A 114,322-nucleotide genomic window follows, 5' to 3' on the forward strand; every position below is an offset into this window, starting at 1 on the left:
CTCCACGTTGGCCGAGCCGCCGAAGCCGGTATCGGCATCGGCCACCACCGGCAAGCCGCTGGCGTCCACGATCTTTTCCACGCGGTCCATGACCTCGGTAAAGCTGAGCAGGCCGATGTCCGGATAGCCTGCCGCGCGGGCGATGGCGCCGCCGCTGGCGTAGACAGCGGAAAAACCCGCGGCGGCCACCAGACGCGCGGACATGCCGTCATAAGCGCCGGGCGCCACGACGATGTCGCGGGCCAGGTGCTGGCGCAACAGGGTGCTGGGTTTGATGGGGGCATGCATGCGGATTCCTTTGCGGGTGTCGTCGATGTATGCATGATCGGCGCGTCGCAATAGAATGTCCAATATATGGAAAATTTATAATCAATACTTTAAAAGTACAGATATGGAACTGCGCCATCTGCGTTACTTCGTCGCCACCGCCGAAGCCCAGCACTTCACCCGCGCCGCGGAACAGCTGGGCATGGCGCAGCCGCCGCTGTCGCAGCAGATCCGCCAGCTGGAGCAGGAAGTCGGCACGCCGCTGTTCGATCGCACCGGCCGCGGCGTCGCGCTGAACGATGCCGGACGCGCCTTCCTGGTCTGCGCGCAGGATATCCTGCAACGCGCCGAGGCCGCCGTGCGTACGGCGCAGCGGGCCGCGCGCGGCGAAGTCGGCGAACTGACATTGGGATTCACGGAGTCCGCGTCCTTCAGCGGCGTGGTGACGGAACTGATACGGCAGTACCGGCAGCGCTATCCGGACGTGGAAATGACGCTGTCGCAGGGCGATAGCGAAACGCTGGTGGCGCAGCTGCGCAGCGGCGCGATCGACGCGGCCTTCGTGCGGCCGCCCTTCGCGCTCGACGGCGGCCTGGCGTTCACGCAACTGGCGCAGGAACCGCTGGTGGTGGCGCTGCCGCTGGGCCATGCATTGGCGCGGCGCAAGCGGCTGGCGCCCGCCGATCTGGAGCAGGAACGCTTCATCCTGTATTCGCGCAAATCCGGCTATGGACTTAGCGCCGACATCATGGCGGCCTGCCGCCAGCATGGACTGAATCCGCAGATCGGCCAGCGCGCGCCGCAACTGTCGTCAGCGGTGAACCTGGTGGCGGCGGGCATGGGCGTGGCCATCGTGCCGGAATCGCTGCGCCATCTGCGTCCCGACGGCGTGGTGTATCGCCCCTTCGCGCTGGACTGGCCGCGCGCGGTGCTGGGCCTGGCGGTGCGCGAGCAAGGCGCGGGCGGGCGCGTGCGCAACCTGCTGGCGTTGGCTGGCGGCTGAAGGTCTTTATCCCCTTGCCAGCCTACGCATCGATTCAGCCTTCGTGCGATTCGTGCACGGCCACGGCGCCGCGTTTCCAGTAGCTGGCGGCGCGGATGCGGCTCTTGTCGACGCCGTGCTGCGCCACCATGATTTCCCGCACCGCCTTGGCCGCGGCTGATTCCGCGGCCACCCAGGCATAGCCCTCACCCGGCGGCAGCGTCAGCTCGCGCGCGGCTTCCAGCAACAGGGTGCTGTAGCCCGGCGCGGTGCCGTTGCGATGCAGCCAGCGCACCGAAGCCTGCGCCGCGGTGGCCAGCGGGATTTCATTGGAGGCATCCGGCACTTCGATCAGCACCAGCGCCTGCGCGCTGGCCGGCAACTCTTCCAGGCGGCGGGCGATGGCGGGCAAGGCGGTTTCATCGCCGATCAGCACATGCCAGTCGAAGCCCGTCGGCACGACGAAGGAGCCGCGCGGCCCGCCTATGCCCAGTTGCTGGCCGGGTTCGGCCTGTTCAGCCCAGGTGGACGCGGGGCCATCGCCGTGCAGCACGAAATCGATGACGAGTTCCTTGCGCGCCGCGTCGAAAAAGCGCGGCGTGTAGTCGCGGGCGGCGGGCTTGGGCGCGCCTTCGGGGAACTTGATGCCGTCCGGAGTCACGACCGGCAGCGCCGGCGGCAAGGACGGATCGGCGGGAAAGAACAGCTTCACGTGGTCGTCGAACGAGGCGGACACGAAGTCCTGCAGCTCGTCGCCGGTGAAGGTGACGCGGGCCATCAGGCCGGCCACGCGTTCGACGCTGGCCACGGTCAGCGTGCGCATCTTCAGGTTGTGGCGGACGCGTTCGACATTCAGGTCGTTGCGGGTCATGGATACTCCAGGAATAAGGTCTTCAGGAACAGGCCTGGCCATTGATGTCCTCAGTGGCGCGGGCCAGGATGGCCGCGATGCGCCGCTGCTCCGCCGGCGAGGCGTCGGTGCGGTCCAGCAGCGCGCGCTTGAGCGCCTGGCGCGCGGCCACGAATTCGGGCAGCCAGCCGGTGGCGGTGTCTTCGCCTTCGGGGCCCACGTTGCGCGGCTGGCCGCTCCAGGCCTGGCGCATCCAGTCCATCTTGCGCGCCACGTGCTTGAGCTTGTTGAACATCAGCGCCAGGCGTTCGCGGTTGCCGTCCAGATGCGCGCGGCCCGGCTCCGCCAGGTGATAGCGCTTCTTCGTGCCCTCTTGCTCGACGGTGGCGTAGCCCAGCTCTTCCAGATAGGTCAGCGCGGGATACACCATGCCGGGGCTGGGCGTGTAGAAGCCGTTGCTGAGCGCGCCCAGCGCCTTGATCAGCTCGTAGCCGTGGCTGGGGTTCTTTTCCAGCAGGCCCAGCAGCATCAGCTGCAGGTCGTCGGCGCTGACTTTGCGGCTGCGGGTCCAGCCGCGGCCGTCATCGCCGAAACCGCCGCCGAAGCCGCCGCCTTCGCCGCGCTCGTCGGCCGGACCGGAGAACCAGTCGCCGCCCGCGCCGGCATGGCGTTGATGGTGGCCATGGCCCTCGCCGTGATGGCGGTGGTGCGCATGGGGATGATGGGAATGGGAATGACCGTGGCGGCCCTGCGGCTTCTGGCGGGCTCGGCGCACGAATGCGGTAAGGAATTGGGCATCACGCATGGTTTACCTCCGGTGTCTATCGCACGAGTTATATCTTACGACATATATCTTACGATATACCTGCGATAGTCCAGCCGTCAAGCGCGACGTTCGATCACCCCAGCCGCGATCCCTCCCACAATGAGCGCCATGCCCGCCAGCAGCGAGGCGCTGACCGGCTCATCCAGGAACACGGCCGCGCATAGCAGACCGAATACGGGCACGCCCAACAGTCCGATTGCAGTCACGCCCGCGGGCAATGCTCGATTTACATTTACGGCAGCCCAATGCGCCACCGCGATGCCGAACACGCCGGCATACCCCAGCAACCACGCCAGGTCCGCGCTCCACACCACTCGCGGCGGGCCTTCGGCGGCATAGGCCACGGCCGACAGCACAACCGAAGCCAACAGGGCTTGCCATAGCGCGAGTTCGAACGGCGGCGTGACCCAGCGGTGCGCGCGCACGTAGACGATGTTGGCCGCCCAGCACAGCGCCGCCAGCAGGATCAGGCCATTGCCCAGCAAGGCATCGCGATTGGTCCAGTCGAAGGTCAGCGGATTGAAGATGACGGCCAGACCCAAGAGGCCCAGCGCCAATCCGGCTTGCCGCGCGCGGCCCACGGATTCACCCAGAAAGAGCCAGGCTCCAGGGATCACCCACAGCGGCGTGGTGTAGGCCAGCACGGCCGAGCGGCCCGCCGGCACGTACAGCATGCCCAGGCTGACCAGCGCGGCGAAGGCGCCCATATGCAGCAGCCCCACGCTGAAGATCACGGGAAGGTCGGCCTTGACCGGCCGCGCCACGCGGCGCAGCGCGAGTCCCAGCGCCAGCAATGCGGCCGTGCCAGCGATGCTGCGCACGGCCGCCGCCCAGATAGGCGTCATGTGCTGCAACAGCAGTTTGTTGACGATCCAGGTAAAGCCCCAGGCCAGCACCACCACGCCCAACAGCAGCAAGGCGTGACGGCGGGAAAGCGTGGCGGTGGACATGGGCGGGGGATGCGTCCGCCAGGACGCAGGAATGCGGCGAAGACCCGACTATAGGAGCCGCGCGCGGCCGCGCCGTAGACCCACGGCGCGCCTATTCGCTGGTGCCACGCGCGGCCTTGGCACGCCGCGTCGCCGCGGCTCGCAGCCAGCGTTCGAAATCCGCCGCCTTCGGTTCATCCGGCGCGGGCGCGTACACCACCAGCCGCAAGTGCCGGCTTTCGTCCACCGACAAGGTGGAATGCTCGAACGCCAGCGCGCCCAGGGCCGGCAGGCTCAGGCTGCGCAGCCCCATGCAGGAGCCGTGCACATCGTGTTCGCGCCACCAGGTCTTGAAGTCGGGCGACACGCGCTCCAGTTCGTCCACCAGCTCCCCGACGTCCGGCGCCTGGCCGGCGCTGGCGAAATCCCGCCGGAACGTGGACAGCATGGCGGGCGCTTGCGCCGGCCAGTCCACGAACAGTTCGCGCATCGCCGGACCCGCGAACAACATCCACAGCAGATTCCTGCGCCCCGGCGCCTGCGCGGAAAAATTGAACACGCGGTCCGCGGCCGCGTTCCACACCACCACATCCCAACGCAGATTGAGCACGTAGGCGGGGCGCGCGGGCAGGTCGTCCATCAGGCGGCGTACCTGCGCGGGCACCGTGCACCAGGTGCGGCCCGGTTCCGACGGCGGGCGCTGATGCGCCAGCAGGTAGAGGTGGCGGCGTTCGGCCGCGTCCAGCTTCAGCACGCGCGCCAGGTTTTCCAGGAAGCCCGCCGACACGCTGATGTTGCGGCCCTGTTCGAACCAGGTGTACCAGGCCAGGCCCACGCCGGCCAGCGCGGCGACTTCCTCGCGGCGCAAGCCCGGCGTGCGCCGGCGGCCGCCGGCGGGCAGCCCCAGTTCGGCGGGACTGAGCCGTTCGCGGCGCAGCCGCAGGAACTCGGACAGATCGGCGCGGGTGCGCTCCAGGCGCTTCGGGGCTACGGTTGCGGTCATGAGTCTATTGCACCCAGTAATAGCATAAGCAGCTAAATTGTATAAGGCTAAAAGCCTCTCCAGAATAGCGCCCATTCAGATTCCGATGGCGCTTTCCATGTCTTCCTCCACACTCCCCTGCCCTGGTTTGCACGCCGCGCGGCAGCAGCCCGTCCTGGGCCGCCTGGGCCTGGCCGTGCTGCTGTCGGGCGGCTTCATCACGATCTTCGACCTGTTCGTGGTCAACGTCGCCATCCCCAGCATGCAGTCCACCCTGTCCGCCAGCTTCGCGCAGATCAGCTTCATCATCGCCGCCTACGAACTGGCCTATGGCGTGCTGCTGATCGCCGGCAGCCGGCTGGGCGACCGCCACGGCCGGCGGCGCCTGTTCATGCTGGGCATGGCGGCATTCGCGCTGGCCTCGGCGCTATGCGGCGTCGCACCCACCGCGGACACATTGATCGCCGCGCGCGTGCTGCAAGGCGCCGCGGCGGCCATGCTGTTTCCGCAGGTCTATGCGCTGATCCGCGTCAGCTACCAGGGCCGCGAACGGCAGCGGGCGTTTGGCCTGCTTGGCATGACGTTGGGGCTGGCGGCCATCGCGGGGCAAGTGCTGGGCGGCGGGATCGTGCACGCCGACCTGTTCGGCCTGGCATGGCGCGGCATCTTCCTGCTAAACGTGCCCTTGGGCCTGCTGGCGTGGCGCCTGGCCCGCCATATCCCGGAATCGCGCGAGCCTTCGGGCGCGCGCATGGACTGGCCCGGCGCGGCGCTGGCGGGAACCGGGCTGACCTTGCTGTTGCTGGCGCTGATCGAAGGCCCCTCGCGGCACTGGCCTGCGTGGACCGTGGCTTGCGGCACGGCTGCGGTCGTCGCGCTGGCATTGTTCGCGCGCATGCAGCGCCGCATCGCGGCCCGTGGCGGCGCGCCCCTGGTCGACATGGCCTTGCTGGCGCAACCGCGCTTCGCGGCGGGCTGCCTGCTGGTGCTGCTGGTGTTCTCCACCGCCAGCGCCATGTTCCTTTGCTACGCGCTGCTGATGCAGACGGGCTTCGGGCTGGACGCGCTGACGGCCGGCCTGATCTTCGCGCCAGCCAGCGTGGGTTTCATCGCCGGGTCGATAGCCGCGCCGCGGCTGGTGGCGCGCCTCGGCACGCGCGCCATCGCGCTGGCTGCGCTGCTGTACGGCGGCGCCACCGCGGCCTTGATGCTGCAAGTGGGCGCGGCCGGCGCCAGCCTCGCGCCGTGGTCGTTGCTACCCGCGCTGGTATGGCTGGGCGCGGCCCAGGGCGCGGTCAATACGCCGCTGGTGAACCTGGCGCTGGGCTTCGTCGAGGACCGGCAGGCCGGCATGGCGGCGGGCGTGGTGTCGACCTTGCAGCAGGTGGGCGCGGCGCTGGGCGTGTCGGCGGCGGGCATGCTGTTCAGCGCAACGTTGGAAGCCTACGCCGGCGCAAGCGCCGCCGAACGCCATGCGCAAGCGTTCGCCAGCGCAATGCAATTCAATGTCGCGGCGATTCTGGCCGCGGCGGCGCTGCTGTGGCGGCTGGGCCGCCGCGCGCAAGCGCCAGGCCGCTACTGATAGCTCATCGTGAAGGTGGCGCGGGCGTTGGCGGATCCTGGCGTCACGACCGATTCCGTCTGCACGTAGCGTGCCGTCAAAGGTATGGAAAAGACGCTGGTCCCGGGAGACACGGTGCCTGCCTTCCACTGACCCGGGTTGCCAAGCTCATTCGAATCCGCGCCATATCCCAGCACCGTGGTCCCGCTCAAGACTTCGACCCCGACGCCTTTGGCCCCAGATTCCGGCGACAGCGTCAATACAGTGGAACGGTTGCCGGGATCGGAGGCGTCCGTCAGCGTGACGTACGCATCCATCGGTGTTACGCCATCTCCGCCCTTGCAGCTCAGATCAATCTTGAAGGGCCGTTCAGGCGACGTGGAACCGACACCCCTGAAACTGCCCGCGGAGACAGTGGCCAATGAAGCCTGAATACTGCTGTTCGATGGAAATGAGCAAGTCGGCTGCCTCTTCATTACTACGGAGACTCCCGCTGCAAATGAGAAATATATGTACGGAGCTTCGGGGAACGGGAGGTCAAAGAGACCTACCCCCCCCCCGCAGCACGGAACTACCGCTGGGCGAAACGGCCCGATCTTGATCAGTTCGATGTAGAGTTCGATCGGCCCTGGGTCATCCTTAAGGGTCAATTTGCAAACTACCGGCCAGTAACCCTGAGGGCAATTCCTAAATTTCGCTTTGAAGCGTGCGCCTACTCCCGGGATTCCAGAAGAGTAGACACCCACCGGCTGACCCGACTCCTGACCGCCGCGGAAAGTCAGGGTGCTTTCGCCGCTCGAGGAGCACTCGCCTACTCTAAGTACCGGAGGGACAAATGTGCTTGACCACAGCACCTCACCGTTAGCCGCGTTGGGGTCGAGCTCAAGTTCGGCGGGAAGGACCACCCCCATTTGCCAGTTCCTGAAACAACTGGTACCAGCGGCGGCGTTGGAGGAAAAGACCAACGCCAGTAGCGCGGCGCCAAGTAAAAGCAGCTTTCGAAACGTGTTCATTTTGCGATTCCGATCGACGATAGATATAGAGAGGAACTGCTAATTGCAGCGGGTTTCGACCTGCCAATAGCCGTCGGAACGCGTGTCTTTTTCCATGACTGGCAGCTCATAGTTCATGCGGCAACTGTCGTCAGGCTGCTCGCCCCATTTGACAGTCAATTGGCCCATGTCCTGCAGACCGCGGGCCAGGATACGGCTGGCCTGCCCGACCAGCCCGACCTCGACGCCGTGCTCGTCCTGCACGCTGGCACCGAAGGGCAGCGGCTTGCCGTCGGCCCGCAGGACCTGCAACATCGCCGACCGGCCCGATACCGTGGCGTACCGCAGCATCGCGACCGCGCCTGCGCGCGGTGCCACCTGTTGGCTGGTGACCTGCAACTCGACGTCGGTGGACAGACCCTTGGGATCGATATCCACCGCGTTCATGCGATACGGCGTCAGATGCGGCACGACGGCATAGCCGCGGCTGTTGACGCGCACGCCGGAGGCGTTGAGCAGGCGCGCGCCTTCCGCATCAGGCGCTTCGACGATGCCGAAGGTTTCCGACAGCGGCTGGGACAGCGTGAGGCCGCCCGGATGCGCGACGACCGCGCCGCGCATGCCGACCGAGCTTTGCGAATAACCCGTCCCCACACCCGCGCTGCCCATGAAATCGGCGACAGGCGCGCGGTAAAGCATGCTGGCGCTGCCGCCGTTCATGCTGCCGCCCGAGCCGCCGGAAGCGTGGTCGGCGCTGAAACTGTATGACAGCTGATGATCCTCGCCCGTGGAGCCGGACAGCGTGCTTTGCAGCTGCATGCGCCCGTTGGAATCGCGTCCAGCATTGGTCGACAGACTGAGCGGGCTGCTCTTGCCCAACGGAATGCTGAAGGTCGCGTACACCGCGGTGCCCATCTGCTGGCGGCTGTCGCGCTGACGCTGGACGGTCAGGTTGTAGCCCATGCTCTTGTAGGTGTTGGCGTAGGCAATGCTGTAGTTCACGTCGCGGCGGTCGCGGTTCCAATGGTCCACGGCCGAGCCGGTAAGGTTGATGCTGCCGCGCTCTCCGCCCAGTTGCTGGCTAATGACAAGCGAGGCGCGGTTGCGCTCGCGCACCATGCTGCCGGAATAACGGTACTGGCCGTAGCCGTATAGCGAATTCATGGCTTCGTTCAGGCCGTAGAAGCCGCCGGTGGAATAGCGGTACGCCGCGATGGAGACGTTGGTGCCCGTGGCGGGCAGGCTCTTGGCATAGCTGGCCCGCATGCTGGTGCCGGTATGCGTGGCGCCATTCATCGACAGGCGCGACTGGGTCGCGTCCAGGCCCACGGCGCCGAAGGACGTATTGAGGGTGCCGCCCAGCAGTGCCGAGGTGTAGTTCTGCGCCACCGTGGCGCCGGCATAGCCCGTCACCAGGTTGGACAGGCCGCGCTGGTAGGTGGCCTGCACGAAATGCGGGCTTTTGGACAGCTGCTTGTTGCGCACGGCGCCGCCCGCCACGCTGTAGCGGCTCACGCCGGGACGCAGCGACATTGGCACGGCCGCGTAGGGCACGGAGAACGTGCGCACGCTGCCATCGGCTTCCTGGACCGACACGTCCAGGTCGCCGCCGTAGCCGGTGGCGTACAGGTCGGTGATTTCGAAGGCGCCAGGCGCCACCGTGGTTTCGTAGATGATGGCCGAGTTCTGGCGGATGGTGACGCGCGCGTTGCTGTTGGCCACGCCGCGCACCACCGGCGCGTAGCCGCGCAGCGAATCGGGCAGCATGCGGTCGTCGCTGGCCAGGCGCACGCCCTTGAAGGGCGTGGAGTCGAACAGTTCGCCGCTGGTGTAGGCTTCGCCCAGGGTCAGCTGGGACGACAGCGCCACGATCTCGCGCTGCGCGTAGGTCGAGACGTTCTGATATTGGCGGCGGCCCTGGGAATCGAAAGAGTAGGAGCCATTGTGGCGCAGGCGCCAGTCGCCCAGGTTGGCGCCCGCGCGCAGGCCCAGATAGCCCTGCCGCTGCGTGCCGCCAAAGGCGTTGTTGCGGTAGTTGTACAGATTGAAGTCGTAATTCAGCATGGCCGCATTCACGCCCGAGTCCCACAGTTCCGGACTGACATAGCCGCGGGCGTGACGGCTCATGGAGGCCTGGGGAATGCTCAGGTCCAGGCGTTGGTCGCCGAAGTCGAAATCACTGCCTGCGCCGGCGGCGATGTCGTTCAGACGCAGGCTGTCGCCTTGCGCCAGCTTGTCGGTCGCCTCGGCGGACAGCTTGCCCAGGTCGACGCCGATGCGTTGCAGCAGCTGGCGGTCGAACACGGGCTGCGCCGCCGCCTCGCCGGCGACCGGCGCAAACGGCATTTCCACGCGGCCGACATAGCCCTGGTTGATGAACAGGTCCACCGAATAGTTGCCGGGCGCCGCCGCATTTCCCTTGGCAAAACGCGACAGGTCGGTACGCTGGCCCGCCCCCCCCATCAGAAAGGCGTCCTCGAACTCCACCGAGGCCACCATGTTCCCGGATGCGGCGGTGTCGGCGGCGCGCGCCTCCTGGTCATGCGCGGCCAAGGCCACCAGCAGTGCCGCGCACAGGGGCGTCAAGCGCAGGCTGGCGCAATCTCGCGTATACAGGAGCTTTGAAAGGATTTGCTTCATGATGGCGGCGTTGAAAGAGTGGAGTCGGTGAAAACGCTGGGCAAAACCCTCCCCGGGATGCCGTTGCCGGCATCCGTCGCAAAGAGGTTTTCTGGAAGGTGGCGCCGCGCGCTTGCGCGGCGGGTCGGCTTAGCGCGCGGCGGACGCGGGCCCCGACGTCAAAGGCAGCGAACCTTCGACATTGGCGCCCCAGTCATTGATGCTGTTGAACTTGACCTGCGCGCCGGCGGCGGGCGCGGACGTCATCCCCGCGATGGGGAAGAGCGCGGACTCGCCCGGCTTGACGTAGCCGGCGCCGGCGTCGAAGGACTGGCCGCCCGACTGCAGGCTCACCTTGCCCAGATTCACGACGTAGGGCGTGGGATTGCTGGCCTTCAGCGCGTAGCCCTTGCCCGCCGCGGCGGGAGCGACCTCCCAACGCAACTGCGCCGGCGCCTCTTCCGCCAGGCCCGGCAGGCCTTGCGGGCGGTACATCACCTTGATGCGCGTGCGGAACGCGATCTGCAGGCGGTTGGCGTCCTCGCCGGCCTGGGCCTTGGGCGGGACTTCCAGCACATTGAGCCAGTACAGGCTTTCCTTGTCCTGCGCCATCGCTTCCTTGGTATGGATCAGGCGCAGCGTCTGTCCCTTGCCCGGGTCCACGCGAAAAATGGCGGGCGTCAGCATGAAGGGAACCTTCAGCTTTTCCGGAGCATCCGTGATGTTGCCGTCATCCAGCCAGGACTGGATCAGCGCGGGCGTGCGACCGTCGTTGCTCAGCTTGATGGTGACCTCGCGCTCTTGCGCCGGATAGATCACGCGCGTGCTGGCGATCACGACGCTGGCTTGCGCCTGGAGTGCGAAACAGCCCGCTGCGAGCGCTGCGGTGGCCATCAGGGTGCGGCGTAGATTTTTCATGATGTAGCCCTTGGTGGTGGATGCTGCGTGTATGGTCGGTTTCCTTCCAAGCCGTCTCGGGGAGCGGGGTGAGACGGCTTGCAGGGAAACACCTGTCTCGGCGGCCCCGGGAAGCGGCCGCCGAGCCGGCGCATTACTGGTAGGAGATCGAGTACTGCACGCGCGAGTTGGCTGCACCAGCGGTGGCGTTGCCCAGCGAGTGGTATTCGACGAAGTAGTCCAGGTCAGCCTTGCCGCTGGCCAGGTTCACAATCTGCGAGTTCTGCTGGCCGATGGCCGCGCCGGCCTTGATTTCGCCGAACGAGTTGTTCAGCAGGCCCAGTTCAACTTTTTCTGCGCCGCCGGCGTCAACCATGAGGCGACCCGTTTCCTGCGAAACGGTGGGGCCGCCTTCGAAGTGCACCGAAACCGGCTGATCCGAGGTGCAACCGCTCAGCGCGATCTTGAACGGCGTGCGGCCGGCGGTGGCGCCCGCGACTTCCAGCGTCTTGGACGACACCGTGGGCAGCGCCACGGTGAAGTTTTCGCCGCCGTTGCCGCCGTTGATGGAGCAGGTATTGGCGGTGATGTTGCCGGTGAATTCGATGGTGCCGTCAGCGGCGTGGGCGCTGGCGAAGGTGGCGAAGCCGGCGATGGCCAGGGCGGCGGTCAGGAGGGTCTTTTTCATGATGAGTCTTTTGAGTTGGGGTTTTGAGGTGAGGAGAAATCGCCGTTTCGGGCAGTTCCTTGCTGCGTACACTCCGGATGCCGGGCCGTTGGGGACTGGCCTTTTTCAGTTCGCGTACTCAACAACTGCATCGTAGATTTCGCCGCTTTGGCCGCCCATCGGGCTAGTCCGCTCCTATCCGCGCAAGGCATAGGACTAGGCCCATTCTGTAAATGCGGCCCTGCCAGCCCCGTGGAAAGGCGTCCGCGATCAGTCCCGCCTGAAGCAAGACGCGGAAGAAAAAGAGGGTCACTGACCGTCCAGGCGCGAGTCCGGACCTAGGTAAGGATCAATTCATGAGTGGCCGCACCCGGCGCAACGGCGGGTGGGAAGATGGCGCCGCGGCTGCGGCCCAGGATAGGCAGGGCAGCGCCGCTGAACGCGGCGCTGCCCAATTACGTCAGGCTGCCTTGGTAAGCAGCGGCACGCCAGGCTGGCTGGCCGAGCGCGTGCCCGGCAGCGGGTGACAGGACTGCGGATGGTAGGTGTGCACCAGCGACAGCTTCACGCGATCGCTGGCGTTGCCTTGGGCCGCGTGCAGGGTGCGGCAATGGAAGAACACCACGTCGCCCGCCTGCAGTTCCGGACACACCGCGCGGGCGATCCATTCGGCATTCTGGGGCGCGTCGTCGCGGAAGAACTTCTGCTGGTCGAACTGTTCCGGCGTGAAGGCGGCGGCGTGCGAACCCGGGATGAAGGACAGGCCGCCGTTGGCGCGGGTTTCCGGGCCCAGCGCCAGCCAGGTGGACACCAGGTCCGTGTCGGAAAACGACCAGTAGCGGATGTCCTGGTGCCAGCCGGTCAGGCTGCCATAGGCGGGATGCTTGGTCATCACGCAGTTGTGGTGCACGGTGGACAACACCGGCGTTTCGCCGAAGTAGCGCCCCAGCCACTGGCCGATGCGCGCATCGGTGGCCCATTGCGCGAACAAGGGATCGCGGCCGTAGGCGCCGAGCAGGCGGCGCACGGTCAGCCCGCCCTCGGCGGCGCGCGACTCGGGCGCGCCGGGATAGCGCAGGTCGGCTTCGTATTCGATGGGCGCGGCGTGGTCGCGCAAATGGCGTTCGGCGAGGGCGCGCAGCGCCGCTACCTGTTCCGGGCTGGCGAACTGGCGCGCCACCACGAAGCCCTGCTCGCGCAGGACGGCTATCTGATCATCAGGCAACAACATGGCATTCAAGCAGCAGGGGGTTGAGCGGGAGGATTGATGCGGGCGGCATCGCGTTCCTGCACCTCATGGTGCACCCATTCGCGCCACACGGCCACCAGCAGGGCCATCAGCACGGGACCGACGAACAGCCCGACGATGCCCATCGTCTTTACGCCCCCCACCAGCCCGAAGAAGGTCGGCAGGAAAGGCAGCTTGACCGGTCCGCCCACCAGGCGCGGGCGCAGGGTCTTGTCGACGATGAAGAGTTCCACGCTGCCCCAGACCATCAGGGCGATGCCCGCCACCAGATGGCCCGAGCCCACCAGGTACAGCGACACCAGGGTGAACGACAGCGGCGCGCCGCCCGGTATCAGCGCCATGAAGCCGGTGACCACGCCCAGCAGCACGGGCGACGGCACACCCGCGACCCAATAGGCGATGCCCAGCACCACGCCTTCGCCCAGGGCGATCAGGCCCATGCCGGTGACGGTGGAATTGATGGTGGCCGGCACCACGCGCGAAAAGCGCTGCCAGCGCGCCGGCAGGATGCGTTCACCCAGCACATCCAGCTGGGCCACCATGCGGATGCCGTCCTTGTAGACGAAGAACAGCGTGATCAGCATGAACAGCACGGTCAGCAGCAGCTGGAACACGTTGCCCGTGGCCGCCAGGACCATGCGGTAGATATTGCCCAGATGCTCGCCGCTGACGGCCTCGACCAGGGCGCCCAACGCATGCGGCTGGCCGATATAGGATTCCCAGTACTGGCCCAGGCGCTCGCCCACCACGGGCATGGAGGTGATCCAGTTGGGCACGGCCACGCCATGGCGGTTGGCGGCGATGGCCCAGGCGAAGAAAGTGCTGGCTTCCTTGATGGCGTAGGACAGCGCGAACGACATCGGCACGATCAGCACGACGATCACCACCAGCAGCGCCAGCGAGGCGGCCAGCGCGCTGCGGCCGCCGCAACGGGTGAGCAGGCGCTGGTACAAGGGCCAACTGGCCAGGCCGATGATGAGTGCGGCAAGCGCGGGGACCAGGAAACCGCTGAGGAAGTACACCCCCGCCAACAGCACGAGCAACAAAAGCCAACGGGCGATCAGATAAGCGGGTAGTACAGGCTGCATGGAGCGGATCGACAGTAAGGACGTTGTAGGCTTTGACTGTCGGACTATACAGACGTTTCGTGGAATTCGAGGGACGCAAGGTCTGTATTTACTACGGGGTTTCCCGTGATTCTCCAGGCGGAGGGCGGATCCGCCCCCCACCCCATACGCTTACAAAGCGTATTCCGCGGCCTCTTCGCGCGCAGTACGGCGGCGCGGCGGCAGGTACTCCTCGAGCGCCGGCCTGGGGGCTGCGGACGTCTGGATGGTCGCCTGGCCGGTCTGGCGCGCGTACACGCCGCAGCTGGCGGCGGCGGGGTCGGTCTCGTCGCGGCCGCTCAGCAGCGGGCAGCTGGCGAACAATTCGGCGGCCCAGTCGGTAAAGGCGCGCACCTTGGGCGACAGCTGGCGGCTTTGCGGATACAGCACCGAAATCGCGGTGGCGCTGGGCTTCCATTGCGGCAGCACTTCGATGAGCTCGCCCGATTGCAGATGCGGCAGCGCCATGTAACGCGGGGTCTGGATCAGGCCGAAGCCCTTCAGTCCGCAATCCAGGTAGGCGCCGGACTCGTTCACCGACACCACGCCCTTCATTTCGACTTCCTGGTGCTTGCCGTCGACGCGGAAGTCCCAGGCGCAATTGCGTCCGGTGCGGCTGGAGAAATAGTGCACGGCGTGGTGGTCGCGCAGTTCGTCGATGCTCTGCGGCAGGCCATGGCGCGCCACATAGGTGGGCGAGGCGCAGGTCACGCTCTGCAGGGTGCCGATGCGGCGCGCGACCAGGCTGGAATCCTCGAGGTCGCCAGCGCGGATCACGCAATCCACGGCCTCCTGCACCATGTCGACCGGGCGGTCGCCCAAGCCCAGCACCAGCTCCACGTCGGGGTATTTGTCGTGGAAATCACACAATGAAGGGATCAGGATCAGCCGCCCGATGCAGGTGGGCGCATCGATGCGCAGCCTGCCCTTCAGGCGCAGGGCCGCTTCCTGGAAGCAGGCCTCGGTTTCCTCGACGTCGGCCAGGATGCGCACGCAGTGCTGGTAATAGCCGGCGCCGTCAGGCGTGAGGCCGATACGGCGCGTGGTGCGGTTGAGCAGGCGCACGCCCAACAGGCGTTCGAGGTTCTGGATGATGGTGGTGACGGTGGTGCGCGGAAGCGAGAGGCTGTCGGCCGCCCGGGTGAAGCTATTGGCGTCCACGACGCGCACAAACACCTGCATAGCCTGAAAACGGTCCATGGCGACGGTGTCCTTTGGGGAAATAGTCGGTGTGGACGGAGCATAACCCGATTTCGATGCTGATTAGTCGATCCTTACGACTAGTGTTGCCGAAACATCAGGGTTTATCCGACCCCCTAAACCGCTCAGAATGCAAACCATCTTGAAGTGCCCTTGCCGCCAGGCGCCATCAAAGGGCATGCCTATCCTCAGATTCCGGCAAAGCAAAGACCCGCCCCGATCAGGCGCCTTTGCCTGGGATGCGCAGCAGCATTTCATGCTGCACCGCAGCATTTCCGCCAGATCCTGAAGACAGGCCTGCCCCAGGCCGCCGCAGCCGCCTCCCGCCCCCAGGCTCATCCAGGCAAGCGCGCTTTCGCCCCATCATCTCTCAAGGAAACACCATGGTTTCGCGCAATCGTATTGCTGTGCTCGCCGTCTTTGCCGCCATCATCGCCGCCGGCGGCGGCTATGCCCTGTTCCGCGCTCCCGCTGGCGCCAATGCCGCACAGGCGCAGACCGCCCCCTCGGCGCCCCCGGTCGAAGTGGCCGAGGTGCTGAACAAGACCATCGTGGACTGGCAGCGCTACTCCGGCCGCCTGGAAGCCATCGACCGCGTCGACATCCGCCCCCTGGTGTCGGGCACCCTGACCGCCGTGCACTTCCAGGACGGCAGCATCGTCAAGAAGGGCGACGTGCTCTTCACCATCGACCCGCGCCCCTACGCGGCCGAGGTGGACCGCGCCGCCGCCGCCCTGACCGCCGCGAAGGCCCGCGCCTCGTACACCGCCAGCGAACTGGCCCGCGGCCAGCGCCTGCTGACGGACAACGCCATCGCCCGCCGCGATTTCGAGGAAAAGCAGAACGCCGCCCGCGAAGCCGCCGCCAACCTGCAAGGCGCCCAGGCCGCGCTGGACTATGCCAAGCTGAACCTCGGCTACACCCGCATCGAAGCCCCCGTGGACGGCCGCGTGTCGCGCGCCGAGGTCACGGTAGGCAACGTGGTGGCGGCCGGCGCCGCGTCGGTGCCGCTGACCCGGCTGGTGTCGGTCTCCAAGATGTACGCATCGTTCGACGTGGACGAACAAACCTTCCTGCGCTATGTGAACCCCGCGCGCAGCGGCCGCGCCGGCGCCGTGCCGGTGGAGCTGGGCCTGGCCAACGAGGAAGGCTATTCGCGCACCGGCGTCGTGCAGTCCGTGGACAACCGCCTGGACACCACCTCCGGCACGATCCGCGTGCGCGCCGAGTTCGACAACGCCGACGGCCAGCTGCTGCCCGGCCTGTACGCCCGTGTCCGCCTGGGCGGCAGCGAACCGCGCCAGGCCGTGCTGATCGACGAAAAGGCCATCGGCACCGACCAGGACAAGCGCTACGTGCTGGTGCTGGACGACAAGAACCATGCCGTCTATCGCCAGGTCAAGCTGGGCGCCAACCAGGAAGGCCTGCGCGTGGTCGATTCGGGCCTGGCCGCCGGCGAACGCATCGTCGTCAACGGCCTGCAGCGCATCCGTCCCGGCGATGCCGTGACCCCCACCGTCGTCCCCATGGTTGCGGCCCAACGCAACCCGGTCAAGACCGCCTCGGCCAAGCTGAACTGAGCCGGCGCGTCTAACGAGAACGTCCATGAATATCTCGAAATTCTTCATCGACCGGCCGATCTTCGCCGGCGTGCTATCGGTCCTGGTGCTGCTGGCGGGCCTGCTGGCCATGTTCCAGCTGCCCATCTCCGAGTATCCGGAAGTGGTGCCGCCGTCCGTGGTCGTGCGTGCGCAGTATCCGGGCGCCAACCCCAAGGTCATCGCCGAAACCGTGGCTTCGCCGCTGGAGGAATCCATCAACGGCGTCGAGGACATGCTGTACATGCAGTCGCAGGCCAACAGCGACGGCAACCTGACCCTGACGGTCAACTTCAAGCTCGGCGTGGACCCGGACAAGGCTCAGCAACTGGTGCAGAACCGGGTGTCGCAAGCGCTGCCGCGCCTGCCGCCGGACGTGCAGCGCCTGGGCGTGACCACGGCCAAGAGCTCGCCCACGCTGACGCTGGTGGTGCACCTGATTTCGCCCAATGACCGCTACGACATCACCTACCTGCGCAACTACGCGATCCTGAACGTCAAGGACCGCCTCGCCCGCATCACCGGCGTGGGCGAAGTGACGGTGTGGGGCTCGGGCAACTATTCCATGCGCGTCTGGCTGGACCCGCAGAAAGTCGCCCAGCGCGGCTTGACCGCCAGCGAAGTGGTCGCTGCCATCCGCGAACAGAACGTGCAGGTCGCCGCCGGCGTCATCGGCGCCTCCCCCACGCTGGGCGACGTGCCGCTGCAGCTGAACGTGAATGCCCGCGGCCGCCTGCAGACCGAAGAGGAATTCCGCGACATCATCCTGAAGACCTCGCCCGACGGCGCCGTGACGCACCTGTCGGACGTGGCCCGCGTGGAACTGGACGCGCAGGAATACGGCTTGCGTTCGCTGCTGGACAACAAGCAGGCGGTGGGCATGGGCATCATGCAGTCGCCGGGCGCCAACGCGCTGGACGTGTCCAGCCAGGTGCGCGCCGCCATGGCCGAGCTGTCGCAGGACTTCCCGCCGGGCGTGGAATACCGCATCGAATACGACCCCACTCAATTCGTGCGCGCCAGCATCAAGGCCGTGGTGACCACGCTGCTGGAAGCGATCGCCCTGGTGGTGCTGGTGGTGATCCTGTTCCTGCAGACCTGGCGCGCCTCCATCATCCCGCTGCTGGCAGTGCCCGTTTCCATCGTGGGTACCTTCGCCCTGCTGCTGATGTTCGGCTACTCCATCAACGCGCTGTCGCTGTTCGGCATGGTTCTGGCCATCGGCATCGTGGTGGACGACGCCATCGTGGTGGTGGAAAACGTGGAGCGCAACATCGCGGCGGGCCTGAGTCCGCGCGATGCGACCTATCGCGCCATGCGTGAAGTCAGCGGCCCCATCATCGCCATTGCGCTGACGCTGTGCGCGGTGTTCGTGCCGCTGGCCTTCATGACGGGCCTGACCGGCCAGTTCTACAAGCAGTTCGCCATGACCATCGCCATCTCGACGGTGATCTCGGCCTTCAACTCGCTGACCCTGTCGCCCGCGCTGTCGGCCATCCTGCTCAAGAGCCACCACGACAAGCCCGACTGGCTGACCCGTGGCATGAACCGCGTCTTCGGCCGCTTCTTCAACTGGTTCAACAACATGTTCGGCCGCGCGTCCGAGTCCTATGGCACGGGCGTGACCCGCGTGATCCGCCGCAAGGCCAGCGCCATGGGCGTGTACGCCGTGCTGGTGGCCGCCACCGTCGGCGTCTCCTACCTGGTGCCCGGCGGCTTCGTGCCCGCGCAGGACAAGCAGTACCTGATCGCCTTCACGCAGCTGCCCAACGGCGCCTCGCTGGACCGCACCGACTCGGTGATCCGCCGCATGAGCGACATCGCCCTGAAGGAACCCGGCGTGCAGAGCACCATCGCGTTCCCCGGCCTGTCCATCAACGGCTTCACCAACAGCTCCAGCGCCGGCATCGTGTTCGTCATGCTCAAGCCCTTCGAAGAGCGCAAGAACGCCGCGCTGTCGGGCGACGCCATCGCGGGCTCGCTCAACCAGAAGTTTGCGGCCATCCAGGACTCGTTTATCGCCGTGTTCCCGCCCCCGCCCGTGATGGGCCTGGGCACGCTGGGCGGTTTCAAGTTCCAGATCGAAGACCGCAGCGCGGCAGGCTACGCCGAGCTGGACAAGGCCAAGCAAGCGTTCCTGGAAAAGGCCCGCCAGACGCCTGAACTGGGCCCCGCCTTCTCCAGCTACGAGATCAACGTGCCGCAGCTGGACGTGGACCTGGACCGCGTCAAGGCCAAGCAGCTGGGCGTGCCGGTGACGGAAGTCTTCGACACCATGCAGATCTACCTGGGCTCGATGTACGTCAACGACTTCAACCGTTTCGGCCGCGTCTTCCAGGTGCGGGCGCAAGCCGACGCGCAATTCCGCGCGCACGCCGACGACATCCTGCAACTGAAGACCCGCAACGTTGCCGGTGAAATGGTGCCGCTGTCCTCGCTCGTCACCGTCAACCAGACCTTCGGCCCGGAAATGGTGGTGCGCTACAACGGCTACACCGCCGCCGACATCAACGGCGGTCCGGCGCCCGGCTACTCGTCCGACCAGGCCCAGGCCGCGGCCGAACGCGTCGCAGCCGAAACCCTGCCGCGCGGCATGAAGATGGAATGGACCGACCTGACCTACCAGCAGATCCTGGCGGGCAACGCCGGCCTGTGGGTGTTCCCGATCAGCGTGCTGCTGGTGTTCCTGGTGCTGGCGGCGCTGTACGAAAGCCTGACCCTGCCGCTGGCCGTGATCCTGATCGTGCCGATGAGCATCCTGGCCGCGCTGACGGGCGTCTACCTGACCGGCAACGACAACAACATCTTCACGCAGATCGGCCTGATGGTGCTGGTGGGCCTGTCGGCGAAGAACGCGATCCTGATCGTGGAATTCGCCCGCGAGCTGGAAATGAACGGCCGCAGTCCCCTGGACGCCGCCATCGAGGCCAGCCGCCTGCGTCTGCGCCCCATCCTGATGACGTCCATCGCGTTCATCATGGGCGTGGTGCCGCTGGTGCTGTCCTCGGGCGCGGGTTCTGAAATGCGCCAGGCCATGGGCATCGCCGTGTTCTTCGGCATGCTGGGCGTGACCCTGTTCGGCCTGTTCCTGACCCCCGTGTTCTACGTGCTGCTGCGCACGCTGGGCGGCAAGACCCTGCACTCCGCCGCACCGCACGAGGCTCCCGTGTGCGTACCGCACCTGGACCCGAACGCGCCGCCGGCCCCGCAACATCACGCCTGAGCCGGACCACCAGAGTAGCTAGACAGCGCCTTCCGCCCCGCAGGCGGGAGGCGCCCACAAGAGAATAGTCATCATGATCAAAAGACTGACCCGCGGTTCCGCCCTGCTTGCCGTCCTGCTCGTGCTGGCCGGCTGCGCGGTGGGCCCCACCTACGAACGCCCCTCGGCCGCGGTGCCCGCGGCCTTCAAGGAAGCCGCCCTGCCCGCTTCCGAGGCCGGCACCTGGAAAACCGCCGAGCCGTCCGAAGACGCGTTGCGCGGCGCCTGGTGGAAGGTATTCGGCGACGAAGGCCTGAACCAGCTGCAGGAAGAAGCCCAGAAGGCCAACCAGAACCTGCAGGCCGCCGCCGCCCGCCTGACCCAGTCGCGCGCGCTGCAACGCGAAGCCCGCGCCGGCTTCTTCCCCAACCTGGACGCCGCCTTCGGCCCCAACCGCCAGCGCCCCTCGGCCGTGTCGCAGGGCTTGCCCGACGGCACCCCGACCAGCCCCGTGACCACCTGGCGCGCCCAAGGCGCCGTGTCCTACGAAGCGGACCTGTTCGGCCGCGTCGCCTCCACCTACGACGCCGCCAGCGCCGATGCCCAGCAAAGCGAAGCCCTATACCGTTCCGTGCTGCTGGCCCTGCAGGCCGACGTCGCCACCACCTACTTCCTGGTGCGCGAACAGGACGCCGAATCGCAGCTCTACCGCCAGACGGTCAAGCTGCGCACCGACACCCTGCAACTGATCCAGCGCCGCTACGACGCCGGCGACATCAGCGAACTCGACCTGGCCCGCGCCAAGGCCGAACTGGCCAGCGCGCAATCCGAAGCCCTGGGCATCGACCGCCGCCGCGCCGCCTCCGAACACGCCCTGGCCGTACTGCTGGGCCGCGCCCCGTCGGACTTCGCCATGCCCGAGCAGCCCATCCAGAAGGTCGCGCTGTCGATCCCCGCCGGCCTGCCCTCGAGCCTGCTGGAACGCCGCCCCGACATCGCCGCCGCCGAACGCGCCATGGCCGCCGCCAACGCCCGCGTCGGCGCGGCCAAGTCCGCCTTCTTCCCGCGCCTGGACATCACCGGCGCCTTCGGCTACGAATCCTCGGACCTGGGCAACCTGTTCCAGTGGTCCAGCCGCACCTTCCTGCTGGGCCCCCTGGTCGGCGCCGCGCTGTCCATGCCGATCTTCGACGGCGGCCGCCGCCAGGCCGGCCTGGACCGCGCCCGCGCCGTCTACGAGGAAGACGTGGCCGTCTACCGCCAGACCATCCTGAACGCGTTCCGCGAAGTGGAAGACAACCTGGCCAACCTGCGCATCCTGGCCGACCAGACCAAGGCGCAAGACGCCGCCGTCGACGCCGCCGCCCGCGCCGCCAAGCTCTCGCACACGCAGTACCGCGAAGGCTCCATCAGCTACCTGGACGTCATCGAAGCCGACCGCAGCGTCCTGCTGCAGCGACGCGTCGCGGTGCAGTTGAGCGGTGAACAAGCGCGCTCGGCCGTAGGCCTGATCCGCGCAATTGGCGGCGGCTGGGAGAACCCGGTACCGCCGGAAACGGTAGCGTCGAAGTAAGAAGCGGGCGCACCGCCGGCAAGACATGGCGCCCCGTGACACCAGCTTGCAGCGCCGGCGACAGCAACCGCAGCCGCCGGCGCAGCCGCGGGCGCTGGCGCGGGCGCAGTAGCAGCCGCAAGACCAAGCGTATGCGCCAGATCGGCCGCCCGCGCGGCCGATCTGGGGCGGGCCCCGCAAGACCTTCCGCCAACCGCCACCGGCGCCAAGAACGCCAAGCAAACCACCCGCCCCAGCGCCCGTAAAGTTTCAACCGACCGAGCCAGTCGCGTCGGGGGCCGGCGGGGCGCGGGGCGTCGATAAGCCCGACGGAATCCGAAGGAACCGCCGCAGGCGGTGACGAGGATGAGGATGGGGTAGTCCGGAGCGAACGCTCCGGACCGCAATCGTTGCCCCGCGCCCCGCCGGCCCCCGACGCGGCTGGCGTCTTAAGAACCAACGGAAGCCACAGAAGCAGCAGCAGCAGCAGCCAAAAAACCTACGGCCGCCCCCGCAACCACTCCTCAAGATCAGCAGCCGGCAACGGCGGCGAAAACAAAAACCCCTGCCCCGCCGCACACCCCTGCTCGATCAAGAACCGCCGCTGCTCTTCATTTTCAACGCCTTCAGCCACCACAGGCAGGCTCAGGCTCTCGCCGATACGAATCACCGCGCTGGTCAACGCCCTAGCCGCGTCATCGCTCTCCAGCCCCTGCACGAAACTGCGATCCAGCTTCAGTTCATCCACGATCAGTCGCCGCAAATGCCCCAGGCTGGAATAGCCAGTCCCGAAATCGTCCATCGACAGCCGCACCCCCAAGCGATGCAGCTCGGCGATCGTCCGCAACGTACCCGCCGTCGCGTCCAGCACCACGCCTTCCGTGATCTCCAGCATCAGATCCGCCGCCGCCAGCCCAAACTCGGCCAGCGTCGCCTCGATCAACCGCGGCAGATTCAGATTGTGGAAATTCGTCGCCGACAGGTTCACCGACACCGACGGCACCCGCAGGCCCTTCGCCCGCCAGACCGCCAGCTGCGAACAAGCCTCGTGCACCGCCCAGTCGCCCAGGTCGCCGATCAACCCGCATTCCTCGGCCAGCGGCACAAAGCGCGCCGGCGAGATATCGCCCAGCGTCGGATGACGCCAGCGCGCCAGCGCCTCGACGCCGTATAGCTGGCCGTTCTTCAGCCCCACCTGCGGCTGATAGTGCAACCGCAAGGCCTTCGCCTCCAGCGCGTCGCGCAAGGCCGCCTCCAGCGCCAGGCGCTCCTGCGCCTGCCGGTTCATCTCGGCGCTGAAGAAAGAGATGCGGTTGCGCCCCGCCGTCTTGGCCTGGTACATCGCCATGTCGGCATGGCGCAGCAGCGTATCCATGTCGCGCCCGTTCTCCGGGAACACGCTGATGCCGATGCTGACCGAAGGATTCAGCGTGATGCCGCCCACCGAGAATGGCTGAGCCAGGGCGACCAGCACATGCTCCGCCGCGGTCGTCAGGCGACCGTGTTCGAAGTCCGGCATCAGCATCACGAACTCATCGCCTGACAGGCGGCCCACGATGTCGGTCGCGCGCGCCAGGCGGCGCAAGCGTTGCGCCACGTCGCGCAGCAACGCGTCGCCTATGGGATGGCCCAGCGTGTCGTTGACCTGCTTGAAGCGATCCAGGTCCAGGAACAGGACGGCAACACGCTTGCGCTCGGGTTCGGCGCGCGCGATGGCCTGCTCGGCCTGCGCCAGCAGCAGGTTGCGATTCGGCAGACCGGTCAGTTCGTCGTAGAACGCCAACTGGCGGATCCGGGCGCGAGCCTCCTCGCGCTCCAGCGCCAGCGCGCACAGGTACACGCACACGTCCACCAGCCGGTGGTGGAAATCATCGGGCAGACGCCGCTCGCGGAAATAAAAACCGAAGGTGCCTATGACCCGGCCGTCGCTGGACTTGATCGGCGACGACCAGCAGGCCTTCACGTCGTCCGGCAGCGGCAGGTGGCGATAATCGTCCCACAGCGGATCGGTGGAGATGTCCGGCACGATCACCGGCCGGCCCAGGAAGGCGGAGGTGCCGCAAGCGCCCGCCTGCGGCCCGATGGCCACGCCGTCCAAGGCGTCGGTATAGGCTTGCGGCAGGCTGGGCGCGGCCAGCGGCCGCAGCAGCCCGGCGTCATCCACCCGCAGGACGCTGGCCGCGACTTCGGGCGCCAGGCGTTCGACCTCGCGGCACACCATGTTCATGACCTCGACCACCGAGGCCTCGTTGACCATGGCTTGCAGCACGCGGCGCTGCAGGACTTCGTGCACCTTGGTGGGCGTGATATCCGTCAGCACGTCCACGATATTGACCAGCGCGCCGCGTTCGTCGAACACGGAGTTGGCCATCACCGACACCCACAGCGGGCGGCCGGCGCGGTCGTAGACCAGCACGTCCTTGTGGTAGCCCTCGCGGCAGGCGATGCGGCGGCCCAGCTCTTCGCGCGTGCCGCCGTCCGGCCGGCCGCCGGCCAGCAGTTCGCCCAGCTCCTGGTTCACGGCGTCGCCGCGGGCAAAGCCCAGCATGCGCTGGAAGCCGTCGTTCACGTAGAGGATGCGGCCGTCTTTGCCCGACACCGCAACGGCGTTGCCGGTTTCGTTGATCCCCAGCAACAGGAGGCGGATCTCTTCCTGGCGATCGGCGTCCGCGATGGACTTGCGGGAGATGACGGATATGCGGACGACCTCGCCGGCTTCACCGGCGATGGGCATGTCGGTGGCTTCGATCCAGACAAAGCCGCCATCCTTCTTGCGGTAGCGGCAGGTGCCGGTGAAGTGCTTGCCGCCCAGCAGCCTGGCCCAGACCTGCTCGCCGCCGACGATGCCCTTGCCTTCGTCCATGCTGTCGCACAGCATGTCATGGCGCAGCGCCAGGGCCTCTTCGCGGGCGTAGCCCACCAAGGCGAGAAAATTCGCGTTGGCGTTCAACAAGGAGCCGGCCGGGTTGAAATCGAACAGCAACAGCGCCCTATCCATGGACGCCAGGTATGTGCCCGGATGCCATGCGGCGCCTTGCGGGCGCTCGTCGGTAACGCCTGGATAAGAATCAAGCATATGGGGCTCCATGCCGGATAACAGCTGATCCGGTTTCATCTGCGCTTCGGAAACCCGAGTTCGACGCGGTCGCGTCCGTCCTGCTTGGCCAGGTACAGGGCCTGGTCCGCGCGGCTAAGCGTTTCAGAGAAGGTTTCTCCCAACTGGTGGTATGCCATGCCTATGCTGACCGTCAATCTCAACACGCCATCCCCCACCGTGATCGCCAGGGCGCGCACCGCGCCTACCAGCCGGTCCATGACGCGCTGGGCGTCCTCGGGCTGGGTGCTGGGCAGCAGCACCAGGAATTCCTCGCCGCCCCAGCGGCCGCACAGATCGTATTCACGCAAGTTGTTGCCCAGCGCACCGGCCAGTTCCACCAGCGCGCGGTCGCCTGTTTCATGGCCATAGCGGTCGTTGACCGACTTGAAGTGATCCACGTCCAACATCGCCACGACGAAAGTCGAACCGCCACGAGACACGCGCAGGACCTCCTGCTTGATCATTTCCATCAAGGCGCGCCGATTCAAAAGGCCGGTCAGGGGATCGCGATTGGAGGTTTCCTGCAATGCGGAGTTCAGGTCCCGCATCATGTTCTGGTAATGGTCCGAGATGCGCGCGATGCGGGTCAGGCGGCGCAATTGCCGGTCGAAACGGTCGCACAGGCCCAGCTCGCGCTCGTGCGCCATGCTCTGGTAGGCGTCCGACAGTTGGGTCACGCGCTCGATGCGCGCCATCTGCTCGGCCGTATGCCGCCAGAGCGCGTCCAGCGCTTCATGCAACGGATGGCCCTGATAGGCCGGGTCCGCCAGCAATTCGGCGATGCGCTTGTCCAGCTGGGCGGCGTCGGATTTCATTGGCGGCCGACAACCGAAAAGGGAAACGTGCAGTCTTCCTTGAATTCCTCGGCCAGTTCGCCGACGCGCTCATTGCGCATGTCGTAGAACCAGGTGACGCTGACCTCGCGGCCCTTGTTGTGGGCAGCCTCCAGCAGATCGAAGATGTCCATGACGGACTTGATGCTGCTGGTGTTCAGGTAAAGCAGTTCCAGTTCCAGCTTCAGGGGTACGGCGCTGCTCAGCAGATAGGCTTCGACCCATTCGATGACGGGGCCGAACAGCTCGAAGGAATTCTCGGGATAGGAGTCGCCGCGCATCGCCAGCACGCCCGCTGCGGTGTCGGCGGTGATGGCGGGCGTGGACTGGGTCCCGGGAATGTTCAAATCGTTCATTAGTTGCTCCAAATATATTCTTGGCCGGGCACGCCTTCAGATCACGACGCTCAGGCTGAAGAAAGCCTGTCCGGGCGCCGTGGCGGGCGTCAGGCTGGCCTCCAGCGGCGCACCGGCGCGGCGGGCGATATCGATCAACCCCAGACCGGCGCCCGAGGCGACGCCCTGGGCGCGCGGCTTGTGCAGCTGCGCCTTGTACTCGGCCTTCAGCGCCGCCTTGTCCAGCGCGGCCAATTCCTGGATACGGGCGACCAGCGCCTCGCCGTCCTCCGCCTTGACCAGATTGCCTGCGGACACCACGTAGCGGCTTTCATCGCGGCGACCGATCACCACGGTGGCCGAGGCGTCCAGGTCGTCATGCAGCGCGGCGTACTGGCGGATGTTCTGGATCATCTCGATGTAGACGGAGAAAACGTCCATGGCCTCGGCCGGCCGCGCGTGCTCCGCGTTCAGATAGTTCTTGAGCGCATTGCCGATTTCCTCGATCAGGCTGCGGGAAGTCGGTCCGTTGAAGCACAACAGAGTGCGATTCTGGTTGAACCGTTCGCCCAATGCGTAAAGATCGGAGGCATTCATGGGGGTAACCGCCCTGATAACGTTTATTCGAAACGGAACGACAGCAAGGTGATGTCATCACGCTGCGGCCGACCGCCTTGGTACTCTGCCAGCGCCTGGGTAAAGGCGGCCGCCTGTTCGGTTAACGGCCGGCGCGCGTGCGTCTTGAGCATTTCCGCAAACCGCGTATTGCCAAAGCCAAAGCCGTGCTCGCCTCCCGCCTGGTCCAGGAACCCGTCCGTGACCAGGTAGTAGGTCCAGCCGGGTTCCATCCGCAGTTCGATGTTTTCGTAGATCTCGGTGCGCTTGTCTCCCAGCGCCCGCTTGCCGCCGGGCACCTCGCGCAGTTCCTCGCCGTTGCTCGTGTACAGGCTGATCTTGGCGCCCGCATAGCGCAGCCGACCGGCCTGGCGGTCAATATAAACCAGGGCCGCATCGGTATTCGTGGCCAGCGCACGGGGCAATTGCGCGTCCGCAAGCATGGCGCGGATGGCGCTGTCGGTGCGGGTCAGGATGGCCGCCGGGTCGGCCGGGCCGGCCTCGGCGATTGCCAAGTCGATGGCCGCGCGGGCCAGCATGGTCATCAGCGCGCCGGGCACGCCGTGGCCGGCGCAATCCATGATGCCCAGCAGGCAGTTGGCGCCGTCGGAGCGGAATACGTAGAAGTCGCCGCCCACCACGTCGCGCGGTTTCCACAGCACGAAATGGTGCGCGCCCAGGGACTGGGTCAGCTGGCGGTCCGGCAGGATGGCGCGCTGGATCAGGCTGGCGTAATCGATGGAATCGTCGATCTTCTTGTGCGCGGCGGCCATGGCGCGATTGGCGTCCTCGAGTTCGGAGGTGCGCTCGCGCACCTTGGTTTCGAGTTCGGCGGTGTGCTGGCGCACCTTGTCCGCCATCACGCCGAAGGCGCGGCTGAGATCGCCGATTTCGTCCTGGCCGCCCGGAGGCAGGCGCACGTCGTAGCTGCCGTCGGCGATGGCCCGCGCCGACTGCTGCAGGCGGCGCAAGGGGCGCAGCATCAGGCGTTCGATGGCGTAGCCGAAGCACAGCAGCATGGCCGCGAACAGCACCACCAGACCGATCGCCGCGGGCCAGAGCCAATCCGTGTCCAGCACCCGGGCCGCGCCCAGGTCCACCACCGTCAGCACGTGCCAGTGCAGTTCCGGCATGTAGGCCACCGAAACCAGCTGGCGGATGCCGTCCATCTTGACCCAGGCGGACTGCACCGACTGCGGGTCGGTCCGCGCCGCCTTCATGGCCGCGGCCAGCTCGGCGCGGCCTTCGCCGCCGTCCAGCAGGTTGAATACCGTGCCGCGGGCAACACCGCCCGCGCCAGAGTTGTAGGCGATGAGCGAGGCGTCCATGTGCGCCTGGATCGCGCCTTCCTCGTCGACGATGATGGGCGTGACCCCGGGCTGGCCGCTGTTGACGAAATCACGCAGGAACCCGCCTACGTCCAGACCGGAACCAGTCAAGCCGATGACCCGGTCGCCGTCGCGCACCTGGACGTTGATCCAGACCTTGGTGGTCTTGAGCTTCAGGTCCGGGTTGACGTTGATGTTGTATTTGGCGGGCGACGCCAGCGTCAGGTAGAACCAGGCGTCGTCGGCAGCGCCTTTGCTCAGCGTGTAGCGTGGTGTCTCGGACAGGGGCTGGTCGTCGTTGAAGTAATAATTGCCCGAGGCGGCGCTGGCGATGAAGTAGGCGCGTCCCAGCAGATCGCGGCGGTAGCCGTCGGCTTCGCGGAAGAACAGCTCGCGCGCGGCCGGATCGCTTTCGTGCCGCAGCCAGCGGCGCGTGACCTCGCTATCCGCCAGCCGCAGCGACAGGGCCAGTTCGCGGGACACCGGCGCCAGGATGCGCTGGCGGTTCAATTGCGTGAAGTTGTCGGAGAAAGCCCGTCCGAAGTGCTCCCTGACCCCGTCCAGCACCTGCCAGCCGATCAGGGCCGCCGGCGCCAGGGCGACCAGGCACGCCAGCAACAGCGCCATCAACGATTTTCTGCGCAAACCCCATTTCGCCATGCAAAGTCTTCCTTACTGCCTGATAAGACGTAACGTGCGTGAAGGGGACGCATGGGTAGGCTTTCGTTGTGTAACGATGTTTCGCCGCGCGCTTGCCCCGCTAGTCCAGCCATGAGCCTGTTGCTGGCGTACCCGCGAGGCACGTCCGGCGCGACAAGTGTAGAGAACAGTGGTTCCAATTGAAACAGGAGCAAACGCTTGTAAGACGCCTGGGCGTCCTAAGTTGCACTGTTGCAATGTAAATGTCGATTTATTGCTTTTTATGTCACGACTGCCGGCATTTGCCTGTTTACATTGCAGCTTTCTTGCTACACGCCCAGATAGCGTTCCCAAAGGCCGCGATCGGCGTCCAGCGCCTGCGAGTCTCCGGTCCACACCACCTTGCCGCGCTCCAGGATCACATGGCGGTCGGCCAGGCTCAGCAGCCGTTCGACGTATTTGTCGATGACCAGGATGGTCTGGCCGGCTTGGCGCAGGCGCGCCAGGCAATTCCAGATTTCCTCGCGGATCTTGGGCGCCAGGCCTTCGGTGGCCTCATCCAGGATCAGCAGCCGCGGATTGGTGACCAGCGCCCGGCCAATGGCCAGCATCTGCTGTTCGCCGCCCGAAAGCTGGTTGCCCATGTTGCGGGCGCGTTCGTGCAGACGGGGGAAGAGTTCGAAGACGCGCTCCGGCGTCCAGGGTTCGCCGATGTCCGGATTGCGCGCAGCGGCGAAGGCCGTCAGGTGCTCGCGCACCGTCAGGTTCGGGAAGCACTGCCGCCCTTCCGGCACGATGGCCATGCCGACCCGCGCGATGCGGTCCGGACTCCAGCCGCTGATGTCCTGGCCCGCGAACTGGATCTTGCCGCCGCGCAGGGGCAACTGGCCGAACAAGGTGCGCAGCAGCGTGGTCTTGCCCATGCCATTGCGACCCAGCAAGGTCACGACCTGGCCCGCGCCGATCTGCAGGTCCACGCCAAACAGCACCTGGCTGGCGCCATAGCCGCTCTTGGCGGATTCGATGGTCAGCATCACGCGGTCTCCTCGTCGCCCAGGTAGGCTTGCCGCACTTCCGGGTTGGCGCGGATTTCGCCAGGGGTGCCGGTCGCGATGACGCGGCCGTAGACCAGCACCGACAAGCGGTCGGCCAGGCGGAACACCGCCTGCATGTCGTGTTCGACCAGCAGCATGGCGGCGCGGCCGCGCATGGATTCGATCAGTTCGGTCAGGCGCACGGTTTCATCCGGCCCCATGCCCGCCATGGGTTCGTCCAGCAGCAGCACGGCCGGCCGTGCGGCCAGGGCCAACGCGAATTCGACCTTGCGCTGTTCGCCGTGCGGCAAGGTGCCGGCCGGGCGTTCCAGCAGGCTGGCGTCGATGGCGCATTCCCGCGCCAGCTCGCGCGCCTGCTCGTACAGGGCCGATTCGGCGGCGCGCGGCTTCCAGAAGCGGAAGCTGCTGCCGGCGTGCGCCTGCACCGCCAGCACCAGGTTGTCGAGCACCGAGGATTGTTTGAAGATGTTGGTGATCTGGTACGACCGCGATAGCCCGGCCGCGACGCGCTGGTGGGCGTTCATGCTGGTGACGTCGCGTCCGCCCACCGTCAGCTTGCCCGAGTCCGCCGTCAACGTGCCGGACAGCAGATGGATCAGCGTGGACTTGCCCGCGCCATTGGGGCCGATCAAGGCGTGGATCTCGCCCGGGTTCAGGGACAGCGACACATTGTCGGTGGCGACCAGCGCGCCAAAGCGGCGCACCAGTCCCGTGGCCTGCAGGGCTGGCGTTACAGCTGCGTTCATGATCCCGCCTTGCCGGATTGGGTGGCAGCGGCGCGGCCGCTGAACAGGGGGCCGAACAGCCCGACCAGGCCGCGCGGCGCGCCGAACACCACGCACAACAGCAGCACGCCCAGGGGCAGATGCCAATATTCGGTCCACAGGCGCAGCACTTCCTCCAGGGTCAGCATGACCACGGCGCCGGCCACGCCGCCATAGCGCAAGCCGATGCCGCCCACCAGCACCATGATCAGCAGGTTGGCCGACTGGGTCCAGTGCATCAGGCTGGGCGAGATGAAGAGGTTGTGGTTGGCCAGCAGCGCGCCGGCCAGGCCGGCCACCGCGCCGCTCAGCGTGAAGGCCATCAGCTTGATGCGATAGACCGGATAGCCCATGGATTCCATGCGCGATTCGTTCTCGCGTATGCCTTGCAGGGCGGTGCCGAAGCGCGAGGTCACCACGCGGCCGAACACCCACATGATCAGCGCGAACAGCGCCAGCACCAGGTAATAGAAACTGACGTCATTGGCCAGGTCCAGGCCCGGCAGGCTGGAATAGCCCGGCAGGTTCAGCCCGTCCTCGCCGCCGTACTGGCGCAACGAGATGAAGATGTAGAACAGCATCTGCGCGAAGGCCAGCGTGATCATGATGAAATACACGCCGCGGGTGCGCAGCGAAATCGCCCCCGTGATGCAGGCCAGCACCGCCGCCAACAGCATGGCCACCGGCCAGACGATCAAGGCGGACGTCACGCCCGACATGGCCAGGATGCCGACCGCGTAGGCGCCCGCGCCGAAGAAGGCGGCATGCCCCAGCGCCACCATGCCGCCGTAACCCAGGATCAGATTCAGGCTGGTCGCGGCCAGCGCATAGATCAGCACGCGCCGTACGAAGGAAATATAGAAGTCCAGGCCCAGCGCCGGCGCGACCAGCGGGAACACCGCCAGCGCGGCCAGCAGGACCACGGTCCAGATCATGGATTTCATGCTCAACCCCGCGCCGGAAACAAGCCGGAGGGCCGGAACACCAGCACTGCCGCCATCAATACGTAAATGGCGATGGCGGCCAGCGTCGGCCCGACGCTGGAAGCCACGGCCGGAGAAAAGACCTGGCGCAGCAGCATGGGCAGGAAGGCCCGCCCCGCCGTGTCCACCATGCCCACCAGCAGCGCGCCGACAAAGGCGCCGCGAATCGATCCGATGCCGCCGATCACGATGCACACCAGCACCAGGATCAGGATTTCCTCGCCCATGCCCACCTGCACCGAAGTGATGGGGCCGAGCAAGGCGCCGGCCACGGCGGCCAGCATCGCGCCCAGCACGAACACGCCCAGGAACAGCAGCGGCACGCGCACGCCCATCAGGGTGGCCATCTGGCGGTTGGACGCCCCCGCCCGCACCAGCACGCCCGCGCGGGTGCGCGTCACGAACCAGTACAGGCCCGCGGCGGCGGCCACGCCGAACACGATGATCATCAGGCGGTAGGCGGGATAGAGCAGGTCGGGCAGCAGCCGGACCGGGCCGGACAGCGCGGCCGGCATGTTCAGCATGACCGGGGCAGGCCCCCAGATCATCTTGACCAGGTCATTGGCGATGAGGATGACGGCGTAGGTGCCCAACACCTGGGCCAGGTGGTCGCGCAGCGCCAGGCGGCGGATCAGCGTAAGTTCCAGCACCACGCCGACGATGCCGGTGGCGACGGCCGCCACCAGGACGGCGGCGGTGAATGAACCTGTGCGCTGCATGGTTTCGGCGGCGACATAGGCGCCGGCCATGTAGAGCGAGCCGTGAGCCAGATTCATGATGTCCATGATGCCGAACACCAGGGTCAGCCCGGCCGCGATCAGAAACAACATCAACCCAAACTGCAGACCGTTCAGCAATTGCTCGACGATCAGCGTAAACGTCATGAACACTTCCCCCTGCCGCGAATTGCCAATGGCCTGGTTCGCGGCCTAATCATTAAAGCCATCTGATTGCGCATCGCGTCCGCGCACCAAGCACGACGCATGCTGCGGTGCCACCCGATCCAGATGCCGCGGATCCGGCTCCGCCGGTCCGCAGGCATGCCCCCTTGAGGGGGAAGCGCGCAGCGCTTCGGGGGTGGGTCTTTCCCTCTACAACTTGCACTCGCCGACGTAGACGTCCTGGTACTTGTCGAACACCTTGCCCACCAGCTTGTTGGTGATGCGGCCGCTGCCGTCCTTGTCGACGACGCGCAGATAGTAGGACTGGATGGGATAGTGGTTCTTGCCGTAGGTGAAGCTGCCGCGCACCGAGGGGTAGTCGGCCTTTTCCAGCGCGCGCACGATGGCTTCGCGGTCGGAGGCCTTGCCGCCGGCCTGCTTGACGGCGGCGTCCATGGCCATGATCACGTCGTAGGCCTGGGCGGCGTACACCGAGGGGTAGCGGCCGTTGTATTCCTTGCGGAAGGCGTCGACGAAGGCCTTGTTCTGCGGCACGTCCAGGTCATGCGCCCATTGTGCCGTGTTGTACATGCCCAGCATGGGTTCGCCCACGGCCTGGATCACGTCCTCGTCGGCCGAGAAGCCCGGGCCGATCAGCTTGACGCTTTGCGACAGGCCGGTCGAGACAAACTGCTTGACGAAGTTGATGCCCATGCCGCCCGGCAGGAAGATATAGACGGCGTCCGGCTTGGCGGCGCGGATCTGCGCCAATTCGGCGGCGTAGTCGATCTGGCCGAGCTTGGTGTAGACCTCGTCGCCCGGGGCGGTCTTGTAGCCGCGCTTGAAGCCGTTGAGCGCATCCTTGCCGGCCGGATAGTCCGGGGCCATGATGAACATCTTCTTGAAGCCGCGATCCGCCGCGACCTTGCCGGCCGCTTCGTGGAAGGCGTCGTTCTGGTAGGACGTGCCGAACCAGTACGCATTGCATTGCGCGCCGGCGAACTGGCTGGGGCCGGGGTTGTTCGACAGGTACGGCACCTTGGCCGCGAACAGCGCGGGGCCCACGGCCAGCGCCACGTTCGAGCCGATGGGGCCGGTGAAGAAATCGACCTTGTCGCGCTGGATGTAGCGCGTCACCAGTTGGCGGGCCTGGTCGGGGTTGCCGCCCATGTCGGTCTGCACGAATTCGGCGGGCTGTCCGCCCAGCTTGCTACCCAGTTGCTTGATGGCCAGGTTGAAACCGTCGCGGGCTTCGGCGCCCAAGGCGGAGAACGGGCCGGAGATGTCGTTGGCGATGCCGACCTTGATGGTGTCGGCGCCGGCCAGTGCCGGCACCAGGGCGGCGGCGGCCAGAAGGGAAGTGATCAAACGCATGGTGGTGTGCTCCGTGCGCGAGCCCGCGCAGAGGGTGTTCTTTTTTGAAATCGCGATTCGAAAAACTTCGTGCAGCACAGCCAAGGCTGGCGTGCTTCATAGTTTAGGTTTAAAGTATTCGGCAAAACAAGTCTAGGGTTTTTACCAAAGGGTTTTTACTAATAAGCTACCGCCATGGTTACCCTCCACCCAAACTATGAACACGCCGTGCCGGCTACCCGGCGCGACGTTCGCGCGACAGTACCCGACATCCCGCCGATACTCAAGAAGCGCGCCGCCGGCCACGCCGCGGCCCGCCTGCCGATCCTCGATCGACAGCATCTGGCGCCCGCCCCTCATTCCCGGTAATTTCCATAGCCATGACCGATACCCCCGACCTGGAATCCCGCGCCGCGCCCGACGATCACCATGCGCTGCGCCTGTGGCTGCGCATGCTGACCTGCGCCAATCTCGTCGAGAGCGAGATCCGCAGCCGCCTGCGCAATGAATTCGACACGACCTTGCCGCGCTTTGACCTGATGGCGCAATTGCAGCGCGCGCCCAAGGGCATGAAGATGGGCGAACTGTCGCGCCACATGATGGTCACCAACGGCAATATCACCGGCATCACCGACCAGCTCGAAAAAGAAGGTCTGGTGGTGCGCACCAAGGTCGAATCCGATCGCCGCAGCTCGCTCATCAAACTTACGCCGCTGGGCAAGAAGAGCTTCGCCCGCATGGCCCGCGCCCATGAATCCTGGGTCAAGTCCATGTTCGGCGACCTGCCCGAAAGCACCCGCAACGCGCTGTTCCAGGCCCTGGGCGAACTCAAGCTGCAAGTGGTGGCAACCCGCTCCGAATCCGCCAAGAACTGAACGCCCGCAGGCGCCCATGTCCGCCTGCGGATTGGCGCATAATTGCCGCCATGATTCCGGTTTCTCTCCCTGGCGGTAATTTCTACGTGCTGATGGCAGCTTCGCTGGCCTGCCTGGCTACGCTGTTGACCTGGCTGGCCGTGCTGGCCACCACCCCCAGCGCCCGGGAATGGCTTGGCGGCCACCGGCGCGGCGGCGCCATCCTGATGGCCTTGCTTGCCATCGTCGGCACCATCTTTCCCTATCAGCAGTTCAGCCTGTGGTTCTCGGCCCGGCAAAGCGCCCAGGCCGACGCCGACCGCAAGACCGTGCTGGCCCAGTCCACCCAGCTGGCGGGCGTGGAGATGCCGGCCGGAACCGTGCTCAGCCTGGCCAAGCCGGGCGATCTGGCATCGTTCGATCTCGCCGTCTTCCCCGAAACCCACCCCGCCTCCATCCAGGGGGTCGCGGCCACGCGCATGTTCCGCTACCCGGCCAGCAGCAAGCAGGCCGAGACCCTGTCGGTGGAGATCGCCCGCGACCAGGCGCAGGACGGCTGGCTGTGCGCGCATGGGCACCGCCTTGAATTCGTGCTGCACGACGGCCGTCCTCGCTTTGCCAGCTGCCATCTGGCCATCGGCAATACCCTGAACCAGCAACCCGTGCCGCCCGGCGCCTGGCTCAAGGTCGTCAATGGCGGCAGCGCCGCCGGTGCGCCGCGCTGGCTGCTGCGCACCGAAGGCAGCGAGGCGCTGGAGGTGGCCCGCATGCCCATGCTCAAGGTGGACATGCAGCTGGACAGCCAGCGCCGCATGCTGGATTTCGAAGGCCTGCTGGCCCGCGAAACCGTACTGGGCGACATGACCTACCAGCCCGGCACCCGGGTGCTGGCCGCCAACGCCCGCCTGCCGGGCGCCCAGCCCGGCGATATGCTGTTCTCGCCCTCGCGCGGGCGTTCGGCGCGCCGCGCGGGCGGCGAGGACGTGCCAGCGGGCAAGTCGGTGCTGCAGGCCCCGGACGGCGCCGTGCGCAGCGTGCTGGGCAACCGCGAGGCCGGCGTGCTGGACGTCGCGGCCATGCGGATCGGCCCCTGACCGGACGCTGTCCCAATCCGGTGGGATAATACGAAGCTTTCCCCCGCGCGCCGCCTCGCCTGGCGGCGATTCCGTCCTGCTCATACATGAGACGAAGTCATGGCCGTTAATCTGCAGATCCCCTCCGAGTCCGAAATTTTTCCTGTTGCCGGCGTTGAAATCGGCGTTACCGAGGCCGGCATCCGCAAAGCCAACCGACGCGACCTGACCGTGTTCCGTTTCGCACAGGGCACCAGCGTGGCCGGCGTGTTCACGCGCAACCGCTTCTGCGCCGCGCCGGTGCAGGTCTGCCAGGCCCACCTGGCCGCCGGCGGCCCGATCAGCGCGCTGGTCATCAACACGGGTAACGCCAATGCCGGCACCGGCGAAGAAGGCCTGCAGAAGGCCAAGGACACCTGCGCCGCGCTGGGCAAGCTGCTGGGCGTGCCCGCGGCCGAAGTCCTGCCCTTCTCCACCGGCGTCATCCTGGAGCCGCTGCCGCTGGACCGCCTGGTGGCCGGCCTGCCCGCCGCCATCGCCGACCTGGGCGCCGACCACTGGTTCAGCGCCGCCCACGGCATCATGACGACCGACACCCTGCCGAAGATTTCTTCGGCCAAGGTGCAGATCGACGGCAAGACCGTCACCTTCACCGGCATCAGCAAGGGCGCCGGCATGATCCGGCCCAACATGGCCACCATGCTGAGCTTCCTGGCCACTGACGCCGGCATCGCCCAGCCGCTGCTGTCCAAGCTGGCCGGCGAAATCGCCGACGCCTCGTTCAACCGCATCACGGTCGACGGCGACACCTCCACCAACGACTCCTTCATCATCGCCGCCACCGGCAAGTCGGGCGTCGAAGTGAATGCCGAATCCGATCCGGCCTACGCCGCCGTGCGCGCAGCCCTGACGGCCGCCGCGCTGGAACTGGCCACCAAGATCGTGCGCGACGCCGAAGGCGCCACCAAGTTCATGACCATCCGCGTCGAAGAGGCCGGCACCACCGAGGAAGCGCTGAAGGTGGCGTACGCCGTGGCCCACTCGCCGCTGGTCAAGACCGCTTTCTTCGCGTCGGACCCCAACCTGGGCCGCATCCTGGCCGCGGTGGGCTACGCCGGCATCGACGACCTGGACGTGTCCAACATCCGCCTGTGGCTGGACGACGTGCTGGTGGCCAAGGACGGCGGCCGCAACCCCGCCTACCAGGAAGCCGACGGCCAGCGCGTGATGAAGCAGGCCGAGATCCAGGTGCGCATCGCCCTGGGCCGCGGCCAGGTCAGCGACACCGTCTACACCTGCGACTTCTCGCACGAATACGTGTCGATCAACGCCGACTACCGCTCCTGATCCGAAACTTCCGGGACTTCAGACGTGACCGCAACCGAGTTCTCCACCCTTATCCAGCGCGCCGAGCGCGTGCTGGCGCAGCTGGAAGCCTGGCTTCCGCCCGCAACGCCCGAAATCGACTGGACCGCCCATGCCTACCGCTGGCGCAAGCGCGGCGCGCGCGGCTGGCTGGACGCCGTGCGCCACGTGGCGCGCATCGACATGGCGGACCTGCAGCACATCGAGCGCCAGAAGGGCATCATCGACCGCAACACGCTGCAGTTCCTGGAAAAGAAACCGGCCAACAACGTGCTCATGACCGGCGCCCGCGGCACCGGCAAGAGCTCGCTGGTCAAGGCCATGCTGGCCGCCTATGGCGAGCGCGGACTGCGCCTGATCGAAGTCGACAAGTCCGACCTCGGCGACCTGGCCGACATCGTCGAACTGGTCGCCTCCCGTCCCGAACGCTTTATTGTGTTCTGCGACGACCTGTCGTTCGAGGAAGGCGAGGCCGGCTACAAGGCGCTGAAGTCGGTGCTGGACGGCTCGGTCTCGGCCTCGGGCGACAACGTGCTGATCTATGCAACGTCCAACCGGCGCCACCTGATGCCGGAATACATGAGCGAGAACCTGGCGGCCAAGCATCAGCCCGACGGCGAGATCCACCCGGGCGAAACCGTCGAGGAAAAGATCTCGCTGTCCGAGCGCTTCGGCCTGTGGCTGTCGTTCTATCCCTTCAAGCAGGACGACTACCTGGACATCGTCTATCACTGGCTGCGCGAACTGGGTTGCCCGGAAGCGCAGATCGAACCCTCGCGCACCGAGGCGCTGCAATGGACCATCGAGCGCGGCTCGCGTTCGGGCCGCGTGGCGTACCAGTTCGCGCGCGACTGGGCGGCCCGTCATGTCTGAAAAGATCGTCGACGTCGCCGCCGGCCTGATCCTGCGTCCGGACGGCATGCTGCTGCTGGGACAGCGCCCTGAAGGCAAACCCTGGGCGGGCTGGTGGGAGCTGCCCGGCGGCAAGCTCGAACCCGGCGAAACCGTGCTGGAAGCCCTGGCGCGCGAACTGCAGGAAGAAATCGGCATCCGCGTCACGCAGTCGCGCCCCTGGGTCACCTACGTGCACGCCTACCCCCACACCACGGTGCGCCTGGCGTTCTGCCACGTCACCGGCTGGGAAGGCGAACCGCGCAGCCTGGAGAACCAGCGCCTGGAATGGGTCAACCCCGCGCAGGCCGCGTCGGTGGGCGATCTGTTGCCCGCCACCCTGCCCCCGCTGCGCTGGCTGCAGTTGCCCACGTCCTACGGCATCAGCTCCGTGGGTTCGCGGGCCGGCGTGGCCGCCTTCCTGGGCCGGCTGGAAGCGGCGCTGGCGCGCGGCGTCAAGCTGGTGCAGTTGCGCGAACCGCAATGGCCGGACGGCGTGGCCTCCCCGTCCTTGCATGAAGTGCTGCAACAGGTGCAGAAGCGCTGCCGCGCCGCGGGCGCCCGGGTGCTGGTCAACAGCGTCCATCCCGCCGCCTGGTGGCGCGAGGCCGACGGCGTGCACCTGCGCGCGGCCGATGCGGCCAAGCTCACGGCGCGTCCCGAACTCCCCGCGGGCGCGCTGGTCGGCGTATCCGCGCACGACAACGCCCAGGTCGTCCATGCGCGCGAACTTGGCGCCGATTTCGCGGTGCTGGGCCCAGTGCTGGACACGCCCAGCCATCCCGGTGCGCCGACGCTCGGGTGGGAAGGCTTCGTGGCAGGCAACCGCGACGCCGGCATCCCGGTGTTCGCGCTGGGAGGCCAGTCCACCCAGACCGTATCGCAAGCGCTGCGCCATGGCGCGCACGGCATTGCGGGGATACGCGGCCTGATCTGAACCGCGGCGGCTTTGCTGAAAGCCGCCACCTGCCGGCGGCGCGGGAGCATCCAGCGGCTCCCGCTGGGGCAGCCTCCGGCCCTCACAGGATTGACGCTACTCCGCGACTCCTTGCGGAACGCCAGCATGCGCCCTGCGCCGCGACACGCTTTCCCACGCCGCCACCAGAATCATGATCAACGTGGTCAAACCGCCCACCATGAGGTTGTCGGTCACGAAAGCCACGGGCGCCAACACCGCCAGCAGCACCAGCCCCACGACGTGCGACAGCGGAAAGCGGCCGTAGACCACTGTCTTGTAGATGCCGTTGCCTGCCAGGTATAGCGCCGGCCCGCCGATCAGCGCGGCAGCCGCCGGCATGGCGATACGTCCGTCCGGATGCAATATGACCAGCTCGTTGGCCACGGCGGACACGATCACGCCGGCGATCAGGATGACGTGCACATAATGGAACCAGGCGCCGATGCGGCCCGGATCGTCGCTATGCACGATGGCCTCGCTGCCATCGCGGCTGCTGGTGTCGAAGTACACCCACCACATGGCGGCCGTGCCCAGGAAGGCCGCCAGCAACGCGATCAGCGCGGGTGCGTCCCAGCGCTCCAGGCCAGCCAGCGTGGCGCCGGTGATGAGCAGGGTTTCGCCCAGCGCCACGATGACGAACAGTTGGCAGCGTTCGGCCAGGTGGCCGCCCTCGATCGTCCATTCGCTGGTCGCGGAACGCCCCAGGCCGGGAAAGCGGAAGCCGATCATGGGCGACAGATACTCGCAGGCCACCGCCAGCGCCCACAGCGCCAGCCGCGCGCCGTCCTGCGAGAGTCCGCCGGCGATCCACAGGACCGCCGACACGCACAGCCAGGCCAACATGCGGCGGAAGTTGGGCGCCAGCGGATGCGCAGGCCCCAGGTGCAGCACGATGAACAGCGTGCGCCCCACCTGGATCAGCGCGTAGCTGACGGCGAACACCAGCCCGGTGGCGCCGAACGCGCCCGGCAGGGCGGCGCCAAAGACCAGGCCGGCCAGCATCACGGCGAACAACATGACGCGCATGGGCACGGCGTCGGGATCGAACCAGTTGGTGACCCAGCAGGTGTATTGCCAGCCCAGCCAGACGGCGAACCACAGCACCAGGGAGTGGAGCGCGCCCATCAAGGTCAGATCATGCAGCAGGCTGTGGGATATCTGGGTGACCGCGAAGACGTACACCAGGTCGAAGAACAGCTCGACGTAGGTGACGCGGGCTTCGTGTCCGTCGCGGCGGCGCAGCAGGTTGGCGCTTGCAAGAAAGGTCATGGCGTGGGCCTCGCCTGGGGATGATGGCGCAGCCAGATTAGCGCAAGGCTGGTGGTGCCGGACCGTCAAGAAATGCAAAGCCTGGCGGGCGTGGCGGCGGCGCCACGCGCCGGATCTGTGCAGCCTGACCGCCGCTCGCAACTGCACGGAAGCCGGCCCAAGCCGAACAAGGCTGGCAGCGATTTGCGGTAAGCCGTCATAGGCGGGAGACACGTGGCGCGCTATAAAAAACGGGCGTCATACACCAGTCGAGGAGAGCGCCATGAAATCAGAATCCATCTATAAAACACCCCATCGCCGCCCAGCAAACCGACGCAAAACCGCCGCCCGGCCAGGCAGTCCGGCACTGGGGTACGTCGCCGCCATCAACCAACGGCCAACGCCGGCGCTGGCGCCCGCCGACAGGTCCTGGGACGCCTGGTTCGCAGGCGAGTCCGTCACGGCCGACTTTCTCAACGACCGCGATCAACCCGTGGCCAGGGCAAGAGGCCGCTCATGCCGCTGAAGTTCGTGCTGGACACGAACACCTGCATCTTTGCCATCAAGAACAAGCCAGACGCAGTGCAGCAGGCGTTCAACCGGCGGCAGGGCCAGCTATGCATCAGCGCGATCACCGCCATGGAGCTCGCCTATGGCGCGGAAAAGTCCGCCGCCCCCACGCGCAATCACGTCGTTGTCGACGGTTTCCTGCAGCGCCTGGAAGTGCTCGACTATGACCATGACGCGGCAGCAGATTCGGGTCAGCTTCGCGCGGAACTGGCGCGCGCCGGAACCCCTATCGGCCCCTACGACGCCATGATCGCCGGCCACACCCGCTCGCGCGGCCTGGTACTTGTTACCAACAACACGCGTGAATTTTCCCGCGTGCCCGGATTGCAGCTGGACGATTGGACGCTGAAACACTGAAACTGGGTCCCGTCGCCCCGCTGTCGTGCCCGTGTCGTGCCCCTGTCGTATCGCTGCGCCGCCCTATCGGCTACCTTGGTGATTCCGAACCAATGGGAATCGAACCATGCTGATTCAAAAGCTACGCCTCAAGCGCGGATGGTCCCAGCAGCAGCTGGCCCAGGCCAGCGGCCTGAGCGCGCGGACCATCCAGCGCATCGAAGCGGGCCAACCCGCGAGCGTGGAGACGCTCAAGTCCATTGCCTCGGTTTTCGAAGTCGATTTTTCCACCCTGAATACGGAGGAAACAGCAATGGATACGACAATGACAGCCGCCGAGGAGGCGGAACGGGAAGCCTTCGCCCACGTGCGCGCCTTGCGCGGCTTCTATATGGCCAGCTTGCGGTACGCACTGATCGCGGCGGCGCTGTACGCGATCAATCTGCTGACCTCGCCCCAGCGCATGTGGTCATACTGGGTGATGCTGGGCCTGGGACTGGCCCTGGCGGCGCGCGCCATCTGGGTCTACGCGCCGTACCGGCTGTTCGGTCCCCAATGGGAAAGGCGGCAGGTCGAAAAGCGGCTGGGACGGCCGCTTTGACCCGAAGTCAATCGATCTTGTAATCCATCCACGACGCAACCATCTCGCGCAGCCCGCCGCCGTCATCGAAGGCTTCGCGCCCGCCCTCGGCCTTGTTGCGGCCCAGCTCCAGGATGTACATGTAGTCGGACACCTCGGCGCAGCGGCGCACGTTCTGGTCCACCAGCACCACCGTCATGCCCTCATCGGCAAAGCCGCGGATCAGCGTGTAGATCTCCTTGGAGATCTTGGGCGCCAGCATGGCGGTGGGCTCGTCCAGCAGGATGACGGACGGCTCGATCAACAAGGCCCGTCCGAACTCCACGAAGCGCTGCTGTCCGCCGCTCATGCTGGAAACGGGGTCGTCGCGCTTCTGCGCCAGGATCGGGAAGCGGTCGTAGACGGAATCGATGCGCTGGCGCACCCGCGCCTTGTCCTTGCGGAACGGCCAGCAGCCCAGCAGCAGGTTGTCGTGCACCGACAGTTCGCCGAACAGGCTGCGGTGCTGCGGCACGAAAGCCACGCCGTTGCTGGCGCGCTCGTGCGAGGGCTGCGCGCTGATGTCCGCGCCCCGCAGCGTAATGCGGCCGGTGCGCGGCGGCAGGAAACCGAACATGGTCTTCAGCACCGTGGACTTGCCGGCGCCGTTGGGGCCGATGACGCCCGTCACCTTGCCTGCGCGCGCCTGGATATTTACGTGGTTCAGGATGGTGATGTCGCCGTGGTAGGCCACGGTCACGTCTTCCAGCGCGAGTATCGACGTGCTCATGTCAGGCTCCCAGATAGGCTTCGACCACACGGGGGTCGGCGCGCACTTGCTCGGCGTTGCCCTGGCTCAGGATGGCGCCTTCGTTCATGACGATGATGTGATGAGACAGCTGGTAGATCGAGGTCAGGTCGTGCGACACCAGCACCACCGAGCAGTCGTGCTCGCCCGGCAGTTCGCGGATGACCGAGATCAGCAGCTGCGCCAGCGCCGGGTTGACGCCCGCGAAGGGCTCGTCCAGCAGCACCACCTTGGGCCGTGCCACCATGATGCGCGCCAGCTCCACCAGTTTCTGCTGCCCGCCGGACAGCTCCTCGGCGTAGTTGTGGCGCAGACGATGCAGCTCCACCTTGTGCAGCCAGTACTCGGATTGGGCGTAGCGCTCGTCGGCGCTGCGGCCGGTCTGCTGCTGCGCCACTTCCAGATTGTCCAGCAGGGTCAGCTGGCGGAAGATGCGCGGCACCTGGAAGGTGCGGCCCACGCCCAGCCGGGCGACCTCGTGGATCTGCTTGCCGGCGATGTTCTGGCCGTCGAGCTCGATGCGGCCCTCGTCCGGCGTGTAGATGCCGTTGATGCAGTTGAGCATGGTGGTCTTGCCCGACCCGTTCATGCCGATGACGCCCAGGATCGAGCCGCGCGGCACGTCCAGGTCCACGCCCTGCAAGGCCACCAGCCCGCCGAAGCGCTTCTTGAGATTGCTGACTTTCAACATGTGTCCGGCTCCTGTTAGCGCAACGCCTGGCGGCCGAAGAGTCCGCTGGGCCGGATGAAGATGGTGGCGACCATGAGCGTGAAGCCGCAGATGGTGGCGATGGAGGGATTGAAGAACACCACCGACACCTGCTCCGTGACGCCGAACAGCAGCGCGCCGACCAGCGCGCCCACCGGGTGGCCCAGGCCGCCCAGGACGATGACGATGAAGCCGATCAGCGTGTAGTCGTTGCCCATGAACGGCGAGAACGCCGGGAACACCATCGCCACCAGCACGCCGCTGGCGGCGGCCAGGCCGATGCCCAGCCCGAAGGCCACGGCCGACAGGCGTTCGGCGTTGATCCCCACGATGCGCACCGCGTCGCGGTTCATGATGATGGCGCGCAGCGCCTTGCCCAGCTGGCTGCGGTACAGGAACACCGTCAGCGCGCCGATGATGGCCAGCGCAATCACCAGCGCCAAGAGGCGCACGGTCGGGATCAGCACCGGTCCGAACTTCAGGAACACGGGTTCGATCTCATAGGGCAGCGAGCGCGCGTCGGCGTCGAACACCAGCAGCATGATGGCGCCCAGCATGATGGACACGCCGAACATCAGCAGCAGCGAACTGATCTCGGGATCGTCCGCCTTGGACAGCCGCGGAATCAGTACGAAATAAAGCAGATAGCCCGCCAGGAAGAACGCGGCGAAGGCCAGCGGCAGCGCCACCAGCGGGTTGATGCCGGCGTACTCCATCAGATAGAAGGCGAAGTACGCGCCCAGCACCAGGAACTCGCCGTGCGCGAAGTTGACCACGCGCAGCACGCCGAAGATCACGTTCAGCCCCACGCCGATCAGGCCATAGATGGCGCCCAGGATCAGGCCGTTGATCAGCCCTTGGATAATCAGTCCGGTCATGGCGGTTCCTCAGGCGATGTAGCGGCGCAGTTGCGGCTTGCGTTTGATCAGGCTGCCGACGATGCCGCGCGGCAGGAACAGCATCAGCAGCACGATGATCAGGCCCAGCAGCAGCAGGTTAACCACCGGGAATTTCTGCCAGATCATGTGGTCGATGCCCAGGAGCGCCAGCGTGCCGACGACCGGCCCGAGGATGGTGCCGAAGCCGCCCGCCATCGCGTAGATGATGCTCTTGGCGGTGATCAGCACGTGGAAGGCGTACTCCGGATCCACCACGTTCGTGTACCAGGCCTCGATGCCGCCGGCCAGCGCAGGGAACAGCGCGGCCAGCAGCCAGGCCTTGAGGCGGGTGTTGGGCACGTGGATGCCGACGCAGGCGGCCGCGCCGTCATCGTCGCGGATGGCCTTGAGCGCGCGGCCCAGGCTGGACACCGACAGCCAGGTGACGGTGGCCAGGGTCGCGCCCATCACCGCCAGCATGGCGTAATAGCTATGCGTGGGATTGTTGGCGTTGGACAGGATGATGCCCATGCTGCCGCCGGTGAAGGACTGCGGCAGGTTGGAGATCACCAGCTTGACGATGGTGGCCAGCGCCAGGCTCACGATGCCGAAGTACACCCCGCGCAACCTCAGCGTGGGCGCCAGCAGCAGCGCGATCGCCACGCCCACGCCGCCCGCCGCCAGCAGCGACGGCAGGATGGGCCAGCCCAGGATCTTGTAGCAGATGCCGGTGGCGTACGAGCCCACGCCATAGAACACCACGTAGCCGAACGGCAGATAGCCGGTGAAGCCGACGCAGATGTTCATGGCGCTGGCCATGGTGATCCACAACATCAGGTAGAACGCGAACGAGATGTTCGACGTGGCCATCGGAATCAAAGCCAGGCCCGCGGCCAGGCCGGCAAAGACGATGATGGCGATGCGGGTGCGCAACCGCACTGCGCGCTGATCCTGCGCGCGATGCGAGGCGGCGCCCGCCGCCAGGACGGGACTGCTGCTCATATGTCTTCCTCCGGGCCGTTTCCGGGTTGGACGGCCGCTTTATTTGGAGGCGATTATGAACAGTTCAAACCATAACTGCAAGTTAAGGACTAACCCTTATTTTCGACCGGAAAGGCCTCGGCAAGCACCCCGCGCAGCTCGTTGATGAACTCCAGCGCGATGACCGAGGGCTCGCGATTGCTGGCATAGACGGCCGAGATATTCAGGGGAATGCGCTCAGCCAGCGGCACGATGACCACGTCCGGCATGGTGTTTTGCATGACGGTGAATTCATCCACGATGGCGATGCCCACCCCGGCGTTGACCAGGGCGCAGGCCAGCTGACTCCAGGGCACGTCGGCACACATGCGGCACGGCAGGCCCGCCTGCTCGAAGGCGCCCAGCACCAGCATGCCAAAGGGCATGCGCGTGCCCACCACGATATGCGGATGCGGCGACAGATCGGCCAGGCTTACCTCGGCACGAGCCGCCAGCGGATGCGCCCTGGGTATGGCGGCCACCATCTTTCCCACGTGCAGGGGCTGGGACGTCAGGAAGGGGTGATCCGCCTGCATCACCACCAACCCCAGCTCGGCCTCGCCCTGCAATACGTCGGTGATCAGCGTGGGCAGCGCCGTCGTGTTCAACCGCAACAGCAGCTCGGGATGGCGCTGCTGGAAGCGCGCCACGGCGCGCGGCACCAGGAACTGGGCCAGGCTGGGAATGGACGCCAGCCGCAACACCCCGGTGCCGTGCTCCGCCAGCGCGTCGGCCAGGTCGTTGACGCGCTGCATCATGCGCTGTGTTTTCTCGATTTCCTCAAACAGGCTCTGCACTTGCGAGGTCGGCCTGAGCTTGCCGCGGACCCGCTCGAAGAGCGTGACACCCATGGCTTTTTCCGTATGCGCCAGCATCCGGCTGACGGCCGGCTGGGAAATGTTCAGCAGCCGGGCGGCGCCGCTGATGGACCCGGCCATGACGATGGCCCACAACATTTCGGTCTGTCGGTAATTCAATTTATTCAAGGCGTGCGCTCCATGCCTATTTGTTATACGCTATCTCGCATGTTGAGCAAACATTGCCCAACATATGGCCTGTGTCCGATGGTCCGCCACGGAACGCGGGGCCGCATACCAAAAACGATAGGAGACCTCCCATGCACGCTAGACCCTGGCTGTCCCGCTTACCGGCGCTGGCCCTTGCCGTCGCCGCCCTGACCCCTGCCCTGGGCGCCGCCCAGACTTCGGACAAGATCCGCGTCGGCATGACGGTATCGTCGACCGGCAGTTTCGCGCTCGCCTCGCAATCGGGCGTGCGCGGCGTCGAACTGTGGGTCGACGACGTCAACCGCCGCGGCGGCATCGAAGTCAAAGGCAAGAAATACCCCGTCGAGCTGGTCAAGCTGGACGACCGCAGCGACAAGCAGATGGTGACCCGCGTTTACGAACGCCTGATTGTCGATGAAAAAGTGGATCTGGTGTTCGCGCCCTTCGGCTCCACGCTGACCGCCGCGGCCGCCACGGTGACCGAGCGCCTGGGCAAGTACCTGATGGTCTGGTCCGCCGCCAGCGACGACCTGTACAAGCAGGGCTTCAAGAACATGGTGTCCGGCACGCAGATGCCGGTGTCGGCGATGCTGCGCGCCAACATGGAGCTGGCCGCCAACCAGGGCGTGAAGAAGGTCGCCATACTGTATTCGGACGAGCCGTTCCCGGCAGGCCTGGCCGAAGGCGGCAAGGAACAGGCCGCCAAGAATGGCATGCAGGTCGTGCTGTTCGAGAAGTACCCCAAGGGTCAGAAGGACTTCAGCACCATTCTGCAGAAGGCCCGCGCGGCCGGCGCCGAGGCGCTGGTGCCGACCTCGTACGAGGGCGACCTGATCAGCATGACGCGCCAGATGAAGCAGCTGGACATCAACTTCCCGTATGTCTTCATGGTCTATGCGTCCACGCCGCAATTCCAGGCCATCGGCGCGGATTCCAACTACATCTACAGCCACACCAACTACCACCCCGCGATCAACTGGAAGGTCAATGCCGGCATGACGCGCGAGCAGTTCGCCGCCGCCTATGACCAGCGCTTCCCCAAGGCCGAGTTCCCGCCCGATTTCCAGACCGCGCTGGCCTATGGCGCGGGCGCGTTGACCGAGGAGATCGTCAAGCAAGCCGGCAGCACCGACGCCGCCGCGCTGAAGAAGGCCTCGCTGGACCTGTCCGGCAAGCTCACCGTCATGGCCGGCCCCTACGCCATCGACGAAACGGGCAAGCAGCTCTTGATGCCCTTCCCCGTGGTGCAGCTGCTGCCGGGCAAGGGCATGGTCCCGGTCTGGCCCGCCGACGTGGCCACGCAAAAGCCGGTATACCCGGCCCCCGACTGGAACAAGCGCTGATCGCGCAGGCAGGAAGGCGGCGCGCGGCAACCCGCGCGCCGCGCTGACATCACCCGAGGAAAACATGTCTGACATTGCATTTGCCACGCTCGGCGAACTTGCGCAGGGCCTGGCCGACGGCCGCTACAGCTCGGTAGAGCTGGCGCGCCACTACCTGGACCGCATCGACCGCGCCAATCCGGCGCTGGGCGCCTACGTCAGCGTCGACCACGCGGGCGCGCTGCGCCTGGCCGAAGCCGCCGACGCGCGCCGCCGCGCGGGCTACGGCCTGCTCGGTCCGCTGGACGGCCTGCCCGTGGCCGTCAAGGATCTGTGCGACATCGAAGGCCAGATCACCACGGCCGGCTCGCAAGCCTGGCGCGAGCGCCGCAGCGCAACCACCGCCACGGCCGTGACCCGCCTGATCGACGCCGGCATGGTGGTGCTGGGCAAGACCCACATGGTGGAGTTCGCCTTTGGCGGCTGGGGCACCAACCCCGTCATGGGCACGCCGCGCAATCCCTGGGATCTGACGCGCGCACGCATTCCCGGCGGCTCCTCCAGCGGTTCCGGCGTGGCCGTGGCTGCGGGCCTGGCGCCGGCCGCGCTGGGCTCGGACACCGGCGGCTCGGTGCGGATTCCCGCTGCATTGAACGGCATCACCGGCCTGAAAACCACGCGTGGCCTCATCAGCCTGTACGGCGCGGTGGCGTTGTCGCACACGCTGGATTCCATCGGCCCGCTCACCCGCGACACCCGCGACTCGCTGCTGCTGACCGAAGCCATGTCCGGTCCGGACCCGCGCGACCCCGTGACGCGGGGCATACCCGCCTACCGCTACCGCGATCCACGCGCGGGCGCGAAGCCGCTGGCCGGCACCCGCATCGCCGTCATGCCGCAGGCGCAGTACCCCATCGCCATCGACGCGGCGGTGCAAGCTGCGCTGGACGACACGCGGCGCGCGCTGGCCGACCTGGGCGCGGAATGCGTGGAAGCCCCCTTCCCCTTCGATTTCCACGACATGATGTTGCGCAACGGCCTGATCATCGCCGCTGAAGCCTACGCCCAGCACCGCGATTACATCGAGGATGACAGCCTGCCGCTGGGCCGCTATGTGCGCGCCCGCGTGCTGGGCGGCAAGCACACCAGCGCCGCCGACTACGTGCTGGCGCTGCAGGCCCATGCGCGCGCCTGCGCGGCCTGGCAGGACTGGATGCGCGACTACGACGCGGTCCTCGCGCCCTGCCTGCCGTTTGCCGCCTGCCCGCTGGAAGACGTGGACGAGGCCGCGACGCCGCTGGCCGCCTTCACCCGCCCCGGCAACTACGTCAACGCCTCCGGCCTGGCCCTGCCCGCGGGCTTTTCCGCTGACGGCATGCCCATCGGCGTGCAGCTGCTGGGCAAGCCCAACGGCGAAGACGCGCTGGGCCGCATCGGCATGGCCTTCCAGGCGGCCACCGACTGGCACCTGCGGCGTCCGGACCTGTCGGCGATCCAGTTGTAAACCCCGCGCCGCAGTTCTCGCGCCAGCAAGGCCGGCCCGTCATGGCCGGCCTTTTTCATGCCCTCAGGCCAGGCTGCAGGCTGGCCGCAGCAGCGCCTCCAACCAATCCGCGAACACCTGCACCCGCCGCGACGGCTGACGCCGCTGCGGATACAGCAAGGTCATCGGCATGGGCGCGGGCCGATGCTCCGGCATGACCTCGACCAATTCCCCCGCGGCGATCTGCGGCTGCACGTCGTAGGCGGGGATCTGGATCAGCCCCAGTCCCGCGATGCAGCTGGCGATATAGGCTTCGGCACTGTTGACCGTGACCCGCCCGCGCAACGGCGCGGTCCGGGACGCACCGCCGTCCAGCCATTCCCAGGGCGCCAGCCGGCCGGTCGACGGCGAGGCGTAGTTCACGCAAGCATGCCCCGCCGCAAGATCGTCCGGCGTGCGCGGCACGCCATGGCGCGACAAATAGGCGGGGCTGGCGACATTGATCAGGCGCAGCATGCCTATGGGCCTGGCCACCAGGCCCGAGTCCGGCAGCACGCCGACCCGCAGCACGCAGTCCACCCCCTCTTCGATCAGGTTTACGGCACGATCCGTCACGCCCAGCGTGACGTCGATCTGCGGATAGGCTTCCAGGAAAGACGGCAACGCCGGCGCCACGATCAGGCGGCCCACGCGTCCGGGCACGTCCACGCGCAGCATGCCGCTAGGGCCCACCGAACTGTGGCGAAACAGGTTTTCGGCCTCTTCCATGTCGGCCACCAGGCGCAGGCAGCGCTCATAGAAAGCCGCGCCCTCCTGCGTGGGCGCCACTTGCCGCGTGGTGCGGTTCAGCAGCCGCGCGCCCAGCCGGCCCTCCAATTCCTGCACGGCGGCGGACACCGTGGAGCGCGGCAGGCCCAGCGTATCCGCCGCACGAGAGAAATTCGCGCACTCGACGACACGGGCGTAAACCCGGAACAGGTCTATGCGGTCCATGGGGCGGTTGGCTCCTGCGAGGGCGGGCCTCACTGTTCGTAATTTCTGGATAGAGATGCCAGAAATAGTAGTTTTATGCGGATTTTGTGGAATATATCATCGTCTGCACTAGGGCTCGCATCCGGCGGCCCGATAGCGGAGAGGACCATGGCAGACCACGGAATCAAAGGCAAAACCGTCATCATCGCGGGCGGTGCGAAAAACCTGGGCGGACTGATCGCGCGCGATCTGGCGCAGCAAGGCGCGCGCGCGGTGGCGGTGCATTACAACAGCGCGGCCACCAAGGCCGATGCGGACGCGACGGTCGCCGCCATCAAGGCGGCGGGCGCGCAGGCCATTGCCTTGCAGGCCGACCTGAGCTCGGCCGGCGCGATGGAAAAGTTGTTCGCCGACGCGGTGGCCGCGGTGGGCCGGCCGGACATTGCGATCAATACCGTCGGCAAAGTGCTGAAGAAGCCCTTCACCGAAATCACGGAAGCGGAATACGACGAGATGGCCGCGGTGAACTCGAAGTCCGCCTTCTTCTTCCTGAAAGAAGCCGGCCGCCACGTCAATGACAACGGCAAGATCTGCACGCTGGTCACATCGCTGCTGGGCGCATTCACGCCCTTCTACGCGGCCTACGCCGGCACCAAGGCGCCGGTGGAGCACTACACCCGCGCCGCCTCCAAGGAGTTCGGCGCGCGCGGCATTTCGGTGACGGCGGTAGGCCCCGGCCCCATGGACACGCCGTTCTTCTATCCGGCGGAAGGCGCCGACGCGGTGGCGTACCATAAGACCGCAGCCGCCTTGTCGCCATTCTCGAAAACCGGGCTTACCGACATCGAGGACGTCGTCCCCTTCATCCGCTTCCTGGTGTCGGACGGCTGGTGGATCACCGGCCAGACGGTGCTGATCAACGGCGGCTACACCACCAAATAGGAGGGGCGCCATGCACGTACTGTTGACTATCGTCGGAGGCCTGCTGCTGCTGGCCGTGTTCGCGCTGTTCGGCAAGCAATGGGGCGGCGACGCCGCCGGCTCGATCGCCGCGGCCAAACTGTTCCTGCCCGCGTGGCTGCTGATGGCTATCGTCAACATGTGGGTCGGCGTCACGCGCGCCGGCTATACGGTACGCGAGGAACTGCCCATCTTGCTGCTGGTGTTCGCGGTGCCCGCCGCGGCGGCCTGGCTGGTCATCGCCTTCCTGCCGCGCGCTTGAAACGCTGGCGTTGACCGCGCCGGCGCTCCATCACGCATCCGCGCGGCCCGACCTCAGGGCTGCGCGGGAGCCGCTGCCGCAGGCGTCGCCTGATTGTCCGCGCGCGCTTGCGCTCCCGCGGCAGGCAGCCCTTCCCAGCCACCGCCCAGGGCCACGATCAGATTGACGCTGGCCGCGAAGCGGTTGCCCAGCAGGCTCAGCGCATTGCGTTCGCTGTTGAGCGCGGTGGCGTCCACCACCGCCACGCTCAGGTAATCGACCAGACCCGCCTTATATTGATTCTGGGTCAGGCGCAGCGATTCGCGCGCCGCTTCGAGCGCACGGCGCTGCACCACCTGCTCGTTCTCCATGACGCGCAACTGGATCAGATAGTCCTCGACCTCGCGCAGTCCGGTCAACGCCGTCTGGCGGTAGGCGGCCGCTTGCGCGTCATAGGACGCACGCGCCTGCTCCACCTGCGCCTCGCGCGCGCCGCCATCGAATATCGTCAGCGCCAGCGCCGGTCCCAGCGACCAGAACCGTGCCGGCGCCGTCAGCAGTTCCGCGAACTGGCCGTTGCGGAAACCGCCATCGGCCGACAGCGTCAGGCTGGGGAACCACGCGGCCTGCGCCACGCCGATCTGCGCATTGGCGGCGGCTGCGCGGCGCTCGGCCGCGGCCACGTCGGGCCGACGTTCCAGCAGTTCGGACGGCAGGCCCACCGGAATCTGCGGCAGTTGCAACGCGAACACCGTGGGCGGCAGACTGAATTGCGACGGCGCCTGGCCCATCAGCACGGCGATGGCATGTTCGAGCTGGCCACGCTGCCAATCGAGGTCGATCGACTGCGCGCGCGTGCTTTCCACCTGCGTGCGCGCCACGGCCACGTCGGCCTGCCCCGCCACGCCCACGGCGTAGCGGTTCTGCGTCAGTTGCAGGGATTTCTCATAAGCCGCCACCGTAGCGTCCAGCAGGCGCTTCTGTTCGTCCAGCACCCGCAATTGCAGATAGGCCTGCACCAGCGCGGCCTGCGCGCTCAGGCGCGTGGCGCCCAGGTCGGCCAGGCTGGCCGCGGCGCTGGCTTCCGAGGATTCCACGCTGCGCCGCACCCGTCCCCACAGATCCACTTCCCAACTGACGTTGCCGGTCAGCGAGTACTGGTTCGAGACGTTGCTGCCGGACGACGACGTCGAGCCGTTCTGCCCGCCGCCGCTGCCCGAGCGCGTCATGCCCGCGCCCGCGCCTACCGTGGGGAAGAAGCCGGCGCGCGCGCCGCGCACCAGGCCCAGCGCCTGCCGGTAGTTGGCCTCGGCCTGGGCCACGGTCTGGTTGGACGCGTTCAGGCGTTCGACCAGGCCGTTCAAGGTCGCGTCGTCATAGACCTGCCACCATGCGCCGCGCTCGGCCTGGTCCAGCGGCCGGGCGGGCTTCCAGCCGTCGACCTGGTCCTGGCCTTCCTTGTAGGCCGTGCCCACGTCCAGCGCCGGGCGCTGGTAATCGGGGCCGACCGCGCAAGCGCCCAGCAGCGCGCACAGCGCGGCCACGGCGATGCTGCGGGGAAGGAACAGGTTCGGAACAGACTTGGCGTTGCGCATCATGTGGGTTCTATGGGAGCGGAGGACCCGTTCCTGGAAGCGCGCTTGCGCGCGGCCCAGAGACGGAAGCGGTCCAGGTAAAGATAGACCACGGGCGTGGTGTACAGCGTGAGGATCTGGCTCAGGACCAGGCCGCCGACGATGGTAATGCCCAGCGGCTGGCGCATCTCGACCCCGGCGCCGGTGGCCAGCACCAGGGGCAGCGCGCCGAAAATGGCGGCCATGGTCGTCATCATGATGGGGCGAAAGCGCGTCAGGCACGCCTGGAAAATCGCATCGCGCGGGCTCATCCCCTGAGTGCGCTCGGCTTCCAGGGCGAAGTCCACCATCATGATGGCGTTCTTCTTGACGATGCCGATCAGCAGGAACACCCCGATCAGCGCGATCAGCGTGAAGTCATAGCGCACCAGCAGCAGCGCCAGCAGCGCGCCCAGACCGGCGGACGGCAAGGTCGACAGGATGGTCAGCGGATGCACGAAGCTCTCGTACAGGATGCCCAGCACGATATACATGGTGACCAGCGCCGCGAGGATCAGCCAGGGCTGCTGCGCCAAGGTCTGCTGCAAGGCTGCGGCGGTGCCCTGGAAGCCAGCCTGGATCTGGTCTGACGGCAGCCCGATGCGCGCCACCGCCGCGTCGATGGCGCTGGTCGCCTGGCCCAATGACACGCCGGGCGCCAGGCTGAACGAGATGGTGTCGGCCACGAACAGCCCCTGGTGCTGCACGCTGAGCGGCGCGTTGGCGTTTTCCAGGCGGGTGAAAGCCGACAGCGGCACGCGCGCGCCCGCCGCGGTGATGACCTCTACCTGCCTGAGCGATTCGATGTCCTGCGCGAACTTCGGGTCCACGCCCAGCACCACGTGGTACTGGTTCAACGGTCCGTACATCACCGACACCTGGCGCTGGCTGAAGGAGTTGTTCAGCACCGTGGAAATGGTGGACATGCTTACGCCCAGGCGGGTCGCGGCCTCGCGGTCAATCACCAGGTTGATCTGGCGGCCCTTGTCCTCGACGTCGGTGTCCACGTCGGTGATCTCGGGAACCTGCGCCATGGCCTGCTGCACCTTGGGCATCCAGGTGCGCAGCAATTGCAGATCGCCCGACATCAGCGTGTAGTCGTACGAACCCTGGCTGGCGCGCCCGCCGATGCGGATGTCCTGCTGCGACACCAGGAACATGCGCGCGCCCGGCATGTTCTGCAGCTTGCCGCGCAGCCGGTTGATGACCACGTCCGCCGAGACCTTGCGCTCTTCCAGGGGCTTTAACTGGATCTGCATGAAGCTGCTGTTGCTGCCGCCGCGTCCGCCCGCGTAACCCGTCATGCTCTGCACCGCCGGATCGGCCAGCACCACCTTGCGCAGCGCCTCCAGCTTGGGCAGCGTGGCCTGGAACGAGGTGCCCTGGTCGACCCGGAAAAAGCCCAGCAGTTGGCCCGTGTCCTGCTGCGGGAAGAAGCCCTTGGGCACCGCGGTGTACAGATAGACGTTCAGGCCCACGGCAACCGCCAGGATCAGCATCATCAGGCGGCTGTGCGTCAGCGCCCAGCGCAGACTGCGGCGATAGCCGTCCAGCATGGACTCAAAGCCGCGCTCCGACCAGCGCGCCAGCCGGCCCGGCGGCTTCTCGTCGGGAGCTTCCTGTCGCAACAGGCGCGCGCACATCATCGGCGTCAAGGTCAGCGACACCACCAGCGACACCATGATGGCGGCCGACAGCGTCACCGCGAACTCGCGGAACAGCCTGCCGACCACGCCGCCCATCAGCAGGATGGGGATGAACACCGCCACCAGCGACAGGCTCATCGACAGCACCGTGAAGCCCACTTCGCGCGAACCGCGCAGCGCCGCGCGCATGGGCGACATGCCCCGCTCCACATGGCGCATGATGTTCTCCAGCACCACGATCGCGTCGTCCACCACGAAGCCGGTCGCCACGATCAGCGCCATCAGCGAAATGGTATTCAGCGTGAAGCCGCAGAGGTACATGATGCAAAAGGTGCCGATCAGCGACACCGGCACCGCCACGCTGGGAATGATGGCCGCGCGCCAGCGCCGCAGGAACAGCAACACCACCAGCACCACCAGGCCCACGGCAATGATCAGCGTCAGCTCGGCCTCGTGCAGCGAGGCCCGGATGCTGGGCGTGCGATCCTGCGCCACCGTCATGTTGACGTCCGCCGGCATCAACGCCTGCAGGATGGGCAGCTGGGCGCGCACCGCATCCACGGTTTCGATGATGTTGGCGTCCGCCTGGCGCCGCACGATCATCAGGATGGCCTTGCGCTCGTTGAAGAAACCGGTCTGGTACAGATCTTCGACCGAGTCTTCCACGCGGGCCACGTCGGAGACGCGCACCGGCGCGCCGTCCTTCCAGGCGACGATCAGCGGCCGGTATTGCTCGGCGCGGCTGAGCTGGTCGCTGACCATGATCTGCCAGTGATAGCGATCGTTCTGCAACACGCCCTTGGGGCGGTTGGCGTTGGCATTGGCCAGCGTGGCGCGCAGCTGGTCCAGCGACACGCCGCGGTTGGCCAGCGCACCCGGCAGCACGGTAACGCGCACCGCCGGCAGCGAACTGCCGCCCACCGTCACCTCGCCCACGCCGTCCACCTGCGACAGCTTCTGCGCCACGATGGTCGAGGCGATGTCGTAAAGCTGGCCCTGGCTGAGCGTGTCGGACGTCAGCGCCAGGGTCATGATGGGCGCCGCGGAGGGATTGGCCTTGTGGTACGTGGGATTGCTGCGCAGGCTGGTCGGCAAGAGCGAGCGCGCCGCGTTGATGGCGGCCTGCACGTCGCGAGCCGCGCCGTTGATGTCGCGCGACAGATCGAACTGCAGCGTGATGCGGGTCGAGCCCTGCGAGCTGCTGGACGTCATCTCGGTCACGCCGGCGATGCTGCCCAGCGAACGCTCCAGCGGCGTGGCCACGCTGGACGCCATGGTTTCCGGACTGGCGCCCGGCAGGCTGGCCGACACCGAAATGGTGGGAATGTCCACTTGCGGCAACGGCGCCACGGGCAAAAGGAAGAACGACAGCAAGCCTGCCAGCACGACCGCCAGACTCAGCAGCGTGGTCGCTACCGGCCGGGCGATGAAGGGTGCCGACAGGATCATGACGCGTCCCCCGCCTGCGCCTGATCCACGCCGCGCCAGCGGCGCGACATGCGGTCGAACATCAGGTAGATGACCGGCGTGGTGAACAGCGTCAACACCTGCGACAGCAGCAGCCCGCCCACCATCACCAGGCCCAGCGGCTGGCGCAGCTCGGCGCCCGTGCCGGTGGACAGCATCAGCGGCAGCGCCCCGAACAGGGCGGCCAGCGTGGTCATCAGGATGGGCCGGAAGCGCAGCAGCGCCGCCTCATGTATGGCCGCGCGCGGGCTCAGGCCGCGCTTGCGCTCCGCGTCCAGCGCGAAGTCGATCATCATGATGGCGTTCTTCTTGACGATGCCGATCAAGAGGATGATGCCGATGATGCCGATCATGTCCAGCTCGGTGCCGCTGATCAGCAAGGCCAGCAGCGCCCCCACGCCGGCCGAAGGCAGCGTCGACAGGATGGTGATGGGGTGGATATAGCTTTCGTACAACACGCCCAGCACGATGTACATCGTCACGATGGCGGCCAGGATCAGCCACAAGGTGCTGGACAGCGAATTCTGGAACGCCAGCGCCGCGCCCTGGAAGCGCGTCTCGACGCCCGTGGGCAAACCGATGTCGGCCTCGGCCGCGATGATGTCCTCCACCGCGCCGGACAAGGAAGCCCCCGGCGCCAGGTTGAAGGACACGGTCACCATGGGGAACTGGTCCAGACGGTTGACGGCCAGTATCGTCTTGCCTTCGCTGATGTGCGCCACCGACGACAGCGGCACCTGCGCGCCAGTCGAGGTAGGTACGTGGATCTGGCCCAGCGAGGCAGGCGTCACCTGGAATTGCGGCTCGACCTCCAGCACCACGCGGTACTGGTTGGATTGCGTGAAGATGGTGGAAATCAGCCGCTGGCCGAAGGCGTTGTAGAGCGCCTCATCGATCACCGCCGCCGTAATGCCCAGCCGCGACGCGGCGTCGCGGTCGATCTCGACCCAGGTCTGCAGGCCGTCGTCCTGCAGGTCGTCGGTCACATCCTTCAGCCCGGGCACCTGGCGCAGGCGGTTCACCAGCTTGGGCGTCCATTCGCTCAGCACCTTCAGGTCGGGATTGGACAGCGTCATCTGGTACTGCGTGCGGCTTACGCGGTCCTCGATGGTCAAGTCCTGCACCGGCTGCATGTAGACGGTCAGGCCGTCCTGCTTGGCCAGGGCCTGCTCCAGGCGCCCCATCACCGTGCGCAGGTCGCCGTTGCGCTCGGCTTGCGGCTTGAGCGCGATCTGCATGCGCCCGGCGCTGAGCGTGGCGTTGCTGCCGTCCACGCCGATGAAGGACGATACGGCCTGCACGTCGGGATCTTCCAGCACCAGGCGCGCGGCCGTGCGCTGGCGCTCGGCCATGGCCGGGAAGGAAATCGACTGCGGCGCCTGCGTGATGGCCTGGATCAGGCCGGTGTCCTGCTGCGGGAAGAAGCCCTTGGGAATCACCAGATACAGCAGCACCGTCAGCGCGAAGGTCGCCAGCGCCACCAGCAGCGTCAGCGGCTGATGCCGCAGCACGACCTGCAACCAGCGGTCGTAGCCGGCAATGACGCGGTCGATGAAGGCGCCGGTGACCTGATGGAAGCGGCCGTGCTTCTGCTCCGACTCGGCGCGCAACAGGCGCGCGCACATCATGGGCGTCAGGGTCAGCGACACCACCAGCGATATCAGGATGGACACGGCCAGCGTGATGGCGAACTCGCGGAACAGCCGCCCCACCACTTCGGTCATGAACAACAGCGGAATCAGCACCGCGATCAGCGAGAAGGTCAGCGAGATCAGCGTGAAGCCGATCTGCGAGGCGCCCTTGAGCGCGGCCTGCAGCGGCGTTTCGCCTTCCTCGATGTGGCGGGCGATGTTCTCGATCATGACGATGGCGTCGTCCACCACGAAGCCGGTGGCGATGGTCAGCGCCATCAGGGTCAGGTTGTTGATGGAGAAACCGGCCAGGTACATGATGCCGAAGGTGCCCACCAGCGACAGCGGCACGACCACGCTGGGGATCAGCGTGGCGGTCAGGCTGCGCAGGAACACGAAGGTCACCATGACCACCAGGGCCACGGCCAGCATCATCTCGAACTGCACGTCGGCCACCGAGTCGCGGATGGTCTGGGTGCGGTCGGACACCACGCTCACGTCCAGGGTCGCCGGCAAGGCGGCGCGCAGCTGGGGCAGCAGCGCCTGGATCCGGTTGACCACGTCGATCACGTTGGCGCCCGGCTGGCGCTGGATATTGAGCAGGATGGCGGGCTTGTCGCCGGCCCAGGCCGCCTGGCGCGTGTCCTCGGCGCCTTCGACGGCGCGCGCCACGTCGGACAAGCGCAGCGGCGCATTGTTCTTGTACGCGATGATCAGGTCGTTGTAGTCGGTGGGCGTCTTGAGCTGATCGTTGGCGTTGATGGTGGTGGAGCGCTGCGGCCCGTCCAGATTGCCCTTGGGCTGATTGACGTTGGCGCCGACGATGGCCGTGCGCAAGTCCGACATCGACAGGCCGTTGGCCGCCAGCGCCTGCGGATTGACCTGCACCCGCACCGCCGGCCGCTGGCCGCCCGCCACGCTGACCAGGCCCACACCCGGGATCTGCGACAGCTTCTGCGCCACCCGTGTATCCACCAGATCGCGCACTTGCGGCAGGGGCATGGTGGGGGAAGTGATCGCCAGCGTCAGCACTGCGGCGTCCGCCGGATTCACCTTGTTATAGGTCGGCGGCACCGGCAGGTCGCTGGGCAGCAGGTTCGAGGCGGCGTTGATCGCCGCCTGCACCTGCTGCTCGGCCACGTCCAGCGGCAGGGTCAGGTTGAACTGCAGGGTGATGACCGAGGCGCCGCCCGAGCTGGTGGACGACATCTGGTTCAGGCCCGGCATCTGTCCGAACTGCCGTTCCAATGGCGAGGTGACCAGCGAGGTCATCACGTCGGGGCTGGCGCCGGGGTACAGCGTCACCACCTGGATCGTCGGATAGTCCACTTCCGGCAGGGCCGAAACGGGCAGCAGCCGGTAGGCGATGAAACCGGCGATCAGGATGGCCACCATCGACAGCGTGGTGGCCACCGGACGCAGAATGAACAGGCGCGACGGACTCACGGCAATTCCTGGCTTACTTCGACGGCGGCGTGGTGCCGGCCGGGGCGCCGGCGCCCAGGTTCTTGTTGGGGGAGGCCGGGACGGTCTCGGCGCCGCCGACCACTTCCACCTTGGCGCCCGCGCGCAGGCGGTCGGTGCCTTCGACCACCACCCGGTCGCCGGGCTGCAGGCCTTCGTTGACGGCCACCATGCCGTTGTTGACCGCGCCCAGCTTCACCTGGCGCACCTGCACGGTATCGTCCGCCTGCACCAGGAACACGAAGGCACCGGCCGAACCCTGCTGGATGGCGGCGGTGGGGATCGCGGTCACGTCCTTGCGCGTCAGCACGTGCAGGCGCACGTTGACGAACTGGTTGGGGAAGAGCGCGTCGTCGGCATTCTCGAAGCGCGCCTTCATCTTCAGCGTGCCGGTAGTCACGTCGATCTGGTTGTCCAGCGTTTCCAGCTGGCCGGTGGCGATGCGCCGGGTGTCGGCGCGGTCATAGGCGTCGACGGTCAGCGTCTTGCCCGCCGCGATCTCGGCGCGCACTTCGGGTAACTGGGTCTCGGGCAGCGTGAACACCACGGAAATCGGCTGGGTCTGGGTAATCACCACCAGGCCGTTGGCATCAGAACTGGACACCAGATTGCCGCGGTCCACCTGGCGCAAACCCAGGCGGCCACTGATCGGCGCGGTGATGCGCGCGTAATCCAGCTGCAGGCGGGCGTTGTCCACATTGGCCTGGTCGCTCTTGACCGTGCCTTCGTACTGGCGCACCAGCGCGGCCTGCGTGTCGACCTGCTGCTTGGCAATCGAGTCCTGCTTGAACAGCGCCTGGTAGCGTTGCAGGTCTCGCCGCGCGTTCTCCAGCTGGGCCTGGTTCTGCATCTGCGTGCCGCGCGCCTGGTCCAGCGCCACCTGGAAGGCCCGCGGGTCCACCTGCGCCAGCAGATCGCCGGCCTTCACTTGCTGGCCTTCCTGGAAAGCCACTTCCACCAGCTCGCCGCTGACCCGGCTGCGCACGGTGACGGTGTTGTAGGCGGTGACCGTGCCCAGCGACTTCAGGTAGATGTCGATGTCCTGCTTGGCGGCGGTGGCGATGCGCACCGGCACCGCGGGGGTCATCATGGCGCCCGCTGGCGGCCGGCCGCCGGGCCGCCCCCCCGGGCCGCCTGCGGCGCCCGGCTTGGCCGCGGGCCGCAGCACCAGCCAGGCTATGCCCGCCACAACGAGCAATACCAGCGCCAGCCCAAGCAGGCGGCGGCGGGTCCAACGGGTGGGCGGAGATACGGGACGGCTATCAGGCATGGAACAGTTCCGGCACAGGCGGAGAAAGCCGTATTGTCTACTAGACCGTCCCGGTTTCCAGTCTCGCCACCCCTAGTTGAAACTGGCCGCAACAAGAATCTGGCACGGAGGCAGGCGGGGACGAAAGCCTGGTGAAACAAGGGGACGGGTCGTGGAAATCATGGCGATGGGCCGGGTCGCCATGGCGGAACCGTGGGAAAACGGTGGCCGCGGCCCGGGGGCTGCCCTGCCGAAAAATCGGGAATAGATACGGCACCGCAGGATGGGTTGCGCGCGTTCGGCATCCGCGTTCTAGCTTAAGAACGCTCGCGCTTCACCCGTCCTACGAACTGCACAGTGTCATCTGGAAGGGCACGTCGCGGGCGACCTGCTGGGGCTTGAATTCGCCGTCCTGGGTGGAAAAACGTATCCAGATCATGTACTTATTGGCGCTGATCTCGGGGAATACGCCCTGGGCGGGGTCCAGCCAGACCCGCAGCAGCTGGAACTGCTTGCCGCCCAGCATCTGCTGGTAGGCGCCCTGCTCGCCCACGATGTCCGACTTGCGGCCGGATTCGCGCAGCAGGCGCAGGGCCAGGGTCAGGCCGTCATACAAAGGAATGAAGGGTGCCACCCAGGCCTGCAGGTCGGCGCAGCGGGCAGCTTCGGATTTGTTCTGCCAGGCAAAGTACGACGGCATGTCGACCTGAGTGGCGCTGCCCGGCACGGAAAGGCGCCCGCGCAGGCTGGTCAGCCATTCGTTTTCGCGCAGGGACTGCCCGGTCTTGCCGGGCGCGGCCAGCGCCGTGGTCACCTTTTCCATTTCGCGCAGCATGGCTTCGAGCGCATCCTGCGCCACGCCCGGATGATCGCGCAACCCGACCAGCGCCATGCGCTGGCGTTCCAGGTCTTGCAGGACCGCGCCTTTCACATCGGTGCGCTCGCAGGCATCGAGCAGGTCGAACAGGGAGGTGACGGCAACCTGGTGCAGGCGCGAGTCCCCCTCGCGGGCAAAGAAGAACAACCTGTCGAACAGGTATTCCAGCCGCAGATAAGCGCGGATGCGCTCATTGAAGGGGTATTCGTAAACGATCACGCTTCTTTACAGGCCCATCTGTGTTTGGCCGGCGGGGCCAATGTTATTCAGGGGTGCCGGCCTTGCCGGTCCGTCGTGCTCGCCAGCGCCAGCCAGCGGTCATGCAGGGTCTTCGCCTGCGCGCGCAGTTGTTCCGGCGTAGTGCCTGCGTCATTGACGATGACGTCGTCGGCGACTTCCAGACGGCTTGCCCGCGCAGCCTGTGCCGCCATGATACGCCGTATGGCTGGCTCCGTCAGCCCGCTGCGCTGCCGCACCCGCGCCACCTGCGTTTCCGGGTCGCAGTCCACCACGCAGATGCGGTCCAGGCGCGCGCGCCAACGCGGCAACGACTCCACCAGCAGCGGCACCACGAAAACCAGATAGGCGCCGGTCGCAGCCGCAGCCTGACGCTCGGTCTCCTGCCCGATGGCGGGATGCAGCACGGCCTCCAGCCGCAAGCGCACCTGCGGATCCGAGAACGCCTGGTCCCGCATCCACGCGCGGTCCAGCGCCCCGTCCGGCGTCAATGCGCGCGGGCCGAATTCGCGTTCTATGGCAGGCATGGCTGCACCGCCCGCGGCGGTCAGCTCGCGCGCGATCTCGTCGGTATCGACCAGCGTGGCGCCCCACTCTGCGAGCATGTCCGCCACCCGGGTCTTGCCCGACCCGATGCCGCCCGTCAGACCTATCTTCAACATACCGCCCATCCCATGGAGGACATGAACCGCCCTATTGCAAAAACTGCCCCAAGCCCTGCTCGCCGCCCAGCAACAGCGTCACGACGCCCGCCAGCGCCAGATAGGGACCAAAGGGCAACGGCTGCCCGCGGCTGGCGCGGCCGCTCAAGGTCAGCGCGCCGCCGATCAGCACGCCCAGCAACGATGCGCTCAGCAGCAGCGTCGGCAGGGCTTCCACGCCGAACCATGCGCCCAGCGCGGCGAGCAGCTTGAAGTCACCATAGCCCATGCCCTCGCGCCCCGTCAGCAGGCGAAACACATGAAAGATAACCCACAGAAAGACGTAGCCCGCCACCGCCCCTACCACCGCCATCTGCAGGCTGGCATAAGCGTCGAACAGATTGACCAGCAGCCCGGCCCAGAGCAGCGGCTGGGTCAATGCGTCGGGCAACAGCGTGGACTCGAAATCGATCCAGGCCAGCGCCACCAGCATGGCCGACAAGCCCATGGCGGACAGCGCCAGCGGCGTGGCGCCGAAACGCCAGGCGCATGCGGCGAACAGCGCGCAGGTCAGCAGTTCGATGGCCGGGTAGCGCCAGCCTATGGCCGCGCCGCAAGCGCCGCAGCGGCCCCGCAGCAGCAGCCAACCCAGGAGCGGCAGCCGCCGCCAGCCGGTCACGGCGGTGTCGCAGGCGGGACAGTGCGAGGCCGGCGACCACAAGCCATAGCGGCCCGCCGCCGACGGCTTGCCCGAGGCTTCCTGGCAGTGCGCTTGCCATTCCTGCTCCATCATGCGCGGCAGCCGGTGGGTCAGCACCGTCAGCCAGTTGCCCACGAACAAACCCGCCAGCGCCGCCAGGCCAATGAAGGCGCCCAAAGGCAGATCAAAGACATGCCGCATCGCCGTCATCCGATCGCGCGGCACCGGGCCGCAGCGGCGCCGCGCCAGGAGCTGGCGACAGTGCGCGGGGCAAGCTGGCGGCGGCCGTGTCGTAAATAGTGCATAAAGTGTTGAGGATGCCCAAGTGCGGCTAAGGGGAACGTATCGAATCTTCGCATAAGTGCGTAAAATCGGAGACAGACTCACCACACGGATAAGCTGCCATGACCGCGCGCGTAGAAATCGGTACCCGCTCCCGCAAACTCAGCGTCATGGGGTTGCTGCTCGCAGGCACCGTGCTGGGCGCAGCCGGCTGTGCCCAACAGAAAACCGAAGGCTATTACGACCCGCCCGCCGAAAGCACCGTGACCGACGCCCAGTACCAGGGGTCGGGCGCGGGATACCGCAGCATCATCCGCGCCCCGTCGCAAGTGCAGATCGCCCTCAAGCCGGACGCTCCCCGCAAGAATCAGAATCAAGCCGCACAGGCTGCAGGCGGCCAGACCACGGAAGACGGCCAGGCCGTTCCGGCGGAAACCGAACACACGGCAACGACGGCATCGGCCGCGAGCGCTCCCGTCGCCGCAAACCCGGCCGCGCCCAGCGCAGCCGTGCATAGCCTGGTGCCGCAACCGCAAACCTACATGGGCACCCTGCCTTGCTTCTCGCCCGCCATGCAGTGCACCGCGCAGCGCGTGACGCTGACACTGGCGCCCAATGGCCGTTGGCGCGGCCGCGTGGCCTACCTGGAAAACGATCCCAAGAAAGGCCCGCCGGTCACCGAGCAAGGCTGCTGGGACGCCACCGAAGAACGCCCGCCGCGCGTCATCCTGATGGACAGCCAGGGCAACGGCCGCGCGGAATTCGTTGTTGCAGCCAACAACGTGCTGCGCGTGCGTTCCATCGATGGCCAGACGCCCAACCTGAACTACAACCTGACCCGCCAGCCGGATTTGGACCCGATCGACGAACTGGCCAAGGCGGCAGCGCCCAAGTGCCCTTGAAGACCGGCGGCGGCTGAATACGCCGCCACGCAGCCTCTACCCCCAGGCCCGACGGACATCTCGTTCGCCGGGCCTGGTGCTTTTGGGCTACCCGGCATCGGGATCCGGATCTACGCCGGAATCGGCACGCAGTGACGCGGGACTCGCCAGACATCGGTGATACTCCGGCCCTGGCGGCTCATGCAGCGTGTAGCTCGGACTGTCGATGAGCTTCCGAGGCATCGGAATCAGTGCATGCGCGCGGTCCGGTCCGGCCGCGCCAGGCACGGGCGAGGCGCCGGAACGTCCGTGTTCGCAAAGCCGGCAGGCCAGTTGCATGGCATTGCGGACTTGCAGCTTGGTGAAAATGCGGGAACGATGGGCTTCTACGGTGCGCAACGAAATGCCCAGGTCTATGGCGATGACCTTGTTGGGACGGCCGGCGGCCACGTAGGTGACGATTTGCCGTTCGCGCGGCGTGAGAGAGGAAAGAACGGTTTCCAGGTCGGGACGGGGAGCTTGCATGGGGCGGCTCGCTTGCAATGTAGGATTGCGCCGAGTCTGATCCGCCGCCCGTCACGACGTAAGCTGGTAATTCTTTCAGGGGTGGACATGAACGCCACCCCTGGGGCCCTGCCGCGTCAGGCCGTGTAGGCCAGCTCCAGATTGTCGATCAGGCGGGTCGTGCCCAGCTTGGCCGCCGCCAGCGCCACCAACGGTTCGCCGGCCTGCAGGTCGGCGGCGTCGGGACGCTTGAGATCGCGCTGGCGGCGCAGGGCCACGTAGTCCACCTGCCAGCCGCGCCGGGTCAGGGTCTCGACGGCTTCGCGCTCCAGCGCGGCGGCATCGCGTTCGCCCTGGGCCAGACGCTCGTTGGCGTGCCGCAGCGCGGCATACAACGCAGGCGCCTCGGCGCGATCGGCGTCGCTGAGGTAACGGTTGCGGGAGGACAAGGCCAGGCCGTCGTCGGCGCGCACGGTCTCGTGGGCCAGCACTTCGACGGGCAGCTGGAACTGGCGGCACATATTGCGCACCACCATCAGCTGCTGGTAATCCTTCTTGCCAAACACCGCCACCCGCGGCTGCACGCAGGAAAACAGCTTCAGCACCACGGTGCTGACGCCTTCGAAGAAGCCCGGGCGGAATTCGCCTTCCAGGATGTCGCCCAGATCGTCGGGAGGCTGGACGCGGAAGTTCTGCGGCTCGGGATACATCTCGCGCTCGTTCGGCGCGAACAGCACGTACACGTCGCGCTCGCGCTCGAGCTTCTCGATGTCGGCGGCGAGCGTGCGGGGATATTGGTCGAAGTCTTCGTTGGGGCCGAACTGCAGGCGGTTCACGAAGATGCTGGCCACCACCGGGTCGCCATGCTGGCGCGCCAGCTTCATCAGGGACAGATGGCCTTCGTGCAGATTGCCCATGGTGGGCACGAACGACACGCGATTCTGGCCGCGCAGGTGATCGCGCAATTCCTGGATGGTGTGTACGACTTTCAAGGAGTTTCTCCGGGGTTGGGGGCAGCCCGGTCAGGATCAGGCCGCGACCGCCGCCACGCTGGTGTAGGCCAGGCGCACATAGATGGGAGCATAGGGCTCGGCCTGCGTAATTTCCAGCAAGGACTCGCGCGCCAGTTCCAGCATGGCGATGAAATGCACGACGACCACCGCCGCGGGCGCGCCTTCGCGCACGCGTTCCATGAACAGGTCGCCGAATTCCATGAAACGCACGTCGTTCAGGCGCCGCAGGATGTGCGTCATGTGATCGCGCACGGACAGCTGTTCGCGCGTGATGTGATGGTGCTGGTTCAGCTTGGCCCGCTTCATGATGTCGGCCCAGGCCGCGCGCAGGTCGTCCACGCTGACCTCGGGCAGCATGCGCTCCACGCTCAGGTCGGCCACCGCCTGGCTGCTGACGAAGTCGCGGCCCAGCTGCGGCATCGCGTCCAGCTTCTGGGCGGCCAGCTTCATCTGCTCGTATTCGAGCAGGCGGCGCACGAGTTCGGCGCGCGGATCTTCCGGCTCTTCACCGGTGTCGGTCTTCTTGACCGGCAGCAGCATGCGCGACTTGATCTCGATGAGCATCGCCGCCATCAGCAGGTACTCGGCGGCCAGCTCCAGATTGTGGATGCGGATCTGCTCCACATACGACAGATACTGCCGCGTGACATCCGCCATGGGGATGTCCAGCACGTTGAAGTTCTGTTTGCGGATCAGGTAGAGCAGCAGGTCCAGCGGCCCTTCAAACGCTTCCAGGAACACTTCCAGCGCATCCGGCGGGATGTACAGGTCCGTGGGCATCTGGAACAGCGGCTCGCCATACAGGCGCGCGAACGCCACGCTGTCGATCGTGTCAGGGGTGCTGTCGACGGGCGGTTCCACTAGCGCGGCCAGGGCGTCGCCCGGGACGGAAGCGTTTTGGGCCATGATTGCCGCAATGGGCTCAGTCGGCTTGGTAGACGTACGGCTTTTGCGGCACACGGGCCGCGCGGAAGCCTTCCAGCAGCTCCGAGTCCTGCGGTTTGTCCCAAAGGCGGGCGCGGCCCTCGCGCTGGCGCTCTTCGGTGCCAGGATGCGATTTCTTGTAGTCCTTCAGGAAAAGGGTGATCTCGGATTCGTAGTTGGTCGCCATGGCACCAATTTCAATGGGTTTCGGATGTTGGGAGTTTACTTCACGGCGGCCGACCCCCCGGCGTTACAATCTCGCGGCACCCATCGCCCCCGCCCGCCATGTCCGCAGAAACCGCAGCAGCAGCCCGTCCCGCTCCTCTTTCCAATGAGCAAGCCGCGCGCGCGGCGCGCATGATTCCCTTCATCGTAGGCTGTGCGCTGTTCATGCAGATGCTGGACGCCACCGTGGTGGCCACCGCCCTGCCAGCCATGGCCCACGCCCTGGGGTCGACCCCGGTGCGGCTGAACGTGGCCATCACCTCCTACCTGCTGTCGGTGGCGGTATTCGTGCCCGTCAGCGGCTGGGCGGCCGACCGCTACGGCGCGCGGCGGGTGTTCGTGGCGGCGATCGGCCTGTTCACGCTCAGCTCGGTGGCCTGTGCGCTGTCCCAGGATCTGCCGCAACTGGTTCTGGCCCGCATCGTCCAGGGGATGGCGGGCGCAATGATGGTGCCAGTGGGACGCATCATCCTGCTGCGCACCGTGCCCAAGCAGGACTTGCTGAAGGCCATGTCCTTCCTTTCCATTCCGGCCCTGCTGGGCCCCGTGATCGGACCGCCGCTGGGCGGCTTCATGGTCACCTATATGTCCTGGCACTGGATCTTCCTGATCAATATCCCTATCGGCGTCCTGGGAATTTTCCTGGTGCTGCGCTACGTCGCGGAGATCCGCGAGGAAACCGCCCCGCGCCTGGACTGGCCGGGCTTCCTGCTCAGCTCAATCTGCCTGGCGGCCCTGGTCAGCGGTTTCGAGGCCATCGGCCGCGACGTCATGCCGCTGTCCATGCTGCTGGGGCTGATCGCGGTGGGCACGGTCTGCGGCCTGCTCTACGGCTGGCACGCCAAGCGCACCGAGCACCCGATCATCGACCTCTCGCTGATGCGGATCCCCACCTTCGCCATCTCCACGCTGGGCGGCAATCTGTGCCGCTTCGCCGTGGGCGCCACCCCCTTCCTGCTGGCCATGCTGCTGCAGGTGGGCTTTGGCCTGACGCCGTTCGCGGCCGGCCTGATCACTTTCGCCAGCGCCGCGGGCGCACTGCTGATGAAGTTCGTGGCCACCCCGATCGTGAAGCACTTCGGCTTTCGCCGGGTCCTGACCGTGAACGCCGTGCTGGCGGGTGCGTTCATCGTGGTCTGCGGCGCCTTCACGCCCGCCACGCCGGTGTGGCTGATGATCGCGGTCCTGCTGGTCGGAGGCTTTTTCCGTTCGCTACAGTTCACCGGGGTAAATACGCTAACCTATGCCGACATCCCCCCGTCCAAGATGAGCCGCGCCAGCAGTTTCGCCGCGATGGCGCAGCAACTGGGCATCAGCCTGGGCGTGGGCGTGGCCGCGGTGACGCTGAACATCAGCATGTCCTTGCGCGGCGCGGAAACGCTGGCGATCCGCGATGTCGTCGCGGGCTTTATCGTCGTCGGCTTGCTGTGCATGGCTTCGACCTTCTCCTTTAGACGCCTCGACCCTCTGGCCGGGGCACACCTGAACGGCGCTAAACAAAGTGACGACGAATGAATTTGTCCTAGCCCTGGACCAGGGCACGACCAGCTCCCGCGCAATCGTGTTCGACCGTGAGGGCGTGGTGCGCGGCGTGGGCCAGCGCGAATTCCGCCAGCACTACCCGCGGCCGGGCTGGGTCGAGCACGACGCCAGCGAGATCTGGCACAGCCAGCTGGACGTGGCGCGCGAAGCCCTGCGCAATGCCGCCGCGACCGCCGCCGACATCGCCGCCATCGGCATCACCAATCAGCGCGAAACCACCCTGATCTGGGAACGCGCCACCGGCCGCCCGCTGGCGCGCGCCATCGTCTGGCAGGACCGCCGCACGGCGCCGCTATGCGACCAGCTGCGCCAGGACGGCCACGCCGCTTTCCTGCAATCGCGCACCGGCCTGGTGCTGGACGCCTATTTCTCCGGCACCAAGCTCGCCTGGCTGCTGGACCACGTGCCGGGCGCGCGCCAGATGGCCGACCGCGGCGAACTGGCCTTCGGCACGGTGGACACCTGGCTGATCTGGCAACTGACCGGCGGCGCGGTGCACAGCACCGACCCGAGCAACGCCTCGCGCACCATGCTGTTCGACCTGCACACGCAGGACTGGAACGACGAGATCCTGGCGCTGCTGAAGATCCCGCGCAGCGTGCTGCCCAACATTGCGCCCAGCAGCGCGGTGGTGGGCGACGCCCTGCCAGAGTGGCTGGGCGGCTCCATCCCGATCGCCGGCAACGCCGGCGACCAGCAGGCGGCCACCTTCGGCCAGGCCTGCTTTACGCCGGGCATGGCCAAGAACACCTACGGCACCGGCTGCTTCATGCTGATGAACGTAGGCGAAAAACCGGTGCAATCCCACAACAATCTGCTGTCCACGGTGGGCTGGGGCCTGCCGCAAGCCGGCAACAGCGGCTGGCGTCCGACCTACATGCTGGAAGGCGGCGTGTTCGTGGCCGGCGCCGCGGTGCAATGGTTGCGCGACGGCCTGGGCATCATCCAGCGTTCGGAAGAAATCGAATCCCTGGCCGCCAGCGTGGCCGACACCGACGACGTCTTCATGGTCCCGGCCTTCGCCGGCCTGGGCGCGCCGCACTGGGATCCCTATGCGCGCGGCACGCTGGTGGGCCTGACCCGCGGCACCACCCGCGCCCACATCGCCCGCGCCACGCTGGAATCCATCGCGCTGCAAAGCGCCGAACTGCTGACCTGCATGAACGGCGACAGCGGCATCGCGCTGACCGAGCTGCGCGTGGACGGCGGCGCCGCCCGCAACGACCTGCTGATGCAGATGCAGGCAGATTTGCTGGGCGTCCCGGTGGTCCGTCCGCGCGTGTCGGAATCGACGGCGCTGGGGGCTGCGGGGTTGGCAGGGCTGGCGGTCGGGTTCTGGTCGGGGCTGGATGAATTCGCGTCGAAGTGGCAGGCGGAGCGGACGTTCGAACCGACCTGGCCGGAGTCCGTGCGGGCGGCGCGGATGAAGCGGTGGCGGCAGGCGGTGGAGTTGTCGAAGGGGTGGGCGGATAGCGCTGGGAAGTAGGCGGGCTTTGTAGCTTTCTGGTTTTGAGTGCGCCCGAGGCTTCTCGTTGGCAGGGTTTCGGGGTGCCGGTCCTGTGCTTCGTCGGCCGCTCTGCTTCGTAGGCCGCTCTGCTTCGTAGGCCGCTCTGCTTCGTAGGCCGCTCTGCTTCGTAGGCCGCCCGTCGGCGCGGACGCCTGAGTGGCGGGCGCCCGCACCGACGGGCTACTTGAATCTTGGCTTGGTGCACCGCTGGAGCCGTGGTCGGGGACGAATCCTGAGCTGCCCGTCATTCTCGGCCGCGCGGGCGGCCAAGAATGACATACGTGATTCCTTGAATTTCAATTGTGTTCGCTTGCGCGCATGCGGCGAGTGGTTTGCTAATGGTCGCCATATCATTGGGGGATGGGCGGTGATGGGTGGCGCGCGGTGACGAACTGCTTGCGCATGCCGACCGTCACGCGCGCCACCCATCCGGCACTGGCGTTGGAATGACGATTGTTGGCCGACCGACCTGCTTCAGCGCCCTGCGTACCAAAATTCCCCCCAGCGCGCAGCGTCATCACCAGACGCAAGACACCGCGTAAGCCCCAAAAGGCCGCCCGCGCGGCCGGCCTGGGGCGGGCCCCGCAAGACACGCCAACTTCCCACCGCCCGTGGCCAGAGCGCCAATCACGCCGGCCGTCCCCGCGCCCCGCAGGCCGCCGACGCGACAGGCGTCTTAAGAACCAAGCCCGCGCCCGCATCAAGACCCACAGAACCTCCACAGCCCTATAAACTCCCCCCCGAAAGCAACAAAAGACACGGAGGCAACACATGCGCATTTTGCTGGTCGAGGACAATCTCGATCTCGGCGATGCCGTGGAAAGCAAGCTGCGTTTTGCCGGCCATAGCGTGCAATGGGTGCGCGACGGCGTGGCGGCGCTGCGTTGGGGCCTGGACGAGACCTGGGATGCCCTGGTGCTGGACATCAATCTGCCCGGCAAAGATGGTTTCACCGTCATCCGCGAACTGCGCGCCGCCGGGCTGGAAGCCCCCGTGCTGGTCATGACCGCGCGCGCCGAAATCGAAGACAAGATCGACATGCTGGACCTGGGCGCCGACGACTATCTGGTCAAGCCCTTCGATCTGCGCGAACTCGAAGCCCGGCTGCGCGCGCTGATGCGCCGCCCCGCTGGCCAGACCAGCAGCGTCACCGTCTACGGCAACCTCAGCCTGGACCTTGCCAACCGCAATGTCAGCGTGGCCGGCGCGCCGCTGGAGCTGGGGCGGCGTGAATTCCGGCTGCTGGAGATCCTGCTAGGCAAGCTGGGCCAGACCGTCGCCAAGGAACGCCTGATGAACCAGCTCTTCGACCTGGACGACGGCACCCTCAATGCGCTGGAGCTGCTGATATCGCGGCTGCGCAAGAAGCTGACGGGCGCCTCGATCGATATCGTCACCGTGCGCGGCGTCGGCTATCAGGCCCGCAGCCATGAAGAACCCTGAGAACTTTTCCATCCGCCGCCGCGTCTTGGCGCTGGGGGTGCTGCTGCTGGCCTGCGCGCTGATCGGGCTGGTGTTCTTCCTGCGCGGCTACGCGCAGCGCGCGGCGGAACAGGCTTTCGACCGGCTGCTGGCGGCCTCGGCGCTGACCATTGCCGGCTCGGTGCAGATCGAAGACAACAACGTCACCGTCGAACCGCCGGTGTCCTCGCTGGCCATGCTGTCCGGCGGCGAGCGGGTGTTCTACGAAGCCCGCACCTCGAACGGCCGCCTCATCACCGGCTACGACGACCTGGCGCCCGGCATGCCGCTGGCGCAGTCGGCCACGCCGGTGTTCGCCTATCTGCGCTATCACGACGAACCTGTCCGCGTCGCCACCGTGGGCCGGCTGGTGTCCGCCAGCCAACATGCCGGCTGGGTCACGGTGCGCGTGGCCGAGACGCTGGGGTCGCGCGAAGCGCTGGCCGACGAGATCCTGGGACGTACCGCGCTGCCGCTGGTGGTGGTGTCCCTGGTGGCGCTGGGCCTGCTGTGGTTCGGCGTGCAGCGGGCCTTCGCGCCGCTGGCCGTGGTGGAGCGCGAGTTGCGCAGCCGCGCGCCCGACGACCTGGCGCCGCTGGTGACGCCCGTGCCGCGCGAAGTGCGGCGGCTGGTCGAAGCGCTGAACGCCTTCATGCAGCGCCTGTCCGGCGTCATGGGTACGCTCAACACCCTGGTGGCGGACGCCGCCCACCAGGTCCGTACGCCGCTGGCCTCGCTGCGCGCTCAAGCCGAAGTCGCCCTGGAGGAAACCGATCAGCAAAGGCTGCACGCGCGCCTCGAACGCATCCATCTGAACGCCACCCATGCCAGCCAGTTGATCAACCAGCTGCTGATGGACGCCACCATCACGCACCGCCTGGGCAAGGGATCGCGCACGCTGGTGGGCGTGGCCGAGACCGTCAACGAAACGCGCCGCCGCATCGGTCCGCTGGAAACGCAGCGGCTGCGCATCGAGATCGCGCCCGAGGTCCGCCGCGCCCGCATCGCCGGCGACCGCGTCGCCTTGCGCGAGATGCTGCGCAACCTGGTGGACAACGCCCTGCGCTATGCGCCCGACGGCCCCGTGGACATCCAGGCCACGCCCGTGGCGGGCTTTCGCGTTGCGCTCACCGTGTCGGACCGCGGGCCGGGCGTGGCCGACGACGAAAAGGACGCCGTGCAGCAGCGTTTCACCCGCGGCCGCGCCGGCGAAACACAGCCTGGGTCGGGGCTGGGGCTGTCCATCGTGCGCTCGGTGGCTGCCGCCCACGGCGGTTCGCTCTGGCTGCAAGACCGTCCGGGCGGCGGCCTGACGGCGCGCGTGATCCTGCCGCTGGCGCGTTCCGCGCCGGGACGCGCGGCAGCCGCCTGCCTGGGCGCGTTGTGCATGGCGGGCCTGCTGCTGGCCTCGGCCCCCGCCGAGGTACGCGCCGCCGACATCGCGGCAATCGTCACCCGCTACCCCGCGCCGCAGCCCACGTCCCGCGTCCTGACCATTGCCGGCCCCACGGATACGCCGGTGGTCGCGCCGCTGATCCAGGGCTTCCAGTCGCAACGGCCGGACGTCACCGTGGTGTACCGCGAGATGGGCAGCCGCGAACTCTACGAAGCCGCCATCGCCGGGCAGTTGAAGGATGTCGACGTGCTGATGAGCTCGGCCTCGGACCTGCAGATCCGGCTGGCCAACGACGGCTATGCGATGAGCTATTCCTCGCCCTATGCCGCCAAGCTGCCCTCCTGGGCCATCTGGCGCCACGAGGTCTACGGTTTCACCTTCGAGCCGGCCGTCATCGTCTACAACCCCAAGCGCTATACCGAAGCCACCGTGCCGCGCTCGCGCCAGGACCTGCTGCGCCTGCTGGAACGCGACGCCGCGAAGCTGCGCGGCCGCATCGGCACCTATGACATCGCGACCAGCAGCGTGGGCTATCTGCTGGCCGAACAGGACGAGCTGGTGTCGTCGAACTTCTGGGGGCTGGCCAACGCCATGGGCCAGGCTGGCGTGCGCCTGTCGGCCACCAGCGCCGAGATTCTGGACGCCATCGAGAGCGACCAGATCGACATCGGCTACAACATCCTCGGCTCCTACGCGCTGTCGCGACAGGCGGCGGGCGCGCCCATCGGCGTGGTCTTTCCACAGGACTATGTGCTGGTGCTGGCGCGCTCGGTGCTGATCGCGCGCACCGCGCCCAGCCCGGAACTGGGCCGCGCGCTGGTGGACTGGCTGCTGTCTCCGGCCGGCCAGCAGGTGGCGTCCAGCCATGCCGCGCTGGGTTCCATCATGGAGGACACCCCCGGGCGCTGGACCTCCGAAGCGGTGCTGGCGCGCTCCCAGGGCATCGTGCAGCCAGTGGTGCTGAGCCCGGCCCTGCTGGTCGGCCTGGACCAGCGCCGCCATTCGCGCTTCGTGCAGAACTGGATCCGGCTGGTGACCGACACGCCCGCGCGGCCGTAACGTTTTTGGGCGCGCCGCGCCCACCCCGCCCAGGGATTTCCCCTAGTCGCGTCCTGCCGCCATGACAGGACGACGACAGACGCCGGCTCCTAAGATGCCCGCAAGCTGGACACGGATCCCGCTCCAACCACAAGACTCATCGGAGACACACCCATGCTTGCCAAGTCCCAACTGGCGGCCGCCTGCGCCGCTGCATTCGCCCTTGCCGCCGGCAGCGCCTTTGCGCAGCAAGTGCCGGCCGGCTATCCGGCCGACTACCAGAAGATCCTGGACGGCGCCAAGAAGGAAGGCAAGGTCGTCATCTATTCGACCACCGACACCAAGGCCGCCGGCCCCGTCATCAAGGGCTTCGAAGCGCTGTACCCGGGCATCAAGGTCGAATACAACGACATGAACAGCACCGAACTCTACAACCGCTACATCAGCGAGCAGGCGGCCGGCGGCACCAGCGGCGACGTCGTCTGGAGCTCGTCGATGGACTCGGCCCTGAAGCTGGCCAGCGACTACGCCCTGCAATACAAGTCGCCGGAAGTCGGCAAGCTGCCGGCCTGGGCGGTGTGGAAGGATTCCGCCTACGGCACCACCTATGAACCGGCCGTGTTCATCTACAACAAGCGCCTGATCCCCGCCGCCGAGGTGCCCACCACGCACGGCGCCCTGGCCAAGCTGATCGCCAGCCAGCCGGACAAGTTCAAGAACAAGGTCACCACCTACGACATCGAGAAGTCGGCCGTGGGCTTCATGCTGGCGGTGCAGGACAAGGTCAACGACCCCAAGTACTTCGAGACGCTCAAGGGCATCGCCGCAGGCGGCCTGATCGTGCAATCGTCCACCGGCACCATGATGGAACGCGTGTCCTCCGGCGAAAACCTGATCGGCTACAACATCCTGGGTTCCTACGCCGAAACGCGCGCCAAGAGCGACCCGTCGCTGGGCGTGGCCTACCCGACCGACTACGCGCTGGTTCTGTCGCGCGTGGCCTTCATCAGCAAGAAGGCCAAGAACCGCAATGCCGCCAAGCTGTGGATGGACTACCTGCTGTCGCAGAAGGGCCAGACCATCCTGGCGAACCAGGCCGACCTGGCCTCCGTGCGCGACGACATCGAAGGCGACAACGACGTCGACGGCATGACCAAGAAGCTGGGCGCCTCGCTCAAGCCGATCCCGGTCAATGAAACGCTGCTGGACTACCTGGAGCAGAACAAGCGCCTGCAGTTCATCAAGGACTGGCGCGCCGCGGCAGGCAAGTAATGCCGCGCAGCCCGGAGCCACGGTTCCGGGCCGCCTCGCGCGCAGAGGACGGCGGCGCGCCGCCGTCCGCCTGACCGCCGCCGGGGCGGTCGCCCCCGACCCGGCCGCGCGACCTCCGCGCCATTCAAGAACACAGGATTCCCCATGCAGTCATTGCGCTCGAAATGGCAGTCCCTGCCCCGCGGCGTGGTGGTGCTGATCACGGCTTTGGCCATTTATGTGCCGCTGTCGTTCATCATCATCCAGAGCTTTCTGTCCGCGCCCTTTTTCTCGCCGTCCAAGGTCTTCAGCCTGGACGCGTTCCGCTTCATCTTTGCGGATCCCGATTTCTACAAGGCCCTGAAAAGCGGCTTCATCCTGGCCTTCGGCCTGGCCGTCATCGCCATCCCGCTGGGCGGCATGCTGGCCTTCCTGATGATACGCACGGACCTGCCCGGCCGCCGCTGGATCGAGCCGCTGATCCTGGTGCCGGTGTTCGTGTCGCCCATGGTGCTGGGCTTCGGCTACGTTGTGGCGGCGGGTCCGGTCGGCTTTTTCTCGACCTGGGCGCAAAACATCCTGGGCTTCGTGCCCTGGAACGTCTATTCGCTGACCAGCATCGTCATCATCGCCGGCCTGACCCACGTGCCGCACGCCTACCTGTACATCTCGTCGGCGCTGCGCAGCATGGGTTCCGACGTCGAGGAAGCCGCGCGCGTGTCCGGCGCCTCGCCGCTGCGCGTGATGGTGTCGGTCAGCCTGCCCATGGTGCGTCCGGCCATGCTGTACGCCACCGTGCTGCTGTTCTTCCTGGGCCTGGAAGTATTCGGCCTGGTGCTGGTGCTGGGCGATCCGGAAGGCAACCTGGTGCTGGCGACGTATCTGTACAAGCTCACCAACAAGCTGGGTATCCCGTCCTATCACCTGATGGCCGCCGTGGCGGTGGTGCTGATCTGCATGACGATTCCGCTGGTGATGCTGCAGCGCCGCCTGATGCGCACCGCCAACCGCTTCGTCACGGTCAAGGGCAAGGCCTCGCGCGCCCGCGCCCTGCCGCTGGGCAAGTGGCGCTGGGTGGCCGGCGGGGTGGTGGCGTTCTGGCTGCTGGTGACCATCGTGGTGCCGCTGTTGGGCGTGCTGCTGCGTGCGTTCGTGTCCAACTGGGGCATGGGTGTGTCGCTGCTGGACGTGCTGTCGCTGGACGCGTTCCGCACCGTGTTCTCGCAGCCCAACCTGATGCGCGCCATCGTCAACTCGGTGGCCATCGGCGTGTTCGGCGGCGCGCTGGCCGTGTTCTGCTACATGTTCGTGGGCCTGGCCATGCACCGCAAGCCGGACAACGTCACCCGCTTCATGGACTACAGCGTGCTGGTGCCGCGCGCGGTGCCGGGCCTCCTGGCCGGCCTGGCGTTCCTGTGGGTGTTCCTGTTCGTGCCGATGTGGCTGGACAACGCCCTGGACGAAGGCGGCTGGCTGTCGGCCCTGCCCTTCGCGGAATGGCTGCGCGAGAACTTCATCGAATGGCTGCGCGCCATGCGCAGCACCATCTTCAGCGTGTGGCTGGCCTACACGGTGGTGTGGATGGCCTATGGCCTGCGGCTGATTTCCTCGACCTTGCTGCAAGTAGGTCCGGAACTGGAAGAAGCCGCCCGCAGCGCCGGCGCGCGCCGCGGCCAGGTCACCCGCCACGTCACGGTGCCGCTGGCCAAGTACGGCCTGATCGGTTCCTGGCTGCTGATGTTCCTGATCTTCGAGCGCGAGTACTCCACCGGCGTCTATCTGCTGTCGCCCGGCACCGAAACCATCGGCTCCATGCTGGTGTCGCTGTGGGCCTCGGGCGCCATCGACATCGTGGCCGCGCTTTCCTTCATCAATATCGTTCTGGTCGTGATCGGCCTGGGCGTCGCCCTGCGATTCGGAGTCAAACTTCATGATTGAGCTTTCTGTAGAAGACCTGCACCTGGATTACGGCGACAACCCGGTGCTCAAGGGCGTGTCGATGCAGCTGCGCCAAGGCGAAGTGGTGTCGCTGCTGGGTCCCTCGGGCAGCGGCAAGACCACGCTGCTGCGCGCCGTGGCCGGCCTGGAAGGTCCCAAGCGCGGCCGCATCACCATCGGCGAACGCGTCGTCTACGACGGCGCGGCGAAGAAGGAGATCCCGGCCGAGGAGCGCAACCTGGGCCTGGTGTTCCAGTCCTACGCGCTGTGGCCACACAAGACCGTGTTCGAGAACGTGGCCTACCCGCTCAAGCTGCGCAAGGTGCCCGGCGCCGAGGTGCGCGAACGCGTGCAGGCCGTGCTGGACCAGCTGGGCCTGGGCAAGCTGGGCCAGCGCCATCCGCACGCCCTGTCCGGCGGCCAGCAGCAGCGCGTGGCCATCGGCCGGGCGCTGGTGTACAGCCCGCCGGTCATCCTGCTGGACGAACCGCTGTCCAACCTGGACGCCAAGCTGCGCGAGGAGGCCCGCGCCTTCCTGCGCGAGCTGATCATCCGGCTGGGCCTGTCGGCCTTGATGGTGACGCATGACCAGAGCGAAGCCATGGCGATTTCGGACCGCATCCTGCTGCTGAACAACGGCAAGATCGAACAACAGGGCACGCCGCAGGAGATGTACGGTTCCCCGTCCACCCTGTTCACCGCCGAATTCATGGGCAGCAACAACCGGCTGGACGGCAAGGTCACCGAGGTTCGCGACGGCCAGGCCCGCATCGAAGGGCGCGGCTGGTCGCTGTGGGGCAAGGCCAGCCCGGGGGTGGCCCAGGGCCAGGACGGCACCGCCGTCATCCGGGTGGAGCAAGTGCGGCTGGCGGACGACCCCGACGGCAACCACGTGGACATGCCGCTGCTGACCAGCATGTATCTGGGCGACCGCTGGGAGTACCTGTTCCGCACCCCCGACGCCGACCCGGCCCATACCCTGGCCCTGCGCGCCTATGGCCCCGAAGGCCGCGAGCCCGGCCCCTGCCGGCTGTCGCTGCCGGCCAGCAAGGTCTGGGTCTTCCCCCGCACGGCCGCCTGAAGCGCCGTCCGGATTCCGCCCCGGGGGCTATTGCAGACCCGGGGCCAGGGCTTACGCACGTCAGGCCTAGGCTTTCCGTGTGAACCGCCACGGGCGCCCGGCGGACCTGGACTCGCTCTACAATGCGCAGGTGCAACGCCTCGCTGATTCCCCCTCCTCGCTGAGCCGTTACCTGCGGTGGCTGGGCGCACCCGCCCAGCATTACCTGCGCATCGGCATCGCGATATCGCTGTTGGTGCACGCCGGCGCCCTGGCGTGGCGCTTCGGCGCGCCCGCGCTCTCGCGCCCGCCAGTCACCAGCCTGGAGGTCGTGCTGCTCAATGCCCGCAGCGAAACGCCGCCGGAAACGCCGCGCGCGCAGGCCCAGAACCAGATGACTGGCGGCGGCAATGCCGAGCGCGGCATGTCCACCACCCCGCTGCCCCGCACCGGCGAATCGGCCGAAACCATCGTGCTGGAGGCCATGCGGCGCCGCCAGGTGCAATTGGAAGCCGAACAGACCCGCCTGATGACCCAGCTGCGCGCCGCCGACAAGGCAGGCGCCGAGCGCCAGGCCGTCAACCCCTGGCCCGACGGCGCCGACCTCGGCCGCGACGCCGAGGACCAGGCCAGCGTCATCCAGAGCGCCCAGGTGGCCGCGCTGGCGGCGCGGGTCCAGCAATACAGCGCCGAACCGCGCAAGCAATTCGTGGCGCCTTCCGCCGAGGCCTCGCGCTACGCCGCCTACCTGGACGCCTGGCGCACCCGCATCGAAACGGTCGGCACCCAGCATTACCCGGACGAGGCCCGCGGCCGCATCTACGGATCCCTGCGCATCACGGTGTCGGTGCGCGCCGACGGCAGCATCGCCAATGTCGAGATCGACCAGCCCTCGCCGCATGCCGTGCTGAACCAGGCGGCCCGCCGCATCGTCCAGCTGGCCGCTCCCTTCCCGCCGTTCCCGCCCGATATCGCGCGCGACACGGACGTGCTGGTCATCACCCGCACCTGGCATTTCGTCAACGACACCCTGGAAACACAAGCCCCATGACCGAGGCGCCCCCTCTCGCCAGATACGCCGTCATCGGCAACCCCATCGCGCACAGCCGCTCACCCCAGATCCACGCCATGTTTGCCGAGCAGACCGGCAAGCCGCTGCGCTACGAGCGCCTGCTGGCCCCGGTGGACGGCTTTGCCGAGGCGGTCGCCGCCTTCGTCGCCGAGGGCGGGCTGGGCCTGAACGTAACGGTGCCCTTCAAGCTGGACGCCTACACCCTGGCCGCCGGCCGCCTGTCCAGCCGCGCCCGCCTGGCCGGCGCGGTCAACACCCTGTCCTGGCGCGACGGCGCCTGGCATGGCTGCAATACCGACGGCGTGGGCCTGGTGTCGGACCTGTTGCGCCTGGGCGTGCGCCTCACCGGGGCGTCCGTGCTGCTGGTCGGCGCGGGCGGCGCAGCGCGCGGCGTGCTGCAGCCGCTGGCCGAGGCCGGCTGCGCCCGCATCCACATCGTCAACCGCACCGCATCCAAGGCGGAAGAACTGGCTGCCTCCTGGCACGAGAGCGGCGTGTCGCCGCAGACGGCTGTCACGGGCGGCAGCCTGGCGGACGCCGCCCTGGCCGGCGGCTGGAACCTGGTCATCAACGCCACCGCCAGCGGCCTGCAGAACGCCGCCCCGGACCTGCCCCCGGGCCTCTACGCGCCCGGCGCCGCCGCCTACGACATGATGTACGGCGCCCAGCCCACCGCCTTCATGCAGCAGGCCCAAGCCGACGGCGCCGCCCTCACGGCCGACGGCCTGGGCATGCTGGTGGGCCAGGCGGCCGAAAGCTTCTACATCTGGCATGGCGTGCGTCCCGACCCCGCCCCGGTGCTGGCCGCGCTGCGCGAGGCCCTCAAGGCCGGGCAATAGACCGCATGGCGACGCGCAAGGGCCGCTCCTGGTTCCGGATCATCAGTGGCGCGCTGATGGCGCTGGTGTGCCTGGTGCTGCTCTACCAGTTCTGGCTGTTCGCCCAGGTGGTTTGGTACAACTATCGCCCCCCGGGCAGCAGCGCGATCATGCGCGAGGAACGCTCCCGCCTGAGCGACGGCAACCCCGATTTCGAGCTGAAGTACGAATGGGTGCCCTACGACAAGATCAACCGCAACCTCAAACGCGCGGTGGTGGCGTCCGAGGACTCCAACTTCACCGAGCACGACGGCGTCGAGTGGGACGCCATCCGCAAGGCCTGGGAATACAACCAGAAGCAGCAGGAAGCCGGCCGCAGCAAGATGCGCGGCGGCTCCACCATCACCCAGCAGCTGGCCAAGAACCTGTTTCTGTCCAGTTCCCGCAGCTATATCCGCAAGGGCCAGGAACTCGTCCTGACCTACATGATCGAACACGTCATGAGCAAGGAGCGGATTCTGGAGCTGTATCTGAACGTGGCCGAATGGGGCGAAGGCGTATTCGGCGCCCAGGCTGCCGCCAAGCACTATTTCAATACTTCCGCCGCCAACCTCGGGGCCAGCCAGTCGGCCCGGCTGGCGGCCATGCTGCCCAACCCGCGCTTCTATGACGCCCACCGCAATACCCGGTACCTGAACTCCCGGGTCGGCGTCCTGACGCGGCGAATGCAGATGGTCGACATTCCCTGACACGGATCCGGCGCTCCGGCCCCCACCCTCGGCGGCGGGATTTGTTAAGCTTTCGGGTTTAGGCGTTCCTCCATTTCTTCATGCGTACCGCACGTCGCTACCTGGCCCGCGAGATCTATCGCTCTTGCGCAGTGGTCCTCATGGCCCTGCTGGGCCTTTTCACGTTCTTCGCGCTGGTGGACGATCTGGACAACGTCGGCGACAAGTTCTCCATGATGGCCCTGCTGTACATGCAGGCGCTGGCGATCCCGACCCGTCTCTACGACCTGCTTCCCATCGGCCTGCTGATCGGCGCCATTCTGGCGCTGGCGGGCCTGGCCCAGCGCAACGAGCTGGTCATCCTGCGGGTATCCGGCGTCAGCGGCATGAAGCTGCTGCGCATGCTCTGGATCGTCACGATTCCGCTGATGATAGGCGCGGCCCTGCTGTCCGAGTACGTCACGCCCTGGGCCGAAATCAAATCCGGCGAGGCCAACCTGCTGTTCCGCGGCAAGGCCGGCGGCGACCGCCTCAAGAGCGGCTACTGGTTCAAGGAACCCACCGCCGACGGCGGCACCCGCATCATCAACATCGGCGAACTCAAGGGCGACGGCCAGGTCAGCTCCGTCATCCTCTACGAGTTCAAGAAAGACCTGACGCTGTCCGCCCTGTCCACCGCGCCGACCGGCCTGTTCACCCGCGGCGATCTGCTGCTCAAGGACGTCACCGAAACCCGGCTGGACGACGAAGCCGCAGACGCGCTGGCCAACGCGCGTCCGCCCAAGCACCCGCCCGCCACCGTGGTCAAGGTCCCCGAGCGCAATATCGACACCACCCTCAGCGCCGAACGCCTGCTGGCCCGCGTGCTGACGCCTGAACGCATGTCCATCGCCACGCTGCTGGACTATGTGGATTATTTGCGCAACAACCAGCTGCAATATGGTCGACAGGTCGTCGCCTTGTGGCGCAAACTGGCGTATCCGTTCACCCTGCTGGTCATGATCACCATTGCCGCTCCGATCGGCCTGATGCAAACGCGCCGCGGCGGCGTAGGCGCCAAGGTCTTCATCGGCATCCTGCTCGGCGTGGGCTTCTTCATGCTGAACCAGCTGGCCCTGAACGTGGGCATGCTGGGCAAATGGCCAGCCTGGCTGACCGCCCTGGGTCCGAACATCGGCGCCATGATCGTGGCGTTGGGCGCCATGAGCTACATGGAGTACCGCCACACCATCACGCGGATCGTGCAACAACGTTGGCCTTGGAGCAAAAGTCCCGCATGAACGGCAGTATCTGGATGATCGGCGACGTGCAGGGCTGCTGCTCGCCGCTGGATCGCTTGCTGTCCCATCCCGAACTGGTCGGCGACCCCCAGTCGCGCTTCTGGTTCGCCGGAGATCTGGTCAACCGCGGCCCCGAGTCGCTGGAAACCCTGCGCCGCATCATCGACCTGGGCGACCGCGCGACCTCGGTGCTGGGCAACCATGACCTGCACCTGCTGGCCACGGCCGCGGGGGTGCGCAAGCCGTCCAAATCGGACACCCTCGAGGGCATCCTGCGCGCGCCGGACGCGGCCGACCTGATCAATTGGCTGCGCTTTCGCCCGCTGGCCCACTTCGAACAGAACCACCTGCTGGTGCACGCCGGCACGCTGGCCAAATGGGACGTGGCCAAGACGCTGGCGCTGGCTGGCGAAGTCCAGGACGCCCTGCGCGGACCGAACTGGCAGAAGGCGCTGCAAAAGATGTATGGCAACGAGCCTGCCACGTGGAAAGAAGACCACAAGGGCGGCAAGCGCATGCGGGTCATCATCAACGCGCTGACGCGCATCCGCCTGTGCACGCCCAACGGTCACATGGAATTCGCCACCAAGGTGACGCCGGGCGCCTGGCCTACCGGCCTGGTGCCCTGGTTCGACGTGCCCAACCGCGCCACGCGGAATGTCACGACGGTGTTCGGCCATTGGTCGACGCTGGGCCTATTGCAACGGCCGGATGTGATCTGCCTGGATACGGGGTGCGTTTGGGGCGGGTCGCTGACGGCTTTGCGATTGCAGGATCGGAGGCTGGTGCAGGTCAAGTGTTCGCAGTTTCAGGATCCGTTGTCTGAGTAGGTTTGAGGCTTTCTCGGTCGCACTGGATGCTTCCGTAGGCGGTTCTCAGTCGCACTGAATGCTTCGTAGGCCGTTCCCAGTCACACGGGATGCTTCGTAGGCCGCCCGTCGGCACGGGCGCCTGAGTGGCGGGCGCCCACGATCGCGGTCCGGAGCCTTCGCTCCGGACTTCCCCTTCGTCATCTTCGTCCAGGCCTGCGGCCTTCCCTTCAGATTCCCTCGGGCGCATCGAGGTTGCCCGCCACTCAGGCGCCCGCACCGACGGGCTACTTGAATCTTGGCTTGGTGCACCGCTGGAGCCGTGGTCGGGGACGAATCCTGAGCTGCCCGCCATTCTCGGCCGCGCGGGCGGCCGAGAATGACATACGTGATTCCTTGAATTTCAATTGTGTTCGCTTGCGCGAATGCGGTGAGCCGTTGACTAGTGGTCGCCAGCTCGTGGGGGATGGGCGGTGATGGGTGGCGCGCGATGGCGAACTGCTTGCGCATGCTGACCGTCACGCGCGCCACCCATCCGGCACTGGGGTTGAAATGACGATTGTTGGCCGACCGACCTGCTTCGGCGCCCCACGTACCAAAATTCACCAACCACCAGCGCGCAGCGTCATCACCAGACGCAAGACACCGCGTAAGCCCCAAAAGGCCGCCCGCGCGGCCGGCCTGGGGCGGGCCCCGCAAGACACGCCCCCAACCACTGCTCTAGCGGCGCAACAAGCCAAGACGCACGTAGTCCGTCGGCGCGGGCGCCGATGCGGCGAGCAACCTCGATGCGCCCGACGGAATCCGAAGGAGTCGCCGAAGGCGAGGACGAGGATGAGGATGGGGCAGTCCGGAGCGAACGCTCCGGACCGCAATCGTGGGCGCTCGCCGCATCGGCGCCCGCGACGACGGACGACCTACGAAGCGCTCTAGCCTTAGCTACAGCACACTCAAAATCGCATCCCGGGCCTGATGCGAAAGCTCCAGCCGCGTAGGCAGGCTCCCGTCCGGGTGTCGCGCCGCCAACGGCGGCAGGAACACCACTTCGACGGCCAAGCCCGTCACGCCCAGCACCCGCCAGAGATTCGCGACCAAGGACTCCTCTCCCACGAACGCCGCATAGCCGCTGCGCTTGCCGTGCTGCAGGAAGCGCAAGGCCACCGGCTGGATCTCGACGGCGGCCGAACGTGCCGGTTCGAACAGGCTGGCATGGAAGGGCAATAGCTCGAAGCCCTCGCTGGTCGTGCCTTCGGGAAACAATCCCACCGCATCGCCCTGCTTGAAGCGGGCATGCATGGATTCACCCATGGCGTGCACCGCATGCCGCTGGCCGCGTTCGATGAAGAGCGTGCCGGCGCCGGCCACCAGCCAACCGATGATCGGCCAGCTGCGGATTTCGCTCTTGGCGACGAAGGAGGTGGCGCGCGCCGAATTCAACACGAAGATGTCGATCCAGGACACGTGATTGGCCACCAGCAGCACCGGACCGGTCAGGCGCGGCTCGCCCTTGAGGACAACCCGCAGGCCACAGAAGGCCATCAGGCAGCGCGACCAGCGGCGATTCAGCCAGGCCCGTGCTTTGGGGCCGATCAGGGGATACACCAGGCCCACGCACAAGAGGCCGAAGAGAATCCAGGGCACCACGAGGAACAGCCTAAGAACAAAGCGCAGCAGCTTCAAACCGGAGTCTCCCAGGCCAGGCTGCCACCTACCACGGTGGCGCGGACGCGGCCGGGCAGCATCATACCCGCGAACGGGGTATGGCCGCTGCGGCTTTGCAGCGCGCCGGGCATCACCAGCCATTCGGCTTCCAGGTCGGCCAGGCACAGGTCTGCTGGCGCTCCCACGCCCAGATGGCCCGCGGCTGCGGCCAGTGGCGCAACGCTGGCCAGCACCGCGGCGGGGCCGCAAGTGACGCGCGCCAGCGCTTCGGCCAGGGGCCGGCGGTGATCGCGCGCCCACTTCAGGGCCAGGGACAGCAGCAGCTCCAGCCCGGTAGCGCCGGGCTCGGCCAACGGGAACGGCACGGCTTTGGCGGCGTCGTCGATCGGATTGTGATCGGAGCACAGCGCATCGATCGTGCCGTCGGCCAATGCGGCCAGGATCGCGTCGCGGTCGCGCTGGCCGCGCAGCGGCGGGTTCAGGCGGAAGTCCGTGTTGAAGAAGCCGATGTCGACGTCGGTCAGGTGCAGGTTGTGGACGGACACATCGGCCGTGACCGGCAAGCCCTCGCGCCGGGCGGCGCGCAGCAGTTCCAGTCCGGCGGCCGAGGACAGTCGCGTCAGGTGCACGCGCGCGCCGGTGACGCGCTGCAATTCGAAAATGGTGTGCAGCGCCACGGTTTCCGCCTGCGGCGGCAGCCCTTCGAGGCCCAGGCGCTCGGCGTAGGCGCCGCTTGCAGCCACGGCGCCGCGCGCGAGCCACGGATCCTGCGGACGCAGCCACAGCGCCAGGCCCATGCCGCCGGCATAGCGCATCGCGCCCCACAGCACGCGCGTATCGGCGATGCCCTGCTCGCCCTGCGTATAGGCCAGGCAGCCGGCCTGCGCCAGCAGGCCCATCTCGGCCAGCGTTTCGCCGGCCAGTCCCACCGTCATCGCGCCCAACGGATGGACCCGGCATTGCCCGGCCTCGGCGTGGCGCATCAGGGCCTCGGCCTTGCCGGGCTCGTCCAGCGGCGCGCCGGGATCCGGCGGCAGCACCAGCCGGGTGACGCCGCCAGCAAGCGCCGCGCGCAGTTCGGCGGCGGCGAAGGCCGCCGCGCCCGGTTGCGTAACGCGCGCGGACAGATCGATCAGGCCCGGCAGCACCGCCAGCCCGCTTGCGTCCAGGGAGCGATCCGCTTGAAAACCGTCGGGCGCGCGGCCCACGGCGACGACGTGGCCGTCGGCGATGTAGAGATCGTGCCGTCCGTCCACCGCATTGGCGGGATCGATCAGCCGGCCATTGGCGATATGCAGCCTCACGATGCGTCTCCGGTCAGCAATTCCATGGCGGCCAGGCGCAAATGCTGTTCGATATCCGCCAGCCGCGCCTCGATGGGCGCCAGGCTGGCCGACACATCGCCGTCGACCTCGATGCCGGGCGTCAGCGCGCCCGCCGGCAGCAACAGGGCATCGGCGCGGGCCGCGGCCAGGGCCTCCGGCGTCAGGCCGTAGGCCTGCGCGTATTCGCGGGCGGAAGGCAGTTGCGCGCCGCTGATCCCTTCCACATGCAAGGGCAGCGCGATGACCACGTCCGCATCCTGCAAGCCTTCGCGCAGCGTGGCGCAGGCGCGCACGCCGAGCTGCGGCAGTCCGTCAGGCAACAGGGTGCGCGGCGCGGCGGCGCGGACTTCGGGCACGCCCAGCGTGGTCATGGCATGGATGACGGAACGCGCCACGCGCGAGTGGCGGATGTCGCCCACCAGCGTCACGGCCAGATTGGTCAGGTCCTGCCGCGCGTCGAGCATGGCTTGCACCAGCGCCAGCGCGGGCAAGGGATCGGCGTGGCTGCCGTCACCCGCGTTAAGGATGCGCAGGCCTGGCGCCGCGTGCGCGGCCGCGCAATGCGCCGCGCCGCTGGCGCCATGGCGCAGCACCAGCAGGCCCGGGGCCAAGCGCGCGACGGTTGCGGCCAGCGCGTCGCCGGCCTGCGGATCCAGGGCCACCGCAGACAGCGACAAGCGCTGCGCAGCGGCGGTGTAGGCGTCGCGGTCCCGCGCGGACTCGTCGGGCAGGCACAGGAATACCGGCATCGCGGGCGATGGGCAGGCCGGCGCCGCCCCCGCGGCATCGCCGCGCGCCGCCCAGGCGCGCGCCGCCCAGGCGCGCGCCGCGTCCAGCAGCCGTTCGACGTGCCGGCGGGGCAGCCCTTCGGTGGTCAACAGGTGTATCAGTTCGCCGCGGCGATCGAGTTGCGGATTGAGCATAGGCAGTCCGGACCGCGCGCCTCAGGACGCAGGCAGGGTGTCCAGGTATCGTTGCAGGATAACGGCAGCCGCCATCGCGTCGTCGGCGGCATGGGTGCCGAGCAGGCGCTGCGCCTCCATGCTGGAGCCGCGTTCGTCGACCAGTTCGACGGCCAGGCCGAAGCGGCCGTGCAGTTGGTTGGCGAAGCGGCGGCAGCGCGCGGTGGCGGGCTGTTCGCCGCCGTCGGCGTCCAGCGCCAGCCCCACCACGACGCGGTGGGGCTGCCACTCCTGCAGCAGCGCCGCGATGCGGCCGAAGCGCGCCTCGCGGACTTCGCTGAAGATGATTTCCAGCGGACGCGCCTGGCGCGTCAGCGTATTGCCGATGGCGATGCCGATCTTCTTCTCGCCAAAATCGAAGGCAAGCAGGGTCTCTTCAGGCATGTCCGGCATCGCCCGCCAGCATCACCGGATCGATGCCCAGCAGCTTCAGCGCGGCCGGATAGCGTTCCTCGGGGGGCACGTCGAAAATGATGTTGTCGTCGGCGCCCACGCTGAGCCAGGCGTTCTGCGCCATCTCGCTTTCGAGCTGGCCCGCACCCCAGCCGGCGTAGCCCAGCGTGACCAGCATGCGGGCCGGCCCCTTGCCGTCGGCCACGGCCTGCAGCACGTCGCGCGAGGTGGTCAGCGCCATGTCGCCCAGCTTGATGCTGGAGCTGTAGTCGCCGGCCGGCGCATGCAGCACGAAACCGCGGTCGGTCTGCACCGGACCGCCAAAGAAGACCAGGGTGTCCTTCACGGGACCGATTTCGAGCGTCAGGTCGATGCGCTCGAACAGGGTGCCCAGCGTCAGGTCGGTGGGCCGGTTGATGACCAGGCCCAGCGCGCCACGTTCGGTATGTTCGCAGACATAGATGACCGAACCCGCCAGGCTGCCTTCAACCATGCCGGGCATGGCGATCAGGAATTGGTTGGCGAAATTGGCTGCCTGCGTCGCGGCGTCTTCGTGATGTTTTTCCGTCATGGCAACCCCTACATGGGTAATCTGAAAGAACCGTGGGGAGGCCGCGCGTACCCAGCAATCATCATGCCTGGCGGCAGGTCCGGCCCACGGTTGCGAAGGATGGGGCGTAGCCCCATCTTACGAGCCTTGGCGGAATATGTCGGCGCTGTGGCCTCAGATTTCCATCAATTCGAAGTCCTCTTTGCGGGCGCCGCATTCAGGACAGACCCAGTTTGGGGGCACGTCTTCCCAGCGGGTGCCGGGCGCAATGCCTTCGTCGGGCAGGCCGGCCTCTTCGTCATAGACCCAGCCGCAAATCAAACACATCCAAGTACGCATAGTTCTCTCTTACATCAATCCAGGCCCTTGCCCGGCATCAGGGCAAAGGTAAGGGGCTTCCATTAGAATGGGGACAATCTTACCGAAACCCAATAGGGGTTCCCCTGATTCACCGCAAATGAGTCCGGGCGCCCCTCCACTCTAACGCTGTCCAAGTGGCCCCCGTTACTCCCCCTCTCGTTTTGGTCTTCGGTCCGCTCGATCCCTCGGGCTCCGACGGCTTGCCGGCAGACGCCGTCACTTGCGCCAGCCTGGGTTGCCATGGTCTGGCGGCCGTGACCGCGCTGACCGTGCGGGATACCGCCGGCATCGAAGAAATCCATCCCGTCACGCCTGACCTGCTGGACGACCAGGCGCGCTGCCTGCTCGAAGACATGTCCGTGCAGGCCATCAAGGTGGGCGGACTATACACCGCGGAAACCGCCAGCGTCGCGGCGCAGATCGCCGCCGATTACAGCCAGGTGCCGCTGGTCCTGCATCTGGGCCAGCGCGCCCAGCCGCCGGCCGACGCCGCCGACGAGGACGATGCCGACGACCTGCTGGCCGCCACCCTGGAGCTGGTGCTGCCGCAGACGGACCTGCTGATCATCGAGCACCTGCGCCTGGCGCAGTGGCACGCCGACGGTGACATTGATATCGGGGACGCACCGACGCCCATGCATGCCCTGCTGGCGGCGGGCGCGGAATGGGTCCTGGTCCTCGGCAGCCCGCAGCGGCCCGGCCACTACGCCAACATGCTGCTGGGACCCAACGGCCAGACCTCCATCCTGCCATGGCATGCGCCCCCGGACCGCAACGGCGACGCCGGCGGCGTGGCCGCCGCTGCCATTGCGGCCATGCTGGCTCGCGGCCTGGAAATGCCGGAAGCCGTGCGCCAGGGACTGGCGCACGCCGACGCGGCAGTCGCCGCCAGCTTCCTGCCGGGCATGGGCCGGCGCATTCCCAACCGGATTCCCTCCCAATGAAAGCGCTGCGCTTCCCCACTGGCCTCTATGGCGTCACCCCCGAATGGGACGATACCGAGCGCCTGCTGCTGGCGGTGCGCCAGGCCGCCGCGGGCGGCATGCGCTCGCTGCAGCTGCGCCGCAAGAACGTGCCCGACGCCGTGCGCGCCGCCCAGGCCCGCGCGCTGGCGCCGCTGTGCCGCGAACTGGGCGTGGTCTTCCTGATCAATGACGACTGGCGCCTGGCGCTGGAAGTGGGCGCCGACGGCGCGCACGTCGGCCGCGAGGACGAAAGCCTGGCGCGCATCCGCGCCGAGGCCGGCCCCGACCTGATCCTGGGCGGCTCCAGCTACGACGACCTGGGCCGCGCGCGGGAACTGCTGGCCGCGGGCGCCGACTACATCGCCTTCGGCGCCATGTTTGCCTCCACCGTCAAACCCGATACCGTGCGCGCGCCGCTTTCGGTCCTGACCGAAGCGCGCCGCCTGACGGACAACTGCGATGCGCCCCGGCCCGCGGTCGTCGCCATCGGCGGCATCACGCCCGACAACGCGCCGCTGGTGGCGCAGGCCGGGGCCGACTCCATCGCCGTCATCACCGCGCTATTCGAGGCGCCCAGCATCCGCGCCGCCGCGGCCGCATGCTCCGCGCCGTACTCCGACAACCCCAACCGCAAGCCTTGAACGCCATGTCCAGTAACGCCCAGCTTTTCGAACGCGCCTGCCGCAGCATCCCCGGCGGCGTCAACTCGCCCGTGCGCGCCTTCCGCTCCGTGGGCGGCACGCCGCGCTTCATCAAGCGCGCGCAAGGCCCGTATGTGTGGGACGCGGAAGACAAGCAGTACATCGACTACGTCGGTTCCTGGGGCCCCGCCATCCTCGGCCACTCGCATCCTGAAGTAGTGCGCGCGGTGCAGGAAGCCGCGGTCAACGGCCTGTCCTTCGGCGCCCCCACCGAAGCGGAAATCGAGCTGGCCGAAGTGCTGATCTCGCGCCTGCCTTCGCTGGAGCAGGTGCGCCTGGTCAGCTCGGGCACGGAAGCGACCATGACGGCCATCCGCCTGGCCCGCGGCGCCACCGGCCGCGCCAAGATCGTGAAATTCGAAGGCTGCTACCACGGCCATTCGGACAGCCTGCTGGTCAAGGCCGGCTCCGGCCTGCTGACCTTCGGCAGCCCCAGCTCGGCCGGCGTGCCGCCGGAATTCGTCTCGCACACGCTGACCCTGGAATACAACAACCTGGACGCCGTGCGCGAGGCTTTCGCCCAGCATGGCGCCGACATCGCCTGCATCATCGTCGAGCCGGTCGCCGGCAACATGAACCTGATCAAGCCGGCCCCGGGCTTCCTGGAAGGCCTGCGCGAAGTCTGCACGCAGCACGGCGCGCTGCTGATCTTCGACGAAGTCATGACCGGCTTCCGCGTCGGCCCGCAAGGCGTGCAGGGGCTTACCGGCGTCAAGCCCGACATCACCACGCTGGCCAAGGTGATCGGCGGCGGCATGCCGGTGGGCGCCTTCGGCAGCAGCGCCGAGATCATGAAGAACATCGCCCCGCTGGGCGGCGTCTACCAGGCCGGCACGCTGTCGGGCAACCCGGTGGCCGTGGCCGCGGGCCTGGCCACGATGCGCCTGATCGCCGCTCCGGGCTTCTACGACAAGCTCGCAGCCCAGACCGCCAAGCTGGCCCAGGGCCTGCAGGAACGCGCCCGCGCCGCCGGCCTGGCCTTCTCGGCCGACTCGGTGGGCGGCATGTTCGGCATCTACTTCAGCGATAAGGTCCCGACCTCGTTCGCTGAAGTCTCGGCCTGCGACACCGCGGCGTTCAATCGCTTTTTCCACGCCATGCTGGACCACGGCGTGCATTTCGCGCCGTCCGCCTTCGAAGCGGGCTTCGTCTCGGCCACGCACGATGATGCGGTGATCAAGTCCACCCTGGACATCGCCGAAAAGGTCTTCGCGTCCATGTAACGACGCCGGGGAGCCGGCCTGCGGCCGCTCCCCTTCAAGGCGCCTTGTAGTGCTCGTACAAGGCGGTCACATCCCGCACGTACGCCTGGGTTTCCGCATAGGGCGGCACGGCGTCGTATTTGCGCACCGCTCCTTCCCCCGCGTTATAGGCCGCCAGCGCCAGATCCAGGCGGCCGGGATACTGGTCGATCAGCCGGCGCAGATGGCGCGACCCCGCGTTCACATTGGTCGCAGGATCCACCAGCGCCGTCTCCACGTCCGTCACCGACAACAACGGCGCCGCGGTGGCGGGCATCAGCTGCATCAAGCCCAGCGCCCCCTTGGGGGAGCGGGCGTCGCTGCGAAAGCCCGATTCGATCGCGATCACGGCAGTCAGCAAGGCCTGATCCACGCCCGACTCCCGGGCTGCCCGGGCAATCAGCCCGTCATGCGCCTGCGGTACCTTCAGGTCTCCCCAGCGCTGCGCGCGCGACGCGGAGGCCAGCGTCACCAGGCGTGCGCCATCGCCGGACTTGGACTCGCATTCCAGGCAGACCTTCATGCCGCTGCCGCGCCAGGCAGTCCTGGCCTGCGCCCGCTTGTAATACTTGGCGTAGCCCGTGGGCACCTTCATGGAACGCCACACGCCGTAGGGATCCTTGTAGCGGTAGATGTCGGCCGCCTGGGCGGAGCCGGCGGGCGCCAGCGCCAGAATGCCGGCCGCCAGGGCTGCCAGCGCCGCCATGCCCGCGGCGCGCGCCGCGAGGGCGCGCAGGGCCGGCAGGACAGAACGGGGATGGCGGTGCATGGGTGGGCTCCGGCGGCGTCCGAAGACGTGTAATCGAGCTCCTATGCTGCTGCCGCAACGCCCATTTGTCGCTAGTACCGACGCCCTAGTCCTGGCCGAACGGTCGCCGTCCCAGGAGCAAACAGGGGCAGAACTAGGGCATGCGGTGGAATTTTCCCTGCCTACTTTCCAGTAGCCCATGGCACTTACGCTAGAATATGACTTAATATTTCCTATAATTACTAAATAATTTCACCTAACAGAAACACCAGGCTGGAGAGGCAAGATGGACGCAGAAAACACGCTCCAGCTGACGCTGGACGCCACGACCAACGTCCTGACGGCGGTCTACACGCCGCCCGCACGTCCCGATGCAGCGGATTCCGCCCTGGCGTCCGCCTCGCCGGCCGAGACGGACGGGGCGGCCGCCCTCGAGGCCGAGGCCAGCGTCGCGGTCGCGGACGACGACGAACCACGCCCCCAAGCCAATGCCGACCTGCCCAGCTGGGACACGCTGGCGACGGTGGCCGTCGCTCAAGGCTGGGGCGCCGAAGCGCTGGACAGCCAGGCCGTCCTGACCTTCATCGACCTGTGCCGCCACGCCAACGAACCCGTGCGGGCCCCGGTTGGCCAGGTCGTCGACGGTTCGCTGGAACTGGAACTGGACGCCGAGCGCATGTCCGCCCTGCTGACCCTGCTTCCGCCCAAGGGGGGCAAGCCCGTCACGCTGGAAGCCGTGCGCCAGGTGCTGGCCGAGCGCGGCATCGTCCACGGCATCCTCGAACAGGAGCTGATCGACACCGTCACGCAAGGCCGCCGCGAAACCACGCAGATCGCCCGCGGCACGCCGCCCACCCGCGGCACCCCGACGCGCTTCGAAAGCCTGCTGGACCGCCTCAAGCCCCGCGGCCAGGACATCGACGAACTGGCCCAGGTGGACTACCGCGACCTGGGCAGCCTGTTGCTCGTCACGCCCGGCATGCCGCTGATGCGGCGCACGCCGCCCCTGCCCGGCGTCGACGGCAGCACCGTGCTGGGCGAACCAATCCTGCCCGACGAGCTGCCTGACACGCCGTTCGCCAGCGACCTGTCCGGCGCCGCCGTCGACCCGGAAGATCCGCTGCTGCTGCGCGCCACCATCGCCGGCACGCCCACCCTGGTCAGCCACGGCGTGCAGGTCAATCCCCTGGTCGAGGTCGACGCCGTCAACCTGAGTACCGGCAATATCCATTTCGAAGGCTCGCTGCTGGTGCGCGGCGACATCGCCGCCACCATGGAAGTCCACGTGACGGGCGACGTAATGGTCAACGGCACCATGGAAGCCGCGCTGGTCGAGGCCGGCGGCAACGTGACGGTCAAGGGCGGCGTCATCGGCCTGGCCGAAGCCCTGCAAGACGCCACCGCCGCCGCACGCACCGCGCGCGTCGTCTGTGGCGGCGCGCTGCGCGCCAAGTTCATCGAGAACGCGGTCATCAGTGCAGGCAAGGACGTAGACGTGGAGCGCGAAGTCCGCCAGAGCAGCATCGCGGCCGGCGGCAGCGTCAACGTCGGCCCGCCCAACACTCAGCAAAGCGCCATCACCGGCGGCCAGACCCGCGCCATGCAGGCGGTGCGCGCCGGCACCATCGGCTCGCCCTCGGGTATCCCGACGCTGGTGCAGGCCGGCCTGGATCCGCACGCCGACATCAAGCGCTCGGCATTGGCGCGCAAGCGCCAGAAGATGCACGAGGAAAAATCCAAGCTGGAACAACTGCTGATGTTCCTGAAGGCCAATCCTCAGCGCGCCCCGGGCGACGTCGCCGACCGCGCCCGCAACACCCACGTCAAGCTCAGCCAGGACCTGCTGGCGCTGGACGCGGAGGAAGCCCAGCTGGTGCTGGACCTGCAGCCCCTGGCCAGCGCCACCATCCAGGCCGCGCGCCGCTTCTGCGGCGGCGCGACGATTCAGGTGGGCAACAAGGTGCAGGAATTCCTGGAAGATCAGATCGGCGGCAAGGCCGCCGTCGAAGAAGGGCAGATCGTCATCCGCTGACGCCGCCCGCTGGCGCCTTCAGGGCGCCAGTTCCTTGAACCAGGCGCGCGGCGAAATGCCGCGGTCCGGCCCCAGGATGGAAAAGCCGCCGTCCACGGGTATGTCCACCCCCGTCATCCACGAAGCCGCGTCGGAGCAAGCGAAGCACACGGCCGCGGCGATCTCCTCGCCCGAGCCGACCCGCCCCAGCGGATGGAAATGCGCTCCCACCGCGTCCGCCGCCGGACGCGAACCGCCCGACAACTGTTCCACCGACGGCGACCAGGTCCAGGCGGGCGACACCGCCAGCACGCGTACGCCAGCCGGCGCCAGTTCCACCGCGAAGTTCTTGGTGATCTGCAGCAGCGCCGCCTTGGACGCCGGATAAAGCGCGCGCCCTGCCGCGCCGAACTTGCCGCCCGTGCTGCCCATGTTCACCACCACGCCGCCGCGCGGCAGCAGCGGCGCAGCCATTTGCGTGAAGATGGCCGCCGACACCAGGTTGGTGTCCAGCGTGCTGTGCCATTCCGCGCGCGACGAGGCCAGGCCCCGGTCCGCGTACTGGCAGGCGTTGTTGACCACGATATCCAGCCGCCCGAAGCGCGCCACGGCGGCGTCGATGCAGCGCTGTATCTGGTCGTCCTGCCCGATGTCGGTTTCGCAGTACAGCGCGCGGCCGTCCAGCTCGTTTTCGAGCTTGCGGCCGGCCTCGGCATTGCGCCCGACCAGCACCACGTTGACGCCGGCCGCGGCCAGGCCGCGCGCGATGTCCGCGCCCAATCCCTGGGTGCTGCCGGTGACGATGGCGGTCTTGCCGGCCAGCCCTGGAAAGCCTGTGAAGTCCATGATGAATCCTTGATCAATGAGGCGCGGCGGCCCAGCGCACAGCTTCCGCCACCGGCCCGGTTTGCGCAATCAGGCGCATGCTGGCCAGCGACGCGTCATGCACCGCCGGGTCGGCGGACGCGCAGGCGTCCTGCGCCACCATGACTTCGAAACCGATGTCGGCCGCATGGCGCACCGTGCCCTCCACCACCGAATGCGTGGCGACGCCCGCCACCACCAGCCGGCGCGCGCCCAAGAGCCGCAGCGTCTCTTCCAGCGGCGTGCCGTAGAAGGCGCTGATGCGGGTGTGCTTGACCACGAACTCGCGCGCGCTGCCCGCCAGCGGCTGCAGCCCCTCGTAGAAGGCGCTGCCCCATTGCCCCTCCGGCACCGCGCCGATGGCGGCCACGTTGCGGAAGATGGGGCAATTGGCCATCAGGTCGGCGTAGTCCGGCCGGAACGCGATGCGCACGTGCACGATGGGCAGGTCATGCGCCCGCGCGCCCGCCAGCAGGGCCGCCGCATTGTCCAGCAGGCGCTGGCGCGCCCCGCTGTCCGCATCCAGGCCTACACGGATCTTGCCCTCGGGGTGCAGCACGTCGTTCTGGAAGTGCAGCGCCAGCACCGCGGCATCGGTCGTGGTCACACGAACACCTCGAACACGTCGTGCACGTCGTCGCAATTGACCAGATCCACCCGCTTCATGCGGATACGCCAGCTATCGCCCTCGGCGGCCAGCTTGTGGGTATAGCGGCCCGCCAGCTGGCGCGGCTGGCGCTTGCGCCATTCGGTCATCTGGAAGGTGGAATGCACCACCAGGTTGCCGCCCGCGTCCACGCCCTCGATCTCCACCGCGCCCACCAGCCGCGCGCTGCGCGTGGGCGGCTGCTGCGACCAGTTGCGCGGATGCTCCAGCCGGCGGATGCGCACGTCGCGCAGCATGCGGTCTTCCCAGAACAGCGAGATGTGGTCATACGGACTTTGCTGGCCCGGCACGCGCGGCATCCAGTACATGCCGTCGGCGGTCCACAGCGCCTGCCAGTCGTCGTAGCGGCGCTCGTCCAGCAGACGAGCCTCGCGATACAGGAACTGCGCGATGCGGTGGTAGGCGTCGGCCGGCACCTCGGCCGGCGACAGGCCTTCCGTGCTCACGTCGAAATCAAGGTCTAGCAGCATGAGCGGTCTCCGGTGGCGGCGGCTTCCGTGGCAGCGGGGCCGGCTTCCATATAGGTCTTCCAGGCGTCGAACTGGTTGCGCATGGGCAGTTCGCTGGTGCCGTTGACCGACACCAGGCCTTCGCTATCGCTGCGGTCGCTGCCGTGGTAGCGGTGCATGCTGACCCATTCGCCGCCGCGTGTGGCATTGCCTTCCTGGCAGCGGTTGTAGAGTTCGATGTCGTCCGGCATGACGTTGGACGAAGGCGAGTTGATGACGTTGGCGTACAGCATGGCGCGCTTGAACACCCCGTCCGGCGCGCCCTTGCAGCGGAAGGTCTGGATCTCGATCATGGTGCGGTCCACGGCGATGGGGCGGATCACGCGGAACTGCTGGAACACCGTGTGGGGCGAGCCGCTGCCGTAGATCACCGTGTTGTGGCGGTTCATGCCCAGGATCTCGCGCGCGCGCGTCTCGCCGTAGGCGGCGGTCAGGGTTTCGAAATGCGCGCGCGACACCGGGTCGCGCTCGGCCGCGCCCGGATTGAAGATGCCTTCCATGTAGCCGTGGCCGTTGGGATAGGCGCGCAGCTCCAGCTTTTCCCAGAATTCGTAGGGTTCGCCGTTGCCGTCCATGATGTGCAGCTCCAGCGGCATCTCGCCCATTTCCTTGGCCTCGTCGCGGGCCGCGGCATATGACGATTCATGCGTGACGCGGGCATGCATGGTGTCGTGCAGGTTCTCGTAGAACACCTTCCAGTTCGAACGCTGCATGACGCGGAAGATGCCGCCGGCCACTTCCACCTCGCCCACCGGCGAACGGTCGCAGAGGTTGTCGATCGACGAGCGCACGCCGCCCAGGAAGTCTTCCAGCGCCGGGCCGTCCTTGGCCTGGCTGGCGAACACGAAGCCGCGATAGCTTTCCACGCGCGCCACCCGGCGCATCGAGAAGGACGGATCGGCGGGATCGTAGGCCGTACCCTCCAGCCCCTGCTTCAACGGCACGCCCAGATGGCTGCCGTCCAGCTTGAAGGTCCAGGCGTGGTAGGGGCAGCGGAAGAACTTGCCGACACAGCCCTCGCCGTCGGCCACCACCTTGGCGCCCTTGTGCGGGCAGCGGTTGTACAGCACGTGCACGCGGCCGTCGGTGGCGCGCACCATCAACACGTCCTGGTCGCCCAGGCGCGTGGTGTGGTAATCGCCCGTCTTGGGCACCTGGCTTTCATGCCCCACGTAGATCCAGGCGCGGCCATAGATCCGCTGCATCTCCAGGTCGAAGATGGCGGGGTCGGTGTAGACGCCGCGGTGCACGCTGTCGCCGCGCACCATCGCGGCCAATTGCTCTTCGGTGTATGACATGTCCGGCTCCTACTTGTTCTCGCTTTCTTTCCAGCGCGCCATCAACGTGTTCGACGGCAAGGTCTCGTCCAGCAGCTTGGCGGCGGTCTCGCGGCCGGCCACGGGCAGGCCCTTGGGGTCCAGCAGGCCCACCTGCACCAGCACGCTGGCCTGGTCCCAATAGATGTGCTCGTGATAAAGCTTGTCGCCGCGGAACTTGACGATGGCGATCAGCGGAATCTCCACATACTTGCCGGTGGGCTTCACGCCCGGCAACAGCCAGTCGATCTCGGTGGTGTGCGTGAAGCAGAACAGCAGCTCGTCCACGATCTGCGTGGCGCCCACCGTGCGCGACAGCGGCACCAGGCGCGTGTCCGGCGGATTGCTGTTGACGAAGTGGTGCTGGTAGAAGCGGCTCAGTTCCTTGTGGCCCACGCCGCCGGTCATGGTGGGAATGTGGTTCACGTAGGGTTCGGCCACCATGGTGGCCATCGTGGCCGCCACGTCGCGCGTGCCGAATTCGTACTCGCAATGCTTGTCCCAAAGGTACGAATAGTCGAATTCCGGCCCGATGGCGCGCTGCAAGGCCGCCATGCTGCGCTGGTGTGCCATCAGCGCCGACGGCTTGTCGTAATGGTCGCCGCCCGTGCGTGCGAACGCATGGTCCATGCCCGGATAGACGTAGATCTGCACCCCGGGCTTGTTGCCCAGCGCCTCCAGGATGCGCTGGCGCGCCTCGGGCGGACAGAAGCCGTCCTGCTCGGCGATGTGCAGCACCAGGCGGCCGCGCAGTTGCGACGCTTCGTCCAGGCTGTTCTCGATACCCACGCCGTAGTAGCCGATGGCCACATCCACGTCGGTGCGGCAGGCGGCCAGGTAGGCCAATTTTCCGCCCAGGCAATAGCCCAGCACGCCGACTCCGCCCTGCTGCTCGGACAGCCCGCGCAGCGCGGCGATGGTGGAAGCGATGTCCTTCAGGCCCAGCTCCACGTCGAATTTCTGGTAGAGCTCGAAGGCGCGCGGCATGTCGGCCGGGCCGTCGGTCAGCTGGATGCCCGGCTGCTGACGCCAGAACAGGTCCGGCACCAGCACCACATAACCTTCCTCGGCCAGCAGTTGCGCCGCGCGGCGCATGAAGTCGTTCACGCCGAAGATCTCCTGGCACAGCACCAGGCCCGGGCCGTGCCCGGACGCCGGCACGGCCAGATAGGCGCCGAAGGACTTGCCGTCATGCGAGGCCACCGTCACTTCGCGCGTCGTGATGTTCTGGGTCATACGTATCTCCTTGTTGCGGATGTCCGCCCTACTTCATCTGGCAGGCTGCGGCGAAAGGGTCCTGGTACTGGGTCAGCACCGTGCCCGACAGCTTATTGGACAACTTGCCCCCCGCCCCCGCCTCGACGATGCGCAGGTAATAGTTCTGCACCGGATACTGGTTGCGGTTGAATTTGAAATCGCCGCGCACCGACTTGAAATCCGCGCGCCTCAGCGCCGGACGCAGCGCATCCGCCTCCAGCTTGCCGCCGGTCTGGCGCACCGCGCTATCCAGCAGCATGGCCGCGTCATAGCCCTGCGAGGCATACAGCGTGGGGCTGCGGTTGTAGGTCTTCCGGAAATCCTCGACGAACTTGCGGTTGGCCGGGTTGTCCAGGTCCGATGCCCACTGCGAGGTATTGCGCATGCCCTCGATGGGCGCGCCCACCGCCGCAATGGTGTCCTCGTCGCCCGAAAAGCCCGGCGCCAGCAGCGCGATCTCCTTGGACAGGCCGGCGCCGTTGAACTGCTTGATGAAGTTCACGCCCATGCCGCCGGGCAGGAAGAAGAACACCGCGTCCGGCTTGCTGGCGCGCAGGCGCGTGATCTCCACGCCATAGTCCAGCTGCCCGAGCTGGGTGTAGATCTCTTCGGACAGGCCGCCCTTGTACAGGCGCTTGAAGCCGTTGAGCGATTCGCGCCCGCCCGGATAGTCCGGCGCGATCAGCGCCACGCTCTTGTAGCCCTGGTCGGTGGCGTATTTGCCCATCGCGGCCGGGATGTCCTCGTTCTGCCAAGCCACCGCGAAGAAATTCGGATTACAGCCCGCGCCCGCATAGTTCTCGGGGCCCGTATTGGTACTGAGGTAGATGGTCCCCGATTGCAGGATGGCCGGCATCACCGGCAGCAGCACGTTCGAGAACACAATGCCCGTCATGACGTTCACGCGGTCGCGCTTCAACAGCCGCTCCACCGCCTGGCGGCCGGTGTCCGCCTTCTGCTGGTCGTCCGCCACCACCACTTCGGCCGGCAGTCCGCCCAGCTTGCCGCCGGTATGCTGCAGCGCCAGATTGAAGCCATCGCGGATCTCGTTGCCCAGCGCCGCGCCCGGCCCGGACAACGTGGTCAGCAAGCCGACCTTGACCTTGTCCGCCGCCACGGCGCTCGCCGCCGCCGTCATGCACACCAGCGCAGCCAGCGCGCGCCGGCTCCATAGCTTTTGATTCATGAGCCACCCCGTTTTTCCCGCCCGGCCTGGCCGGCGGAAAGCTGACAGAACCCGTCTGCCGTCGGTTAACGCATGCTGCCGAACAACGCCGCCAGCTTACGCGCCGCGGCGGCGCCCTCCAACCAACACGCGAAGGGCCTGCCGGCTAGATTAGGCTGCCCCAGGGAGCCGCTCTATCCGGATTCCGTCAGCCTTATCCGGGAATCACTTAATTCCAAGTCCTTGACGTTTAAAGTACCCTCGCCAATGACACGGGAGCGTTCCCGTCCCGGAGGCATCCATGCACGGCTGGTCCCGACTCACGCTTGCGCCCCTGTTCAAGCGGCGCGTCTTCAGCTCCACCCAGCAGGACGAGACGCGCACCCTCGTCTCCGAAGCCCTGAAAGAGCACCGTCTCACCTGGAAAGGCGGCCGCGTCGATGCCGAGCTGAACCGGGGCCGCTTCGGTTCGCTGACAGTCTGTACGCTGCGCTACGGCGCCGAAGTCCACATCGAACCCGACCGCCTGCAAGACTTCATGCTGGTCCAGGTCCCCCTGAGCGGCCGCGCCTGTATCGAATGCGGCAACGACCGCGTCGACGCCGACCCCGACTGCGCCGCCGTCATCGCCCCCAACCGCCCGCTGAAACTGCATTGGGAAGCCGGCTGCGAACAGCTGCTGCTCAAGATCCCCCGCGGCAAGCTCGAAGCCATCGGCCAGCGCGCCTTCGGCGAGGCCGCCACCCGGCCGCTGGACTTCAGCCCCGCCCTGCGCCTGGACAACCCGGTCGGCGCCGTCTGGCGCAGCATGGTCGAAAGCCTGATCCACCTGCTGCCCACCCTGGATGACGGCGCCCCGCGCCCGCCCGCAGCCTGGCTGGAGCACCTGGAAGACACGCTGGTGCTGCACCTGCTCTACAACCAGCCCAACAGCTGGCAGGCGCATGCCGGCATCGCCCCCGCCGTCCCGCGCCGCCTGAGCGCGGCGGAATCCTATATGCGCGACCACCTCGCCGTCCCGCTGACCCTGGCGGACATTGCGCGCCATGCCGGCGCCAGCGCCAGCGCGCTGACGCGCCTGTTCCAGGAACACCGCAACACCACGCCCATGAACGCGCTGCGGGCGCTGCGGCTGGACGAAGCCAGAAGCCGGTTGCGCACGCAGGCAGGCGCCAGCGTCACGGAAGTGGCGCTGGGCGTGGGGTTCGGACATCTGGGGAGGTTCTCGGAGTATTACCGGGAACGCTTCGGGGAACTGCCGCGCGAGACGCGGCGGGTGATGGAGTGACGGGGATGGAATGACTCAGGCCACCCGCGCTCCTCCAATGGAAACCACCGTCGCACTGAAGTCCTTCAGCAACGCCTCCCTGCGCGCAGCCACGCTCTCCATCGCGGCCTCCTTCACGTGGCCATACCCCCGGATGTCCTCGGGCAAACTCGCCAGCGCCACTGCACGGTCCAGGTTCCCGCGATTCAGCTTCGACAGGATCGCCGTGATTGTCTCCCGGTACTCGCGGATCAGTTCGCGTTCGGCGCGGCGCTCGGCCGTGTAGCCAAACGGGTCCAGTCTCGTGCCGCGCAATCTGCGCATCCGCGCCAGCACCCGGAACATGCGCAACATCCCCGGGCCATAACTGCGCTTGATCAGGTGGCCGTCCTTGTCGCGCCGCGCGAACAGCGGCGGCGCCAGGTGGAAACGCAGCTTCCAGTCGCCGTCGAACTGCGCTTGCACCCGCTTGAGGAAATCGCCGTCCGAATACAGCCGCGCGACTTCGTATTCGTCCTTGTAGGCCATCAGCTTGAAGTAGTAGCGCGCCACCGCCAGCGCCAGCCGGTTGGTGCCCGTGGCCTCGCGCTCGGCGCGCGCCACCTTGTCCACCAGTTCGGTGTATTGCAGGGCGTAAGCCTGGTTCTGGTAGTCGGTCAGAAACGCCTTGCGCACCGCCACCACCCGCTCCAGCTCGCCCGTCGGCTTCTTCAGTTCCAACACAGGCTTGTCGGCGCGCGGACGCTTGAGCTCGATGATGCCCTCCGGCCGCGACGGCGCGCCGCCGTTGGCGATCAGGCGCTTCACGTCCGCCAGGTCATGCGCGGCGCGGCGGCCCCAGGCGAAGGCGGCGAGGTTGTTCGGCACCTGCTGGCCGTTCAGTTCGATGGCGCGCAAGAGCGCCTGCTGCGACAGCGGGATCCAGCCCTTCTGGTAGGCGTAGCCCATCATCAGCGGATTGGAGTAGATCGCATCGCCCAGCAGGCCCAGGGCCAATGCGGCGGCATCGACAGTGGCCAGGTGCTCCTTGCCGCAGGCGGACGCCAGGTCGGCGGTCAGGTTGGCGCCCGGCAGCGTCCAGTCCGGATTGCTGACGAAGGACGCGGTCGGCGCGGTGTCGCTGTTGAGCAGCACGCGGGTGCGGTCGGGATTCACCCGCGCCATGGATTCGGCGCTGGTGGCCACCACCAGGTCGCCTGCCAGCAGCAGGTCGGCCTCGCCCATGGCGACCCGCGTATTCAGCAGGCGGTCCGGCGTCTGCGCCAGCACCACGTGCGAGTACACCGCGCCGCCCTTCTGCGCCAGTCCCGCCATGTCCAGCACCGAACAGCCCTTGCCTTCCAGGTGCGCGGCCATGCCCAGCAGCTGGCCTATGGTGACCACGCCGGTGCCGCCCACGCCGGCGATGAAGACGCCGTAGGGCTGATGCAGTTCGCGCGCTGCCGGCTGCGGCACGTCGTCGTCGATGGCGCCGTCCTGCGCCAGCGCGCCCGGCTTCTTGAGCTTGCCGCCTTCCACCGTCACGAAGCTGGGGCAAAAGCCCTTCAGACAGGAGAAATCCTTGTTGCAGCTGGACTGGTTGATCGTGCGCTTGCGGCCGAACTCGGTGTCCAGGGGTTCCACCGACAGGCAGTGCGATTTCTGTGAACAATCGCCGCAGCCTTCGCACACGCGTTCGTTGATGAGCACGCGGCGGGCCGGGTCCGGGTAGGCATTGCGCTTGCGGCGGCGCCGCTTCTCGGTGGCGCAGGTCTGGTCATAGATCAGCACCGATACCGCGGGATGCTCGCGCAATTCGCGCATGACCGCGTCGAGCTCGTCGCGGTGCCGTACCGGCACGCCGGGCGCCAACCCCTCGACATGCTTGTACTTGTCGGGATCGTCGGTGACGACGATGATTTTCTCGATGCCCTCGGCCGCCACCTGGCTGCTGATCATGGGCACGCTCAAGGGTCCGTCCACCGGTTGCCCGCCCGTCATCGCCACCGCGTCGTTGAACAGGATCTTGTAGGTGATGGGCACCTTGGCCGCCACCGCCGCGCGTATGGCCAGCAAGCCCGAATGGAAGTAGGTGCCGTCGCCCAGGTTGGCGAACACGTGTTTTTCCTCGGTGAACGGGGCCTGGCCCACCCAGGGCACGCCCTCGCCGCCCATCTGCGTAAAGACATCGGTGCTGCGGTCCATCCAGCGGACCATGTAGTGGCAGCCTATGCCTGCCATCCCGCGCGAGCCTTCCGGCAGGCGGGTCGAGGTGTTGTGCGGACAGCCCGAACAGAACCAGGGCTTGCGCTCTTCGACCACGCGCGGGCGCGCCAGCGCCTGTTCGCGGCCGCTGATGAAAGCCAGGCGCGCCTCGATGCCGGCGCGCACGTCCTCGGGCAGTTCGAAGCGCAACAAGCGCGCGGCGATGGCGCGCGCGACCATGGCGGGCGAGAACTCATAATGCGCCGGCAGCAGCCAGTTGCCTTGCGGCACCGACCATTCGCCGCCGTCCTTGTCGTCGAACTTGCCGACCACGCGCGGAATCTTCTTGCCGCTGCCGATCCAGCTGAACAGTTCTTCCTTCAGCTGGTACTCCAGCACCTGGCGCTTTTCCTCGACCACCAGGATCTCGTCCAGGCCTTCGGCGAAATGCTGCATGCCGGTGGACTCCAGCGGCCAGACCATGCCGACCTTGAACAGCCGCAGGCCGATGCGCTGGCATACGGTCTCGGACAGCCCCAGGTCGTACAGCGCCTGGCGCGTGTCCAGATATGCCTTGCCCGAGGTCATGATGCCGAAGCGCGCATCGCGCTGCGGCACATGCCAGAGTTCGCGGTTGAGCTTGTTGGCGCGGGCATAGGCCAGCGCGGCATAGAGCTTGTAGTCCAGCAGGCGGGCCTCCTGCTGCAGCGGCGTGTCGGGCAGCCTGATGTTCAGGCCGTCGGCCGGCAGCAGGAAGTCCTGCGGCAGCAGTATCTCCACGCGATGGGGATCCACGTCCACGGAAGCCGAGACTTCGACGATATCGGTGATGCACTTCATGCCCACCCAGACGCCCGCGTAGCGGCTCATCGCCCAGCCATGCAGGCCGTAGTCCAGCACTTCCTGCACGCTGGACGGAAACAGCGCAGGGATCATGCAGGCCTTGAGGATGTGGTCGCTCTGGTGCGGCAGGGTCGAGGACTTGGCGGGGTGGTCGTCGCCCGCCACCACCAGCACGCCGCCATGGCGCGAGGTGCCGGCGGCGTTGGCGTGCTTGAAGACGTCGCCGCAGCGGTCCACGCCAGGCCCCTTGCCGTACCACATGCCGAACACGCCGTCGTACTTGGCGCCCGGGAACAGGTTGACCTGCTGCGAGCCCCACACCGCGGTGGCGGCCAGGTCTTCGTTGATGCCGGGCTGGAACTCGACGTGATGGGCCTTCAGGTACTTGGCCGCCTTCCACATGTTCTGGTCCACGCCGCCCAGCGGAGAACCGCGATAACCAGACACGAAGCCCGCCGTATTCAGGCCGGCGCGCGCATCGCGCACGCGTTGCATCATGGGCAGGCGGACCAGGGCATGGATGCCGCTCATCCAGGCGCGCCCGGATTCCAGGGTGTACTTGTCGTCCAGCTGGACGGATTCAAGCGCGGCACGCAAGGCAGGCGAAGCAGGAGCGTTCATGTCGACTCCAAGGGATCCAGGATCCCCGGCCGGCGACGCGCGACACCCTCTTGAAGCGCACGCGGGCGAGCAAGGGACGTGAATTGCGGGCGCTGGCGCGCTTCTGTTTCCATTGTTTGTAACCGCTAGCCCCACCCCGGGCAATAGGGCGATGCGATAATTGCCGCCATGGACTTCGCCCCTCGTATCGTCGACTGGCAGCGCCGTCACGGCCGCCACGATCTCCCCTGGCAAAACACCCGGGATCCCTACCGCATCTGGCTTTCCGAGATCATGCTGCAGCAGACGCAGGTGGCGACGGTCATCCCCTATTACGAACGCTTCCTGCAGCGCTTTCCGGACGTGGCCGCGCTGGCGGCGGCCGCGCAGGAAGACGTAATGCCCTACTGGGCCGGACTGGGCTACTACGCCCGCGCCCGCAACCTGCACCGCTGCGCGCAAGAAATCGCGCGCGACTGGGGCGGACGTTTCCCGCCCACGGCGCAAGCCATCGCCACGCTGCCCGGCATCGGCCGCTCCACCGCCGCCGCCATCGCCGCGTTCGCCTACGGCGAGCGCTCGCCCATCCTGGACGGCAACGTCAAGCGCGTGTTCACGCGGCACTTCGGCATCGCCGGGGACCCGACCAAGCGTGAAGTCGAACAGAAGCTGTGGGCGCTGGCGGATGCGCAGGTCGAAGCCGCGCCCGGCCTGGACATGGCCGCCTACACGCAGGGACTGATGGACCTGGGCGCCACGCTATGCACGCGCGGCAAGCCTGCCTGCGAGGCCTGCCCCGTGGCGGACAGCTGCGTGGCCAAACGCGAAGGCCGCCAGGCCGAACTGCCCACGCCCAAGGCGCGCAAGACGATCCCCGAACGCGAGACCTGTATGCTGGTCCTGCGGCATCAAGGCGCCTTCCTGCTGCAGCAACGGCCCGAACCCGGCATCTGGGGCGGACTGTGGAGCCTGCCCGAATTCGACGTGTCGCAAGACCCCGACAGCGCTTCCCGCGCGCTGGGCCTGGAGCCCGAACAGCGCTTCGAGCTGGCGGCCTTCGCCCACACCTTCACGCACTACCGCCTGCACATCCGGCCCTGGCTGGTGCCGGTGCGCGCGACAGGGCTGCACGAGTCCGCAAGGCCGGAACGCTGGGTGCCGGCGGACGAACTGCCGTCGATGGCGCTGCCGGCGCCGGTGAAGAAACTGCTGCAGGGGCTGGTCGACGCCGGGATGCAGGACAGCCTGTTCAAGGGCTGATCTTTCAGGGCTGCGCGCCCCCGCCCAGCAACATCACCAGCTTCAGGTCCGGATGCGTCGCCAGCCGGAACGTGATCTGCTGGTAGGCCAGCTTGCCGCGGCCCGGATGCTGGAATTCGCGCAGGCCGCCTTCACGCTCGACCACCGCATGGCGCGTCCACCAGTGGGCGAACACCGGGCTTTGCCGGTTCAGGTTGTCCAAGAGCGCCAGCACGGCCGGCTCGTCCAGGTGCGCGCCGGCGTCGGCGCGGAATTCCGCCACCACGCGGCGGGCGCGCTGGTCCCAATCCACTACCAGTTCGCGCGCGGCGGGGTCCAGGAAGATGTAGCGCAGCAGATTCGGTTCGGCATCGCGCGCCGGCCAGTTGTCGAACAGGTCGCGCAGGGGCTCGTTGTAGGCCAGCACGTTCCAGGCCCGGTCCAGCACGTAGGCCGGGGCGTTGATCGCGTTCACGCATTCCTGCAAGGGACCTGGCGCGCCGGCGTCGTCGCGGCCGTGCTGCGGATCGGCGCAGTCGGCCAGGTCGAACAGATAGGCGCGTTCGGCGCGGGCCAGTTGCAGCACGCCCGCGATGCGCGACCAGACCGAAGGCGATACCGACACTTCCCGCCCCTGCTCGATCCAGGTGTACCAGGTGACGCTGATGCCGCAAAGCTGGGCCACTTCCTCGCGCCGCAATCCGGGGGTGCGGCGGCGCATGCCTTCGGGCAGGCCGGCCATCTGGGGCGTGATGCGGGAGCGGGCGCTGCGCACGAATTCGCCCAGCGCCTGGCGGCGCAGGGGGGAGCCTTCGTGGCCGGCGGCGCCGGTCTGGGGGGAAGTAGTCATACCAGGATGAGCAATGGACTTGTACGTGTATGGACAGCCGCCTATCTTAGCGCCTGGGCCGCCGCTTCCACCTGCTTTCCACCCCCGTACCGGCCCCAGCCACCCAAGGATTCCCATGACCGCCAGTACCCATGACGCCGCCGTCGACCGCCAATTCAGCCCGCGCGCGACCGCCTATCTGACCAGCGCCGTACACGCCCAGGGCGAAGACCTGCTGCAGATGGCCGACATCGCCGCGCGGCATCCCGAAGCCCGGCTGCTGGACCTGGGCTGTGGCGGCGGCCACGTGAGCTTTCACGTGGCGCCGCAAGTCAAACACGTCACCGCCTACGACCTGTCGCAGCAGATGCTGGACGTGGTCGCCGGCGAGGCCGCCAAGCGCGGGCTGGCCAATCTGGCCACCCGCCAGGGCAAGGCGGAGTACCTGCCCTTCGGCGACGGCGAGTTCGACCTGGTGATGTCGCGCTATTCCACCCACCACTGGCAGGACGCCGGGCGCGGCCTGCGCGAAGCCTTCCGGGTGCTGAAGCCGGGCGGCATCGCCGTGTTCGCCGATGTGGTGTCGCCGGGCGAACCGCTGCTGGATACCTGGCTGCAGACCATCGAAGTGCTGCGAGACACCTCGCACGTGCGCGACTACTCGGTCGCCGAGTGGACCCGCATGCTGACCGAGGCCGGCTTCACCCTGCAGGGCCTGACGCCGCGCCGCCTGCCGCTGGAGTTCCAGTCCTGGGTCGTGCGCATGCGCACGCCGGACACGCTGGTGGCGGCCCTGCGCCATATGTTCGGCATCGCGCCGGACGTAGTGCGCGCGCACTTCGACGTGCAGGACGACGCTTCCTTCACCAGCGACACGGCGACCATCGTGGTGAGGAAGCCGGGCTGATTCCTGGCGCGGCGGCGGGACCTGCTCGACAGCGCCCGCTTCCCCCTGTATAGGTACGGGTTCGACAGAATCCCGCACAGGTAAGGAAGCGTCATGTCCGATACGTCCAAACAGCCATTGCCCGCCGCGTCCCCTGCGGACCTGACCGTCACCGAGGCCGCGGCCCTTATCCGGCAGGGCCGCCTCACCAGCGTTGCGCTGACCCAGGCCTGCCTGGACCGCATCGAGGCGCGCGCCGATCTCAACGCCTTCATCACCGTGGACCGCGCAGGCGCGCTGGCCCAGGCCCGCGCCCGGGATGCCGCCCGCGGCCAGGCGGACCAGGCCGCGCAGCCGCTGGCCGGCGTGCCCATCGCCATCAAGGACAACATCCACGTTGCCGGCCTGCCCAACACGGCCGGCACGCCGGCCTTGAAGCATTTCCGTCCGGCCGAGGACGCGCCGGTGGTGCGGCGCCTGCGCGAGGCGGGCGCCGTCATCGTGGGCAAGACCAATATGCACGAACTGGCCTTTGGCGTGTCGGGCTACAACACCGCCTTTCCCGGCGCGCACGGCGAGGGCACGCGCAACGCCTATGACGCGCGCCTGATCGCCGGCGGCTCGTCCTCGGGCAGCGGCGCGGCGGTGGGTGCACGCCTGACGCCGGCCGCGCTGGGCACGGACACGGGTGCCTCGGTGCGCCTGCCTGCGGCGGTGAACGGCGCGGTGGGCTTTCGCCCGTCGGTGGGCCGCTACGACGGCGCCGGCATCACGCCGATCTCGCACACCCGCGACACGCCTGGACCCATCGCCAACAGCATGGACGACATCGTGCTGCTGGACGCGGTGCTGACGGGCGACCGCCAGCCCTTGTCCGCCCTGCCGCCTGCCGGCATCCGCCTGGGCCTGTGCGACTACTTCTGGAAGGACCTGGACCCGCAGGTGCAGGCCGTCATGGATGCCGCGCTGGCCAAGCTGCGCGCGGCCGGCGTGCAACTGGTCGAACTGGACATGCCGGGCCTGGAAGCCAGCAACGCCGCAGTCGGCATGCCGGTCTGCCTGTACGAGCAGAAGGGCGACCTGACGGACTATCTCAGCCGCTACGGCACCGGCCTCAGCTTCGAACAGGTGGTGGCGCAGATCTCCAGCCCGGACGTCAAAGGGATTTTCGACGGCCTGATCGTGCCTGGCGTGCTGCCCCTGCCCACGGGCGAGGCGCTGCCGCTGCAGCCGCTTTATGAACGCGCCATGGCGACGCACCGCGACGAGCTCATCGGCGTGTACCGCCGCGCATTCCAGGACCATGCGCTGGACGGCCTGCTGTTTCCCACGGTGCCGATCCCGCCGCTGGCCGCCACGCCCGAAGCCAGCAGCTTCGAGAGCTTCGGCCGCCTGGCGCGCAATGTCGATCCGGGCAGCAACGCCGGCCTGCCGGGACTGAGCGTGCCCGCCGGCCTGTCAGCGGACGGACTGCCGGTGGGATTGGAAGTCGACGGGCTGCCAGGCGAAGACCGCAAGGTGCTGGCGGTCGGGCTGGCGCTGGAAAGCGTGCTGGGACGCTTGCAGGGGCCGGGACGTTCCGGCGGCTGAGAGGCGCCTCATGCCAAAAAAATCGCCAGCCCGTTTCAGGGGCTGGCGATTTTTCTTCGCGCCATGCCGTATTGCGTCGGCGCTAGCCTTTCAGGCAGGTGCTCATGAAGGTCTTGCGCTTGTCGCCGGTCAGTTGCTGCGAGGTGGCCTTGGCGTTGCAGTCCTTCATCTTCTGCTGCTGCGGCGTGAGTTCCTTGGCGGGCGCGGCGGTTTCGCCCTTCAGGCAGCTGCTCATGTAGGCCTTGCGGTCATCGCCCTTCTTGCCTTCGGCGGACTTGTTGCAGTCGGCCATGCGCTGCTGCTGCGGCGTAGGCGTCTTGGCGGTGGCGGGAGCTGCGGGCGTCTGGGCAAGGGCTGCGCCGGCGAAACAAGCGGTCAACAGAAAGGCCGAGGCCAACTGGCTGGTACGGGAAAGCATGGATTCCTCCCTTGGCGCCCGCGCGCCTGGACTCAGTCGCAAAGGCGGGCCGCACGATCCGCCGGCCCAATCGCCGGCCCGGTCATGATCGAACAAACCCGAACGCTGCGCAAGAGTGCGGAAAGTCAAGAATCGCCAAGGCCTTACACGCCCCTGAAACCGCCGCAGGCTTCCCTCGTGGACATGCCCCCACGCAGGCGAATTTGCGACCAATCCAAGCACCCTGTTACCCATTCATCCCTTTGCCCCGTTGTGTACATGGCGGGAAAGGTGTGAGATAAGCATGCCCCCAAGGTAGAGGAGGCATTGACCGCCCTGCGGACCCGAACGGCATCCGACTCCGCGGCTGCACAGGAGACCATGATGAAACTTGCCCTTGCCTGGTTCGCGCTGCTTGCCGGCCTGTCCGGCGCCGCCGGCGCGCAGAGCCTGGTCTACGGCGTCACGCTGGGCAACGTCCAGGCCGTGCGCGACGTCAACCAGAACGTGTCGGCCATCACCGGGCTGCTGTCCAACCAGTCGGCGCGGCACATCAACAGCGCCATGCTGACCTTCGTGCTGTACGACGCGCAGGACCGCGAGATCGGCCGCGTGCGCGACGACGTCATCGGCCCGCTGGCGCCCGGCCAGATCAAGCAGATCCGGGCCGTCACGCCGCTGCAATTCACCCGCGTCACCGCGCTGGACGTCGACGCCCGCTAGGCGCCGGCTAGACGCCCGTTACGGCCCACCTGCCAAAAAAAACCCTGATTACTTCAGGGTCTAGACAGCGTGGCGCAAGGTCAAATATGGGAAAATTCGGTTTGTCGACTCAATAAAAGGGGCTTCCACACGAAGCCCCTTGTTGCGTGCGCCGACACGCCAGCACGCCTGGCTCCAGCTACGAGGAAGAAAAGATCATGTTTCCAAAAAGACTTACCGAAGGCTATCAATCTTTCCTGGGGGGCCGTTTCCCTTCGGAAAGCAGCCGATACCAGAAGCTGGCCGAATCGGGACAAAACCCGGAAATCCTGATCATCGGGTGCTGCGACTCCCGCGTGTCGCCCGAAGTCATCTTCGATGCCGGCCCCGGCGAGATGTTCGTCGTGCGCAACGTCGCGAACCTGGTCCCGCCCTGTGACCCTGACTCGGAATCCTCGTACCACGGCACCAGCGCCGCGATCGAATTCGCGGTCAACGGCCTGAACGTCAAGCACATCGTGGTGCTGGGCCATGCCTCCTGCGGCGGCATCCGCTCCTTCTTCGACGACGCCAAGCCGCTGACCAAGGGCGATTTCATCGGCAAGTGGATGTCGCAGATCGAGCCCGTGGCCGAACGCCTGGGCCCCGGCACCGGCGACCGCCAGGCCAACCTGAAGCGTCTGGAACTGGCCGTGGTCGAGCACAGCCTGAACAACCTGATGACCTTCCCGTCCATCCGCCGACGCGTGGAAAAGGGCGAACTGGAACTGCACGGCACCTACTTCGGCGTGGCCACCGGCCTGCTGTACCTGCGCGACCCCGCCACCGGCGAATTCAATCCCTGCCTCGAGGCGCCTGCGGCCGCGGCCTGAGGTTGGAGCGCGGGCGTGCCTTACACCCGGTACGCCTGCGCCAGCCTTTCGTAGTTGTTCTTCAGGATGATGCCCGCGTAGTACACGTGTTCGCGCATCAGATCCTCGGCCCGCGCACCGTCGCGGGCGATGATCGCATTGACGATGCGGTGATGGTCGTCATGCGACCGCAGGATGATGCCGTGGTCTTCCCACAGGATGATCCGGTCCGAGGCGTAGGGAATCGCCTGCGCCTGCGTCGCGAAGCGCCGCACCCAGGGGTTGCCCGCCGCTTCCAGGATGCCGTTGTGCAAGGTGATGTTCACCTGCTGGTACGGCAGATGGTCCTCGGCCAGCAACACGCCCTTGCCCAGTATCCGGTCGCCTTCGTCCAGGCAATTCTTCAGCACCGCCACGGCATCGTTCGATAGCCCGCGCAAGGCCGCCTGGCGGCAGGCCAGCCCTTCCAGCGTCGCCCGCACCTCATAGGCCGCCACGATTTCGCCGATGTCATAAGCGCGCACCGTGTAGCCGCGCTTGGGCAGATGCTCCAGCAGACCTTCATTGCCCAGCGTCGCCAGCGCCGCGCGCACCGGCGTGCGCGACACCCCCAGTTTTTCCGCCAGCGGGATTTCTTCCAAGCGGGCGCCGGGGCTGAACTTGCCGTGCAGCACCCAGTCCCGCAGCGTGTCGGTAACGTGTTGAGATAGCGTGTCCATAGCCACATTGTATACATGAAGAATACATAGGGGCACCAGGCACCGCATAGGGTTTCGGAGAATCTTCGTAAAACACGATGTATATCAAGCAACACCTCGGGTAATCACCTATACCTGACGCCCACCCATGTATACATAATCGCAAAAAATTCAAACCAGCGGCTCGGTCGCGCCCCAGGCGGACAGCACGCCACCAGGAGACAAAATGTCCAATGTATCCACGCCGGCCGGCACGGGCCCGGCTCCCCGTCTTGCGCTCGTCACGGGCGGCGGCGGCGGCATAGGCGCCCGCATCTGCCAGGAACTGGCCAGCGCCGGCTTGCGCGTCGTGGTCTCGGACGTGGACGCCGGGCGCGCCCGGCGCGTGGCCGACGAACTGGGCGCGCCGCACGCGTCGCACGCCTTCGACGTCAGCGACGAGTCCTCGGTCGAGAACGCGTTCGAACAGATCGAAGCGCAGCATGGCCCCATCGCCGTGCTCGTCAGCGCCGCCGGCCTGCTGCTGTTCCAGGAAAACGGCGAACGTCCGCTCATCAAGGACACCTCGCTGGACATCTGGGAACGCAGCTTCGCCGTGAACGCCCGCGGCGTGTTCCTGTGCGGCCGCGCCTACCTGCGCCGGCGCGAGGCCGCGCCACTGGCGCACGGCCGCATCGTCACGTTCACCTCGGTTGCTGCGCAGCTGGGCGGCTACCGCTCCAGCGCCTCATACATCGCGGCCAAGTCCGCGGTGCTGGGCCTGACCAAGGCCATGGCGCGCGAATCCGCTCATCTGGGCGTCACGGTCAACGGCATCGCGCCGGGCCTCATCGACACCGACATGCTGCGCAGCACCGTCACCAGCAGCGGCGCGCTCGCTGCCGCCGCACAAGCCATTCCGCTGGGCCGCATCGGCACCGTGGACGACGTGGCCGCCGCCGTGCGCTTCCTGGCGTCGGAGGAAGCCGGCTACATCACCGGCAGCGTCATCGACGTCAACGGCGGCTACCGCATGCAGTAAGGCATTCCGGCGGCCAGGCCGGCAACGCAGCAAAGCGCCCCACCCAAACAAAGGCGCGCATCAAAAAAGAACGGGAGACAAAGATGAAGAAAAGCAGTCGCTACGCAGCCGCCGCCGCGCTATGCGCATGGGCGCTGAGCACGGGCGCGCAGGCCCAGCAGGAGCCGGGCATCACCGACAAGACCATCAAGATCGGTCTGTTCGCGCCCCTGTCCGGCAGCGGCATGGCCTACGGCTTTGACGTGCTGAACGCCGCCAAGATGTGGTACGCCAAGGTCAACAAGGAAGGCGGCGTGCACGGCCGCCAGATCGAACTGGTGATCGAGGACGACCGCTGCAACGCCAACGACCTGGTCGCCGCGGTGAAGAAGCTGAACGAGCAGGACAAGGTGTTCCTGCTGAACGGCGGTTCCTGCTCGGCCGCGGTGGTGGCCTCGCGCGAATACGTGGAGCGCGAGAAGGTGCCGCTGGTCATGCTCAACGCCTCGGGCGACGGCGCGCTGTATCCGCCGTCCAAGTACATCTATGGCGCCTTCTCCATTTCCCAGCACGCCGTGGGCGGCTCGATGGTGCAGTTCGCGGCCGAGCACCTGAAGGCCAAGAAGATCGGCTACATCAACCATGACGACGCCTACGGCGGCTGGAACCTGGAAGCCGCGCAGGCCCAGGTCAAGCAGCTGGGCGACCCATCGCTGCAAGTCCAGTCGGTGAACCCGAACATCACCGACGTGACCGCGCCCATGCTGAAGATCCGCGCCGCCAACGCCGACGTGCTGCTGCTGACGACCTACGCCCGTCCCGCCGCGCTCATCATCAAGAAGGCGCAGGAACTGGGCTGGAGCAAGCCCATCGTCCTGGCGGTGAACGGCACCGCCGACCTGAAGCAGCTGGTCGAGAACGTGGGCAACAAGGACGCCTTCAAGAACGTCTACATCCAGGAAGTGCTGTCCGACGTGCCGGGCGGCGCCAAGCTGACCTGGGTGTATGACATGTACAAGCAGGCCTACCCCGATCTGGCCGCCAAGCCGGGCCACCCGCAGACCTACATGCCTTACGGCCTGCCGCCCGCGATGGCGGTGGTCAACGCGCTCAAGGCCGCCGGCCCCCAGCCCACCCGCGAGAAGGTGCTGCAGGCGCTGGAAACCATGAAGTTCGACTCCGGCGTCATGGCCGGTCCGATCGAATTCGGCCCGAACGACCGCGCAGCGCAGGAATCCGCCATCTACATCAAGTTCGACGGCACCAACATGTCGCTCGTGCCTGGCGCCTTCAAGAGCGTCTGGCAGTACCAGAAGTAAACCAGCGGCCCGCCATGGGCCTGGCCCGCGCGTTGGCGCAGCAGCGCGCGGGCTGCGGGAGAACATCATGAGCTTTGCCGATATCTGGCTGTTCCTGCAGCAGGGGGTGCTGTCGGGACTGGTGACGGGCAGCGTGTACGCGCTGCTGGCGGTCGCCGTAGTCATCATTTTCAAGACCACCGACGTGCCCAATTTCGCCCAGGGCGAGATCTTCATGGTCGGCGGCTACATCGCCCTGTTCCTCACCCTGGTGATGGGCTGGCCCTATCTCGTCGTCATTCCCATCACGCTCGCCGCCGTGGCCGTCCTGTCCGGCCTGTTCCAGCGCGTCGTGATGGAACGCGTCATCGCCTCCAAGGGCGTGGGCGTGCAGATGGTGATCGCCACGCTGGGCCTGGCCTATGCGCTCAAGGGCCTGGTGCGCCAGACCGGCCTGGGCGACACGCCGCGCTCGTTGCCGCCGCTGGCCTCGACCGACGCCATCATCATCGGCGACGCGGTGCTGACCCAGCTGGACCTGGTGATCTTCGCGGTCGCAGTGGCGGTGATGCTGCTGCTGTTCGGTATGTTCACCTATACCCGGGTCGGTCGCGCCATGCGCGCCGTGGGCATGAATCCCAAGGCCGCCCGCCTGGTCGGCGTGAACCTGACCCGCATCCGCATGCTGGTGTGGGCCCTGGCCGGCTTGATATCGGCGGTCGCGGCGCTGCTCATCACGCCCAAGATCCTGATCACGCCCGACATCGGCCACATCGCCATCCTGGCCTACGCCGCGGCCATCGTGGGCGGCATCACCAGCCTGCCTGGAGCGGTGGTCGGCGGCTTCGTGATCGGCGTGGCCGAGAACCTGGTGGGGCTGTTCATTTCTACCAATGCCATCGTGGTCGCGCCCTTCGTGGCCATCATGGTCGTGCTGCTGCTGCGTCCGCAAGGGCTCCTGGGCGGCAAACTGCAGGTGAAGAAAGTATGAGCAAGAAAATCGACCATGCGCTGCTGGCGCTGATGGCCATCGTGCTGGCGATCCTGCCTTTCGCGGCCAGCGGCTATGTCATCTATGTGGTGAACCTGCTGATGGTGTTCGTGGTGCTGGCGCTGGGCCTGCACCTGGTCATCGGCGAAACCGGACAGTTCGCGCTCTCGCACGCGGCCTTCTACGGCGTGGGCATCTATACCGCCGGCCTCATCAACAACCTGTGGCATCCGCCCTTCTTCATCTCCATCATCGCGGGCGGGCTGCTGGCAGCCGCGCTGGGCTATGTGATCGGCGCGCTGGCGCTGCGCATGCGCGACATCTACCTGGCGCTGTCCACCTTCGCCTTCGGCGAGGCGATGCAGTGGGTGTTCCTGAACT

Annotated in this window: 100 protein-coding genes (2 of these 100 only partly in view); 43 read left to right on the forward strand and 57 right to left on the reverse strand. The window is 67.2% G+C overall.

What is annotated here, in order from left to right:
- Positions 1-288 carry the 5' end (the start) of an isocitrate lyase/PEP mutase family protein gene (locus tag ACM1PE_RS25865; RefSeq protein ID WP_251878851.1) on the reverse strand. It extends 573 nt beyond the left edge of the window, so the window shows 288 of its 861 coding nt (coding positions 1-288); its start codon is at positions 286-288; the stop codon falls past the left edge of the window.
- A gap of 103 nt (positions 289-391) precedes the next feature.
- On the opposite strand from ACM1PE_RS25865, the gene ACM1PE_RS25870 reads away from it, so the two are divergent.
- A complete protein-coding gene (locus ACM1PE_RS25870) occupies positions 392-1,270 on the forward strand; it encodes a LysR family transcriptional regulator (protein WP_251878849.1) in 879 nt (292 codons plus the stop codon).
- Positions 1,271-1,304: 34 nt separating this feature from the next.
- Here the strand turns inward: ACM1PE_RS25870 and ACM1PE_RS25875 are convergent, their stop codons facing one another.
- From ACM1PE_RS25875 to ACM1PE_RS25890, 4 genes are all read right to left on the reverse strand, one after another.
- Positions 1,305-2,120, reverse strand: coding sequence for a siderophore-interacting protein (locus tag ACM1PE_RS25875; RefSeq protein WP_419341409.1), 816 nt, complete (start codon positions 2,118-2,120; stop codon positions 1,305-1,307).
- 22 nt (positions 2,121-2,142) lie between these two features.
- Positions 2,143-2,904: a PadR family transcriptional regulator gene (locus tag ACM1PE_RS25880; protein WP_419341410.1), complete on the reverse strand. Its 762-nt coding sequence runs from the start codon at positions 2,902-2,904 to the stop codon at positions 2,143-2,145.
- Positions 2,905-2,981: 77 nt separating this feature from the next.
- Positions 2,982-3,875, reverse strand: a complete 894-nt coding sequence (locus ACM1PE_RS25885; protein WP_419341411.1) for a DMT family transporter — start codon at positions 3,873-3,875, stop codon at positions 2,982-2,984.
- 91 nt (positions 3,876-3,966) lie between these two features.
- Positions 3,967-4,857 (reverse strand): helix-turn-helix transcriptional regulator, encoded by an 891-nt coding sequence (locus ACM1PE_RS25890; protein WP_419341412.1) that lies wholly within the window; start codon positions 4,855-4,857, stop codon positions 3,967-3,969.
- A gap of 97 nt (positions 4,858-4,954) precedes the next feature.
- Between ACM1PE_RS25890 and ACM1PE_RS25895 the strand changes: the two genes are divergently transcribed.
- Positions 4,955-6,418: an MFS transporter gene (locus tag ACM1PE_RS25895; RefSeq protein WP_419341413.1), complete on the forward strand. Its 1,464-nt coding sequence runs from the start codon at positions 4,955-4,957 to the stop codon at positions 6,416-6,418.
- On the opposite strand, the gene ACM1PE_RS25900 is transcribed toward ACM1PE_RS25895, so the two are convergent.
- The 7 genes from ACM1PE_RS25900 to ACM1PE_RS25930 form a co-directional block, all read right to left on the reverse strand.
- Complete coding sequence (locus ACM1PE_RS25900) at positions 6,412-7,410, reverse strand: fimbrial protein (RefSeq protein ID WP_419341415.1); 999 nt, start codon at positions 7,408-7,410, stop codon at positions 6,412-6,414. The two genes, ACM1PE_RS25895 and ACM1PE_RS25900, sit on opposite strands and share 7 nt — an antisense overlap.
- 39 nt (positions 7,411-7,449) lie before the next feature.
- Positions 7,450-10,029, reverse strand: coding sequence for a fimbria/pilus outer membrane usher protein (locus ACM1PE_RS25905; RefSeq protein ID WP_419341417.1), 2,580 nt, complete (start codon positions 10,027-10,029; stop codon positions 7,450-7,452).
- Positions 10,030-10,158: 129 nt separating this feature from the next.
- Positions 10,159-10,926: a molecular chaperone gene (locus tag ACM1PE_RS25910; protein ID WP_419341418.1), complete on the reverse strand. Its 768-nt coding sequence runs from the start codon at positions 10,924-10,926 to the stop codon at positions 10,159-10,161.
- Positions 10,927-11,059: 133 nt separating this feature from the next.
- Complete coding sequence (locus ACM1PE_RS25915) at positions 11,060-11,593, reverse strand: fimbrial protein (RefSeq protein WP_059373974.1); 534 nt, start codon at positions 11,591-11,593, stop codon at positions 11,060-11,062.
- A gap of 439 nt (positions 11,594-12,032) precedes the next feature.
- Positions 12,033-12,803: a phytanoyl-CoA dioxygenase family protein gene (locus ACM1PE_RS25920; protein ID WP_419341419.1), complete on the reverse strand. Its 771-nt coding sequence runs from the start codon at positions 12,801-12,803 to the stop codon at positions 12,033-12,035.
- A gap of 5 nt (positions 12,804-12,808) precedes the next feature.
- Entirely contained in the window at positions 12,809-13,909 is a 1,101-nt protein-coding gene (locus ACM1PE_RS25925) for an AI-2E family transporter (protein WP_118931453.1), read from the reverse strand.
- 150 nt (positions 13,910-14,059) lie between these two features.
- A complete protein-coding gene (locus tag ACM1PE_RS25930) occupies positions 14,060-15,127 on the reverse strand; it encodes a LysR family transcriptional regulator (RefSeq protein WP_059373977.1) in 1,068 nt (355 codons plus the stop codon).
- A gap of 383 nt (positions 15,128-15,510) precedes the next feature.
- On the opposite strand from ACM1PE_RS25930, the gene ACM1PE_RS25935 reads away from it, so the two are divergent.
- The 3 genes from ACM1PE_RS25935 (at position 15,511) to ACM1PE_RS25945 (ending at position 21,500) form a co-directional block, all read left to right on the forward strand.
- The gene (locus ACM1PE_RS25935; protein WP_419341421.1) at positions 15,511-16,707 is read left to right on the forward strand and encodes an efflux RND transporter periplasmic adaptor subunit; all 1,197 of its coding nucleotides are present in this window, start codon (positions 15,511-15,513) and stop codon (positions 16,705-16,707) included.
- A gap of 25 nt (positions 16,708-16,732) precedes the next feature.
- Positions 16,733-19,948: an efflux RND transporter permease subunit gene (locus ACM1PE_RS25940; RefSeq protein WP_419341422.1), complete on the forward strand. Its 3,216-nt coding sequence runs from the start codon at positions 16,733-16,735 to the stop codon at positions 19,946-19,948.
- A gap of 73 nt (positions 19,949-20,021) precedes the next feature.
- Positions 20,022-21,500 carry an efflux transporter outer membrane subunit gene (locus ACM1PE_RS25945; RefSeq protein WP_419341423.1) on the forward strand — a complete coding sequence of 493 codons (1,479 nt, stop codon included), beginning with the start codon at positions 20,022-20,024 and terminating at the stop codon, positions 21,498-21,500.
- 478 nt (positions 21,501-21,978) lie between these two features.
- Here the strand turns inward: ACM1PE_RS25945 and ACM1PE_RS25950 are convergent, their stop codons facing one another.
- The 10 genes from ACM1PE_RS25950 to ACM1PE_RS25995 all read right to left on the reverse strand — a co-directional run bounded on the left by ACM1PE_RS25950 (position 21,979) and on the right by ACM1PE_RS25995 (position 33,383).
- Positions 21,979-24,555, reverse strand: a complete 2,577-nt coding sequence (locus ACM1PE_RS25950; protein WP_419341424.1) for an EAL and GGDEF domain-containing protein — start codon at positions 24,553-24,555, stop codon at positions 21,979-21,981.
- A gap of 35 nt (positions 24,556-24,590) precedes the next feature.
- Positions 24,591-25,391, reverse strand: a complete 801-nt coding sequence (siaD, locus tag ACM1PE_RS25955) for a biofilm regulation diguanylate cyclase SiaD (RefSeq protein WP_059373982.1) — start codon at positions 25,389-25,391, stop codon at positions 24,591-24,593.
- Positions 25,388-25,765 carry a biofilm regulation phosphoprotein SiaC gene (gene siaC, locus ACM1PE_RS25960; RefSeq protein WP_059373983.1) on the reverse strand — a complete coding sequence of 126 codons (378 nt, stop codon included), beginning with the start codon at positions 25,763-25,765 and terminating at the stop codon, positions 25,388-25,390. Before siaC ends, siaD begins: the two co-directional genes overlap by 4 nt.
- A 36-nt stretch (positions 25,766-25,801) precedes the next feature.
- Positions 25,802-26,341: a biofilm regulation protein kinase SiaB gene (siaB, locus tag ACM1PE_RS25965; protein ID WP_059373984.1), complete on the reverse strand. Its 540-nt coding sequence runs from the start codon at positions 26,339-26,341 to the stop codon at positions 25,802-25,804.
- A 23-nt stretch (positions 26,342-26,364) separates the two neighbouring features.
- Entirely contained in the window at positions 26,365-28,347 is a 1,983-nt protein-coding gene (siaA, locus tag ACM1PE_RS25970) for a biofilm regulation protein phosphatase SiaA (protein ID WP_205736582.1), read from the reverse strand.
- Between the two features lie 308 nt (positions 28,348-28,655).
- The gene (locus ACM1PE_RS25975) at positions 28,656-29,360 is read right to left on the reverse strand and encodes an ABC transporter ATP-binding protein (protein WP_419341426.1); all 705 of its coding nucleotides are present in this window, start codon (positions 29,358-29,360) and stop codon (positions 28,656-28,658) included.
- Positions 29,360-30,127 carry an ABC transporter ATP-binding protein gene (locus ACM1PE_RS25980; protein WP_419341427.1) on the reverse strand — a complete coding sequence of 256 codons (768 nt, stop codon included), beginning with the start codon at positions 30,125-30,127 and terminating at the stop codon, positions 29,360-29,362. Before ACM1PE_RS25980 ends, ACM1PE_RS25975 begins: the two co-directional genes overlap by 1 nt.
- Positions 30,124-31,089 carry a branched-chain amino acid ABC transporter permease gene (locus tag ACM1PE_RS25985; RefSeq protein WP_118931450.1) on the reverse strand — a complete coding sequence of 322 codons (966 nt, stop codon included), beginning with the start codon at positions 31,087-31,089 and terminating at the stop codon, positions 30,124-30,126. The genes ACM1PE_RS25980 and ACM1PE_RS25985 overlap by 4 nt, the downstream gene beginning before the upstream one ends.
- Before the next feature lie 2 nt (positions 31,090-31,091).
- Positions 31,092-32,012: a branched-chain amino acid ABC transporter permease gene (locus ACM1PE_RS25990; protein WP_013391329.1), complete on the reverse strand. Its 921-nt coding sequence runs from the start codon at positions 32,010-32,012 to the stop codon at positions 31,092-31,094.
- 207 nt (positions 32,013-32,219) lie between these two features.
- Complete coding sequence (locus ACM1PE_RS25995) at positions 32,220-33,383, reverse strand: ABC transporter substrate-binding protein (RefSeq protein WP_118931449.1); 1,164 nt, start codon at positions 33,381-33,383, stop codon at positions 32,220-32,222.
- A 359-nt stretch (positions 33,384-33,742) separates the two neighbouring features.
- Between ACM1PE_RS25995 and ACM1PE_RS26000 the strand changes: the two genes are divergently transcribed.
- The 5 genes from ACM1PE_RS26000 (at position 33,743) to ACM1PE_RS26020 (ending at position 38,482) form a co-directional block, all read left to right on the forward strand.
- Complete coding sequence (locus ACM1PE_RS26000; RefSeq protein ID WP_059373990.1) at positions 33,743-34,237, forward strand: MarR family winged helix-turn-helix transcriptional regulator; 495 nt, start codon at positions 33,743-33,745, stop codon at positions 34,235-34,237.
- 50 nt (positions 34,238-34,287) lie between these two features.
- On the forward strand, positions 34,288-35,310 hold the full coding sequence (locus ACM1PE_RS26005) for a hypothetical protein (RefSeq protein WP_419341428.1): 1,023 nt from the start codon (positions 34,288-34,290) through the stop codon (positions 35,308-35,310).
- A 99-nt stretch (positions 35,311-35,409) separates the two neighbouring features.
- Entirely contained in the window at positions 35,410-36,636 is a 1,227-nt protein-coding gene (argJ, locus tag ACM1PE_RS26010; protein WP_054459243.1) for a bifunctional glutamate N-acetyltransferase/amino-acid acetyltransferase ArgJ, read from the forward strand.
- A gap of 24 nt (positions 36,637-36,660) precedes the next feature.
- Positions 36,661-37,527 (forward strand): ATP-binding protein, encoded by an 867-nt coding sequence (locus ACM1PE_RS26015; RefSeq protein ID WP_059373992.1) that lies wholly within the window; start codon positions 36,661-36,663, stop codon positions 37,525-37,527.
- Entirely contained in the window at positions 37,520-38,482 is a 963-nt protein-coding gene (locus ACM1PE_RS26020; RefSeq protein ID WP_059373993.1) for a Nudix family hydrolase, read from the forward strand. Before ACM1PE_RS26015 ends, ACM1PE_RS26020 begins: the two co-directional genes overlap by 8 nt.
- 96 nt (positions 38,483-38,578) lie before the next feature.
- Here ACM1PE_RS26020 and ACM1PE_RS26025 read toward each other — a convergent pair whose 3' ends face one another.
- Positions 38,579-39,772 carry a low temperature requirement protein A gene (locus tag ACM1PE_RS26025; RefSeq protein ID WP_059373994.1) on the reverse strand — a complete coding sequence of 398 codons (1,194 nt, stop codon included), beginning with the start codon at positions 39,770-39,772 and terminating at the stop codon, positions 38,579-38,581.
- 495 nt (positions 39,773-40,267) lie between these two features.
- Here ACM1PE_RS26025 and vapC point away from each other — a divergent pair, with 495 nt between their 5' ends.
- Both vapC and ACM1PE_RS26035 read left to right on the forward strand, forming a co-directional pair.
- Positions 40,268-40,678 carry a type II toxin-antitoxin system tRNA(fMet)-specific endonuclease VapC gene (gene vapC, locus ACM1PE_RS26030; protein ID WP_419341429.1) on the forward strand — a complete coding sequence of 137 codons (411 nt, stop codon included), beginning with the start codon at positions 40,268-40,270 and terminating at the stop codon, positions 40,676-40,678.
- 106 nt (positions 40,679-40,784) lie between these two features.
- The gene (locus ACM1PE_RS26035) at positions 40,785-41,258 is read left to right on the forward strand and encodes a 2TM domain-containing protein (protein WP_419341430.1); all 474 of its coding nucleotides are present in this window, start codon (positions 40,785-40,787) and stop codon (positions 41,256-41,258) included.
- A 7-nt stretch (positions 41,259-41,265) separates the two neighbouring features.
- Here ACM1PE_RS26035 and ACM1PE_RS26040 read toward each other — a convergent pair whose 3' ends face one another.
- The 5 genes from ACM1PE_RS26040 to ACM1PE_RS26060 all read right to left on the reverse strand — a co-directional run bounded on the left by ACM1PE_RS26040 (position 41,266) and on the right by ACM1PE_RS26060 (position 45,587).
- On the reverse strand, positions 41,266-42,006 hold the full coding sequence (locus ACM1PE_RS26040; RefSeq protein WP_054459254.1) for an ABC transporter ATP-binding protein: 741 nt from the start codon (positions 42,004-42,006) through the stop codon (positions 41,266-41,268).
- Between the two features lies 1 nt (position 42,007).
- A complete protein-coding gene (locus tag ACM1PE_RS26045) occupies positions 42,008-42,715 on the reverse strand; it encodes an ABC transporter ATP-binding protein (protein WP_054459256.1) in 708 nt (235 codons plus the stop codon).
- Positions 42,716-42,729: 14 nt separating this feature from the next.
- Positions 42,730-43,611, reverse strand: coding sequence for a branched-chain amino acid ABC transporter permease (locus tag ACM1PE_RS26050; protein ID WP_059373997.1), 882 nt, complete (start codon positions 43,609-43,611; stop codon positions 42,730-42,732).
- Positions 43,612-43,620: 9 nt separating this feature from the next.
- Positions 43,621-44,613: a branched-chain amino acid ABC transporter permease gene (locus ACM1PE_RS26055; protein WP_059373998.1), complete on the reverse strand. Its 993-nt coding sequence runs from the start codon at positions 44,611-44,613 to the stop codon at positions 43,621-43,623.
- Positions 44,614-44,702: 89 nt separating this feature from the next.
- Positions 44,703-45,587 (reverse strand): LysR family transcriptional regulator, encoded by an 885-nt coding sequence (locus ACM1PE_RS26060; protein WP_419343860.1) that lies wholly within the window; start codon positions 45,585-45,587, stop codon positions 44,703-44,705.
- A 161-nt stretch (positions 45,588-45,748) separates the two neighbouring features.
- On the opposite strand from ACM1PE_RS26060, the gene ACM1PE_RS26065 reads away from it, so the two are divergent.
- Positions 45,749-46,981, forward strand: a complete 1,233-nt coding sequence (locus tag ACM1PE_RS26065) for an amino acid ABC transporter substrate-binding protein (RefSeq protein WP_088138198.1) — start codon at positions 45,749-45,751, stop codon at positions 46,979-46,981.
- Between the two features lie 64 nt (positions 46,982-47,045).
- Positions 47,046-48,464, forward strand: coding sequence for an amidase (locus ACM1PE_RS26070; protein WP_419341431.1), 1,419 nt, complete (start codon positions 47,046-47,048; stop codon positions 48,462-48,464).
- A gap of 63 nt (positions 48,465-48,527) precedes the next feature.
- On the opposite strand, the gene ACM1PE_RS26075 is transcribed toward ACM1PE_RS26070, so the two are convergent.
- Entirely contained in the window at positions 48,528-49,436 is a 909-nt protein-coding gene (locus ACM1PE_RS26075; RefSeq protein WP_419341432.1) for a LysR substrate-binding domain-containing protein, read from the reverse strand.
- A gap of 147 nt (positions 49,437-49,583) precedes the next feature.
- On the opposite strand from ACM1PE_RS26075, the gene ACM1PE_RS26080 reads away from it, so the two are divergent.
- Positions 49,584-50,357 carry an SDR family oxidoreductase gene (locus tag ACM1PE_RS26080; protein WP_419341433.1) on the forward strand — a complete coding sequence of 258 codons (774 nt, stop codon included), beginning with the start codon at positions 49,584-49,586 and terminating at the stop codon, positions 50,355-50,357.
- 10 nt (positions 50,358-50,367) lie between these two features.
- Positions 50,368-50,637 carry a hypothetical protein gene (locus tag ACM1PE_RS26085; protein ID WP_088138194.1) on the forward strand — a complete coding sequence of 90 codons (270 nt, stop codon included), beginning with the start codon at positions 50,368-50,370 and terminating at the stop codon, positions 50,635-50,637.
- Positions 50,638-50,690: 53 nt separating this feature from the next.
- On the opposite strand, the gene ACM1PE_RS26090 is transcribed toward ACM1PE_RS26085, so the two are convergent.
- The 7 genes from ACM1PE_RS26090 to ACM1PE_RS26120 all read right to left on the reverse strand — a co-directional run bounded on the left by ACM1PE_RS26090 (position 50,691) and on the right by ACM1PE_RS26120 (position 62,342).
- Positions 50,691-52,214 carry an efflux transporter outer membrane subunit gene (locus ACM1PE_RS26090; RefSeq protein WP_059374005.1) on the reverse strand — a complete coding sequence of 508 codons (1,524 nt, stop codon included), beginning with the start codon at positions 52,212-52,214 and terminating at the stop codon, positions 50,691-50,693.
- Positions 52,211-55,324, reverse strand: coding sequence for a multidrug efflux RND transporter permease subunit (locus ACM1PE_RS26095; protein ID WP_059374006.1), 3,114 nt, complete (start codon positions 55,322-55,324; stop codon positions 52,211-52,213). Before ACM1PE_RS26095 ends, ACM1PE_RS26090 begins: the two co-directional genes overlap by 4 nt.
- Positions 55,321-58,419, reverse strand: a complete 3,099-nt coding sequence (locus ACM1PE_RS26100) for an MdtB/MuxB family multidrug efflux RND transporter permease subunit (RefSeq protein WP_059374007.1) — start codon at positions 58,417-58,419, stop codon at positions 55,321-55,323. Before ACM1PE_RS26100 ends, ACM1PE_RS26095 begins: the two co-directional genes overlap by 4 nt.
- Positions 58,420-58,432: 13 nt before the next feature.
- Positions 58,433-59,707 carry an MdtA/MuxA family multidrug efflux RND transporter periplasmic adaptor subunit gene (locus ACM1PE_RS26105; RefSeq protein WP_306635125.1) on the reverse strand — a complete coding sequence of 425 codons (1,275 nt, stop codon included), beginning with the start codon at positions 59,705-59,707 and terminating at the stop codon, positions 58,433-58,435.
- Positions 59,708-60,029: 322 nt separating this feature from the next.
- Positions 60,030-60,782 carry a cell division protein ZapD gene (gene zapD, locus ACM1PE_RS26110; RefSeq protein ID WP_059374009.1) on the reverse strand — a complete coding sequence of 251 codons (753 nt, stop codon included), beginning with the start codon at positions 60,780-60,782 and terminating at the stop codon, positions 60,030-60,032.
- 47 nt (positions 60,783-60,829) lie between these two features.
- Entirely contained in the window at positions 60,830-61,462 is a 633-nt protein-coding gene (gene coaE / locus ACM1PE_RS26115; protein ID WP_419341436.1) for a dephospho-CoA kinase, read from the reverse strand.
- Between the two features lie 31 nt (positions 61,463-61,493).
- Positions 61,494-62,342, reverse strand: a complete 849-nt coding sequence (locus ACM1PE_RS26120; RefSeq protein ID WP_419341438.1) for a prepilin peptidase — start codon at positions 62,340-62,342, stop codon at positions 61,494-61,496.
- A 203-nt stretch (positions 62,343-62,545) separates the two neighbouring features.
- Between ACM1PE_RS26120 and ACM1PE_RS26125 the strand changes: the two genes are divergently transcribed.
- Positions 62,546-63,325, forward strand: coding sequence for a copper resistance protein NlpE N-terminal domain-containing protein (locus ACM1PE_RS26125; protein WP_059374011.1), 780 nt, complete (start codon positions 62,546-62,548; stop codon positions 63,323-63,325).
- 87 nt (positions 63,326-63,412) lie between these two features.
- On the opposite strand, the gene ACM1PE_RS26130 is transcribed toward ACM1PE_RS26125, so the two are convergent.
- The 4 genes from ACM1PE_RS26130 to ACM1PE_RS26145 all read right to left on the reverse strand — a co-directional run bounded on the left by ACM1PE_RS26130 (position 63,413) and on the right by ACM1PE_RS26145 (position 65,932).
- A complete protein-coding gene (locus ACM1PE_RS26130) occupies positions 63,413-63,829 on the reverse strand; it encodes a response regulator transcription factor (protein ID WP_419341440.1) in 417 nt (138 codons plus the stop codon).
- A 116-nt stretch (positions 63,830-63,945) separates the two neighbouring features.
- A complete protein-coding gene (gene panC / locus ACM1PE_RS26135; protein ID WP_118935156.1) occupies positions 63,946-64,800 on the reverse strand; it encodes a pantoate--beta-alanine ligase in 855 nt (284 codons plus the stop codon).
- 36 nt (positions 64,801-64,836) lie between these two features.
- Entirely contained in the window at positions 64,837-65,727 is an 891-nt protein-coding gene (locus ACM1PE_RS26140; RefSeq protein WP_059374014.1) for a segregation and condensation protein A, read from the reverse strand.
- Positions 65,728-65,743: 16 nt separating this feature from the next.
- On the reverse strand, positions 65,744-65,932 hold the full coding sequence (locus tag ACM1PE_RS26145) for a DUF3460 family protein (protein ID WP_042796240.1): 189 nt from the start codon (positions 65,930-65,932) through the stop codon (positions 65,744-65,746).
- Between the two features lie 98 nt (positions 65,933-66,030).
- Here ACM1PE_RS26145 and ACM1PE_RS26150 point away from each other — a divergent pair, with 98 nt between their 5' ends.
- The 12 genes from ACM1PE_RS26150 (at position 66,031) to ACM1PE_RS26205 (ending at position 81,891) form a co-directional block, all read left to right on the forward strand.
- The gene (locus tag ACM1PE_RS26150) at positions 66,031-67,485 is read left to right on the forward strand and encodes a DHA2 family efflux MFS transporter permease subunit (RefSeq protein ID WP_419341444.1); all 1,455 of its coding nucleotides are present in this window, start codon (positions 66,031-66,033) and stop codon (positions 67,483-67,485) included.
- Complete coding sequence (gene glpK, locus ACM1PE_RS26155) at positions 67,472-68,998, forward strand: glycerol kinase GlpK (RefSeq protein ID WP_059374016.1); 1,527 nt, start codon at positions 67,472-67,474, stop codon at positions 68,996-68,998. The genes ACM1PE_RS26150 and glpK overlap by 14 nt, the downstream gene beginning before the upstream one ends.
- 792 nt (positions 68,999-69,790) lie before the next feature.
- A complete protein-coding gene (locus tag ACM1PE_RS26160) occupies positions 69,791-70,462 on the forward strand; it encodes a response regulator transcription factor (protein WP_059374017.1) in 672 nt (223 codons plus the stop codon).
- Positions 70,449-72,935: an extracellular solute-binding protein gene (locus tag ACM1PE_RS26165; protein ID WP_059374018.1), complete on the forward strand. Its 2,487-nt coding sequence runs from the start codon at positions 70,449-70,451 to the stop codon at positions 72,933-72,935. Before ACM1PE_RS26160 ends, ACM1PE_RS26165 begins: the two co-directional genes overlap by 14 nt.
- A 153-nt stretch (positions 72,936-73,088) precedes the next feature.
- A complete protein-coding gene (locus ACM1PE_RS26170) occupies positions 73,089-74,186 on the forward strand; it encodes an ABC transporter substrate-binding protein (RefSeq protein WP_059374019.1) in 1,098 nt (365 codons plus the stop codon).
- A gap of 144 nt (positions 74,187-74,330) precedes the next feature.
- Positions 74,331-76,103 carry an ABC transporter permease gene (locus ACM1PE_RS26175; RefSeq protein WP_059374020.1) on the forward strand — a complete coding sequence of 591 codons (1,773 nt, stop codon included), beginning with the start codon at positions 74,331-74,333 and terminating at the stop codon, positions 76,101-76,103.
- Positions 76,096-77,184 carry an ABC transporter ATP-binding protein gene (locus ACM1PE_RS26180; RefSeq protein ID WP_118935095.1) on the forward strand — a complete coding sequence of 363 codons (1,089 nt, stop codon included), beginning with the start codon at positions 76,096-76,098 and terminating at the stop codon, positions 77,182-77,184. The genes ACM1PE_RS26175 and ACM1PE_RS26180 overlap by 8 nt, the downstream gene beginning before the upstream one ends.
- Before the next feature lie 130 nt (positions 77,185-77,314).
- Positions 77,315-78,214, forward strand: a complete 900-nt coding sequence (locus ACM1PE_RS26185) for a TonB family protein (protein WP_280016856.1) — start codon at positions 77,315-77,317, stop codon at positions 78,212-78,214.
- Positions 78,211-79,074 carry a shikimate dehydrogenase gene (aroE, locus tag ACM1PE_RS26190; protein WP_059374022.1) on the forward strand — a complete coding sequence of 288 codons (864 nt, stop codon included), beginning with the start codon at positions 78,211-78,213 and terminating at the stop codon, positions 79,072-79,074. The genes ACM1PE_RS26185 and aroE overlap by 4 nt, the downstream gene beginning before the upstream one ends.
- 5 nt (positions 79,075-79,079) lie before the next feature.
- A complete protein-coding gene (gene mtgA / locus ACM1PE_RS26195) occupies positions 79,080-79,802 on the forward strand; it encodes a monofunctional biosynthetic peptidoglycan transglycosylase (RefSeq protein WP_054458994.1) in 723 nt (240 codons plus the stop codon).
- An 80-nt stretch (positions 79,803-79,882) separates the two neighbouring features.
- Positions 79,883-81,061, forward strand: coding sequence for an LPS export ABC transporter permease LptG (lptG, locus tag ACM1PE_RS26200; RefSeq protein ID WP_118935093.1), 1,179 nt, complete (start codon positions 79,883-79,885; stop codon positions 81,059-81,061).
- Positions 81,058-81,891, forward strand: a complete 834-nt coding sequence (locus tag ACM1PE_RS26205; protein ID WP_059374024.1) for a symmetrical bis(5'-nucleosyl)-tetraphosphatase — start codon at positions 81,058-81,060, stop codon at positions 81,889-81,891. The genes lptG and ACM1PE_RS26205 overlap by 4 nt, the downstream gene beginning before the upstream one ends.
- A 918-nt stretch (positions 81,892-82,809) precedes the next feature.
- Here ACM1PE_RS26205 and ACM1PE_RS26210 read toward each other — a convergent pair.
- The 6 genes from ACM1PE_RS26210 to ACM1PE_RS26235 all read right to left on the reverse strand — a co-directional run bounded on the left by ACM1PE_RS26210 (position 82,810) and on the right by ACM1PE_RS26235 (position 87,101).
- Entirely contained in the window at positions 82,810-83,550 is a 741-nt protein-coding gene (locus ACM1PE_RS26210; protein WP_059377587.1) for a lysophospholipid acyltransferase family protein, read from the reverse strand.
- Complete coding sequence (locus ACM1PE_RS26215) at positions 83,547-84,836, reverse strand: dihydroorotase (RefSeq protein ID WP_419341449.1); 1,290 nt, start codon at positions 84,834-84,836, stop codon at positions 83,547-83,549. Before ACM1PE_RS26215 ends, ACM1PE_RS26210 begins: the two co-directional genes overlap by 4 nt.
- Positions 84,833-85,780 (reverse strand): aspartate carbamoyltransferase, encoded by a 948-nt coding sequence (locus ACM1PE_RS26220; RefSeq protein ID WP_419341450.1) that lies wholly within the window; start codon positions 85,778-85,780, stop codon positions 84,833-84,835. Before ACM1PE_RS26220 ends, ACM1PE_RS26215 begins: the two co-directional genes overlap by 4 nt.
- A 21-nt stretch (positions 85,781-85,801) precedes the next feature.
- Positions 85,802-86,203, reverse strand: a complete 402-nt coding sequence (gene ruvX, locus ACM1PE_RS26225; RefSeq protein WP_059377673.1) for a Holliday junction resolvase RuvX — start codon at positions 86,201-86,203, stop codon at positions 85,802-85,804.
- A complete protein-coding gene (locus tag ACM1PE_RS26230; RefSeq protein ID WP_059377582.1) occupies positions 86,196-86,783 on the reverse strand; it encodes a YqgE/AlgH family protein in 588 nt (195 codons plus the stop codon). The genes ruvX and ACM1PE_RS26230 overlap by 8 nt, the downstream gene beginning before the upstream one ends.
- Before the next feature lie 153 nt (positions 86,784-86,936).
- The gene (locus ACM1PE_RS26235; protein ID WP_003814980.1) at positions 86,937-87,101 is read right to left on the reverse strand and encodes a rubredoxin; all 165 of its coding nucleotides are present in this window, start codon (positions 87,099-87,101) and stop codon (positions 86,937-86,939) included.
- Between the two features lie 155 nt (positions 87,102-87,256).
- On the opposite strand from ACM1PE_RS26235, the gene ACM1PE_RS26240 reads away from it, so the two are divergent.
- The 3 genes from ACM1PE_RS26240 to hemL are packed head-to-tail and all read left to right on the forward strand — an operon-like array spanning position 87,257 to position 90,011.
- Entirely contained in the window at positions 87,257-88,066 is an 810-nt protein-coding gene (locus ACM1PE_RS26240; RefSeq protein WP_118933643.1) for a bifunctional hydroxymethylpyrimidine kinase/phosphomethylpyrimidine kinase, read from the forward strand.
- Complete coding sequence (thiE, locus tag ACM1PE_RS26245; RefSeq protein WP_118933642.1) at positions 88,063-88,728, forward strand: thiamine phosphate synthase; 666 nt, start codon at positions 88,063-88,065, stop codon at positions 88,726-88,728. Before ACM1PE_RS26240 ends, thiE begins: the two co-directional genes overlap by 4 nt.
- Before the next feature lie 5 nt (positions 88,729-88,733).
- Complete coding sequence (gene hemL, locus ACM1PE_RS26250; protein ID WP_419341466.1) at positions 88,734-90,011, forward strand: glutamate-1-semialdehyde 2,1-aminomutase; 1,278 nt, start codon at positions 88,734-88,736, stop codon at positions 90,009-90,011.
- A 34-nt stretch (positions 90,012-90,045) separates the two neighbouring features.
- Here hemL and ACM1PE_RS26255 read toward each other — a convergent pair whose 3' ends face one another.
- Positions 90,046-90,798, reverse strand: a complete 753-nt coding sequence (locus tag ACM1PE_RS26255) for a lytic transglycosylase domain-containing protein (protein ID WP_419341467.1) — start codon at positions 90,796-90,798, stop codon at positions 90,046-90,048.
- Between the two features lie 265 nt (positions 90,799-91,063).
- Here ACM1PE_RS26255 and ACM1PE_RS26260 point away from each other — a divergent pair, with 265 nt between their 5' ends.
- The gene (locus ACM1PE_RS26260; RefSeq protein ID WP_059377575.1) at positions 91,064-92,809 is read left to right on the forward strand and encodes a FapA family protein; all 1,746 of its coding nucleotides are present in this window, start codon (positions 91,064-91,066) and stop codon (positions 92,807-92,809) included.
- A gap of 18 nt (positions 92,810-92,827) precedes the next feature.
- Here ACM1PE_RS26260 and ACM1PE_RS26265 read toward each other — a convergent pair whose 3' ends face one another.
- From ACM1PE_RS26265 to ACM1PE_RS26290, 6 genes are read right to left on the reverse strand one after another with little or no spacing between them, the layout of a single operon-like run.
- Positions 92,828-93,634 (reverse strand): SDR family oxidoreductase, encoded by an 807-nt coding sequence (locus ACM1PE_RS26265; protein ID WP_419341470.1) that lies wholly within the window; start codon positions 93,632-93,634, stop codon positions 92,828-92,830.
- Between the two features lie 13 nt (positions 93,635-93,647).
- Positions 93,648-94,259 (reverse strand): cysteine hydrolase family protein, encoded by a 612-nt coding sequence (locus ACM1PE_RS26270; protein WP_059377573.1) that lies wholly within the window; start codon positions 94,257-94,259, stop codon positions 93,648-93,650.
- Complete coding sequence (locus ACM1PE_RS26275) at positions 94,256-94,789, reverse strand: aromatic-ring-hydroxylating dioxygenase subunit beta (RefSeq protein ID WP_059377571.1); 534 nt, start codon at positions 94,787-94,789, stop codon at positions 94,256-94,258. Before ACM1PE_RS26275 ends, ACM1PE_RS26270 begins: the two co-directional genes overlap by 4 nt.
- On the reverse strand, positions 94,780-96,126 hold the full coding sequence (locus ACM1PE_RS26280) for an aromatic ring-hydroxylating dioxygenase subunit alpha (RefSeq protein ID WP_059377569.1): 1,347 nt from the start codon (positions 96,124-96,126) through the stop codon (positions 94,780-94,782). The genes ACM1PE_RS26275 and ACM1PE_RS26280 overlap by 10 nt, the downstream gene beginning before the upstream one ends.
- Before the next feature lie 9 nt (positions 96,127-96,135).
- The gene (locus ACM1PE_RS26285; protein ID WP_059377568.1) at positions 96,136-97,380 is read right to left on the reverse strand and encodes a dienelactone hydrolase family protein; all 1,245 of its coding nucleotides are present in this window, start codon (positions 97,378-97,380) and stop codon (positions 96,136-96,138) included.
- A gap of 28 nt (positions 97,381-97,408) precedes the next feature.
- Positions 97,409-98,587: an ABC transporter substrate-binding protein gene (locus tag ACM1PE_RS26290; RefSeq protein ID WP_059377565.1), complete on the reverse strand. Its 1,179-nt coding sequence runs from the start codon at positions 98,585-98,587 to the stop codon at positions 97,409-97,411.
- A gap of 280 nt (positions 98,588-98,867) precedes the next feature.
- On the opposite strand from ACM1PE_RS26290, the gene ACM1PE_RS26295 reads away from it, so the two are divergent.
- Entirely contained in the window at positions 98,868-99,854 is a 987-nt protein-coding gene (locus tag ACM1PE_RS26295; RefSeq protein WP_419341473.1) for an AraC family transcriptional regulator, read from the forward strand.
- Positions 99,855-99,869: 15 nt separating this feature from the next.
- On the opposite strand, the gene ACM1PE_RS26300 is transcribed toward ACM1PE_RS26295, so the two are convergent.
- Positions 99,870-103,481, reverse strand: a complete 3,612-nt coding sequence (locus tag ACM1PE_RS26300; RefSeq protein WP_419341475.1) for an indolepyruvate ferredoxin oxidoreductase family protein — start codon at positions 103,479-103,481, stop codon at positions 99,870-99,872.
- A 168-nt stretch (positions 103,482-103,649) separates the two neighbouring features.
- Here ACM1PE_RS26300 and mutY point away from each other — a divergent pair, with 168 nt between their 5' ends.
- Positions 103,650-104,720 carry an A/G-specific adenine glycosylase gene (gene mutY, locus ACM1PE_RS26305; protein WP_419341476.1) on the forward strand — a complete coding sequence of 357 codons (1,071 nt, stop codon included), beginning with the start codon at positions 103,650-103,652 and terminating at the stop codon, positions 104,718-104,720.
- 4 nt (positions 104,721-104,724) lie between these two features.
- Here mutY and ACM1PE_RS26310 read toward each other — a convergent pair whose 3' ends face one another.
- The gene (locus ACM1PE_RS26310) at positions 104,725-105,549 is read right to left on the reverse strand and encodes a helix-turn-helix transcriptional regulator (protein ID WP_419341478.1); all 825 of its coding nucleotides are present in this window, start codon (positions 105,547-105,549) and stop codon (positions 104,725-104,727) included.
- A 115-nt stretch (positions 105,550-105,664) separates the two neighbouring features.
- On the opposite strand from ACM1PE_RS26310, the gene ACM1PE_RS26315 reads away from it, so the two are divergent.
- Both ACM1PE_RS26315 and iaaH read left to right on the forward strand, forming a co-directional pair.
- Positions 105,665-106,435, forward strand: a complete 771-nt coding sequence (locus tag ACM1PE_RS26315; protein ID WP_419341479.1) for a class I SAM-dependent methyltransferase — start codon at positions 105,665-105,667, stop codon at positions 106,433-106,435.
- 93 nt (positions 106,436-106,528) lie between these two features.
- Positions 106,529-108,004, forward strand: coding sequence for an indoleacetamide hydrolase (gene iaaH, locus ACM1PE_RS26320; RefSeq protein WP_419341481.1), 1,476 nt, complete (start codon positions 106,529-106,531; stop codon positions 108,002-108,004).
- Between the two features lie 82 nt (positions 108,005-108,086).
- Here iaaH and ACM1PE_RS26325 read toward each other — a convergent pair whose 3' ends face one another.
- Positions 108,087-108,422 carry a PsiF family protein gene (locus tag ACM1PE_RS26325; protein ID WP_059377545.1) on the reverse strand — a complete coding sequence of 112 codons (336 nt, stop codon included), beginning with the start codon at positions 108,420-108,422 and terminating at the stop codon, positions 108,087-108,089.
- Positions 108,423-108,785: 363 nt separating this feature from the next.
- On the opposite strand from ACM1PE_RS26325, the gene ACM1PE_RS26330 reads away from it, so the two are divergent.
- A complete protein-coding gene (locus ACM1PE_RS26330; protein WP_059377542.1) occupies positions 108,786-109,124 on the forward strand; it encodes an FxLYD domain-containing protein in 339 nt (112 codons plus the stop codon).
- Positions 109,125-109,321: 197 nt separating this feature from the next.
- Complete coding sequence (locus tag ACM1PE_RS26335) at positions 109,322-109,975, forward strand: carbonic anhydrase (protein WP_054455866.1); 654 nt, start codon at positions 109,322-109,324, stop codon at positions 109,973-109,975.
- Between the two features lie 20 nt (positions 109,976-109,995).
- On the opposite strand, the gene ACM1PE_RS26340 is transcribed toward ACM1PE_RS26335, so the two are convergent.
- Complete coding sequence (locus ACM1PE_RS26340; protein ID WP_419341482.1) at positions 109,996-110,673, reverse strand: GntR family transcriptional regulator; 678 nt, start codon at positions 110,671-110,673, stop codon at positions 109,996-109,998.
- Between the two features lie 205 nt (positions 110,674-110,878).
- Here ACM1PE_RS26340 and ACM1PE_RS26345 point away from each other — a divergent pair, with 205 nt between their 5' ends.
- The 4 genes from ACM1PE_RS26345 to ACM1PE_RS26360 form a co-directional block, all read left to right on the forward strand.
- Entirely contained in the window at positions 110,879-111,673 is a 795-nt protein-coding gene (locus tag ACM1PE_RS26345) for an SDR family NAD(P)-dependent oxidoreductase (RefSeq protein WP_059377540.1), read from the forward strand.
- Between the two features lie 83 nt (positions 111,674-111,756).
- Positions 111,757-112,971: an ABC transporter substrate-binding protein gene (locus ACM1PE_RS26350; protein WP_419341484.1), complete on the forward strand. Its 1,215-nt coding sequence runs from the start codon at positions 111,757-111,759 to the stop codon at positions 112,969-112,971.
- 67 nt (positions 112,972-113,038) lie between these two features.
- Entirely contained in the window at positions 113,039-113,941 is a 903-nt protein-coding gene (locus ACM1PE_RS26355) for a branched-chain amino acid ABC transporter permease (protein ID WP_059377535.1), read from the forward strand.
- Positions 113,938-114,322, forward strand: the start of a protein-coding gene (locus ACM1PE_RS26360; protein ID WP_059377534.1) for a branched-chain amino acid ABC transporter permease. Its footprint extends 614 nt past the window's final position; 385 of the gene's 999 nt are visible here — the first part of the coding sequence; it begins with the start codon at positions 113,938-113,940; its stop codon lies off the right edge, out of view. The genes ACM1PE_RS26355 and ACM1PE_RS26360 overlap by 4 nt, the downstream gene beginning before the upstream one ends.

Origin of the sequence: Achromobacter sp. PD1 (assembly GCF_048541815.1) — a bacterium.
GTDB classification, from domain to species: domain Bacteria; phylum Pseudomonadota; class Gammaproteobacteria; order Burkholderiales; family Burkholderiaceae_B; genus Achromobacter; species Achromobacter bronchisepticus_A.

Coding starts and splice junctions, on each gene's coding strand:
- ACM1PE_RS26025 (WP_059373994.1), bottom strand. CDS start 39,772: ATGACCTTTCTTGCAAGCGCCAACCTGCTGCGCCGCCGCGACGGACAC.
- ACM1PE_RS26160 (WP_059374017.1), top strand. CDS start 69,791: ATGCGCATTTTGCTGGTCGAGGACAATCTCGATCTCGGCGATGCCGTG.
- ACM1PE_RS26045 (WP_054459256.1), bottom strand. CDS start 42,715: ATGTTGAAAGTCAGCAATCTCAAGAAGCGCTTCGGCGGGCTGGTGGCC.
- ACM1PE_RS25870 (WP_251878849.1), top strand. CDS start 392: ATGGAACTGCGCCATCTGCGTTACTTCGTCGCCACCGCCGAAGCCCAG.
- argJ (WP_054459243.1), top strand. CDS start 35,410: ATGGCCGTTAATCTGCAGATCCCCTCCGAGTCCGAAATTTTTCCTGTT.
- ruvX (WP_059377673.1), bottom strand. CDS start 86,203: ATGCCTGAAGAGACCCTGCTTGCCTTCGATTTTGGCGAGAAGAAGATC.
- ACM1PE_RS26170 (WP_059374019.1), top strand. CDS start 73,089: ATGCTTGCCAAGTCCCAACTGGCGGCCGCCTGCGCCGCTGCATTCGCC.
- mtgA (WP_054458994.1), top strand. CDS start 79,080: ATGGCGACGCGCAAGGGCCGCTCCTGGTTCCGGATCATCAGTGGCGCG.
- ACM1PE_RS26165 (WP_059374018.1), top strand. CDS start 70,449: ATGAAGAACCCTGAGAACTTTTCCATCCGCCGCCGCGTCTTGGCGCTG.
- ACM1PE_RS26315 (WP_419341479.1), top strand. CDS start 105,665: ATGACCGCCAGTACCCATGACGCCGCCGTCGACCGCCAATTCAGCCCG.
- ACM1PE_RS26130 (WP_419341440.1), bottom strand. CDS start 63,829: ATGCAAGCTCCCCGTCCCGACCTGGAAACCGTTCTTTCCTCTCTCACG.
- ACM1PE_RS26080 (WP_419341433.1), top strand. CDS start 49,584: ATGGCAGACCACGGAATCAAAGGCAAAACCGTCATCATCGCGGGCGGT.
- iaaH (WP_419341481.1), top strand. CDS start 106,529: ATGTCCGATACGTCCAAACAGCCATTGCCCGCCGCGTCCCCTGCGGAC.
- ACM1PE_RS26075 (WP_419341432.1), bottom strand. CDS start 49,436: ATGGACCGCATAGACCTGTTCCGGGTTTACGCCCGTGTCGTCGAGTGC.
- ACM1PE_RS25885 (WP_419341411.1), bottom strand. CDS start 3,875: ATGTCCACCGCCACGCTTTCCCGCCGTCACGCCTTGCTGCTGTTGGGC.
- ACM1PE_RS26035 (WP_419341430.1), top strand. CDS start 40,785: ATGCTGATTCAAAAGCTACGCCTCAAGCGCGGATGGTCCCAGCAGCAG.
- ACM1PE_RS26265 (WP_419341470.1), bottom strand. CDS start 93,634: ATGGACTTCACAGGCTTTCCAGGGCTGGCCGGCAAGACCGCCATCGTC.
- ACM1PE_RS25945 (WP_419341423.1), top strand. CDS start 20,022: ATGATCAAAAGACTGACCCGCGGTTCCGCCCTGCTTGCCGTCCTGCTC.
- ACM1PE_RS26290 (WP_059377565.1), bottom strand. CDS start 98,587: ATGAATCAAAAGCTATGGAGCCGGCGCGCGCTGGCTGCGCTGGTGTGC.
- ACM1PE_RS26050 (WP_059373997.1), bottom strand. CDS start 43,611: ATGACCGGACTGATTATCCAAGGGCTGATCAACGGCCTGATCCTGGGC.
- ACM1PE_RS25875 (WP_419341409.1), bottom strand. CDS start 2,120: ATGACCCGCAACGACCTGAATGTCGAACGCGTCCGCCACAACCTGAAG.
- ACM1PE_RS26355 (WP_059377535.1), top strand. CDS start 113,039: ATGAGCTTTGCCGATATCTGGCTGTTCCTGCAGCAGGGGGTGCTGTCG.
- ACM1PE_RS26345 (WP_059377540.1), top strand. CDS start 110,879: ATGTCCAATGTATCCACGCCGGCCGGCACGGGCCCGGCTCCCCGTCTT.
- ACM1PE_RS26145 (WP_042796240.1), bottom strand. CDS start 65,932: ATGGCGACCAACTACGAATCCGAGATCACCCTTTTCCTGAAGGACTAC.
- ACM1PE_RS25895 (WP_419341413.1), top strand. CDS start 4,955: ATGTCTTCCTCCACACTCCCCTGCCCTGGTTTGCACGCCGCGCGGCAG.
- ACM1PE_RS26260 (WP_059377575.1), top strand. CDS start 91,064: ATGGACGCAGAAAACACGCTCCAGCTGACGCTGGACGCCACGACCAAC.
- ACM1PE_RS26065 (WP_088138198.1), top strand. CDS start 45,749: ATGCACGCTAGACCCTGGCTGTCCCGCTTACCGGCGCTGGCCCTTGCC.
- coaE (WP_419341436.1), bottom strand. CDS start 61,462: ATGTTGAAGATAGGTCTGACGGGCGGCATCGGGTCGGGCAAGACCCGG.
- ACM1PE_RS25980 (WP_419341427.1), bottom strand. CDS start 30,127: ATGAACGCAGCTGTAACGCCAGCCCTGCAGGCCACGGGACTGGTGCGC.
- ACM1PE_RS26350 (WP_419341484.1), top strand. CDS start 111,757: ATGAAGAAAAGCAGTCGCTACGCAGCCGCCGCCGCGCTATGCGCATGG.
- ACM1PE_RS25920 (WP_419341419.1), bottom strand. CDS start 12,803: ATGTTGTTGCCTGATGATCAGATAGCCGTCCTGCGCGAGCAGGGCTTC.
- ACM1PE_RS25985 (WP_118931450.1), bottom strand. CDS start 31,089: ATGAAATCCATGATCTGGACCGTGGTCCTGCTGGCCGCGCTGGCGGTG.
- ACM1PE_RS26095 (WP_059374006.1), bottom strand. CDS start 55,324: ATGATCCTGTCGGCACCCTTCATCGCCCGGCCGGTAGCGACCACGCTG.
- ACM1PE_RS26140 (WP_059374014.1), bottom strand. CDS start 65,727: ATGGCCCAAAACGCTTCCGTCCCGGGCGACGCCCTGGCCGCGCTAGTG.
- mutY (WP_419341476.1), top strand. CDS start 103,650: ATGGACTTCGCCCCTCGTATCGTCGACTGGCAGCGCCGTCACGGCCGC.
- ACM1PE_RS26125 (WP_059374011.1), top strand. CDS start 62,546: ATGACCGCGCGCGTAGAAATCGGTACCCGCTCCCGCAAACTCAGCGTC.
- aroE (WP_059374022.1), top strand. CDS start 78,211: ATGACCGAGGCGCCCCCTCTCGCCAGATACGCCGTCATCGGCAACCCC.
- ACM1PE_RS26020 (WP_059373993.1), top strand. CDS start 37,520: ATGTCTGAAAAGATCGTCGACGTCGCCGCCGGCCTGATCCTGCGTCCG.
- ACM1PE_RS26005 (WP_419341428.1), top strand. CDS start 34,288: ATGATTCCGGTTTCTCTCCCTGGCGGTAATTTCTACGTGCTGATGGCA.
- siaC (WP_059373983.1), bottom strand. CDS start 25,765: ATGAACGATTTGAACATTCCCGGGACCCAGTCCACGCCCGCCATCACC.
- ACM1PE_RS26220 (WP_419341450.1), bottom strand. CDS start 85,780: ATGCTCAATCCGCAACTCGATCGCCGCGGCGAACTGATACACCTGTTG.
- ACM1PE_RS26205 (WP_059374024.1), top strand. CDS start 81,058: ATGAACGGCAGTATCTGGATGATCGGCGACGTGCAGGGCTGCTGCTCG.
- ACM1PE_RS25990 (WP_013391329.1), bottom strand. CDS start 32,012: ATGACGTTTACGCTGATCGTCGAGCAATTGCTGAACGGTCTGCAGTTT.
- ACM1PE_RS26070 (WP_419341431.1), top strand. CDS start 47,046: ATGTCTGACATTGCATTTGCCACGCTCGGCGAACTTGCGCAGGGCCTG.
- ACM1PE_RS26180 (WP_118935095.1), top strand. CDS start 76,096: ATGATTGAGCTTTCTGTAGAAGACCTGCACCTGGATTACGGCGACAAC.
- ACM1PE_RS26105 (WP_306635125.1), bottom strand. CDS start 59,707: ATGCCTGATAGCCGTCCCGTATCTCCGCCCACCCGTTGGACCCGCCGC.
- ACM1PE_RS26335 (WP_054455866.1), top strand. CDS start 109,322: ATGTTTCCAAAAAGACTTACCGAAGGCTATCAATCTTTCCTGGGGGGC.
- ACM1PE_RS25930 (WP_059373977.1), bottom strand. CDS start 15,127: ATGGACCGTTTTCAGGCTATGCAGGTGTTTGTGCGCGTCGTGGACGCC.
- ACM1PE_RS26060 (WP_419343860.1), bottom strand. CDS start 45,587: ATGTTGTGGGCCATCGTCATGGCCGGGTCCATCAGCGGCGCCGCCCGG.
- ACM1PE_RS26295 (WP_419341473.1), top strand. CDS start 98,868: ATGCACGGCTGGTCCCGACTCACGCTTGCGCCCCTGTTCAAGCGGCGC.
- ACM1PE_RS26280 (WP_059377569.1), bottom strand. CDS start 96,126: ATGTCATACACCGAAGAGCAATTGGCCGCGATGGTGCGCGGCGACAGC.
- ACM1PE_RS26255 (WP_419341467.1), bottom strand. CDS start 90,798: ATGCACCGCCATCCCCGTTCTGTCCTGCCGGCCCTGCGCGCCCTCGCG.
- ACM1PE_RS26340 (WP_419341482.1), bottom strand. CDS start 110,673: ATGGACACGCTATCTCAACACGTTACCGACACGCTGCGGGACTGGGTG.
- ACM1PE_RS26310 (WP_419341478.1), bottom strand. CDS start 105,549: ATGACTACTTCCCCCCAGACCGGCGCCGCCGGCCACGAAGGCTCCCCC.
- ACM1PE_RS26090 (WP_059374005.1), bottom strand. CDS start 52,214: ATGATGCGCAACGCCAAGTCTGTTCCGAACCTGTTCCTTCCCCGCAGC.
- ACM1PE_RS25995 (WP_118931449.1), bottom strand. CDS start 33,383: ATGCGTTTGATCACTTCCCTTCTGGCCGCCGCCGCCCTGGTGCCGGCA.
- ACM1PE_RS26330 (WP_059377542.1), top strand. CDS start 108,786: ATGAAACTTGCCCTTGCCTGGTTCGCGCTGCTTGCCGGCCTGTCCGGC.
- lptG (WP_118935093.1), top strand. CDS start 79,883: ATGCGTACCGCACGTCGCTACCTGGCCCGCGAGATCTATCGCTCTTGC.
- ACM1PE_RS25940 (WP_419341422.1), top strand. CDS start 16,733: ATGAATATCTCGAAATTCTTCATCGACCGGCCGATCTTCGCCGGCGTG.
- ACM1PE_RS26300 (WP_419341475.1), bottom strand. CDS start 103,481: ATGAACGCTCCTGCTTCGCCTGCCTTGCGTGCCGCGCTTGAATCCGTC.
- ACM1PE_RS25905 (WP_419341417.1), bottom strand. CDS start 10,029: ATGAAGCAAATCCTTTCAAAGCTCCTGTATACGCGAGATTGCGCCAGC.
- hemL (WP_419341466.1), top strand. CDS start 88,734: ATGTCCAGTAACGCCCAGCTTTTCGAACGCGCCTGCCGCAGCATCCCC.
- ACM1PE_RS25900 (WP_419341415.1), bottom strand. CDS start 7,410: ATGAACACGTTTCGAAAGCTGCTTTTACTTGGCGCCGCGCTACTGGCG.
- ACM1PE_RS26120 (WP_419341438.1), bottom strand. CDS start 62,342: ATGCGGCATGTCTTTGATCTGCCTTTGGGCGCCTTCATTGGCCTGGCG.
- thiE (WP_118933642.1), top strand. CDS start 88,063: ATGAAAGCGCTGCGCTTCCCCACTGGCCTCTATGGCGTCACCCCCGAA.
- ACM1PE_RS26325 (WP_059377545.1), bottom strand. CDS start 108,422: ATGCTTTCCCGTACCAGCCAGTTGGCCTCGGCCTTTCTGTTGACCGCT.
- siaA (WP_205736582.1), bottom strand. CDS start 28,347: ATGGCGAAATGGGGTTTGCGCAGAAAATCGTTGATGGCGCTGTTGCTG.
- ACM1PE_RS25910 (WP_419341418.1), bottom strand. CDS start 10,926: ATGAAAAATCTACGCCGCACCCTGATGGCCACCGCAGCGCTCGCAGCG.
- ACM1PE_RS25880 (WP_419341410.1), bottom strand. CDS start 2,904: ATGCGTGATGCCCAATTCCTTACCGCATTCGTGCGCCGAGCCCGCCAG.
- ACM1PE_RS26230 (WP_059377582.1), bottom strand. CDS start 86,783: ATGACGGAAAAACATCACGAAGACGCCGCGACGCAGGCAGCCAATTTC.
- ACM1PE_RS26235 (WP_003814980.1), bottom strand. CDS start 87,101: ATGCGTACTTGGATGTGTTTGATTTGCGGCTGGGTCTATGACGAAGAG.
- ACM1PE_RS26150 (WP_419341444.1), top strand. CDS start 66,031: ATGTCCGCAGAAACCGCAGCAGCAGCCCGTCCCGCTCCTCTTTCCAAT.
- ACM1PE_RS26175 (WP_059374020.1), top strand. CDS start 74,331: ATGCAGTCATTGCGCTCGAAATGGCAGTCCCTGCCCCGCGGCGTGGTG.
- vapC (WP_419341429.1), top strand. CDS start 40,268: ATGCCGCTGAAGTTCGTGCTGGACACGAACACCTGCATCTTTGCCATC.
- ACM1PE_RS26055 (WP_059373998.1), bottom strand. CDS start 44,613: ATGAGCAGCAGTCCCGTCCTGGCGGCGGGCGCCGCCTCGCATCGCGCG.
- ACM1PE_RS25915 (WP_059373974.1), bottom strand. CDS start 11,593: ATGAAAAAGACCCTCCTGACCGCCGCCCTGGCCATCGCCGGCTTCGCC.
- ACM1PE_RS26275 (WP_059377571.1), bottom strand. CDS start 94,789: ATGCTGCTAGACCTTGATTTCGACGTGAGCACGGAAGGCCTGTCGCCG.
- siaB (WP_059373984.1), bottom strand. CDS start 26,341: ATGAATGCCTCCGATCTTTACGCATTGGGCGAACGGTTCAACCAGAAT.
- ACM1PE_RS26000 (WP_059373990.1), top strand. CDS start 33,743: ATGACCGATACCCCCGACCTGGAATCCCGCGCCGCGCCCGACGATCAC.
- siaD (WP_059373982.1), bottom strand. CDS start 25,391: ATGAAATCCGACGCCGCCCAGCTGGACAAGCGCATCGCCGAATTGCTG.
- ACM1PE_RS25890 (WP_419341412.1), bottom strand. CDS start 4,857: ATGACCGCAACCGTAGCCCCGAAGCGCCTGGAGCGCACCCGCGCCGAT.
- ACM1PE_RS25935 (WP_419341421.1), top strand. CDS start 15,511: ATGGTTTCGCGCAATCGTATTGCTGTGCTCGCCGTCTTTGCCGCCATC.
- ACM1PE_RS25950 (WP_419341424.1), bottom strand. CDS start 24,555: ATGCTTGATTCTTATCCAGGCGTTACCGACGAGCGCCCGCAAGGCGCC.
- ACM1PE_RS26040 (WP_054459254.1), bottom strand. CDS start 42,006: ATGAGCACGTCGATACTCGCGCTGGAAGACGTGACCGTGGCCTACCAC.
- ACM1PE_RS26285 (WP_059377568.1), bottom strand. CDS start 97,380: ATGACCCAGAACATCACGACGCGCGAAGTGACGGTGGCCTCGCATGAC.
- ACM1PE_RS25925 (WP_118931453.1), bottom strand. CDS start 13,909: ATGCAGCCTGTACTACCCGCTTATCTGATCGCCCGTTGGCTTTTGTTG.
- ACM1PE_RS26085 (WP_088138194.1), top strand. CDS start 50,368: ATGCACGTACTGTTGACTATCGTCGGAGGCCTGCTGCTGCTGGCCGTG.
- ACM1PE_RS25975 (WP_419341426.1), bottom strand. CDS start 29,360: ATGCTGACCATCGAATCCGCCAAGAGCGGCTATGGCGCCAGCCAGGTG.